This is a genomic window from Bradyrhizobium tropiciagri, from assembly GCF_018130505.1.
GTDB classification, from domain to species: domain Bacteria; phylum Pseudomonadota; class Alphaproteobacteria; order Rhizobiales; family Xanthobacteraceae; genus Bradyrhizobium; species Bradyrhizobium tropiciagri_B.
Window position 1 is genome coordinate 339758 of the sequence record NZ_JAFCKH010000005.1, and the last position, 113418, is coordinate 453175.

The following is a 113418-nucleotide window of genomic DNA, read 5'->3' on the forward strand; positions in this document are numbered from 1 at the left end:
TTGTTTCTATCCCCTGTTTCGCCCAGCTATTATCAGGTAGCAAGCACAGTCTGAGAGCGCCAACCGCGTAGGGATGAGGCATGCCGGCACAGCGAAGTATCGTGATCTGCGGGGGCGCATTTGCCGGGCTGGCGCTGGCGGTGGCGCTGCGCCAGGGGCTCGGGCCCGACATCGGCGTGATCGTGGCCGATCCGGCGCTGAGCCTGCGGCCGAGCCGCGACCCGCGCGCGACCGCGATCGTGGCGGCGTGCCGGCGGCTGTTCGAGACGCTCGGCGTCTGGGGCCAGGTCGCGCCGACCGCGCAGCCGATCACCGACATGGTGGTGACCGACTCCAAGCTGGAGGACGCGACGCGGCCGGTGTTCCTGACCTTCGCCGGCAATGTCGAGCCCGGCGAGCCGTTCGCTCATATGGTCGAGAACCGCTATCTGATCGATGCGCTGGCCGCGCGCGCCGAGGCTGAGGGCGTCGAGCTGCGTGCTCTGGCGGTGTCGACGTTCGAACAGCGCCCCGACGGCATCAACGTGACATTCGCCGACGGCAGCGTGATCGACGCGAGCCTTTTGGTTGCCGCCGACGGCGCCCGTTCGCGGCTGCGCGAGCGCGCCGGCATCGCCACCCATGGCTGGGACTACGATCAATCCGGCATCGTGGTCACCGTCGGCCACGAGCGCGAACATGGCGGCCGCGCCGAGGAGCATTTCCTGCCCGCCGGTCCGTTCGCGATCCTGCCGCTGACCGGCAACCGCTCGTCGCTGGTGTGGACCGAGACGCGCAAGGACGCCGCGCGCATCACCGCGTTGAGCGAAGAAGACTTCCACGCCGAGCTTGAGCAGCGCTTCGGCCTGCATCTCGGTGAGATCAAGGCGCTCGACAAGCCGCGCGCCTTCCCGCTCGGCTATTTCGTCGCGCGCTCCTTCATCGCCGAACGCATGGCGCTGATCGGCGACGCCGCGCATGTGATCCATCCGATCGCGGGGCAGGGGCTGAACATGGGCCTGAAGGATGTCGCGGCGCTGGCCGAAGTCGTGGTCGACGCCGCGCGGCTCGGCATGGATCTCGGTCAGGCCGACGTGCTGGAGCGCTACCAGCGCTGGCGCCGCTTCGACACGATGGCGATGGGCGTCGCCACCAACTCGCTGAACTTCCTGTTCTCCAACGAGTCGACGCTGCTGCGCACCGTGCGCGACATCGGCCTCGGTCTGGTCGATCGCACGCCGCCGCTGAAGGAGATGTTCATCCGCCAGGCGGCGGGATTGTCAGGCGAAGTGCCGCGGCTCTTGAAGGGCGAGGCGCTGTAGCTCCGTAGCCCGGATGCAGCCAACGGGTCGCGCGAACGCGCGCCCGATGACAGGCTCCGCGAAATCCGGGTAAGTCTCACCACGGATAGTCTGTCCCGGATTACGCTTCGCTCCATCCGGGCTACCGGTCTTCCCTAATCGATCTTGCGTGCCTCTTCCGGCAGCATGATCGGGATGCCGTCGCGGATCGGATAGGCCAGCTTGGCGGAGCGCGAGATCAATTCCTGCTTTGCAGCGTCGAGCTCCAGCGGGCCCTTGGTGATCGGGCACACCAGGATTTCCAGCAGCTTCGGGTCGGCGGTGCTTTCGAGATGGTCGGGCGTGGAATTCATTGCGGTCTCCTGCTCGTGACCTAGCACATTCAATCGGCCGATGTCATGACGGCGGACGCTTCGCCATTCGCAACAGCTCATCGAGTGCGGCCTCTTGGCGCGCTTTCGCCTGCGCCGGGTCCGAGAGCGCGAAGCCGATGAAGGCCCAGTAGAAGATTTGCGCGCGGCCGCGCACGACGTCGTCTGGGAATCCGGCCTGCCGGAGCAGGTTCTCGATATAGCCGATCCGGCGCTGGTCGACCGCGTGCACGGCGGCGCGCGCTTCCGGATCGACGGTGGCCCAGCTGCGCACCGCGCGCTCCAGCGCCAGCCGCGCCGAGAAAGCGCGGCGCAGCAGCAGCGCCAGAGCGTCCTCGCTGTTCGGCATCGTTTCGAGCTCGGCGATCACCTGCTCGGCCATCACCTCGCGCCAATGCGCGAGGATGGCGGCGCGGTAGGCGCCGATATCGGCGAAGTGCCAGTAGAAGCTGCCGCGCGAGACGCCCATAGCCTTCGCCAGCGGCTCGGCCTTGAGCGCCGTGAAACCGCTCTTCGCCAGCGTCTTCAGACCCTGATCGAGCCAATTCTTTGCCGAAAGCTGTTCCGTCATGGTTTCCGCGCCGCGTTCGCCGGACCATACACAACTGTATTGACAGGGGCCAGCAGCGGGTGCCATAAATGCCGACCATACAGTAGTGTATGGAGACTTCGCTATGCGTGACCTTATGCTGCAGGCTGCCGGGATAATCGCCATCGGCATCAGCCTGGCACATGGCGTTCTCGGCGAGACCAAGGTGTTCGCTCGCGCCACCGTCGAGCCGCCGCGGCTGCGCCTCTTGCTCCGCCTGGTCTGGCAGGCCGGCACGATCGCCTGGATCGCCGGCGGCGTGCTGCTGCTCGCAACGCCGGCGATGGCGTCGGATGCGGCGCGGCACTGGATCGTGGTGACGTCAGCCGTCGTGTTCGGCTGTGCCGCGGTCGCAAATGCGATCGCGACGCGCGGCCCTCATCTCGGCTGGATCGGGATGAGCGCGGTGGTGGCGCTCGCGGTGGCGGCCTACTAGCAAGCAAGGAGACGATCATGGACGATCGCATCCGTCTCAGCATCGCCGATGGCGTTGCCGACGTCAGGCTGAACCGCCCGGACAAACTGAACGCGCTCGATCCGGCGATGTTCGTGGCAATCGCTGAAGCCGGCGCGCGGCTCGCGGCCGACCGCAGCGTCCGCGCCGTAGTGCTGTCGGGCGAGGGCGAGGCGTTCTGCGCCGGCCTCGACATGGAGCGCCTGGTCGCGACGACTGAGGGCGAATCCATCCTGACGTTTGCCGACCTCACGCAGCGCACGCACGGCATCGCCAATTGGGCGCAGCATCTGGTGTGGCTGTGGCGGGAGCTGCCGGTGCCCGTGATCGCCGCAGTGCATGGGACGGCGCTCGGCGGCGGCTTCCAGCTCGCGCTCGGCGCCGACATCCGATATCTCGCGCCGGACACGCGGCTCGGTATCGTCGAGGCCAAATGGGGGCTGGTGCCCGACATGGCGGGCACGCAGCTGATGCGCCATCTCGCCCGCGAGGACGTGGTCCGCGAGCTCACTTACACCGCGCGCATCTTCGAAGCGGACGAAGCGCTCGCCTACGGCTTCGCCACCAGGCTCGTGGCGGACCCGCGCGAGGCGGCGCTTGCAACCGCGCGCGTCATCGCCGGCCGCAGCCCGGATGCGATCCGCGCTGCGAAACGCCTGCTCAACCTCGCCGCCGGCTGCGACGCCGCGACCGGGCTCGCGGCCGAGACCGCCGCGCAAGCGGAGCTGCTCGGTACGCCAAACCACGTCGAGGCCGTCAGGGCCAATCTCGAACGGCGGCCGCCGCGCTGGAGCGTCGCATGACTACTGGAGAAGGGTTCGATCTGCAGCGTCTCGTCGCGACCAACGCATCGGCCGCGTTCAATCGGCTGGCCGGCTTCGAGGTGGTTGCCGCAGGCGATGGCAAGGTAGAGCTGCGCATGGCGTGGAGCGACGACTTCACCCAATATGTCGGCCATTTGCATGCCGGCATGATCGCGGCCCTGCTCGACACCGCCTGCGGCTTTGCGGCGGCGACCGTGGTCGGCGGCGTCACGGCTTCGCATTTTTCGATGAATTGTCTGCGACCGGCCGTTGGCCGCAGCTTCGTTGCCAGGGGTGTCACGGTCCGTGCCGGCCGCCGGCAGGTCTTCGCCAGGGCGGAACTGTTCGCGGAGGACAAGCAGGGCGAGACCGCGCTGGTTGCGACCGGCGAAACCGTGCTGGTTCCGCTCGGGGCGTGAGGCGCGGGTTCGGCGGGGAACCCGGCCCCAATGCACTACAATTTATGGAGCCATAAATTTTTGCGTGGCACCGGCTTACGCCCGGATAACCATGCCACCGAAAGTTGCGGAATATTATCGAGAAGAAAATACAACCGGCCTAGGTTGTTGATACGACAATCAAAGGCCGACGCAATGTTCCGTGTATTTACGTGCATTTCCGGTGAGCATGACTGGCGGCTCGTTCTGCTCGCCGGGCTGGTCTGCTTTGCCGCCAGCGTCGTGGCCATCAACATCTTCCACCGCGCCATCGCATCGCAGGCGCGGTCGCGGCAGATCTGGATCGCGATCGCGGGCGCTGCGATCGGCTACGGCATCTGGGCAACGCATTTCATCGCCATGCTCGCTTATGAGCCGGGTGTACCGACCGGATACAGCATTGCGCTGACCGCGGTCTCGCTCGCCGTGGCGATGGTGCTGACCTCGTGCGGCCTCGGCTTCGCGGTCAGCGAGTCCGGCAGCCGCTGGCGCGCGCCGGTCGGCGGCGCGGTGATCGGAGCCGGCATCGCCAGCATGCACTATCTCGGCATGTGGGCGCTCGAAGTGCCGGGCCACGTGGTCTGGTCGATCGACCTCGTCGTCACCTCCATCGTGCTCGGCATGCTGTTCGGCTACGCCGCGCTGGCGATCGCCGTGCGCCACCAGGGCCGGCGGATGTCATTGGCCGCGGCGCTGCTGCTGACGCTCGCGATCGTCTCGCACCATTTCACCGCGATGGGTGCGGTCGAGATCGTGCCGGATCCGCTGCGGGCCACCGATGCGCTGCAGCTCTCGCCCGCCTTCCTCGCGGTCGCGATCGCCGGCGTGGCGCTGTCGGTGCTCGGCATGAGCCTGGTCGGTGTGATGGCGGATCGCCGCCTGGCGCTGCGCACCAGCCGCTTCGAGGAGATCATCAGCCAGCTCTCGCTGGCGCGCCAGCAGGTCGAGGCGTCGCAGCAGGAGCTCGAGCAGCAGCGGATGCGGCTCGATACCGCGATCAACCACATGGGCGAGGGGCTCTGCATGTTCGACGCGGACAAGCGCCTCGTCGTGTGCAACGAGCGCTACGCCCGCATCTACCGGCTGCCGCCCGAGCTGTTGCTGCCCGGCACGGCGCACCGCGAGATCATCCGGCACCGCATCGCCAACGGCATCCTCAAGGGCGACACCAGCGACACGACGACGACCCAGGTGCTCGCGACCTTGAACGCACTACCGGCGGACGCCAGCAGCAGCCGTATCAATGAGCTTGCCGACGGCCGGCTGATCTGCGTCACGCGCGAGCCGATGGCCGGCGGCGGCTGGGTGGCGACGCATCGCGACGTCACCGAACAGCTGCGCTCCGAGGCCAAGATCACCCACATGGCGCAGCACGATGCGCTGACCGATCTGCCCAACCGCGTGCTGCTGAAAGAGCGGATGGAGCACGCGCTGTCGGTCACCCGGCGCGATGGGGCGAACCTCGCGGTGCTGATGCTCGATCTCGACCGCTTCAAGGAGATCAACGACACGCTCGGCCATCCGGCCGGCGACACGCTGTTGCAGGCGGTGGCGACGCGGCTGCGCCGCTGCGTCAGCGAGACGACGTTGATCGCGCGGCTCGGCGGCGACGAGTTCGCGGTGATCGACTACGTCGCCGATCCGGTCGCCGATGCCGGCCAGCTTGCCGAGCGGATCAAGAAGGCGCTCAGCGACCCCGTCGATCTCGGTCATCACCGGGTGACCACCACGACCAGCATCGGCATCGCGATCGCGCCGCGCGACGGCGCCGATTCGGACGAGATCCTGCGAAGCGCGGATCTTGCGCTCTATTCGGCCAAGAGCTGCGGCCGCGGCACCTACCGCTTCTTCGAGCCCGAGCTCGATCGCCAGTTGCAGGCCCGCCGCAAGCTCGAGCGGGAGATGCGCAGCGCGCTCGCCAACGGCGAGTTCGAGCTGCACTATCAGCCCTTCATCAACGTCGAGAGCGGCGAGGCTTCCGGCTTCGAGGCGCTGCTGCGATGGCATCATCCGCAGCGCGGCATGGTCTCGCCGGCGCAGTTCATCCCGCTGGCGGAGGAGACCGGCCTGATCGTGCCGCTCGGCGAATGGGTGCTGCTGACCGCCTGTGCCGAGGCGGCGAAATGGCCCGACGACGTCAAGATCGCGGTCAACCTGTCGCCCGCGCAGTTCAGGAGTCCGGAGCTGGTCCCGGTGGTCGTGCGCGCGCTGGCGAGCGCGGGTATCGCGCCGCACCGGCTCGAGCTCGAAGTCACCGAGACGGCGATCATTCACGACAGCGAGGCGGTGTTCACGGCGCTGAACCAGCTGCATGATCTCGGCGTCCGGATCGCGCTCGACGATTTCGGCACCGGCTACTCGTCGCTGAGCTTCCTGCAGAAGTTTCCGTTCGACAAGGTCAAGATCGACCGCAGCTTCGTCTCCGAACTTTCCGGAGCGTCCGACGAGTCGCGCCGGATCGCGCGCGCGGTGGTTCGCTTCGCCGTCAGCCTCGGCAAGACCACGACGGCCGAAGGCGTCGAAACCAAGGAGCAGTTCGAGATTCTGCGCGCCGATGCCTGCGTCGAGGTGCAGGGCTTCCACTTCAGCCCGGCGGTGCAGAGCGAGAAGGTCGCGCAAATGATCGGCGGACGCACCCCGGCGCCGCGGCAACGTCCGCCTGTTCGTCACGCGCTGGCGGGTGCTGCGTCCTGACCGAATCCGACATGTGAGGCGTAAGGCCGCAGCGCACCGCTCGAAGCGAATTTCGCGCGGCCTGCAAAGCGTTTTTCGCAACCGTTAGAATCCCTCTAAAGCAAGCCCTTGCCGCCATCGCCTTGACTTGGCAACCACCTCCGCTTCCTTCACTCGTGTGCTTGCGCGATGGCTTTCGCGCATGATCGTCAACGGAGGGGAAAATGCGCGTGAAAGTCATTCGGAGTGTCGTGCTTGCAGTGTCGGTTGTTGGCTTGAGCGGATCGGCGGCGCTTGCCGACGGCTTCAAGAACTGCACCAAGCTCGACAAGGCCTCGTGGAAGCCGGCGAGCGACGCCGAAGCCAAGGCCAAGGCGGCCGGCTATGAGGTTCGCCGCTCGAAGATCGAGGGCTCCTGCTACGAGGTGTACGGCGTCAAGGAAGGCAAGCTCTACGAGCTGTTCTACAGCCCCGAGGATCTCAGCCTGAAGCATACGATCGCCAAGTGACCGATCACGTGATCGATCAAGTGATTCACCAAGCGACTGGTCGTCAGTGAATTGAGTCCGATGGACCAGGCAGTGCCAGGAACACGCGCTGCGGCCGGACGCGAGTCCGCGCAGCGCGCCGCGCCGCTGACGGTGCAGGTCTGGGACCTGCCGCTGCGGCTCTGGCACTGGCTGCTCGCCATCCTCGTGCTGGTGGCGTGGTTCACGCCCAGCACCTACGACCGGACCCACAGGATCGCCGGCTACGCGGTGATCGCCCTGCTGATGTTTCGGCTGGCGTGGGGCTTTGGCGGCACGCGCTATTCGCAGTTCAGGATGGTCGGCGTCAGGCTGCGCGCCGCGCCGCGCTACGTCTGGAATCTGCGCCGCGGCATCACCGGGCGCTATATCGGGCTCAATCCTGCCGGCACCGCGATGCTGGTGGCACTGCTGCTCTCGCTGGCCGTCTCGGTGACCACGGGTGCGATGTCGGTGACGACGACCTTCTTCGGCGTCTGGTGGGTCGAAGACACCCACGCCTATTCATCTGACGCCGTGATGATCCTCGTCGTGCTGCACGTGCTTGGCGTCGTCGCGATGGGGCTGCTGCAGCGGCAGAATCTGGTGCGCTCGATGCTGACCGGGCGCAAGCAGATTCGCAGCGGCCACTGAAGGCCGGGTTTACTGCACCGGCGGATCGCCGCTGGTGCGCTTCTTGGCGAGATCCATCTCGGTGATCGCGATCAGGATTTCCGCCCGGGTCTTGAGGTCGGGCGCTTCGAGCATCGCCTGCTTTTCCGCCGCGCCATAGGGCGACATCATCGCGAGCGCATTGACCAGCGCCTCGTTGGGCGCGGCCTCGATGCCCTCCCAGTCGACCTTCAGATTGTTCACCTTGAGGAAATCGGCGAGCACCTCGAGCAGCGACTTGCGGTCGACCGCGTCCTCGCCCTTGCGCGCGGTGAAATCGCCGCTGAAGGAGAAGAAGTCGACCCTGCACTGGCGATACGGCGTCGAGACCGTGAGCTCCTCGACCACCTTGAAGCGCGAGACGCCGGTGAGTTCGAGGATGTAGCGGCCGTCGCCGGACTCGGCGAGCTGGGTGATGCGGCCGACGCAGCCGATGCGGAACAGCACCGGCGCCGCCGATTTCGGCGAATGCGCCACGTCGGGCTGGATCATCCCGATCAGACGGTGGCCGTCGCGCAGCGCATCGTCGACCATCGCCAGATAGCGCGGCTCGAAGATGTTGAGCGGCATCTGGCCGCGCGGCAGCAGCAGTGCGCCGGGCAGCGGAAACACCGGGATCACTTCCGGAAGCTCGGCAGGCCCGCGGTATTCGGCATTGATCGGCATTTGCAGTCCCGCTGCTGTTACCGGCGCATCCCGGGCATGATCCGGAAAAGCAGGATCATGCCTGGACAATATCGCAAAGCGCGGCGTTGTCGCGCTTCAGGAGAACAGGATCGTCGACAGCCGCTTGCGCCCGTCGACGGTCGCCTCGTCGGTGCCGCCCCACGCTTCGAAGAACTGCACCAGCTGCCTGCGCGCGCCGTCGTCGTTCCACTTGCGATCGCGCTTGACGATGGCGAGCAGCTGCTCGGTCGCTTCAGTGCGGTTGCCCATCGCATTCAGCGCCGTGGCGAGATCGAACCGCGCCTGATGATCGAGCGGGTTTGCGGCGACTTTCTGTTCGAGCTCGGCAACCGGGCCGACCGACTGCGCCTGCTCGGCGAGATCGATCATGGCCTGCGCGGCCTTGACCGCGGCGTCGTTGCGCTTGGATTCGGGCACCATCGCCAGCGTCTGCTTGGCCTGCTCGACCGCGCCGGTCGTGACGTAGCACTTGGCGAGACCGGCGAGCGCGGCGATGTTGGTGGCGTCGTGCGCCAGCACCTCGGCATAGATCTGCGCAGCCGCGCCGGCGTCGCCTTCGGCGAGCACGGCCTCGGCCTCCTTGAGGATCTCCGTGAGGTCGGGCTCGCCGGCGGCGGGCACGCCCTTGGTGATCTTCTCGATGAAGGCGTTGACCTGGCTCTCCGGCACCGCGCCCATGAAGCCGTCGGCCGGCTGGCCGTTGACGAAGGCGATCACGGCCGGAATCGACTGGATACCCATCTGGCCTGGGATCTGCGGATGCTCGTCGATGTTCATCTTGACCAGCTTGACCCGACCCTTGGCGTTGCGGACCGCCTTTTCCAGGATCGGCGTCAGCTGACGGCACGGCCCGCACCAGGGCGCCCAGAAATCGATCATGACCGGTTGGCGGCGCGATTCCTCGATGACGTCCTTGACGAAGGTCTGGGTCGTCGTCTCCTTGATCAGATCGGGCGCTGCCTGAGGCGTGGGGCCGCCTTGCTCCATTATCGTCACGTTGTCCTCGCCTGGTCTTGACGCATGAGGTCGGAAGGAAATCTGGGGCGCGTTCTAGCACGCTCCGCCCGGCCGGTTCAGCCGTTCTGTCAGGCTAAATGGCGGTCAGCCAGCAAAATTCAATCGTTTCGATCCATCCCCGTTCCATCGGAGATCGGGTGGATCGCCCCGCCGCGCCGCCGCGCGCCGATGGCCAAGGCCTATTGCAGCACGCCCCCCCTGCCGCGGCGAACTGACCCGGACGCTGACCGGCTGGTTCGAGACCTGTCTCGAATCGCCCGGGATGCGATGGCCGTCTGAGGCCGGTTCCAGCGTTCCAGGCGAAGAAATTTTCAAATCGCCTTGTTTGGGACCGATTCGAGCATAATTTTTAAGCGATTCAGGCTATTTCGTCGGGTCCGGACCGTGCTCTTGTGTTGCATTCACGGTCCGCATTTGGCATAGGACTGCCGTTGCCGGCGAGCGATCGCCGCCATCTCGGATGCGGGTGTAGCTCAGTGGTAGAGCACGACCTTGCCAAGGTCGGGGTCGAGGGTTCGAGCCCCTTCGCCCGCTCCAGATTTCTCGCTGACCGAGCTGACAGCCTGATGAAGCCCGCTCCCCGGACGCGGGCTTTTTATTTGCCGGCCCCTCGACGCAAGCAAGCCCGCGACGCGTCGGCGCGGCCTTCGAACCGACCCTCTTCCGTCACGAGCAACCTCCGCGAGTTGAAATGCCGCACGGCACGTTCGTTAACCGTCAGGCCAGCCGTTCGTAAAACTGATAGAAAACTATGTTGCTGTCAGCGTTGAACGCAGGCACGAAGCGGCCGCCTTTGCCGTGGCGATACGGCAAGCAGTACGAGCATGTCAGTCAGTTGGACGCCAGACCCCGGTTTGTATCGACGCCTGGCGCGCTGGGGCATCGTCGTGTCGGCCGTGCTCGCGGCCGGCTGGTCGATTACTCCGGCCGCCGCGCAGCTGATGTCGGGCGACTCGGCCTACGCGTCGGCTCCGACCGCGAACTTCTTCGCCATGCCGAGCTTCGAGCCCGCGGAGCAACAGCAACCGCGCACCCGGGTCTACATCACGACGCGGTCGCATCCGGGAGGCGGGCGTCACTTCTGCGTCCGCACCTGCGACGGTCGTTACTTCCCGCTGCCGCAGGCCGATGAGACGGCGAGCAAGACCTGCGAGGCCGTCTGCCCGGGCGCCGAGACCAGGCTGTACTCGGGCTCCGATATCGAGAGCGCGCGAAGCGAGCAGGGCGAGACCTACAAGACGCTGGCGAACGCATTCCGTTTCCAGCGTGAGATCGTGCCGCAATGCTCATGCCGCTCCGACGCGGCGGCCGGCCTTGCCGCGATCTCGATCGAGGACGACATGACGCTGCGCACCGGCGACATCGTCGCCGCCAATGACGGCTTCAAGATCGTCGCGGTGTCCGAGCGGCAGTCCGGCGCCCGGCGCAGCATCCTGTTCAGGCCGCTGTCCAGCGCCAAGGTGCAGGCGCTCGGCCTCTCGCGCATCTCATCCCGCTAGACCTTGCAGCACCGAGCGTTCGCTTCGCGCGAATATTGCGCTGCAGCGCGCGCGACGACAATGTTCTGAAACGGACTTGCCACGAAGCGTGCATTCAACTTGTCTTGACCGCAACGCAGCACAACTGCCCTGCACTTCTCAGCCTCGTCGAATGTGCTACCATTTTGCCGTCTGACTACCTCACAGACCGCCACCATCATCTCTCAGGGCGTTCAAAATCAATAACAGCGCAGGCTGCAACGGCTTGCATAGGGGAGTGACGCGATGAAATCGGCTTTCAATCGATCATTAATTGCGCTTGCGGCGATCGCGCTTTTAGCGGGGACTGGCATTGCCAGTGCGCAGCAACAGGGAGACAAGGGCCGGGCGCTGAAGAAATACGAATCCGGCACCAAGGAATTCTGGACCCATCCGCCGGATGACTGGTTCCTGGGCGACGAGACCGAGGCGCAGAAGGGTCTTGCGCCGCCGTCCGGCCCGCCGACCGGCGCCTCCGACGCCGAGCTCGCGGCGATGATGAAGAAGATCAAGCTGCCGCCGGGCTTCAAGATCGAGGTCTATGCCTCGAACGTCCTCGCCGCGCGGCAGATGGCCTGGGGCGACAAGGGCACGCTGTTCGTCGGCTCGTTCGGCCTCGGCAACGTCTATGCGATCAAGGACAATGGCGGCAAGAAGGAGGTCAAGACCATCCTCAAGGGCCTCAACATGCCGACCGGGCTCGCCTTCAAGGACGGCGCGCTCTATGTCATCGCGGTCGACAAGCTGATCCGCTACGACAATGCCGAAGCCAATCTCGACAATCTCGGCAGCGGCAAGGTGGTATATGACGACATGCCGTCCTACGCGGCGCATGGCTGGAAATACATCGCCGTCGACAAGGAAGGCTGGTTCTTCATCCCGTTCGGCCCGCCCTTCAACATCGGCGTTCCGCCGACCTCGGTGTCGCAGATCCGCCGCGTCGATCCGAAGACCGGCAATGCGGAGATCTGGGCGCTCGGCGTGCGCAACTCGGTCGGCGGCGACGTCGATCCGCGCACCGGCAAGTATTGGTTCACCGAGAACGCGCGCGACTGGATCAGCGACGATCTGCCGAGTGACAAGCTCAACATGATCTCGAAGATCGGCGAGCATTTCGGCTATCCCTACTGCCACCAGGGCAACCTGCCGGACGACAAGTTCGCGATGGGTCACAAGTGCTCGGAGTTCACCCCGCCGGTGTTCAATCTCGGCGCCCACGTGGCCCCGCTCGGCATGAAGTTCTATACCGGCAACCAATTCCCGGCCGAGTACAAGAACAGCATCCTGATCGCCGAGCACGGCTCCTGGAACCGGCACAAGTACCAGGGCGGCCGCATCGTCCGCATCACCGCGAGCCCCGAGGGCAAGAACGCCAAGCAGGAGATCTTCGCCTCCGGCTGGATCGAGGGTGACCAGGGCTATCTCGGCCGTCCCGCCGACATCGTGCTCGACAAGGACGGCTCGATCCTCGTCGCCGACGACTGGGCCGGTGCGATCTATCGCATCAGCTACAGCAAGAAGTAACGGTTGAACTGCTGCGGGGCTGCGGTGGCCGATCTGGCAATCGCAGCCCCGTTCACGTGGTTATGTCCGCAATCGGAACAGATTCGTCATGCCCGGACTTGATCCGGGCATCCATCCAAACAAGAACATGATCAAGCGCGATGGATTGCCGGGTCGAGCCCGGCAATGACAGCCGGAGAAACTGACTATGCGTGTTTTGTCCCTCGGAATTCTGGTTGCATCGACGATTGCGATGACACCCTTTGCCCATGCGGCAGACATCGCCGCCGGCAAGGAGAAGGCCGAGATGTGCATCGGCTGCCATGGCGAGAACGGCATCTCGCAGATGGAGAACATCCCCTCGCTCGCCGGCCAGCTCGATCAGTTCGTGCAGTGGCAGCTGGTGTTCTTCCGCGCCGGTGCGCGCAAGAACGAGCAGATGCAGCCGATCGTGGAGCAGCTCAGCAATGAGGACATCCGCAATCTCGGGGCCTATTTCGCATCGCTGCCGCCGTTCAAGGGCGCCAAGGACGACAATCCGGAGCTGTCCGAAAAGGGCAAGCAGGCCGCCGCGGGGCGGCGCTGCGCCTCATGTCACACCGATACCTATGTCGGCACCAAGGCGGTCGCCCGCATCGCCGGCCAGCGCGAGGAATATCTCGTCAAGGCGCTGCACGATTACAAGTCAGGCGCCCGCTCCGGCGGCGCCCAGGCCGCGATGGCCGACGTGGCCTATCCCTTGAGCGACGAGGAGATCACCGCCCTCGCGCATTATTTGTCGCATCTGTGAGAGATCCGTAGCCCGGATGAAGCGCAGCGCAATCCGGGGCCGCTGCATCGTCGGCACGACCGTCCCCGGATTTCGCTTCGCTGCATCCGGGCTACGAAGTTGGTGAGTCCATCACCACAGCCTTCAATTGCCTTGACGAGACAGCAACCCCATCTGCCTCAAACCGAGAGGCAGCGGCGTATGGGTCCCTGCTTTTGCAGGGACGACACCGGTGGTGCGTCAAGCGCCTCGCTGCTTCTCATACGCCTTGAGATGCGTATACGCGGTGCGCAGTTTCGGCACCGGAATCTTCGCCGCATCCGCGCGCACGATCAAATCGCCGATCACGTGATCGGCCTCGACCGGCAGCCCCGCCTTGATGTCGCGGAACATCGATGCCGTCATCGGCGAGCCCTCGGCGGTGAGCATTCCACGGGTGCGCTGGAAGAACGGACCTGCAGGCGCGTGGCCGGCATCGGCGGCGATCGCGCTGCATTCGTCGAGGATGCCGAGCAGGAAGTCGCTGCCGCCGGGCGCCGCAAGGATGTTGCCGACCGAGGTCCGCATCAGGCTGGTGGACGCCGCGAGCGAAGCCAGGAACACCCACTTCTCCCACATGTCCTGCATGATGTGCTCGCTGGCGCCCGCGCCATTGACCACGGAGAACGTCTCCGCGATCGCGCGCACCCGGTCCGACAGGCCGCCGGCGCGCTCGCCGAACGTCAGCGACTGCATCGGCTGCAGCTGCACCACCTCGCGCGCCTCGTTGAGCGTCGCCGCGATCGCGCAGAGCCCGCCGAGCACGCGCGGGGCGCCGAACTTCTTCTCCAGCGTATCGAGATGCAGCATGCCGTTGAGCAGCGGGATGATCGCGGTTTTGTCGCCGACCGCCGGTGCAAACGACTTGATCGCGTCCTCGAGATCGAACGCCTTGCAGCTCAGCAGCACGACGTCGAATTTCTGTGCGAGCTGATCGGCCTGCACCGTCGGCGGGTTCTTCAGCGTCACGTCGCCGTTCGGGCTCTTGATCACGAGCCCGGCCGACGCCAGCTCGGAGGCGCGGCGCGGCCGCACCAGGAACGTGACGTCGCGTCCGGCCTGCAGCATCCGGCCGCCGAAATAACCGCCGATCGCGCCGGCACCGACCACGAGAACGCGCATGGGAATTTTTCCTTCTTGGTTGTCTTGAAGAGCGAGTGAAATGCTGCGGACAGATATAGATGCTGGCTCGCGATTGACTAATCACTATTCGGCATCTCTCTGGCGTCATTCCGGGATGGTCCGAAGGACCAGACCCGGAATCTCGAGATTCCGGATTCGATGCTGCGCATCGCTCCGGAATGACTACGTCACTTTCCCGACACCATCTCCTCGACTTCGCGCAGTTGCTCCTTGCCGAAGAAGATCTCGTTGCCGACGAAGAAGGTCGGCGAGCCGAAGGCGCCGCGTTCGACCGCCGCCTGGGTGTATGCGATCAGCTTGCCCTTCACATCCGCCTCCTGCGCCCGCGCGAACAGCTTTGCGGCGTCGAGGCCGGAGGAGGCGATGGCTTTGCCTGCCACTTCAGGATCGTCCATCTTTTTCGGCTCGACCCACATGTGATGGAACGCCGCCTCGATATACGGCTCGAACACGCCCTCCATCTGCGCCGCGACCGCCGCGCGCATCAGGTTCAGCGTGTTGACCGGGAAGAACGGGTTCCAGACATAGGGCTTGACGCCGAAGCGCTTGAGGAAGCGTTCGGTCTCGATCTGCTGGAACTCGGGCTTGTTCTTGACGCCGGCCAGCGTCTCGGCCGGCGACTTGTTGTTGGTGGCCTTGAAGATGCCGCCGAGCAGGATCGGCACATACTCGAACTTCACGCCGGTGCGCTGCTCGATCGCCGGGATCGCGCGATGGCTGAGGAAGGCGTTGGGACTGCCGAAATCGAACAGGAATTGCGGATTCTGGCTCACGGCAGTCTCTCCCTCGGCTTCGCTTGGCACAGGCCTGCTGTCAGAGGCCCCGCCGGTAGAATATGATAATCATCATGTGAGCCGTGCGACGCGATGTCAAACGCTCGATCGGCCGCGCATACGCGCCATTCCATCACCGTGCAATGCGTAGGGTGGGCAAAGCGAAGGGCGCCCACCGTCAAGGGCAGGGCAAGAGTGGTGGGCACGTCGCTGGCGCTCCTTTGCCCACCCTACGAAGCCTTGCCGTCAATCCGCCTGATCGCTGTAGGCGAGCGCGATCGCGTGATCGCGGATGTCGGCGGGCCAGTCCGCGATCAGGGTCGAGAAGCGCCGCCGGTCGTGCGCGAACAGCGCGCGGATCGCGTCCTCGTAATGCGGGCGGTTGCCGGCCATCGTCGTCATGAAGCGATACGCGGCGTCCTGCGCGAGCCGCGTGCGATCCTTGTCGCCGCCGGCGCGCCGCGCCTCGTCGATCAATTTGCGGATCGCGACCGAGGCGCCGCCCTTCTGCTGCGCCAGCCAGTCCCAGTGCCGCGGCAGCAGCGTGATCTCGCGCGCGACGACGCCGAGCCGCGGGCGGCCGGGCCCGCGCGGCGCGGCCGGCTCGACCTGCTCCGGCTCCTCCGCCGCGGGCGGCTTGGGCTTCGGCAGGCGCTTGAGCACGTCGTCGACCGAGCCGCGATAGTCGACGTCGACGAGCGCCGAGGTGCGGCCGTCGAACACCAGGATCGCGGCGTCCTTGCGCCGTTCAAGCAACTGCTTGGCAGCGCGCACGACCTCGCCGAGATCGCCGGCGGCGATGCGCCGCTCGCTTTCGAAGGCGACAAAGGCGGGATTCATGGCAAACTTCTCCGATTGCGCGACATATTGTCCGGGTAATTTTGGGCGCCCGCAATGCGCCCGTCTCGACTTTCTTGCGGCCGGCTGGCACCAAACGCCGCTCGACCGCGCCGACACTTCAGGGGACGACAATGCTGACGGTTCATCATCTCAACAATTCCCGCTCGCAGCGCGTGCTGTGGCTGCTCGAGGAATTGGGCGTGCCCTACGAGATCGTGCGCTATCAGCGGCAGCCCGACATGCGCGCGCCGAAGGAGCTGCGCGCGATCCATCCGCTCGGCAAGTCGCCGGTCATCACCGATAACGGCAACACGGTCGCGGAGTCCGGCGCGATCCTGGAATATGTCATCGCCACCTATGGCAACGGCCGCCTGATCCCGCAGGCCGACACGCCGGAGCGGCTGCGATTCACCTATTGGCTGCACTATGCCGAGGGCTCGGCGATGACGCCGCTGCTGCTCAAGCTGCTGTTCAATCTGATGCCGAAGCGCGCGCCGGCGCTGCTGCGGCCGTTGGTGCGCAAGGTGTCGAACACGGCGCTGACCACGCTGGTCAACCCGCAGATCAAGCAGCACATGGCCTATTGGGAGAGCGAGCTCGGCAAGAGTGAGTGGTTCGCCGGCAGCGAGTTTTCCGGCGCCGACATCCAGATGAGCTTTCCGCTCGAAGCCGCCGCGGCGCGCGGCGGACTCGAGGACGGCCATCCCCGATGCATCGCGTTCCTCGAGCGCATTCACGCCCGCCCGGCCTATGCGCGGGCGCTTGAAAAGGGCGGGCCCTACCAGGTCGGGCGCTAATATCATCGCGGCAACTCGACCAGCGGCAGCAGCCGCGAATCCGAGAGCGCCGCGGTGCGATGTCCGATGCCGGCGAGGTAGGCCTCCGCGACCGCGAAGGCGAGGAACGCGCCGCGGCTCTTCTGCCGGATCAGCATCGCCCGGTCCCAGCGCTCGCCTTCGGGCCCGATCAGGAACGGGCCGCCTTCACCCATGAACAAGAGATCGCCGCCGCTCCTGCGCAGCAGCGGCAGCGTGTGCGCGACGTAGCGGTCATAGGCTTCCGCGCCGGTGATCGGCCGCGGTGGCGCCAGCTCCGGGCTGGCCGAATAGTCGGCGGTGGGGCGGAAGCGCAGCAGATTGAGCATCACCATTTCACCGGCGAATTCGCGCTGCGCAAAGGCGCGTCCGGCATCCCAGGTCGGCTCCAGATGGCAGGTCGCGTCCATGTCCGTCGTTCCAATCAGCGATTAATCGCAAGTTTTTACCCGGGTCTAATTGCTCTGTCAATAATACCCGGATATAAATGGCGCCGTGAAAGGAGCTGCCATGAACACCGAGAGCCGAAAACTTGCCATTGCCGACTACAAGAAGCGCCCGAGCATCGCCGGCGTGTTCGCGATCCGCTGCCGCGCGAGCGGCGAGGTCTGGGTCGGGCAGGCGCTCGACCTCGACAAGATCCAGAACCGCATCTGGTTCACGCTGCGCATGGGCGACCATCGCACCGCCGGGCTGCAGCGTGCGTGGTCGGCGCATGGCGAGGCGAGCTTCACGCTGGAAATGCTGGAGCGCATTGAGGACGAGGAACTCGCCTACATCCGCGACACGCTGCTCAAGGAGCGCGTGCAGCACTGGCGCGCGGAGTTGCAGGCGGCGGCGGTGTAGCTGCACTCATCACGCCGCATGCGCGCCAGGGACGCACACCGTCCGGCCCCCTCTCCCCTTGTGGGAGAGGGTTGGGGGTGAGGGGTATCTCTCCACACGGTACGTCGTATGGAGCGATACCCCTCACCCGGATCGCATTCCGCTTCGCTGCATGCGCTCCGGCCTCTCCCACAAGGGGAGAGGCGAAGCGGAGTGCGCTGTAGGTTCGGAGCTATTTCCTACCCATCCGCATGCAGCACCCGCCCGCGTGTCTCCGGCAGCGCATAGGCGGCGAGGAAGAATACCCCATAGGCCGCCACCGCGAAGATCGCGATGGCATTCGCCAGCCCCGTTTTGTCTGACAGCGCGCCGACCAGGAACGGGAACAGCGCGCCGATGCCGCGGCCGAAATTGTAGCAAAAGCCCTGGCCGGAGCCGCGCAGCCGCGTCGGATAGAGTTCGGTCAGGAACGCGCCCATGCCGGAGAAGTAGCCCGAGGCGAAGAAGCCGAGCGGGAAGCCCAGCACCCACAACACCTCGTTGGAGATCGGCAGCTGGGTGTAGAGCAGCACCACGGCGATGGCGCCGAGCGAGAAGGTCAGGAACAGATTGCGCCGGCCGATGCGGTCAGCGAGCCAGGCGCCGACCAGATAGCCGATGAACGAGCCGATGATCAGCGTCGCGAGATAGCCGGTCGAGCCGACCACCGAGAGCTTGCGCTCGGTGGTGAGGAAGCGCGGCACCCAGAAGGTGATGGCGTAATAGCCGCCCTGCATGCCGGTGCCGACCAGCGAGGCCAGCAGCGTGGTCTTCAGGATCGGCCCGTGGAAGATCTCCCACAGCGCAGCCGGGCCGGCGCCCGAGCTCTGCTGCTGCGCCATGGTCGCGGCGGAGATTTCCGGCTCGGTGACGAAGCGGCGGAGATAGAACACCAGCAGCGCCGGCAGCGCGCCGATCACGAACATCCAGCGCCACGCGCTTTCCGCCGGCAGGATCGAGAACAGGACGGCTTGCGAGAGCACCGCAAGGCCCCAGCCGACCGCCCAGCCGGACTGCACCGAGCCGACCGCGCGTCCGCGATATTGCGGCCGGATCGCTTCGCCGATCAGCACCGCGCCGGCCGCCCATTCGCCGCCGAAGCCGAGCCCGAGCAGCGCGCGGGCGATCAAGAGCTGGTCGAAATTCTGCACCACGGCGCAGACCAGCGAGAAGAACGAGAACCAGATGATGGTGAGCTGCAGCGTCTTGACCCGCCCGATGCGGTCGGAGAGATAGCCGCCGAGCCAGCCGCCGACGGCGGACGCCAGCAGCGTCACGGTGCCGGCAAGGCCCGCGGTGCCGGGGTCGACCTTCCACAGCGTGATGATGGTGCCGATCACTAGCGGGTAGATCATGAAATCCATGCCGTCGAGCGTCCAGCCCGAGGCGCAGGCCCAGAAGGTGTGCCGCTCCTTGTTGTTCATGTCGCGATAGAAGGCGAGGAGGCTGGTGTCCTCGATCTCGGCGACTTCGATCGGTCTGGATTCGGATGTGCTCATGCGCGTTTCCCGGTGATTTCGTCACCAGCTCTTGAAGCACGCGGCCGGCTTTGCGCGGAGGCCGGCAACATAGCGCGATGCGTAGGGTGGGCAAAGGCGCGTTTGCGCCGTGCCTACCATCGGTGGCGCGCTCGTGATGGTGGGCACGCTTCCGCCTTCGCTCGTTGAGCTACGGCGCGACGGGGTCGCTTTGCCCACCCTACGATTTACTGCCCCGCGGCTTCCGACCCGCGGGTGCGCGGGTCGGGCGCGCCGATAAGGCCGTTCGGCGTGACCAGGATCGAGTTGGCGGAGGAGTAGCCGAGCGGCTCGACCAGTTTGTGACCCTTGGCCTTCAGCCCGTCGAGCACATCGTCGGGAAAGCCGCGCTCGATCCGGACCTCGTCGGGCAGCCATTGGTGATGCACCCGCGGTGCGGCGACCGCGGCCGCGATGTCCATCTTGTAGTCGATCACGTCGACGACGATCTGCGTCACCGCCGAGATGATACGGCTGCCGCCGGGCGAGCCCGTCACCAGCACCACCTTGCCGTCCTTCAGCACGATGGTCGGCGACATCGACGACAATGGGCGCTTGCCGGGGCCCGGCAGATTGGCCTCGAAGCCGACCAGGCCGAAGGCGTTGGACGCGCCGGGCGCCGCGGTGAAGTCGTCGAGCTCGTTGTTGAGCAGCACGCCGGTGCCCTCGGCCACGAGGCCGACGCCGTAGGGGAAGTTCAGCGTGTAGGTGTTGCTGACGGCATTACCGCTCGAATCGACCACGGAGTAGTGCGTGGTGTTGTCGCCCTCGCGCGGCTGCTTGGCATTCTGCACGTCGGTCCAGGGCGTGGCGCGGGCCAGGTCGATGGTGGCGCGCTGCTTGGCGGCGTAGTCCTTGGCGGTCAAGAGCTGCGTCGGCGCGTCGACGAAGGCGGGATCGCCGAGATAGCGCGCGCGGTCGGCATAGGCGCGCTTCATCGCCTCTAGCATCACATGCAGCGAATCCGCCGAGCCCTGCTTGAAGTCGGACATCGGAAGGCCTTCGAGGATGTTGAGGATCTCCAGCAGCACGACGCCGCCGGACGACGGCTGCGGCATCGAGACGATGTCATAGCCGCGATAGCTGCCGCGGATCGGCGTGCGGATCACCGGCTGGTAGGATTTCAGGTCGTCTGACGCGATGATGCCGCCGGCATTGCCGATGCCCTTGACGAGCTTCTCGGCGACCGCGCCTTCGTAGAAGCCGCGCGGGCCCTGCTCGGCGATCGCCGTCAGCACCGCGGCGAGATCGCCCTGGATCAGCCGGTCGCCCTCGCGCAGCGGCGTGCCGTCGGCATGGGAAAAGGTTTTGGCGGAATTCGGCCAGCGCGACATGCGGCGATACATGTCGCCCATCGTGTCCGAGATATCGTCGGTGACGATGAAGCCATCGCGCGCCAGCTCGATCGCGGGCTTGAGGATCTCCGCCAGCGTGAAATGCCCGGAGCCGTATTTCTGCAGCGCCAGCGCGAGGCCCGCGACCGTGCCGGGCACGCCGATCGCGAGCGCGGAGTTGCGCGACTTGTCGGGATCGGGCTTGCCGTCGGCGCCCAGGAACATGTCGCGCGTCGCGGCCTGCGGCGCGGTCTCGCGATAGTCGATCGCGATATCTTCCTTCGTATGCGCAAGATGGATCACCATGAATCCGCCGCCGCCGATATTGCCGGCGCGCGGATAGGTCACCGCCATCGCAAAGCCGGTGGCGACCGCCGCGTCGACCGCGTTGCCGCCCTGCCTCAGGATGTCGGCGCCGACCTGTGCGGCGAGCCGCTCCTGCGCCACCACCATGCCGTTTTCGGCGAAGACGCTGCGCAGCGCATCGGTGGCGGGCGGCGCGTAGAAGCGGCGCTGTTCCTGGCTGAACGCCGGCGCGGAGAGACCAGTCAGAAGCAGCACGGCAAACAGCCGCCGCGATATCATTGCCGTCAGCGCCATGGAGAATCCGCCCTGTTCAAGAGTCCTGCCCTGGTCGTCGCCGGTGTGACATTCGCAAAACCGGCTCATGCTATATGGGAACCAGTTGGGCAGGCAAAACGCCTGTTTGTGAGGCGGCTTCGGGAATTTCCTTGGCAATGACAGCGATAACGCAAGCGGATACCAGCGACACGAAGACCTATCCGGGCCGTGCCGCCGTCATCAGCTGGATCTTCTTCGACTGGGCCGCGCAGCCATACTTCACGCTGATCACGACCTTCGTCTTCGCGCCCTATTTCGCGGCTTACGTCGCGCCCGATCCGGCGAGCGGGCAGGCGTTGTGGGGCTTTGCCACCGCCGCCGCGGGGCTCGCGATCGCGCTGCTCTCGCCGGTGCTCGGCGCGATTGCCGATGCCAGCGGCCGGCGCAAGCCATGGATCGCGGGCTTCGGTGCGCTGCTGGTGATCGGCGCCGGCGCAATGTGGATCGGCAAGCCCGGCAATCCCGATGTCATCCCGATGCTGCTGCTGGCCTATGCGATCGCCAGCGTCGGCGTCGAGTTCGCCACCGTGTTCAACAATGCGATGATGCCGACGCTGGTGCCGCCGGACAAGATCGGGCGGCTAAGCGGCACCGGTTGGGCCACCGGCTATGTCGGCGGCATTTTGAGCCTGGTGCTGGTGCTCGGCTTCCTCGCCGCCAATGCCGAGACCGGCCGCACGTTGTTCGGCCTGACGCCGTTGTTCGGGCTCGATCCGGTCACGCATGAAGGCGACCGCATCACCGGGCCACTGACCGGGCTGTGGTTCGTTATCTTCGTCACGCCGATGTTCCTGTTCACGCCGGATTATCCCGCCAAGCGGCCGATCCGCGAGGCGCTCGGCGAGGGCTTGCGCGAATTGCGAGAGTCGCTCGCGAGCCTGCCGAAGCGGAAATCGATGGCGCGGTTTCTGCTGGCCAACATGATCTACACCGACGGGCTGATCTCGCTGTTCGCGTTCGGCGGCATCTATGCCGCCGGCACCTTCGGCTGGGACACCATTCGCATCGGCACCTTCGGCATCATCCTGGCGATCGCCGGGACGTTCGGCGCATGGCTCGGCGGCAAGCTCGACGATGCGCTCGGGCCGAAGCGCGTGATCACGGGAAGCCTGCTGATCCTGTTGTTTGCGATCGTCGTGATCCTGACGGTGAACAAGGATTCCATCCTGTTCATTCCAGTTGCGCCGCCGGTGCCGGGCGGTCCGCTGTTCGCCGGCGCCGCCGAGCGCGCCTACATCGTGCTGGGTTGTCTGATCGGCGCCGCCGGCGGGCCGATGCAAGCCGCCTCGCGCACGCTCCTGATCCGCCTCGCGCCGAAGGATCGCATCGGGCAGTATTTCGGCCTTTTCGCGCTGACCGGCAAGGTGACGTCGTTCATCGGACCGCTGCTGATCGGCGTCATCACAGCCGCCACCGCGAGCCAGAAGGCCGGCATGGCCGTGCTGGTGGTGTTCTTCGTGTTGGGGCTAACGCTGCTGGCGAGGGTACGCACCGACCCGTAGCCCGGATGAAGCGAAGCGCAATCCGGGGTCTTTGCATCCGCGGAAAGACCGTCCCGGATTTCGCTGCGCTCCATCCGGGCTACGGGTTGCGATCAATGCCGGAAATGCCGTGTGCCCGTGAACACCATCGCGATGCCGTGCTCGTCGGCGGCCTTGATCACCTCGTCGTCGCGCATCGAGCCGCCGGGCTGGATCACCGCGGTGGCGCCGGCCTCGATGCAGGCCAGCATGCCGTCGGCGAACGGGAAGAACGCGTCGGAGGCGACCACCGAACCCTTGGTCAGCGGCTCGGCGAGCTTCAGCTCGGCCGCCGCATCCAGCGCCTTGCGCGCGGCGATGCGCGCGGAATCGACCCGGCTCATCTGGCCGGCGCCGATGCCGACGGTGGCGAGATCCTTGGCATAGATGATGGTGTTGGACTTGACGTGCTTGGCGACGCGGAAGGCGAATTTCAGATCGCGCAGCTCGGCATCGGTCGGCGCGCGCTTGGTCGCAACCTTGATATCCATGTCCTCGACGACGGCATTGTCGCGGCTCTGCACCAAGAGGCCGCCGGCGACGGTCTTGGCGGTGAGGCCGACCGCGCGCGGGTTCGGCAGGCCGCCGGCGAGCAGCAGGCGCAGGTTGCGTCGGCCGGCGATGATCGCGATCGCTTCCTCGGTGGCGTCGGGCGCGATGATCACCTCGGTGAAGATGCCGATGATCGCGCGCGCGGCGTCCGCATCGAGCGTGCGGTTGACGGCGATGATGCCGCCATAGGCCGAGGTGGAATCGCAGGCGAGCGCGCTGCGATAGGCGGTGGCGAGATCCGGGCCTTCGGCGACGCCGCAGGGATTGGCGTGCTTGACGATGACGCAGGCCGCGGTGCGCCGCGGATCGAACTCGCCGACGCATTCATAGGCCGCGTCGGTGTCGTTGATGTTGTTGTAGGACAGCTCCTTGCCCTGCAGCTGGCGCGCGGTCGCGACACCCGGGCGCTTCTCCGGCGTGGCGTAGAACGCCGCGGTCTGGTGCGGGTTCTCGCCATAGCGCAGCGACTGGATCAGCCTGCCGCCGAAGGCGCGGAAGTCCGGCGCCTTGGTGTCGAGCTGCACGGCAAACCAGTTCGAGATCGCGGCGTCATAGGCCGCGGTTCGCGCATAGGCTTTGGCGGCAAGCCGCCGGCGCAGCCCGAGCGAGGTCGCGCCCTTGTGCGCGGCGAGCTCCTCCAGCACGGCAGAATAGTCGTTCGCCTCGACCACGACGGCGACGTCGTCATGGTTCTTGGCCGCGGCGCGGATCATCGCGGGGCCGCCGATGTCGATGTTCTCGATGCAGTCCTCGTAGCCGGCGCCTTTGTCGACGGTGGCCTCGAACGGATAGAGATTGACGACGAGCAGATCGATCGGCGCGATGCCGTGCGCGGCCATCGCCGACGCGTGCTCCTTGTTGTCGCGGATCGCCAGCAGGCCGCCGTGCACTTTGGGATGCAGCGTCTTGACCCGGCCGTCCATCATCTCGGGGAAACCGGTGAGCTCGGAAACGTCCTTCACCTTCAGCCCCGCCGCCGCAATCGCCTTGGCGGTGCCGCCGGTCGAGACCAGCTCGACGCCGTGGTCGGACAGTGCCTTGGCGAAATCGATCAGTCCGGTCTTGTCGGAAACGGACAACAGAGCGCGGGTGACGCGGCGAAGCTGTTCAGTCATCTGAGGAAATCCCTGGCTGTTAAGGCAGCCGGGTAGCACGGTTTGGCGGGGACCGAAACCGGTCCGTGCCGGCGATTCCCCGGAAATTGCCGGTGATTCACCCATCTCCGTCATCCTGAGGAGCCGCGTAGCGGCGTCTCGAAGGATGAATCGGCCCGGCTGGTGGCCGTCGACCCTTCGAGACGCGCTGCGCGCTCCTCAGGGTGACGGGACTGAGATGGGTGCACCGGCCAACGTCGGCCGATCGGGCATTCTCTCAAGCCGGCCGCCCGCCGGCTACTTTGCATGGGGTTGTTTTCGCCATTACGGCAGGCGCGCACCTACAGCGGCAGTTCCGGCTCGCGGCGGGCGTTGCGCCTGGCGTTGGTGGCGGCGGCGGAGGTCGAGGAGCGGACGAAGCTCCAGCGTACGGTGGAGGCCTGCCGGGCGTCCTGCCGGATCACGATCTGGGAGGTGCGGCGCGGGCCGTCATTGCCGGCGAGGAACACGCTGTCCTCGAGCTCGACCTTGTCGTCCATCGCCTCGAAGGTCCAGACGTCGCGGTTCGGCAGCACCAGCATCACGCCGCGCGCGTCCGACAGCCGGCTCGCTTTCACCGATGGATGCAGATGGAAGCGCAAGGCGAAATCGGCGTCGCCGCCCTTGATCCGGCCGTTCGCCCCCGGCGTCAGCGTGTCCTCGCCCTCGAGATGCATGCCGTCGCGCGACAGCACCAGCGCGCGCCGATGGATCACGCCGAAGCGGGAGAGATAGCCGTCATGCGAGGCCGTCAGCATGTCGCCGTCGCTGACCGCCTCGCGATAGTTCTCGACCTTGCTTGGCCCGCTGGTGATCGGCGCGCCGCGCAGCAGACGCTTCATCGCCGACAGCTCGACGAACTGGCACGACGAGGCGTCGTGATAGGTCAGCGTCGAATGTGCCGCGGTCGAGCGCGCGAACGGCCGCCAATTGTCGCGGCCCGTCGACGGCATGCCGCAATTGACGACGATGCGGCTGGTGCCCGAGGAGAACTCGAACGACAGGCAGCCGGCATGCGCGTCCTGGCTGACGCTCGGCGGCGGCGGCGGACCGGTGTCGACGATCAATGCGCTCACGCCGGCGTCGAGCCGCTGGAAGCCGGTATGTGGCATCCCCGCCATCGGCACGCCGCGGGTGTCGTCATAGGCGAGCAGCGTCGCGACGAGGTCGGACGGCGCCGTGCTCATGCCGTTGAACAGCGCGAAGCTGCCGTCGCCGTGCCGGAAGAAGCGCAGCATCGGCATCATGCGGTCGATCGCATTGAGCAGCGCCGGCGGCGGCGCGATGTTGCGCGCGGCGAAGGTCTGCCGCAGCGGCAGGAGGTCGCTGAGCAGCTCGACCAGCGCGCCGGGATTGCGCGAGATATGGCCGCCATCGGGCAGGATCTGGCGCTGCAACTCGTCGGACAGGCGGCGCGTGGTGGTCTTGATGTTGCGCGCCTGATTGGCGAGGCAGAGCGAGGCGTAGCACAGCGCGATCAAGACCTGCAGGCGCGGCACGCCGTCATTGTCGAGCGTCGAGTAGCGCAGATATTTGATCTCGCGCGCCAGCCCGCGCAGGTATTTGCGGTAGAACTTTCCGTCGGTGTCGCCGAGCACCAAGGGCGCCTGCGACAGCAGCGAGATCACGCGGCGCGCGCGGACGTCGGCGCGGCGCTCCAGCGGCCGGCGGCGGGCTTGGTTCGAGATCCAGTCGTCGACCAGCGAGCGGGCGTTGGCGCGGGTCAGCGCGGTGTCGGCGGCGCGCAGATGGCGCAGCCAGCCGAAGCCGAGCAGGGCGGCTTCCCAATCCTCCGACGGCGGCTCGAGGTCGAAGATCGAGCGGCCGTGGCAGGTGACGATCTTGCCGGCGAAGACGAATCGCCCGGCATAGATCTCGGCGGCGCGGGTGGCGTCGGCGGTCCTAAGGTCATGCGGGGCGATGATCAGGCGGTCGGTGCGGCCCGGCCACAGCCGCGACAGCGCCATCGTGCTGCCGCTGGCGCGCGCGATCATGCTGCGCGCGAAGCGGCCAGCAATCAGCGTCGAGATGCGTCTGCTCTGAGCGACCGACACGCCTAACCTTGCGGGGAGAAGATTTGCAACGAATCCTTATTTAATCCGGAAACGCGTCCAAGACACCCTCTTGAAAGCAAGACAGGCCTCTTGAAACGGCGCGAATCACTGTGAGCGTACAAGACGCAAGTTTAAAATCAGGATTTAACCAGTCTCGCGGCGTAAAATCCATCCAGCCCGCCCAGTCGCGGGTCGGCGTTGGGCAAATGGCTCGGCAGGGTGCGCAGATCACCGTCGGCGGTGATGATCTCCTCGAGACCGGCGACTTCGCCTTTCTCGACCGGCGCACGGCGCAGGCCCGATTCGGTGGCCAGCAAGGCCGCGATCGCCTGCTCGCCTTCCTCCGGCTCCAGCGAGCAGGTGCAGTAGACCAGCGTGCCGCCGGGCTTCAGCAGTTCGGTAGCCTTTTGCAGGAGCCGCTTCTGCAGCGCCGACAGCGCCGCGATGTCGGCCTCCTGGCGCAGCCAGGCGACATCGGGGTGGCGGCGGATGGTGCCGGTCGAGGTGCAGGGCGCGTCGACCAGGATACCGTCGAAGCCATCGGACGGCGCGGGCCATTCGGCTGCGTCGGCCACCACGGTTTCGGCCTGCAGCGACAGCCGGGTAAGATTGTCGCGCAGCCGCGCCATCCGCGCCGGCGAGCGATCGATGGCGGTGACGCGGGCGCCGGCGAGCGCAAGCTGCGCGGTCTTGCCGCCGGGCGCGGCGCAGAGGTCGGCGACCGCCTTGTCCTTGATGTCGCCGAGCAGCCGCGCCGGCAGCGCCGCGGCGGCGTCCTGCACCCACCATTGTCCTTCGGCGAAGCCGGGCAGCATGGTCACGGAACCCTGCAGCAGCGTGCGCACGGTTCCGGTCGGCAGCGTCTCGCCGTGCAGGCGGCTCGCCCATTGCGGCGCATCGGTCTTCACCGTGAGATCGAGCGAAGGCTCGTGGCCGAGCGCGAGCGCCATGTCGCGCGCGGTCGTCTCGCCGTAATGCGCGCTCCAGCGCGCCAGCATCCATTGCGGCAGGTCGAGCGTCTGCATCCTGATCTCGTCGATCAGTCCCTGGCCCTCGCGCGCGCAGCGGCGCAGCACCGCGTTGACCAGCCCGGCATACTTCGCCGCGCGCCGGTCCGACTGCACGAGCCGCACCGAGAGGTCGACCGCGGCATGGTCAGGCACGTCCATCCAGAGAATCTGCGCCGCGCCAATCAACAGCGCACTTTGCGCGCGCGGCGCATCGGTCGGGATGCCGCGATCGAGCAGCCGCGACAGCAGATGGCCGAGCGTGCCGAGCCGGCGCAGGATGGTCGACACCAGTCGACGCATCAGCGCGCGGTCGCGGTCGGGGAGCGATTTCAATCCGGGATGCGCACCGGCGCCGTCGAGCTGATCGTCGAGCGTGCGATGCTTGTGCAGCACGCCGTCGAGGATGTCAGCCGCAATGCGTCGTGCCGCGAGCCCGGGCACTTCTGAGGGAACTGCAAATCTTGAAGGAGGCATGAAGCGGAGATATCTCGAAAGGTGCTGAGTTACATTCGGCTCATGCCCGTAACAGGAAAACACCTCTGGCACGCGAATATGCCAAATGTAAGAATCGCTCTGTGATATCGTGTGATTGTGATGCCGCCAGTTGCGCGCCCACATCGAGATACGCAGAGCGCAGCCGGAAAGTTTTGCCATGAGTGACAGACCCTCATCACCGCCTGACCCCGCTCCGCGCAAGCCGCTGACGCCCGCCGCGCAGCGCGCGCTCGCGGAGGCCGAAGCTCGGCGCAAGGCCGCCGCGGAGGCGACCGCGCAGAACGCCGCCGCGCGGCCGAAGGAATACCAGGGGCCGAAGGGTCCGGAACCGACGCGCTATGGCGATTGGGAGACCAAGGGGATCGCATCGGACTTCTGACGCCTTGTTTCCCAAGCCCTATTTCAGGAGTGTTGCCTGACGGCGCGACTCAGGGCCCTATTTGGGGAATATGTCCCCATACGAGAGAACAAATCCCTATCGGCCACCGCGACGTCCGCCATTCGGTGGGCCGTTTCCGCGCAGGTCGATCTGGGGGCGGCGGTTCACCTCGGCGCTGCCATGGGTGTTCGTGCTCGGGATCGCGGCCGGCAGCATGCTGCCCTTTCGGCAGTGGGTACATTTGCCGTCGCATTGGCCCCTTGGCCGGTCTCAAGAAACCGATGTGATCTGGCAGCGCGCGGGCACGTCCGACGCCCGGTTGTCCATCGACGTGATCAGGACGATCGACGGCGACACGTTCGAGGCGCGCGTGCATCTGTCGTCCGGCCCCGATGTGACGGCACGCGTCCGGTTGCGTGGCATCGACGCGCCGGAGTTGAAGGCATCCTGCGCGCGCGAATTGCGGATGGCCGAGGCGGCGACGTCGGCGCTGCGCGATCTGCTCAGCCAAGGCAACGTCGCGATCTACAATATCGGTCCCGACAAATACGGCCGTGTCCTCGCCGATGTGGCGACGAAGCGGACCGACAGCGTATCGGCCGCGATGCTCGCCGCAGGTCACGCGCGCGCCTACAACGGCGGTCACCGCTTCGGCTGGTGCGGGAACGCTGCGCGATAGGTGGCTGACAAAACAAAGCCGCGCACAGGCGCGGCTTTTTCATCGAGCGACGTGCTGGCGCGCGATCAGCGAGTCACGACGACGGTCGTGCCGACCGACACGCGCTGGTAGAGATCGGTGATGTCGGCGTTCAGCATGCGGATGCAGCCGTAGGAGACGAAGCCGCCGACCGAGCCCGGCACGTTGGTGCCGTGAATCGCGTATTCGCCGCCGGCGAGCGTCATCGCGGCGACGCCCATCGGGTTGCGCGGTGAACCGCCGGGGATCACGTCCGGCATGCTCGGCTTGTCGCGCTTGACTTCGGCGGGCGGCGACCAGGCCGGGTTGACGTACTTGCCGTCGATCTTGGTGGTACCGGCCCACTGCTTGCCGGCCTTGCCGACGCCGACCGGGTAACGCATCGCATGACCGGAATCGAGAATGAGATAGAGCCGCCGTTCGGTGGTCCTCACCACGATGGTGCCGGGCGTATACGCCTCGCCGTGCAGTCCCACCATTTCCGGCCGTGCTTCAGCCGCCGACGACATCAAAATGCCCGCCCCGATGGTGGCAGCCAATGCCACCGCAGTCTTCACCGACATCAACCTACTCCACTGCCCAACAACTCCTCGAGGGAGCCAAAAACGAAGCTGCAGAGCCCTGAACAACCGGGCTCGCCGGTCTCGCGTACGCAATATTAACCGCATGGCTTAACGGGATGGTTGCCACGTGGCCCGCGAGACACGTTGTGATGCCGGGAAGAAAGGAAATGCTCGGATTAAAGTAAATGACTTCAAAACAACACTCGGGCCACAAACGCGCCGCAGCCGCGCCGTGGCTCTGACAATCCCGTGAAAAGCATCAGGGCCGCGGCGGTTGTCGCGGCCCTGCCTCCATCACGGATACTTCTACCGGCCTTGCCTACGCCGGCGCACCCTTCTTGTTCTGCCGGTTGTGCACGAGGTCGTCGACCACGGCCGGATCGGCGAGCGTCGAGGTGTCGCCGAGGCTGGACGGATCGTCCTCGGCGATCTTGCGCAGGATGCGGCGCATGATCTTGCCCGAGCGGGTCTTGGGCAGGCCGGGCGCGAACTGGATCAGGTCCGGCGAGGCGATCGGGCCGATGTCCTTGCGGACCCAGGCGACCAGTTCCTTGCGCAGCGCCTCGGTCGGCTCGGTGCCCTTCATCAGCGTCACGTAGGCGTAGATGCCCTGGCCCTTGATGTCGTGCGGATAGCCGACGACGGCGGCTTCCGACACCGCCTCATGCGCCACCAGCGAGCTCTCGACCTCGGCGGTGCCCATGCGATGGCCGGAGACGTTGATGACGTCGTCGACGCGGCCGGTGATCCAGTAATAGCCGTCGGCGTCGCGCCGGCAGCCGTCGCCGGTGAAGTACTTGTTCTTGTAGGTCGAGAAGTAGGTCTGCTCGAAGCGGGCGTGATCGCCATAGACCGTGCGCATCTGGCCGGGCCATGAGCGCGTCAGGCAGAGATTGCCCGATGTCTCGCCGTCCAGCGTCTTTCCGTCGGCGTCGACGATCTCCGGCACCACGCCGAAGAACGGCCGCGTCGCCGATCCCGGCTTGAGCTTGGTCGCGCCGGGCAGCGGCGTGATCAGGATGCCGCCGGTCTCGGTCTGCCACCAGGTGTCGACGATCGGGCAGCGGTCGTCGCCGACCACGCGGTGGTACCACTCCCAGGCTTCCGGATTGATCGGCTCGCCGACCGAGCCGAGCAGGCGCAGCGAAGCGCGCGAGGTCTTCTTCACCGGTTCGTCGCCCGACTGCATCAGCGCGCGGATCGCGGTCGGCGCGGTGTAGAAGATGTTGACCTTGTGCTTGTCGATGACCTGCCAGAACCGGGAGTTGTCCGGGTAGTTCGGCACGCCCTCGAACATCAGCGTGGTCGCGCCGTTGGCGAGCGGCCCGTAGAGGATGTAGCTGTGGCCGGTGACCCAGCCGACGTCGGCGGTGCACCAGTAGATGTCGCCGTCGTGATAGTCGAAGACGTATTGATGCGTCATCGATGCGAACACGAGATAGCCGCCCGAGGTGTGCAGCACGCCCTTCGGCGTTCCGGTCGAGCCCGAGGTGTAGAGGATGAACAGCGGATCCTCCGCGTTGACAGGCTCGCACGGGCATTCCGTGGTCACCATCTCGGCGGCGTCGTGATACCAGAGGTCGCGCGTCGGGTTCATCTCGACCTTGCCGCCGGTGCGCTTCACCACCACGACCCAGTCGACGCCGCCGGTCTTGGCGATGGCCGCATCGACATTGGCCTTCAGCGGCACTTTCTTGCCGCCGCGCAGGCCCTCGTCGGCGGTGATCACCACCTTCGAATCGCAGTCCTTGATGCGCTGGGCGAGGCTGTCGGGCGAGAAGCCGCCGAACACCACCGAGTGGATCGCGCCGATCCGCGCGCAGGCCAGCATCGCGTAGGCGGCTTCCGGGATCATCGGCAAATAGATCGTGACGCGGTCGCCCTTCCCGACGTTCCGCGTGCGCAGGATGTTGGCCATCTTGCAGACTTCGTCGTGCAGCTGGCGGTAGGTGATGTGCCTGGACTCGGAGGGATCGTCACCCTCCCAGATGATCGCGGTCTGGTCGCCGCGCTTGTCGAGGTGGCGGTCGATGCAGTTCCAGGCGACGTTCAGCTCGCCGTCCTCGAACCATTTGATCGAGATGTTGCCGGGTGCGTAGGAGACGTTCTCGACCTTGGTGAAGGGCTTGCTCCAGTCGATCCGCTTGGCCTGCTCGCCCCAGAAGCCGTTGGGGTCCGATACCGAGCGCGCGTACAGTTCGCGATATTTGGCGTCATCGATATAGGCGCGCTTGGCCCAGTCGCCCGGCACGTCATAGATCTTCTCGGACATCATTTCCTCCACTCATTGCCGATCGCAAACGACGCGGCGGCAAGCTCTCTTGATCATTGGCGAATTATGCGTTGCCGCGTTCCGGCCCGGCAAGGGAAAAGGATTGTCACTTTGGTCACGTAGACTTGGCCGGATCGCCGCACCGGGTCTTGCATGTGATAAGACGGCTTGCTGCAACGCATCGACGAGAGGAATCTATGCGCCATCGCCTGCTCCGGGTCACTGGTCTCTTGGTCGTATTGATGTCGCTGTCGGCGCCGCTCGCCCGCGCCCAGACTGCAGCACCGGCGCCGGCGCCCGAGGCATTGGCGGTGGCGCGGGAATTGGTCACCACCATGCACCTCGTCGACCAGTTCAAGGCGCTGATGCCGGCGATCATGAAGAGCTTCAAGCCGGCGATCGTCCAGGGCCGCAACGATGTCGAGCACGACTACGATGCCCTGACGCCGGTGCTGCTCGATAGCTTCCAGGCGCGGTTCAGCGAATTGTCGGAGGCCATCGCCATCGTCTACGCCAACAACTTCTCGCCGGACGATTTGCGCGGCCTGATCACCTTCTACAAGAGCCCGGTCGGCCAGAAGCTGCTCGAGAAGACGCCCGCGGTGACGCAGCAATCGCTGCTGGCCGGCCAGAAATTCGGCCAGTCGGTGGCGGTGGAGTTGCGGCAGCGGATCATCGAGGAACTGCGCAAGAAGGGTCACAATATCTGACCGCATGCCTGGCCCTCCGCGGCCGGCTCCCGGCCTGAAATCGCCCCGGGAACCGCTATCAGCGGCATTCGAGACGGCACCGGCCGTCAATTTCCCGTGTCGAGGGAGCCCTACATCAAGGTTAGCGGGCGAATGGCACCCATGATAGGTAATTAGGGACCGTTAATGACTGATTCGCGACTCGCAATATCGGCCAAGACCCCCTAAATCGCCTCCCCGAGGGCGATCGCCCGGCCGGAACGAAGCCCGACGTAGAGGCATTACCCGGAGAAACAGGAACAAGGCGTCTTGCGGATATGATGGATCAGCAGAACATCGCGGCTGTGCGGCCCGTGTCCGCCGATCCTGCTGTCGCCTTGGCCAAGGCGCTCGGCCAATGGCCGCCGAAGCGGCCGGCCGCGAAGCTGCGTTCCCCGGCAGCGCTCAAGCTCGACGCTCCCGCCGCGATCAAGACCTCCGTCGAAGACCTCGCGCGCGACCTTGGCCTGCGGCTCGGCGACCAGAACGAGCTGACGATCCGCCGCATCAAGCGTGGCAAGTCGTATTCATTCGTTCGCGCCAACGGCTCGCGTATCCGCGACGCGCGCACCATCCGCCGTCTGCATGCGATGGCGATGCCGCCGGCCTATCGCCGGGTGCGCTACTCCACCGATCCGAACACGCATCTGCAGGCGGTCGGCCTCGATGCTGCCGGCCGGCTGCAATATCGCTATCACGCCGATTGGGAGAAGGTCCGCGAGCAGCGCAAGGCGCACCGCCTCGCCAAGCTGGTGGCGGCGCTGCCGAAGATCCGGCGCAAGGTCTCGGCGTTCCTGTCGGGCGACGAGCCGACCCGCGAATTCGCGCTGTCGGCGGTGATCGAATTGATCGCGCGCACCGCGATCCGCCCCGGCAACGAATCCTATGCCCGCCTCAACGGCACCCGCGGCGCCACCACGCTGCTCAAATCCAACGTCACGCTGGAAGACGACAGTCTGGTGCTGACCTTCAAGGCCAAGGGCGGCAAGGCCGTGCGCAAGGAATGCGATGCGGCCAAGCTGGTGCGCGCCATCGGCGTGCTGCGCGACGTCCCCGGCAAGCGCATGTTCCAGTATTACGACCGCTCCGGCGTCGTGCGCGCCGCCTCGACCACGGCGGTGAACGCGTTCCTGCGCGAGATCGCCGGCATCAAGATCTCGCTGAAGGATTTCCGTACCCTGATGGCCTCGGCCGTCGTGGTGGAATCGCTGTCGCGGATCACGCCGGCCACCAGCCAGCGCGGCCGCAAGCGTCAGGTGCTGGACGCGATCCGCGCCGCCGCCGACCAGCTCTCCAACACGCCGGCGATCTGCCGCAAGAGCTACGTCCACGACACCATCGTCACCGCCTTCGAGGACGGCATCCTCGAACGCTTCGCCGCGACGATGGGCGGCTACCGCACGCAGAGCAAGCGCGAGCAGCTGCTGGCGCAGGTGGTGATGGCGGCGGGGGCGTAAGCCGCCCCATTCTCCACACCGTCGTCCCGGCGAAGGCCGGGACCCATAACCACAAATCTCGATTGCTGATACGCGCTGCGGCCACAGCCTGCCGTAACAATGCGCGCCTGTGGTAATGGGTCCCGGCCTTCGCCGGGACGACATCATAATCCGCCCATCTTGCAGACCATCTTCCACTCATCGGCCGTGACCGGCTGCACCGACAGCCGCGAATATTTCACCAGCGCCATCTCGGCGAGCTTCTTGTCGGCCTTGATCGCCGCCATCGTCACCGGGGTCTTCAGCGGCTTGTCGGCCTTGATGTCGACGCAGACGAACTTGCCGGTCTTGTCGGTCGGGTCTGGATAGGCTTCCTTGATGATCTCGGCGATGCCGACGATCTCCTTGCCCTCGTTGGAATGATAGAAGAACGCCTTGTCGCCCTTCTTCATGTTGACGAGGTTCTGCCGCGCGGTGAAGTTGCGCACGCCGGTCCAGGCTTCGCCCTTCGCGCCCTTGGCGACCTGCTGGTCCCACGACCAGACCGAAGGTTCGGATTTCACCAGCCAGTACGCCATCGTCATTCCTCCGCCTTGAACGGCCGCGTCAGCAGGCCCTCGATCGCGGCATCGATCGTCAGCCTGCCCGCCAGAATCGCCGCGACGGCGTTTGATACCGGCATATCGACATTCTGCGAAGCGGCGAGCTCGCACAGTACCGGCGCGGTAAAGGCACCCTCGGCGAGCTTGCCGACCGGCGCCGGCTCGCCGCGGCCGAGTGCGAGGCCGAGCGCGAAATTGCGCGACTGCGCGGTCGAGCAGCTCAAGAGGAGATCGCCGAGGCCGGACAGGCCGGCGAGCGTCTCGGCGCGGGCGCCGCAGGCGCGGCCGAGCCGGGCGAGCTCGCTGAAGCCGCGTGTGGTCAGCGCGGCCAGCGCGGAGGCGCCGAGCTCGCGACCGACCACGATGCCGGCGGCGATCGCCAGCACGTTCTTCGCGGCGCCGCCGATCTCGACGCCGCGCACGTCGGTCGAGTGATAGGGGCGGAAGGTCGCCGAGCCCAGCGCCTGCACGAGGCTGCTGGCCAGCGCCTCGTCTCTCGTGGCCAGGGTCACAGCGGTCGGCAGGCCGCGCGCGACGTCATCGGCAAAGCTCGGCCCCGACAGGATCGCGGGCATGGCGCGCGGCGCCGCTTCCGCGATCACCTCGGTCATGAATTTATGCGTGCCGTGTTCGATGCCCTTGGCGCAGGCGATCACAGGCGTTTCCGGCTTGAGATGCGGCGCAAGGTGACCGACCGCGGCGCGCAGATGCTGCGCGGGAGTGACGGCGAGAACGATGTCCGCATGCGCGGCGGCTGCGATATCCGCTGTCACCGTGATCGCTGCATCGAGCCGGACGCCGGCGAGCTTCGGATTGATCCGCGTCGCCTGGACCTGCGCCGCGTGCTCGGCATTGCGTGCGTACAGCGTCACCTTGCGCCCGGCGCGCGCGGCGACATCGGCCAGCGCCGTTCCCCAGGCCCCGGCGCCGATCACGCTGACTGATGTGTACGCCGGCATTGCACGCCTCAGTTCAATGTCCCGCGCGGCTGTTGGCGTGGCCGGCAGGCGCCTTCGCGTTGGCGTCGAGCAGCCAGCGCGCGCGCGGCGGGGCTTCCATCGTGTCGGTGAGGCCGAGCGCCATCCGTTCGGCGCCGGCCCAGGCGATCATCGCGCCATTGTCGGTGCAGAGCGCCGGCGGCGGGATGATCAGCGTGGTCTGCGCCTTCGCCGCGACATCCTGCAGCGCGCTGCGGATGGCGTGATTGGCGGCGACGCCGCCGGCCGCGACCAGCGCGCGCGGCGTGCCGAATTGTTCCTGGAACAGTTTGAGCCCGACGCTCAGCCGATCGGCGGTCGAGTCCAGCACCGCAGCCTGGAAGCTGGCGCAGAGATCGCTGATGTCCTGCGGCTCCAGCGGCGTCAGCCGGCTGGCCTCGTTGCGCACCGCCGTCTTCAATCCCGACAGTGAGAAGTTCGCGTCCGGGCGGCCGAGCATCGGGCGCGGGAAGGTAAAGCGCTTGGCGTCGCCGCCTTCCGCCGCGCGCTCGACCTGCGGGCCGCCGGGATAGGGCAGCGACAGCATCTTCGCCACCTTGTCGAACGCCTCGCCCATCGCATCGTCGACGGTGGTGCCGAGCCGCACATATTGTCCGACGCCGACCACGGCGACGATCTGGGTGTGGCCGCCCGAGGCCAGGAACAGGCAATAGGGAAACGCCAGCGCGCAGGTGAGGCGTGGCGTCAGCGCATGCGCCTCGAGATGGTTCACCGCGATCAGCGGCGTGTCGTGCACCATCGCGATCGCCTTCGCGGTGGTGAGGCCGACGATGACGCCGCCGATCAGCCCGGGCCCGGCCGCGGCGGCGACCGCCGAGAGCTGCGCGTAGCCGACGCCAGCCTCCTTCATCGCGCTGTCGACGATGCCGTCGAGCAGGTCGACATGGGCGCGCGCCGCGATCTCCGGCACCACGCCGCCGAAGCGGGCGTGCTCGGCGATCTGCGAGCGGACGACGTTGGAGAGGATCTTGCCCGAGCCATCGCTCTGGCGCTCGACCACCGCGGCTGCGGTTTCATCGCAGGTGGTCTCGATCCCCAATACCAGCATCGATGGTTCGTTACCCAATGTCGGCCCTTGTGCTACCAGCATGACCCCGGACGGTGAGAACCGATTTCCGACATGATCATGCTCAATGACAGAGATAGTGTCCCTTCCGGGGTAGCATTGCGAGGTCTCAAAGTGCAATCGGTAGCGAATCTTCCTTTCTCGCGGCTGGAGCCCTGACCGTTGCCCGTCCTCGTCACGCGCCCGCATCCCGACAATGAAGCGACGCTCAAAGCCCTGCGCGCGCGGGGCATCGAGGCGCTGTCGGCGCCGGTGCTGCGGTTCGAGCCGCTGCCGTTCCACGACGATGCCGACACCGATTATGACGCCGTCATCCTGACCAGCGCCAATGCGCTGCGCGCGGGCGATCTCGCCGGCAGCCGCCTGCTGAAGCTGCCGCTGTTCGCGGTGGGAAGCCACACCGCCGATGCTGCGCGCGCCGCCGGGTTCGGCGAGGTGATCGTGGGCAAGGGCGATGCCGTCGCGCTGCGCAACCTCGTGCTTGCCCGCGTCAAGGCCGGGAAATTGAACAAGGACGCCACGCTGCTTTACCTCGCCGGCGCCGATCTCTCGCGCGATCTCGCCGGCGAGCTCGGCGCCAAGGGATTGACCGTGGTCACCCACACAACCTACCGGATGGCCCCCATCGGCGGCCTGCCAAGCGAGATCAGCGACGCCTTCATGGCGAACCGGATCACGGCGGTGCTGCATTATTCCCGCCGCAGCGCGCGGGCGTTCCTGGACGCGGTGCGGACCGGCGGGCTGGAGATTTCGGCGCTGGCGCTGCCGCAATGCTGCATCTCGGCCTCCGTTGCGGAAGTGCTGCACGACGCCGGCGCCAGGAAGGTGGTGGTGGCGGCGCAGCCGGACGAAACCGCCCTATTGGATGCGCTGGACCGCGCCCTGCGCCCGCCGTCGGCATGATTCTTTCGTCTGAACATGATGTTAGCCAATGCCCAGTTTTTCGGAACGTGCTCTAAGAAGCCGGGACGATTCTGCTAGAATGGGCGTGCCAATGGTTTTGAGGACTTCCCGCGATGGCTGAAGAGAGGCCCGAGGACAAAGGATTGTCGCCGGATTCCCGGCCCAAGCGCGCGCCGCCGACCATCGATCTCGAGGCGACCGACGTCTCCACCGGGCCGGCGAAGGCCGAGGAGCCCCTGGAAGGGGCGGAGCCGTCTGCCGAGACGGCGGCAGCAGACGCGCCTGAAGGTGCTCCCCCGCCCGAGAGCGAGCCCCAACCGGAGCCGCAGCCCGAGACCGTTTCCGCCGCGCCGGAACCCGAGCCGTCGCGACCGGTGTCGCCCTGGGTGATCGCGCCGGTATCCGGTGCGGTGGCGGCGGCGCTGGTGATCGGGGTCGGCTGGCTGCTCGGCTGGCCGGCGGTGCAGCCCGTCACCGCGCCGCAGAGCAATGCCGCGGCAATCGACGAACTCACCGGCCGCATCGCCGGTCTCGAAACCAGGCTCAACAAGCCGGCGAGCGATCCCGCGGCTGCCGCGCGGCTGGAGGCGCTGGACAAGTCGATCGCCGCGCTGCGCAGCGAACTTGCATCGACGCGCGCGCAATCCGACAAGCTCGCGGCCGCGGCCAATGCGCCGCGCGCCGGCGCGCCGGCGCCCGATCTCTCCGGCATCACCGCGCGCATCGACAGGATCGAAGCCGCGGTGAAGGCGCAAGGCGCGGAGATCGCCAAGCAGAACGGCACGATCGCCGACGCCAAAGCCGAGGCGAAGGCGGCCGATGATGCGCCGCTGCGCCGCGTGGTCGCGGCATCGCTGCTCGACGTCGCGGTCCGCCACGGCGATCCCTTCGTTTCCACGCTTGCGGCCGCGAAGGCGGTTGCCGACAATCCCGACGCGCTGAAGCCGCTCGATGCCTTCGCCGCCTCAGGCGTGCCGAGCGCGAACGTGCTGTGCCGCGAGCTGCTCGAGATCGTCCCGAAACTGATGCCGCCGGCGCAGGATGCGGTGACATCAGGCACGGGACTGGTCGATCGGTTGCAGGCCGGCGCGTCAAAGCTGATCCGGATCGAGCGCACCGACGCCGCCGGCACCGATCGCAGCAGTGTCGTCGCGCGCGTGACATCGGCGGCCGTGCATAATGATCTGGCGTTGACCGAGCGCGAATTGAAGTCGCTGCCGCCGGCCGATCGCGCGGCGGCGCAAGCCTGGATCGACAAGGTGGATGCACGCCGCGCCGCGCTCGGCGCCTCCAGGACATTCGCCGACAACGCGATGGCGGCGCTCGCCGCGGTCAACCAGTAGTGTCTCGCAGTAGGTTCTCGCAGTAAGGTCGTCGATGATCCGGATCGTTCTGTTTCTGCTGTTGATCGCGCTCGTTGGCGGAGGTGCGGCCTGGCTGGCCGATCAACCCGGCGATCTCGTGCTGGCATGGGGCGGCCTGCGCCTGACCTCCAAGCAGCCGCTGTTCCTGCTCGCCCTCGTCCTGCTGGCGGCGATCCTCGCCGGGGCGATCCTGCACGCGCTGTGGAAGGTGCCGGGCTATGTCCGCCGTAACAGGCGCGAACGGCTGCACGCCCGCGGCCGCCGCGCCATCACGCAAGGCCTGCTCGCGATCGGCCATGGTGATTCCACCTCTGCCCGCGCGCATGCCGAAACGGCGCGGCGCCACGCCGGCAACGATCCGCTGACGCTGCTGCTGCACGCGCAGTCCGCCCAGCTCGACGGTGACCGCGAGGCGGCGCAGCGCGCCTTCCGCGCCATGGCCGAGCGCGAGGACACGCGGCTGCTCGGCCTGCGCGGCCTGTTCATCGAGGCGCAGCGCGCCGACGATCCGGTCACCGCCGTGATGGTCGCCGAGGAGGCGCTGCGACTGTCGCCGTCCTCGACCTGGGCCTCGCATGCCGTGCTCGGCTTCTGCTGCGCCAAGGGCGACTGGGCCGGCGCGCTGTCGATCATCGACAACAACCATTCGTCGGGACTGATCGACAAGGCGGCCTACCGGCGGCAGCGCGGCGTGCTGCTGGCGGCGCGCGCGCTGGAGCTCGAGACCGTCGACCGCGACCTGTCGCGCGAGAGCGCGATGGAGGCGGTCAAGCTGGCGCCGACGCTGATTCCGGCCGCGGTGCTCGCGGCGAAGTTCGAGAGCGAGGCGCATCAGGTGCGCCGCGCGATGCGCATCGTCGAGACCGCATGGCTGGCGCAGCCGCATCCCGATCTCGCCGATGCCTACGCCCATGTGCGGCTGGGTGATGCCGCGCGCCAGCGCCTGGTGCGGGTCGAGACGCTGGCGGCCAAGACGCCCGGTCATATCGAGGGCGCGCTGGCGATCGCGCGTGCCGCGATCGACGCATCGGAATTCGCCAAGGCGCGCGCCGCGCTGGAGCCGTTCATCGCCGCGCCGACCCAGCGCGTCGCGCTCTTGATGGCCGAGATCGAGCGCACCGAACATGGCGACAGCGGCCGCGCCCGGGCCTGGACCCAGCGCGCGGTGCGCGCGCTGCACGATCCGGCCTGGACCGCCGACGGCTACGTCTCGGACCGCTGGCGTCCGGTCTCGCCGGTCTCCGGCCGGCTCGACGCCTTCCAGTGGCAGACCCCGGTCGCAGCCTTGCCGTCCGACAAGGGCAGCGCGATCGAGCCGTCCCCCTTCGAGGAGGCGATGCTGGCCCCGCGCGCAGTCGAGCCGCCCAAGGAAGCCGCCAGCGAGCCGCCGGCATCCGAGCCAAAGCCGATTGAGCCGATCGAGGCGAAGCCGGCCGAGCCTGCCGCGGCGACCGTCCAGGACAACGCCCCGGTGCCCGCCGCCTTCGACGCCGAACCGATCCCGGCCGAACCGGCAGCCCCACCCGAGCCTGCCCCAAAGCCCGAATCGGCACCCCCGGCACCGGCCCCCTTGTTCCGATCCCGCACCGACCTGCCCAAGGCCGCCCCGGCGCCGATCCCACCCGTGATCCCGATCGTCCGCGCCCCCGACGACCCCGGAGTCGACGAGGACGGCCCGCCGGACGAATTCGCGGAACAAATCGGCCCGCCGAAGGCCCAGGCGGGCGGTTGGCGCGGATTTCTGTCACGTTTGAGCAGCTAATCTGCGGTTAAATAACCGCGATCTTGCCAATCGGGCCCATGCCCGATATCAGGTGGCACGCGTTGACAACCAGTTGTCGAACGGTTCGCCGCAATAGCTCAGTTGGTAGAGCACGTCATTCGTAATGACGGGGTCGGGGGTTCGAGTCCCTCTTGCGGCACCAGTCTTTCCAGGGGCTTACGACGTAGACACCCCTAAGACCATTCAAGGCTAGGTACGCCAAAGGTACTTTGTGACGACTCTTCGGGACCCTGCACCTGACCCCTCGCTAGTAAGCCGCACGGTGATTCGATAGGACAAATTCCTTCCGATTTAGATAGTCTGTGAGAATTGTCAGTACGTAAACCGCCTGCGCGAATAAGGCGATGACCGTGAGACCTGGCGCTTCAAGCCTGCTTCGACAATCCTCCTTCTTGGATCAATATTGATGTTCCCGCTCTTGTGGGTGATCGACGCGACCGGAATGTCAAATTTCTGGTCTGCTCGCGTTAGGGATGAGTAGCTTCGAGACGACCGCGCTGATCTGCTCTGCGAGCTCTAAACTTCTCTCGTAGTGTCTAGGGCAGCGTTAGCTGTTCCAAATTGCTGCCTTAAGACTCCCCTCACTCGGCTCTCACCCTATCGAGAGCATCGGCCAACGCAAGTGCGTGCCTCGTATCATCAAGGTAGCCGTGGCAGTCGTTGCAATCGCAGGGACCATCGTACTTGGTCCACCAACGATCAGCATCAACCCAAAGCCATTTGATGCACCCCTCTCGTGCGCGAGTGCACATAAACTCATAGCCGGGTCTCTGCGCTTTCTTTGCCTTCTTTGCTTTCTTTGCCATCGGATATCCTCCACAGATCAATTTCTCAGCGCGGACCTGACTGACTCACCGACCGCGCGGCCGATCGCACCCGCTAGGGCCACATCGGCCGCTGCAATGCTTGGCCTAGGCTTTGACTTTGATTTTCCCTTCCCGCCTTGATCGGTCGGCCCAAGCGTAATTTGCAAGTCATGTGATCGATTGCGGCTGGTTGAGAAGAATACGCCGCTGTCGTTGACATTGACGAGGCTTAGCTTGAATGCCGGAGTGAGATTGCCCGTCGTTTCGACGTTGAACTTAACTTCGTGAAAGAGAACGTCCGGCGGAAGGCCAGATCTATTGAAATCGGCTTGCCGGGTATACTGAACGGCGGCGGCATCAAACAGCCAATCCGTCAGCTTTAGGTCGCGCTCCATCAACATGAAGCCGCCATCGCGACTGGTACCGCACGGGTTCATCGCCAGGATTTCCTTGACAGTGTAGAACGAATGCAATTTGTCCGTTCTAAGTGCTTCGGATGATGCCGATAGCCCACCGGCGAGAGTAAACAATACCGCTGGACTTGGCGGCGGTGCCCAGATGGCCGAAGGCGACGCACCGGACTTTTCGGTAATCGTTAAGTCCAATAAAATCTGCACGCCCCAATCATCCATGAATGTGGGCTCGTAGTTGTGTCTGCCATAGTATGCGTGAATGGCGTCACGAACTTCGCAAGTAACGTTGCGAACAATCGATTGAACCATACCGACTTGGTCTTCTTTGGTCCCAATATCCTGAATCTCTGGCACGTAAGTACCGCAACTACTGAGTACAGTCGCGAGGCAAACGAACATTGCCCATCTTATTCTGATTGTACGCACGTCCGCCCCCTAACGAGGTTTGTCGGCGCTAATAGGGAGAAGAGTAGCCCTTGAATTTTCTAGGTTGCAATTGAAATTTTATGCACGTGAATTGTCGCTCTCTGATTGCGGCTTCTTTGCAACACTGAGAACGTACTATTTTTCCAATCGAACCCGAGCGCATTTTTGGCACGTACGCCGCGCTGCCACGACATGCGCACCGGAGGTGCCGCTCAGAGGGGAGCACTAAGTCGTCGAATTTCGGAAGTTTTGCACGTCCTGGCAGAGGCTCCTATGCTCAAGTCGCGCGAGCGAATTTTGGGCCTACCCCACCTCAGAGCCTGATGGTCCCGAAGCCCATTAGTCTGACAGCGGGATGCACTAGATGGCCACGCATGGCGGCTCCATATGCTCGGTCACGCCTTCGCCTGAACGAAAGTTTAGACTTTACCAGTCTCGTTTAGGTTGCTTCGTCAACATGTTACACCGTGTGCAAGTCTTGCACGAACGTGGAGCGCCGCGATGACGGTCTACAGGTACGCAAGGGTGAGTACCGAAGGGCACGCTTCCATCCGCTGCTGCATCACTGGATTTATTGGTAACGCCGAAAGGGACCGCACTCCCTCTCCCGCTTGCGGGCCGGGCACTCGCGCAGGGCTACGGCCACATCCACGGCACAGCGACGTGAAATCGGAAAAGCTCCCAAACGCCATATGCGATAGCCCGGGAGTTACACATAATTCGGAAAAATGGAATATACTGTTGATTTGTCCGACGTGTCAAGTTGTCTTGTCGAACGCCTGCAGCCGCCGGCTACTTTGCATGGGGTTGTTTTCCGTGTTTTGGCGGGTCCCCACCCGCATCGCATTCTTGATGCGATGCGGCCTCTCCTGTGAGCAAGCGCAAGAGGTGCAGAGCGCCGCCGATAGAACGGGGTAAATTTGACTTCTAAGTTTTAAAAAGTGAATGGCCGGGACGAGCCCGGCCATTGCGATACTTTCAACGTTGCAACTGCAGCCTCGTAGCGAACCGCCTAATCCGCCACCGTCTGGATCACACTCCCCACCGGCCGCGCCGCTGCCGTCGGCACCTTCTCGGTCTTCACCATCATCGCGTCGTATTCGGGCAGGGTCTCGAGCTGTTGCTTGGCCTTCATCCAGACGACCTTGTAGCCGCCGGCCTTGAGCTTGCGCAGCAGGGTCGGCAGGGCTTGCGCGGTGTGCTTCTGCAGATCGTGCATCAGGATGATGCCCTTGTGCTCCTTGTCGAGCTTGGTCATCACGTTGTTGATCACCTCGTCGGCGTTCTTCGACTTGAAGTCGTTGGAGTCGACGTCGACCGAGAACATCGCGATGTTGCGGCTGCCGAGATAGGCCGTCGTCGCCGGCGTATGCGCGAGCGCCGGGAAGCGGAAGAACGGCGCGGGGTTGGCGCCGAGCGCGAGCTTCACGGCGCTAAAGCCCTTCTCGATCTCGTCCTTGGCCTGCTGCTCGGTGATCTTCTTGCCGGCGAGGTGGGCGTGCGACCAGGTGTGGGCGCCGATGGTGTGGCCGGCGGCCGCCACCTGGCGGAGGATGTCCGGGTGATAGGTGGTGTGCAGGCCGATCGGGAAGAACACCGCCTTGGTGCATTCGTCGGCGAGCGCCTTCAGCACGGCGGGCGTGGTCGGCCACGGACCGTCGTCGAAGGTCAGCACGATCTCCTTGTCGGTCAGGAAGTCATACTGCTTGTACTGCAGGAAGCCGAAGCCGGGGCCGCCATTGGTGTCGACCACGACGGTGCGGCTGACGCCGAGGGCGTCGGGATTGGTGCAGGTCGATTTCGGCGCGGCTGCGACCGGGGCGGGCGCCGGGGCCGGAACTGCCGCGGGGGCCGGGGCTGCTGCCGCAGTGTTCTCGGCGCGCTTCGACGACAGCGCGGCCGTGGTTTCGACATCGGCGGGCCTCGCCGCCGCGGCGGGAAGCGGATCGACCGCGCGGGCGGCCGTGGTCTGGGGAGGCGCCGCGTCGGCGCGCGGGGACGAGCTCCAGTACCACACTCCGGCGATCATGACCGCCGCAACAACACTGGCCAGCATCAGGCCCAACGCATTACGCATCGCTACACACTCTCTCCGGAACCCTAAGGGATACGCCACAGCCGTAACGACTGATTAGTGCCAACAAGGTCTTAACGCGGTCCCAACAAGTCGCCGGAAGCGCCAAGAAAAGCGTGGCTTGGGCTCGCGTGATAACCGTGAAAGGCAGGCCGCCGGGCCGTTGCCGCGTGATTTGCGGCGCAACATCGGGATCTGTCTGCGACGACGAGACGCAGCGGTCTCCCGGCCCGTAGATCCGGGCCGGAACCTTACCGACGCTCCGCTGTTTCAACGCTTCTTCAATGCGCTGAAACACTATAGAACCGGCGGCGCATTCATTTAGAGGCTTTGCGATGACCCGATTCCTGCTCGCCGTCGTTTCCCTGGTCCTGGTGGCCTCCGCCGCTTCGGCACAGCAGCAGCAGGGCCGCGATACCTGCACGCGCGATGCCTCGCGGTTCTGCCGCCCGGTCCTCAATGACGGAGATCAGGCCGTGCTGGCCTGCCTGAAAGAGCATCGCGGCCGCCTCAGCAAGCCGTGCCAGAAGACGCTGGCCGACAACGGGCAGTAAGCTTCCCGCGCCGCGATACTCTAGTGCGACGCCCCGGAATGTCCGGCGGCGGTCGCGACCACCGGGATCACCTCGCTGGCGGCGCGGTCCGGGGTCTCGTCCTTCCAGCGCACCGATCCGAACGGCCGCTCCAGCATGCGGCGCACCCGCACCGGCTCGGCGCCGATGTGAAAGTCCACCGCCTTCTGATGCAACTCGCGTTCGATCTGGGTCGCGCGGTTGCGCTGGCGCAGGAAGTCGAGCCAGGTCGGGCAGTGATAGCGCTCGGTCCATAGTTCAGGGTCAGCGATGTCGCGCGCGATCGACCAGCCGTAGGCGCCGTTGCGCTGCCGGCTGAGCTGCACGTCCTGCATCACATTGTGGAAGGCGCGGGCATTGTCCTGCGCCACGCGGTATTCGATCTCCACCACCAGCGGTCCGCTGCGGGCGGTAAGCTGCAGCTGCACCTCGGGATCGGCCAGCGCTTCGGTCGCATCCTCGTTGCGCGCGCCGATCCGCGGCATGCGCAGCCAGACGCCAAGCAGCGGCGACAGCAGCATCAGGCTCGCGGAGATCAGCAGCGCGACCTCGACGCCGGCGGCGTCGGTGATGCGGCCCCAGCCCCAACTGCCGATCGCGATGCCGCCGGCGATCGAGGCCTGGAACGCGGCGAGCGAGCGGCCTGCCACCCAGCGCGGCGCCGAGAGCTGCACGCCGATATTGAACAGCGCGATCGCCAGCATCCAGGCCGCGCCCGCGACCACCAGCGCCGCAGCCGTGATGACCGGCTCCTTGCTGATCGCAACGGCGGCGATGGCCGCGCCCATCGCCAGCGCGCAGGTGCGCACCGCGGCCTCGCCGCTGAGCCGGCTGCGGATCTCGCTGATATTGAGCGCGCCGATCACCGCGCCCATGCCGAAGGCGCCGAGCATGATGCCGTAGGTCTGCGCGCCGCCATGCAGCAGGTCGCGCGCCACCAGCGGCATCAGCGCCGAGACCGAGCCGCCGATGATGCCGGTGACCATGGTGCGGGTCAGCACGATCTTGATAGACGGCGAATTGGTGATGTAGCGCACGCCGGAGACGATGGCGCGGTTCAGCCGCTCGCGCGGCAGCCGCGACGGCTCGGTGATCCGGTTCCACAGGAACAGCACGACCAGCAGCGGCAGATACAGCACCGCATTGGCGGCGAATGCCGCCACCGCACCGGCGGACGCGACGACGATGCCGCCGATCGCCGGGCCGAAGCTGCGCGCGATGTTGTAGCTGATGCCGTTGAGCGCGACCGCGGCCGGCAGTGTCTCGGCCGGCACCTGCTCGCTGACCGAGGATTGCCAGGCCGGGCCGAACAGCGCCATGCCGCTGCCGACGACGAAGCATAGCGCGAGCAGAATGTTCGGCGTCACCAGATTGAGCCACGCCAGCACCGTCAGCACGGTGGCGCCGGTCAGGGCGATCACCAGCGACACCATCGAGACGACGCGGCGATCGTGCATGTCGGCGATCGCGCCGGCCGGCATCGAGATCAGCATCACTGGCAGCATCAGGGCGGTCTGCACCAGCGCGACCTTGTCGGCCTCCGACGTCATCTGCGTCATCGCCCAGGCAGCGCCGACACCCTGGATCAGGATGCCGAGGTTGGAGAGCAGGCTCGCCAGCCAGATCCGCCTGAAGATTGAGTGCCGCAACGGTGCAGTGATACTGTCGGGGCGTTTCCGCGGTTCGGTCATATCCGGTTCCGTTTGGCCTGCTATGGCTTGGGTGATGCTTCCGGCTGAATCAACTGATGCCCGCGAAACGCGTGCCCTGTCCAGCAATTACGGTATTGTTTGCTGCGGTAGGACACAGCTAAAGCACTGAAAGGCTTGGGGAAGGGGACCGATGGGGCTGACGCGTCGGAGAATCTTGCAGGGCGTGGGAGCGCTGTCCTTGCTCGCAGGGCGTTTTGCTGCTCCGGCAGCCGCGCAGTCCGCGACTGCCGCGCCCGTTGGCGAGGTTCCGCCGATCCTGTTCGTGCACGGCAATGGCGACCATGCGGCGCTCTGGATCACGACGGTCTGGCGGATGGAATCCAGCGGCGTGCCGCGCGAGCGCATGTTCGCGATCAACTTCACCGATCCGATGGCGCGGACCGATGACAAGGTCGCGCAGGCGGGTCGCTCCTCGACCGAGGATGCGCGCCGCGAGCTCACTGATGCGATCAAGGAATTGAAACAGAGGACCGGTGCGGCGCGCGTCGCGCTGGTCGGCAATTCGCGCGGCGGCAACGCGATCCGCAATGTCATCAGGAGCGGCAGCGGCGGCGACGTCAGCCATGCCGTGCTGTGCGGCACGCTGAACCACGGCGTCTACGCTTGGGACGAGGGGCTCGGCAACGAGTTCAACGGCCGTGGCCCGTTCCTGCTCGGCCTCAACGAGGGCGAGACCGAAGTGACCGCGGGCACGGCGTTCCTGACGCTGCGCAGCGACGGGCTCGACAAGTTCGCGCAGGGCGATGGTCGTTTCGTCGGCAAGCCCGGCGTCGCCACCAACATCACCTCGGAAGGTCCGGCGCTGAAGGGCGCCACCAACCTGGTGCTCGGCGCGGTCGACCACCGCGAGACCGCGTTTCATCCGCGCGCCTTCCGCGAGATCTACAAGTTCATCGCCGGCCGCGAGCCGCCGCGGATCGAAATCGTGTCGGAGCCTGTGGTAAGGCTGAGCGGCCTCGTCACTGGCCTGCCCGAGGGCGTGCCGACCAACCGTCCGGTGTCCGGTGCCACGGTCGACATCTACCACGTGTCCGCCGAGACCGGCGAACGCGTCGGCGGGCCGCTGCACTCGTCGCAGACCGGCGCCGACGGCCGCTGGGGGCCGGCGCAGGTCGATCCGTCCTGGCCGCTCGAATTCGTGCTCACCTCGCCCGGCGCGGTGACGACGCATATCTATCGCTCGCCGTTCCCGCGCTCGTCCGACATTGTGCACCTGCGTCCGGCGCGGCCGCTTGGGGCGGCCGACGCCGCCGCCGGCGCTGTGGTGCTGATGTCGCGGCCACGCGGTTATTTCGGCCTGCCGCGCGATATCGTGCTGTTCGACGGCAAGGAGCCTTCCGACGTGAAATCCGGTGTGCCGACGGATTCGGTGACGACGCTGCGGCTCGCCGATGCCGGCCGTCCGGTGGCGGCGATCTTCAACCAGGAACGCATCGTGATCCGGGCCTGGCCGGCCGCGGAAAACCGGATTGCGGTCGCGGAGCTGACCTACTAGCTGTTGTAAGGGTCCGCGCGCCTTCTTGGCGCCGGGATCGCGTGGCCGGATCGGCCGTCGCGTGAGCTGGAAGCGAGGACCATGAGCATAGCCGAAGTCTACGACATCACGGTCACGCGGCGGCCCCTGGTGCCGCCGACGCCGCCGCGCGCGCCCGACGACATGACCGCGTTCGGCCGGATGCGCGCGATGCGCAACTCGCCGATCGAGACCTGGGGGACGCGCGCCTACCAGGAGGACATCATCCAGGGCCGCTTCATCGGCCGCTCGAGCTTCATCCTCAACACGCCTGACGCCATCAAGCATGTGCTGGTCGACAATTACGAGAACTACACCCGCACGCCGGCCGGTCTCCGCGTGCTGCGCCCGATGCTGGGCCAGGGGCTGCTGATCGCCGAGGGCCGCGCCTGGAAGCATCAGCGCCGCACGCTGGCGCCGGCCTTCACTCCGCGCGCGGTGACGACGCTCGAGCCCTACATGACCGCAGCGGTCGACGAGACGATTGCGAAACTGAAGGCGGTGGGCGGCGGCGCGGTCGACCTGCGCGAGGTGATGCAACGCATGACGCTGGAGATCGCCGGCCGCACCATGTTCTCGTTCGGCATGGACCGCCACGGCGCCGCGCTGCGCGACTTCGTGATGGAGTATGGCGAGACGCTGGCGCGGCCGCATATGCTCGACCTGCTGCTGCCGCCGAACTGGCCGACCCCGCAGGATCTCAGGCGCGCCCGCTTTCGCAAGCGCTGGACCGCGTTCGTCGGCCAACTGATGGCCGAGCGCCGCGCCGCCGGCAAGGACGACAACGCGCCGGCCCGCGACCTGTTCGATCTGATGGGAGCGGCGCGCGACCCTGAAACCGGCCACGCGTTCACCGATGCCCAGCTTGGCGACGAGGTCGCGACGATGATCCTCGCCGGCCACGAGACGACGGCGACCGCGCTGTTCTGGGCGCTCTATCTGCTGGCGCTGGATCCCGCGACGCAGGAGCAATTGGCGGCGGAAGTCAGGGGTGTGCCAGCTTCCGGCGCGCTCGATATCGAGCGGCTGAAATTCACCCGCGCCGTGATCGACGAGACCATGCGGCTGTATCCGCCGGCCTTCCTGATCGCGCGCGCCGCTGCCGGTCCCGACACCGTCGCAGGCCGCCCGGTCAACAAGCGCGACGTCATCCTGATCGCACCGTGGCTGCTGCACCGGCACGAAAAACTGTGGCGCGAGCCGAATGCCTTCGTGCCGGCTCGCTTCATGACCGGAACGCCGCCGGATCGTTTCGCCTATCTGCCGTTCGGCGTTGGCCCGCGCATCTGCATCGGCGCGCATTTCGCGCTGGTTGAGGCGACGCTCGCGCTGGCGAAGATTATCGGAGCGTTCCGCGTCGCGCTGGCGGACAAGGACCCGGTGATCCCGATCGGCGTTGTCACGACGCAGCCGAACCGTTCGCCGGTGTTCACGATCAAGCCGAGGTAAGCGAGACTTGCTTACCGAGACGACTTTCTTTCTCCGGGATTTGCGTAACAGGATCCGGCCTCCCACCGTAGGTGCTTCATGAGCGACATTCAGGCCCAGTTTTCGGTGTTGCGGCAGACCGCGGATCCCGCGGTCGCCGACGCCATCGCGCATCTGATCGAGAAGGGCGAGGACCACGAGCTCAACCGGGTCAACGTGCTCGATTTCGCCAAGGACAGGGGGTTCGACGAGGAGCGGGTGATCTCCGGATTCCTGCACGCCTCGCGGCTCGGTCTGTTCGACCTGACCTGGAATGTGCTGTGCCCGGGCTGCGGCGGCGTGCTCGATGCGCATGCGACGCTGAAATCGCTGCGCAATGACGACTATCAGTGCGGTCTCTGCGCCTGCGGCTACGAGGCCTCGGTCGACGAGCAGGTCGAGGTCGCCTTCACGGTGAGCCCGCGGGTCCGCCGCATCGCGGCGCATGATCCGCACACGCTGCCGATCTGGGACTATTACAAGCAGATCTTCTGGAGCTCCGGCATCGACTTCAACAAGGAGTCGTTCGACGAGCTGTCGCAGGAGGTGGTGCTCGACGCGCTCGAGCTGCCGCCCGGCGAGAAGGCGGTGCTGTCGCTGAACCTGCCGAAGCAATTCATCATCGTGTTCGAGCCGGTGACACATTCAGCGCAGTTCATCGACGTGCAGGGCGAGCCGACCAAGGAGCGCCAGCATCTGTCGCTGATGTACAACAAGGTCCACGCACCGGTCGGCAACATGACGATGCGCCCGGGACCGCTGAGGCTGTCGCTCGACAACCAGGCCGGCGTTCGCGCGCTGCCTTCGGTGTTCATCGCCGCCGACGCGCTGCATCATCTGATCGGCAAGCGGAAGCCGTTCCTCACCGCCAAGCGCATCCTGAGCAACCAGACGTTCCGCGATGTCTACAAGGCCGACAATCTCAATCTCGACCAGCGGCTGAAGATCACCTCGCTGACCTTCCTGTTCACCGATCTCAAGGGCTCGACCGCGCTCTATGAGCGGGTCGGCGATCTCGCCGCCTTCGATCTGGTGCGCGCGCATTTCCATGCGCTGCTCGACATCATCGCTTCCGAGCGCGGCGCCGTGGTGAAGACGATCGGCGACGCTGTGATGGCGACCTTCGTCCGTCCTGAACACGCGCTGACCGCAGGTCTGCGGATGCGCGCGGCGATGAAGGATCTCAACGACGAGCGCGGCAAGCAGGACCTGGTCGTCAAGATCGGCATTCACGAAGGCCCGTGCCTCGCGGTGATGCTGAACGAGAGGCAGGACTATTTCGGCCAGACCGTGAATATCGCCGCGAGGGTGCAGAGCCTGTCGACCTCGCAGGAGATCCACCTCACCCAGCCCGTGATTGCCTCGCCCGAAGTCACCGGCATTCTGGAGCGGGCCGCGATCAAGCCGATCCAGAAGGAAGCGGCGCTTCGCGGCATCGCCGACAAGATGGTGGTGTACGAGATACCGTAGTTCAACACTCCGTCATTCCGGAATGGTCCGCTAGGACCAGACCCGGAATGACATAAAGCAGATTGCCGACGCGTAATGCTTGCCGAAACGTAATGCAGCTGCGGCAACTGGCGCCGATTGCGCTGGTTCTGCTTCCGCGCCATATACCTTGTCATCAGGCCCCATTGCACAGAGACAGCGATGCTCGACGGACTCCGCCAATTCATTGCCGATATCGTCTCCCCCGATCCGCAAGCCGACCGGGCCTTCGACGACAACGACTACCGCCTGGCAGCGACTGCGCTGCTGGTCCATGTCGTGTCGCTGGACGGCGAGCCGACGCCCGCCGAGAAGCTCAAGCTGCACAGCCTGATCGAAAGCCGTTTCCAGCTCGATCGCGGCACCGCCGACAAATTGATCGCATCGGCGATGCGGGTCGAGGGCGAGGCGGTCGATCTCTATCACTTTACCAGCGTGATCATGCGCTCGGTCGATGATGAGGGGCGGCTGCGCATCGTCGAGATGATGTGGGAATTGGTGTTCGCCGACGGCCAGGTCAGCGAGTTCGAGGACAACGTGGTCTGGCGTGCCGCGGATCTGCTCGGCGTCTCCTCGCGCGACCGCATCGATCTCAAGCATCGCGTCGCGGAGAAGCAGGCGGCGCTGCCGAAAGGCCCCTGGGGCACCGCCGACGCGGCAATCTGACACCCCGGATCGTGCACGCGCGCCACGGTCGCGCCACCATCCGATATGAAGAAACTTTAATATCGGGCACCATCTGCCGCGATTGTGGGCGATGCGGCTGAAATTCCGGCGTTTCGCCTCGAAATCTGCATGGCGGTGGCTGTCGACAAGCTTACGGACGGCTTGCGTCCCACCGCATGCCTATGCTCTCGTCGCGGCCGTTGGGGACCTCTCCTGAATTTGAACAAGAGTTTGGACGTGACCGAGCGTGTGACGCTGATAACCGGGGCATCGGCGGGCATAGGCACCGAATTGGCGCGCGTATTCGCGTTGAACGGTCACCGTGTGGCGCTGGTGGCGCGGCGCGCCGATCGCCTGCAGGCGCTCGCCGACGAGCTGAGCGGCAAGGGCAGCGCGGCGCCGATCGTGATCCCCTGCGACCTCCAGGAGCCGGACGCCGGCGAGCGGATCGCGCAAGCCCTGATCGAGGCCGGGGTCGAGGTCGAGTACCTCGTCAACAATGCCGGCTTCGGCCTGTTCGGGCTCGCCGTCACGCGCGACCGCGCCGAGCAGCTCAACATCATCACGGTCAACATCCGCGCGCTGACCGACCTGACGCTGCGCTTCGCCGACCAGCTGATTCGCAATCGCGGTGGCATCCTCAATCTCGGCTCGATCGCCGGCTTCCTGCCCGGGCCCGGCATGGCGGTCTATTACGCCAGCAAGGCCTATGTGCTGTCGTTCTCGGAGGCGATGCGCTGCGAGCTGGCGCCGCAGGGCGTGCGCGTCACCGTTGTGTGTCCCGGTCCGGTGCCGTCCGAGTTCCAGGATCGCGCCGGCTTTGCGCCGGGGTTCGATTCCGCGATCCTGAACGTCAATCCCGACGAGATCGCCCGTCAGGCCTATCGCGGTTTGATGGCCAACAAGCGCGCCGTGTTGCCCGGGCCCTTCATCAAGCTCGTGCCGTTCCTGCTCCGCCTGTTCCCGCGCTCTTTCATCCTGACGGCGGTCGGCGGCTTCCAGCTCCGCAAGCGCTGATCCCTCACTGCCAACGCAGTTTCTGGCCCGCGATTTGCTTCGTGGCCTGTGTGCGCAAACTCACACGATGTTAACGACCACTTAGCTATGATCATCCCTTACGTGCCGAATCCTTAAGCAGAGACAATGTCGTTCCGGTCGGACCAAGCCCGTGTCGTGGTGCCCTTCGCAAGCCGAAGGCCGACCGCGGTCACGCCAGCAGGTCAGGCTCCGCTACGGCCGGTGCTGGTCGTGCTGCACCAGGAGACCTCGACCCCGGGACGGATCGGCAATGCGCTGCGGGCGCTGGGCTACTTCCTCGACATCCGCCGGCCGCGCTTCGGCGATCCGCTGCCGGAAAGGCTCGATGGGCACGCCGGCGCCGTGATGTTCGGCGGCCCGATGAGCGCCAACGATCCCGATGATTACGTGCGGCGCGAGATCGACTGGATCGCGGTTCCGCTGCGCGAGCAGCGGCCGTTCCTCGGCATCTGCCTCGGCGCCCAGATGCTGGCGCGCCAGCTCGGTGCAGCCGTGGCGCCGCATGCGCAAGGCCGCGTCGAGGTCGGCTATTATCCGATCAGGCCGACGGCTGCGGGCCGCGCGCTCTGCCCGGACTGGCCGGCCCGCGTCTATCACTGGCACGGCGAAGGGTTTGAATTGCCCGATGGCGCCGAGCTGCTCGCGGCGGGCGATGATTTTCCGGTGCAGGCGTTCCAGTTCGGCAACGCCTTCGGCCTGCAATTCCATCCCGACGTGACCTACGCGATGATGCATCGTTGGACCACGCGCGGTTGCGTGCGGATGGATCAGCCGGGCGCACAGCCGCGCCATCTGCACTTCGCCGAACGTGCCGTTCACGACGCCGCTGAGCGCGCGTGGCTGACGCATTTCATCGCCGACTGGATCGCGCGCACGCCGCGCGCCATGCTGCAGGCGGCGGAATAGCCGCCGCGCGGAATTTTCCCGCGCCTTTTCAAATTTGCGAATGTGCTAGTGTCGGCCTGCCGCGCGCGGCCGCATCGCCGTGCGTATCAAGAACAACAAGGCAAGGGAGATCGCCGTGAGCTACGAGCACATCCTCTATGAGGTCAGCGACCGGATCGCGACCATCACGCTCAACCGTCCCGACCGCATGAATGCGTGGACCGCGATCATGGAGCGCGATGTGCGCCGAGCGATGGAGGCGGCCGCCGGTGACGACGACGTCCGTGTCATCGTGCTGACCGGCGCGGGCCGCGGCTTCTGCGCCGGCGCCGACATGGAGGCCTTGAAGGGCATCGATCCCAACGAGGTCAGGCGCGGCGACAACATTCCGTTCGACATGAACCGGCGCGCCGACTGGCAGACGCGCTATGCCTATTATCCCGCGATCAAGAAGCCCGTCATCGCGATGCTCAACGGCGCCACTGCCGGCATCGGCCTCGTCCACGCGCTGTATTGCGATTTGCGCTTTGCCGCCGACACCGCGGTGTTCACCACCGCGTTCGCGCGGCGTGGCCTGATCGCCGAGCATGGCATCAGCTGGATGCTGCCGCGCATCGTCGGCCACGCCAACGCGCTCGATCTTCTGATGTCGGCGCGGCGCGTGTCGGCGGCGGAGGCGCTGCGCATCGGCCTCGTCAACCGGCTGTCCACGCCGGAGACGCTGCGCGAGGAAACCTACGCCTACGCCCGCGACCTCGCCGATTTCGTCTCGCCGAGCGCGATCGCCGTGATCAAGCGGCAGGTCTACGACGTGCCGTTCCAGACGCTGGCCGAGGCCACCATCGACGCCAACCGCGAGATGCAGGTCGCGCTGAAGGGCAATGATTTCAGGGAGGGCGTGGCGAGCTTCGTGGAGAAGCGGCCGCCGCGGTTTACGGGGACGTGAGGGGGGCTAGAGGCGCTTTTTGGCGAAGGCGCGTCCGGACGCCGACTTCAGGTACCTTTCAAAGGCGACGGCTTGCTTCTCGTCGCTGAAGGCGACGTAGGTCTTGAGCCGCCAAGGCGCATATTTCGATGTATGAGGCACCTCGCCGGCATTATGCTTGGCAAGTCGGGCGCGTAGGTCGTCAGTGATGCCGACGTAAAAATGCAGGCCATCCAGGCTTTCGAGAATGTAGACGTATTTCATCTGCCTACCCCGCATTGAGTGCGGGCAGCACGATAGCGTGTCTGGGGAGTGTCGCGAGCCCGGCTTCGCCCTTTGGGCTACGCCGCGGCAGCCTTCGCGCGCTTCGCTACGAGGGACTTCCCGGGCTTGCCGAGCCGAAGCTCGCGAAGCGAGCGAAGGCTGGTGGAGCCAGGCGGGATCGAACCGCCGACCTCGTCATTGCGAACGACGCGCTCTCCCAGCTGAGCTATGGCCCCGTCACGGCCGGGTAGTGCTGAGTGTCCCGGCCGGCAGCAGGGCGCCATTTACAGTGCCGCCCAAGGCCAAGTCAAGAACGCTGAGACTGCGGTTTTCGGCCCGAAGGGGCGGGAAGTTCCCTTGTTTGGCGGGGGGTGAACCGATATCTACCAGTCGTCCCACCCCGTGAGCCCCCTTCACATGCGCGCCGTCCTCGACATCGTCATCATCGTCCTCGACCTCTATGTCTGGCTGCTGATCGCCTCCGCCATCCTGTCCTGGCTGATCGCCTTCAATGTCGTGAATACGCGCAACCAGTTCGTCGCCGCGGTCGCCGAGTTCCTGTACAGGATCACCGAGCCGGTGCTGCGGCCGATCCGCAACGTGATGCCGAACCTCGGCGGGCTCGACATCTCGCCGATCATCGTAATCCTGATCATCATGTTCATCCAGCGCGTGATCGCCTATTACATCTATCCCAACGTGATCTGACCGGGCCTTGATGGATTCTTGATGGATCCTTGGCGCTACTCCACCGGGGGCATCAGCATCGCCTTGCGCGTGACGCCGCGCGGCGGCCGCGACGACATCGACGGGATCGAGACGCTGGCCAACGGTCGCGCGGTGGTGAAGGTCCGGGTGCGCGCCATTGCCGAGGGCGGCGAGGCCAACCGCGCCGTCACCGAGCTGCTGGCCAAGGCGCTCGGCGTGCCGAAGGCGCGGGTGAAGCTGTTGTCCGGCGCCACCTCGCGGCTCAAGCAGGTGGCGGTGGACGGGGATCCGAAGGGGCTCGGCGAGACGTTGCGAAAGCTGACCAGCAAGTCCGGCCAGGAAACAGAGGACTGACATGACCGCCCGCATCATCGACGGAAAAGCCATCGCCGCCGAGCTCCGCGCCCGCGTCGCCGCCGAGGTTTTCAGGGTGAAGCGCGACCACGGCCTGACGCCTGGGCTCGCCGTGGTGCTGGTCGGCAACGATCCGGCCAGCGAGGTCTATGTCCGCAGCAAGCACACCCAGACCCAGGCCGCCGGCATGGCCTCGTTCGAGCACAAGCTGCCCGCCGATGTATCACAGGCCGATCTGCTGGCGCTGATCGCGCGGTTAAACCGCGATCCGCTGGTGCATGGCATCCTCGTGCAATTGCCGCTGCCGAAGGCGCTGCACACCGAGACGATCATCAATGCGATCGATCCCGCCAAGGATGTCGACGGCCTGCATCCGAACAATGCCGGCCGGCTCGCCGGCGGCCTTGCCGCGCTGTCGCCCTGCACGCCGCTCGGCTGCATCATCCTGACCAAGAGCGTGCATCCCTCGCTCGAGGGCATGAACGCGATCGTGATCGGCCGCTCCAATCTGGTCGGCCGCCCGCTGGTGCAGCTGCTGCTGAACGAGAATGCGACGGTGACGATCGCGCATTCGCGCTCGCGCGACCTGCCGAAACTCTGCGCGCAGGCCGATCTGGTCTATGCCGCGGTCGGCAAGCCCGAGATGGTGCGCGGCGACTGGCTGAAGCCGGGCGCGACCGTGATCGATGTCGGCATCAACCGTATTCCGGTGGAGGGCGGCAAGCCGAAGCTGGTCGGCGACGTCGCGTTCCAGGAAGCGCTCGGCGTCGCCGGCGCGATCACCCCGGTGCCGGGCGGCGTCGGGCAGATGACGGTGGCGTGCCTGCTGGTGAACACGCTGCGCGCCGCCTGCGCCATCCAGGGCATAGCGGCGCCGGCGGTTTAGCTAGGCACCGTCATTCCGGGACGATGCGACAGCATCGAACCCGGAATCTCGAGATTCCGGGTTCGCGTCTGCGACGCGCCCCGGAATGACGACTACGTCGTCACTTCTTCTTGTCTCGCTCGATCCCTTCCAGGATCAGCTTGCACGCCTCCTCGGCGTCGCCCCAGCGCAGCACCTTGACCCATTTGCCCTTCTCAAGATCCTTGTAGTGCTCGAAGAAGTGCTGGATCTGGTCCAGCGTGATCTGCGGAAGATCGGTGTAATTCTTCACCTTGTCGTAGCGCTGGGTCAGCTTCGAGGAGGGCACCGCGATGATCTTCTCGTCGCCGCCGGCCTCGTCTTCCATCAAGAGCACGCCGACGGGGCGAACGCTCATGACGGCGCCGGGGATGATCGCGCGGGTGTTGATGATCAGGACGTCGCAGGGATCGCCGTCGCCGGACAGGGTGTGCGGGATGAAGCCGTAATTGCCGGGATAGCGCATCGGCGTGTAGAGGAAGCGGTCAACGACCAGCGTGCCGGCCTCCTTGTCCATCTCGTATTTGATCGGCTCGCCGCCCACGGGCACCTCGATGATGACGTTGACGTCGTGGGGCGGGTTCTTTCCGGTCGATATGGCGTCGATACGCATGGATTGCTCCGCGTGGCCTCTGGAAGTTGAACAGGGTGTGATTTTCTTGTGTGGCGCCGCCAAGGCGGCGCGGCCGGATCGAGCCCAGACTTTTCGCCGGGCAGGCCGCCGCGTGACGCGCGCAGGCTGGTCTAGCCTTGCTGCAGCCGCGAGAGAAGCAGGATTTTCAGTTCGCCCAGGCGAAAGCGACCTTGTCGAGCGACTTCGGCCCGAACCGCTCCGACGAGCGCGCCACCATGCGGCCGCCCAACGCGCGGTAGAACTCGGTCGCGCCCTCGTTATCGGAAAGCGCCCAGATCACCATGCTCTTCAGGCCGCTCTGCACGAGGTCGCGGCGCGCCGCGTTGAACAGCCGGCGGCCGAAGCCGAGGCCCTGGAATTCCGGCCGCAGATAGAGCTCGTAGATCTCGCCTTCGAAGTGCAGGCTGCGGGCGCGGTTGCGGCCGTAATTGGCGTAGCCGGCAACCTTGTCGCCGAACATCAGCACGCTGACGCGGCTGCCCTTGCGGATCGCGCTGTCCCACCATTGCGGGCCACGGCGGTTGATCAGCTTTTCGAGTTCGGCGCCGGGGATGATTCCCTGATACGCCGAGCGCCAGGCTTCGTCATGGGTAGACGCCACCGCGGCTGCGTCAGCAGCTTTGGCCGGCCGGACCTCGATCAGCGTTGTGCTCATGGGCATCATCAAAGCAAGTCAGGGGGCGGCCTTCAAGGTCCATCGTTAATAAACGGTTAACCTGTGGATTTTCGGCATCAGTGCAGTGAAAACTTGTATCGAAAAAGGACAGATGGGCAACACAAGCGGGCGTTACCCGCTTCCGTCGGTAGCCAAAGTGCGCGGTGCGCTTTGTGACGATGCTCACGCCCGGACCATTCCCGATCGCGACGCATCTGCATCTGATTCGTAAACGGTATTCTGTTGGCGTCCGACCGCGGCGGCCAGGCGCGCGGCGCCGGAGTGGATTTTCGCATCCGTCCGGCCTATGGAGCGAGGCTGCCGGCGATTGCAGTCGGATGCATCCGCCGATGGCGCCACATGCGAGCGGAAGGCGATGACGCTCTATTTCCTGGTCAAATATCTCCATGTGCTCGGCGCCATCGTGATCCTCGGCACCGGGACCGGCATCGCCTTCTTTATGCTGATGGCGCATCGGAGCGGCGACGTAGCGTTCATCGCACGCACCGCGGCAACCGTGGTGGTCGCGGACATGATCTTCACCCTGACGGCGGTGCTGCTGCAGCCGGTGAGCGGCGGATTGCTGATGCTGCTGTCGGCGACGAGCCTCGCCGAACGCTGGCTGCTGGCCTCGCTTGCGCTCTACGCGCTCGCCGGCGCGTTCTGGGTGCCCGTCGTCTTCATGCAGATCGAGATGCGCGATCTCGCCCGGGCGGCGGCCGCGAAAGGTCATGCATTGCCGCCACGCTATTTTGTGCTCTTCCGTCGCTGGTTCGTGTTCGGTATTCCCGGCTTCGGCGCGGTGATGATCATCCTGTGGCTGATGATCGCAAAGCCGTTCTAGGAAATCCATGAGCGACGACGCATCACGCAACATCCTCGTGCTCGGCGCGTCCGGTCTAATCGGCCGCTACCTGACCGACGACCTGAGGGCGCGCGGCTTTGGTGTGGTCGGTGTTGCGCGGCATTTCATGCCAGCGCAGCAGGTGAGCGCGCGCGATCTCGAACTGCCGGTGATGGCGATGGATGAAGCGGCGCTGGCGCAGCTTTTCCGCACCCACGATGTCGATGTCGTCGTGAACTGTCTCGGCGTCTTGCAGGACGGCCCGGGCAGCGACACGCGCGTGGTGCACCGCGATTTCGTCGCCCGCCTGCTGGCGGCGATCCGCGACAGCGGGCGTGCCATCCGTCTCGTTCACATCTCGATCCCCGGCAGCGCGGAGGAGGATCGCACCGCCTTCAGCACGACCAAGCGCGAGGCCGAGCGACTGATCGCGGCGTCCGGCATCGCCCATGCGATCCTGCGCCCGGGCTTTGTCATCGCGCCGGCGGCCTATGGCGGCAGCGCGATGCTGCGCGCCTTGGCGGCGCTGCCGTTCGATCTGCCGGCCGGCGAGGCGGCGACGCCGTTCCAGCCGGTGGCGGTGGACGACCTTGCCGCGACCATCGCATGGCTGGCCGCGCGCGACGTCGCCGATGAGCCCGTGCGCGCCGTGACCTGGGACCTGATGCAGCCGCAACCAGTCTCGCTTGGCGGCGTCATCGCCCAGTTCGGGCGGTCGTTCGGCACCGCCAAGAATGTCCGCATCCCGTCGCCGTCCTTCCTGGTCGATCTCGGCGCGCGCCTCGGCGATCTCGCAAGCCGTCTCGGCTGGATGCCGCCGCTGCGCTCCACCGCGATCGCCGAGCTGCGCCGCGGCGTGACCGGCGATCCCGCCGCGTGGATGGAAGCGACAGGCATCGTGCCGAAGACCATCGCACAGGCTGTCGGCGAGCGTCCCGCGACCGTCCAGGACAAGTGGTTCGCGCGGCTGTTCCTGATCAAGGCGCTGATCTTCGCGAGCCTCGTGTTGTTCTGGGTCGCCTCCGGTTTCATCGCGCTGGTGATCTCCTATGACGCCGCGGCGGGCATCCTGCGCGCGCACAATTTCCCGCCGGCGCTGGTCGGGCCGGTCACGGTGCTGACCAGCCTGATGGACATGAGCATCGGTATCCTGATCGCGTTCCGCCGCACCGCCGTGTTCGGCCTGGTCGCGGGCATCGTGGCTTCGCTGGGCTACATGACGGGATCGGCGATCCTGACGCCGGACCTCTGGATCGAGCCGCTGGGAGCGCTGGTCAAAACCGGTCCGGCCATCGTGCTAATGCTGGTCGCGCTGCTTATATTGGACAACAGGTAGTGCTTTGAACGCGCTGATTACCGGTTCGCGCGAGAGGCGTGTCGAGGGAGCGAGATGACGAACTGGCCCGACAATGACGTGATCCTCTACGACGGCGTCTGCATCTTCTGCTCGCGCTGGGTCCGCTTCGTGATGGCCCGCGACACCGCCCGCCGTTTCCGCTTCACGCCGATCCAGTCGGACTACGGCACGCGGCTGGCAAAGGCCTTCGGCATCGACCCCGACGATCCCCACACCAACGCCGTGATCCATGACGGCGTCGCCCATCTGAAATCGGACGCCGCGCTGACGGTGCTGAGCCTGCTGCCCGGCTGGCGCTGGACCCGCTCGCTATTTGTTGTGCCGAAGCCGCTACGCGACGCTGTCTACAGCCTCATCGCGCGCAACCGGTACAAGATCTTCGGCAAGTACGAGACGTGCTTCATCCCGGACGCCGATATGCGGGCGCGGGTGGTGGAGTAAGTCCGAGCCGTCATTGCGAGGAGCGGAGCGACGAAGCAATCCAGTGCTCCGCATATGCGGGCCGATGGATTGCTTCGCTGCGCTCGCAATGACGAGGCTAAGCGCGCCGCTTCGCAGCCAAGACTTCCCTCGCCGCCCTTTCGCCGCTGTCCCGCGCGCCATGCGCGGTAGAGAAGAAGTTCGGCGAGGTCGCCTCACCCGCGAAGAAGAGCCGGCCGTCGACCGGCGCGGCGAGTACCTCGCGCTTGTCGGCGTGGCCGGGGAGGGCGTGGGAATAGGAGCCGCGGGCGAACTTGTCGTGCGACCAGCGTGACTCGCTGAGCGGCTTCAGCCTGCGGCGGAAATCGTTACCGAGGAAGGAGACGATCTCGTCGATGCTGTGCGCGGCGATCGCGCCGTCGCCGGCGTCCTCCAGCGCTTGCGCGAAGCGGCCGCCGAAGAAGCCCTCGATGCAGGGCTGGCCGAACGGGCGGATGTGATAGGTGCCCATCTCGGTGCGCATGGTAGCGCCGCGCAGATTGCCTTCCTTCGGCATCGTCGCCGGATCGGCGAGCGCCAGCGTCACCTTGTCGGCGAGGCCGAGCGGCAGGCCGCGCGCGGCGTCGAGCTTGTCGGGAAGTGCGGGCGAGAAGCGGATCGCTTCATCGGCGATCAGGTTGGTCGGCACGGTGACGATCACCTTGTCGGCTTCCAGCGTGCCGCGCGAGGTCTCGATGCGCACGCGCTTGCCGGCGTGATCGATCAGCTTGACCTCACAGTTCAGCGCGACTGGTACCTGCGCGCCATAGGCTGCGATCAGCGCGCCGTAGCCGCGCCGCACCCGCCAGTTGATGTTGGTGTCCTCGTAGGCGTCGATGTCGAGGATCGAGGCCTGGTCGAGCTCGCAGCCGTTCACATAGGTCGAGATCGCATCGATCATCGGATTCCAGCGATTGCCGGGCTCGAGATAGAGATTGGCGGAGCTGTCCTTGCCCGACTGCGCAGCCGCTTCGATGCGGTCGTAGAACTGGTCCAGCGCGGTGACGAACTCGTCGCGATCGGCCTGCGGGAATGCCTTGCCATAGGCGCGCTCGCGCCACGGCGGCAGGTCCTTGTTGATCTCGAAGTCGAGCCCTTTGGCGATGGCGACGAAACTGTTCTTGTCGGCCGAATGCAGCCAGCCGCAGCCGACATCGAACACGACGTCAGGCGCGGCCTGGATCGTATGCGCGCGGCCGCCGAGCCGGTCGCGAGCCTCCAGCACGATGGTGGAGAGGCCGGAGTCCTTCAGCGCATTGGCCGCACCGAGGCCTGCGGCGCCGGCGCCGATGATGGCAACGTCGACTGTGGAGGGAAGGGAACTCATGCCCCGGCTGTAGCACGTTCGCTGCCGGGCCTGAAGCCGCCGCGCGCATGACTGTCATCGCCCGCGAAAGCGAAGGCGGGTGATCCGGTATTCCAGAGACAGTGGTGCTTGAGCCGATGGGCCGCGGTGTACTGGGTCCCCCGGTCGAGCCGGGGGACGACAGAGTAAACTAGGCGACCGCTTCCTTGGCCTTTTCCGCGCGCTTGCGGTCGTTCGGGTCGAGGTGCTTCTTGCGCAAGCGGATCGACTTCGGCGTCACCTCGACGAGCTCGTCGTCCTCGATATAGGCGAGCGCCTTTTCCAGCGTCATACGGATCGGCGGGGTCAGGCGCACCGCCTCGTCCTTCGAGGTGGTGCGGATGTTGGTGAGCTGCTTGCCCTTGAGCACGTTGATCTCGAGGTCGTTGTCACGGGTGTGCTCGCCGACGATCATGCCCTTGTAGACCTTCCAGCCCGGCTCGATCATCATCGGGCCGCGGTCTTCCAGCTTGAACATCGCGTAAGCCACCGCCTCGCCCTGGTCGTTCGAGATCAGCACGCCGTTGCGGCGGCCCTGGATCTCGCCCTTGTAGGCGGCGTAGCCGTGGAAGATGCGGTTCATGATCGCGGTGCCGCGGGTGTCGGTGAGCAGTTCGCCCTGATAGCCGATCAGGCCGCGGGTCGGCGCGTAGAACACCAGCCGCAGGCGGTTGCCGCCGGACGGGCGCATCTCGATCATCTCGGCCTTGCGCTCGCTCATCTTCTGCACGACGACGCCGGAATGCTCCTCGTCGACGTCGATCACGACCTCTTCGATCGGTTCCTGCCAGCCGCCGGTCGCCTCGTCCTTCTGCAGCACGACGCGCGGGCGCGACACCGAGAGCTCGAAGCCTTCGCGGCGCATGGTCTCGATCAGGATCGCGAGCTGCAATTCGCCGCGGCCGGAGACTTCCATGGAGTCCTTGTCGGACGCCTCGACCACGCGCAGCGCGACATTGCCTTCGGCCTCGCGCAGCAGGCGGTCGCGGATCATGCGGCTCGTCACCTTGTCGCCTTCGGTGCCGGCGAGCGGCGAGTTGTTGACGATGAACGACATCGAGACCGTCGGCGGATCGATCGGCTGCGCCGGCAGCGGCGTCTCGACGCTGGGGTCGCAGAACGTGTCGGCGACGGTGCCCTTGGTGAGGCCCGCGATCGCGACGATGTCGCCGGCCTCGGCCTCATCGAGCGGAGTGCGCTCGAGGCCACGGAAGGCGAGAATCTTGGTCAGGCGGCCGCTCTCGATCAGCTTGCCGTCGGCGCCCAGCACCTTGACCTGCTGGTTCGGCTTGATCATGCCGGACGAGATGCGCCCGGTGATGATGCGGCCGAGATAGGGGTTGGCTTCGAGGATGGTGCCGATCATGCGGAACGGACCTTCCTCGACCTTCGGCGGCTCGACATGGCGCACGATCAGGTCGAACAGCGGCTGCATGCCGAGGTCCTTCGGACCCTCGAAGCTGTCGGCCATCCAGCCCTGCTTGGCCGACCCGTAGAGGATCGGGAAGTCGAGCTGCTCCTCGCTGGCGTCGAGCGCCGCGAACAGGTCGAACACCTCGTTGATGACCTCGGTCGGGCGCGCGTCGGGGCGGTCGACCTTGTTGATGACGACGATCGGCTTCAGGCCGATCTTGAGCGCCTTCGATACCACGAACTTGGTCTGCGGCAGCGGGCCTTCCGCGGCGTCGACCAACACCAGTGCGCCATCCACCATGTTGAGGATGCGCTCGACCTCGCCGCCGAAATCGGCATGGCCGGGGGTATCGACGATGTTGATGCGGATGTCCTTCCACTGCACCGAGGCCGCCTTGGCCAGGATGGTGATGCCGCGCTCGCGCTCCAGGTCGTTGGAGTCCATGGCGCGCTCGGTCACCTTCTGGTTTTCGCGGAAGGTGCCGGATTGCTGCAGCAGGCGGTCGACGAGGGTGGTCTTGCCGTGGTCGACGTGGGCGATGATGGCGACGTTACGAAGGTTCATGGCTCTTCTTCTGGTCGTGCAAAGGGTTTGAGCGCGATCTCGCCGGATCATCCGGCCGGTCGCTCGCTCTCGCGGCCCGCAAGGGCCCGGATCACGCTCTCTTACCCAAGAAATTTGACGGGGACGCATCGCCCCAAAAAGGAAGCCCGGTCGTCAGGACCGGGCACCTCTATGCGTTGCGGCGCAATATAGTCAGAAATCGCCAAAAAACAATGGTTTATTGGCCGTCCACGCGGCTGATTTTCGCCCGGAACGGCCGGTCTGGGCGGTTCCCCAGGAGGGGTCAATTCCGGGTCACCGTCCACACAATCACCGCAAGCCCGCCAAAACCCATGAGAATCACGAGCATGGTGAGGGGATTGGCGGAGCCGCCGATCATGGCGCTGACGATGACGCAGAGCACGCCCGGGATCAGCAGGATGATCCCCACGGTCAGCATGAACGCCGTCACGCAGCCGCTGCGCGGCTGCGGCGGCGGGTACGGCGGGGTCGGGTCGGAGATGTTCATCGATTCCAGCGGCTAGCGCCCCTTGATCGCGGCATAGATCAGCCATGCGCCGGCAAAGCCGGCCATGAGACCGAGCAGGACCAGGAAGATGATCGTCGGATCGGGGCGCTGGTCGGCAAGAATTGCGCCCCCGAACAGGATGGCACAGAGGCCGGGAAGCAGCAGGGCCACCCCGAACAGCGCCATGAACGCCGTCGCGCAGCCGCTCCGCTGTGGCAGCGGTGCGGGCGCAGGCGGCGGCGAGGGCGGGACGGGCGGCGGATTGGTCTCGCTCATGGCTGGTCCCCGGTTCAGCGCTTTTGGCTGGTGATGGCGGTGTAGATCAGCAGCACGCCGATCGCGCCGAGCAACAGACCGAACACGATCGGCCCGCCCAGCATCCGGTCGATGCCTCCAGTCTTCGACGCGCCGATCATGAACAGGATCGCGCAGAGCCCCGGCAGCAGCAGGATCGCGCCCAGCACCGCCATCAATGCGGTGCCGCAGCCGCCGAGCTGCGACGGCGGCGGAGGCCGCGCAGGCGGGAGGGGCGGGGGACCCGTTTCACTCATCGCGGTGCGACTTCATCCTGCCGGGCCTCGCGGTAGGTCTGGCCGGCCAGCGCGGCGCGGATGCCGTCGATCTTTCCGTCGCGGTAGAACAGATTGTAGGTGTCGAACGGGATGATCGCGCCGCTCTCGGTGACGAAGTGGATGCAGCTGCGCTTGACGTTGCCGACGCAGAAATTGAAGCGATCGAGGAATTGCACGATGGTAACGCGGAACACGTTCTCGTAAGTCAGCCCCTGCGGCACCTCGAAGCTCGGCAGGCAGCACAGCAATTCGCAGACGCGCTCCGAGGTGTTGAGCGGCCCCGACGACAGCGAGAACAGGTCGACGAATTTTTCCCGCAGCACCGGATATTTCTCCGGGCTGATCGTGTTCGGCATCACCGCGATCAACTGCTCCTGCGGGATCAGCGAGGTCAGCGGCAGCACCTTGTCGCCGTTGCGCAGCCCGTAGCCGATCGAGATGCTCTCAGGATTGCAGGGCAGCGGGATCATGTCCTTGTCGCCGAACACGCCGGTTTCGATCACGCGCTGGCGAATCTCCGACAGCATGATCCGGTCGGTGTTCTTGTCGAAATTCTCGTTGCGGCCGGCATCCTGCACCGGCTGCAGCGTGACGCCGCGGACGCACTTCCAGGTCAGCGCGTGGCGGACGATGTCGCCGATCTCGGCGTCGTTGACGCCGCGCTTGATGGTGGCGACCAGCGTGGTCGAGACGCCGTAGCGCTCGAGATTCTCCAATGCCTGCTGGCGAATCTTGCGCAGGTCGGCGCCGCGCAGATTGACCAGCGCATCGCGCTCGAGCGAATCGAACTGCAGATAGACTTCCAGCCCGCGCTTGTTCTCGGCGAGCTTGGCCACGAACTCCGGCTCGCGCGCGATGCGCAGGCCATTGGTGTTGATCATGACATGGCGGATCGGCCGCGCCCGCACCGCGTCGAGGATAGCGAAGAAATCCGGATGCAGCGTCGGCTCGCCGCCGGAGATCTGCACGAGGTCCGGCTCGCCCTCGCTCGCGACCAGCGCGTCCAGCATGGTCTCGATCCTGGCCAGCGGCGTGAATTTGGTTCGCGCCGGCGAGGAATCGGCAAAGCACACCGGGCAGGTCAGGTTGCAGTGCTCGGTGATCTCGATCAGCGCGAGGCAAGAGTGCTGCTCGTGGTCCGGGCACAGCCCGCAATCATAGGGGCAGCCGAATTCGGTGTGGCGCTGGAAGGCGAGCGGGCGGTCGCCGGGCTTGATGAAATCCTTGCACAGCCGCCAATAGGCCGAATCGGTCGAGACCAGCGTCGACTGCACGCCGTGCTGCTTGCAGCGCTTCTCGTACCAGACCTCGTTGCCGAGAATCTGGATCTTGGTCGGCACCAAGGTCAGGCAGGTTTCGCAGAGCGATTGGGTCTGGCCCCAGAAGATGTAGGGACGGGCCTTACGCAGCGGCGCGTTCATGCTTCACACTCACATTTGGCGCCGTCGCCAGCATGACGGCGGCGTAGACCATGACAAACAGCGACAGCAGGTGGAACAGCGAGAACGGGCCGATCAGCGCGCCATAAGGCTTGATGAATTCCCAGATGAAGCGCTGCAGTCCGTAGTAGAACAGGACGAGGTAGAATCCATTGGTGATGATTGCGGCGTTGCGGTTCAACACCGCCCATACGTAGAAGACGGCGAACGCCGCCATCGCCAGGCTCTCATAGAGCTGCACCGGATGACGCAGGATGCCGTCGCCGAAATCGTGGCCCCAGGGCAGCGTGGTCGGCGTGCCGTAGGTGAAGTCGTCGAGTCCCGCGAAATAGCAGCCGAGCCGGCCGACCGCGACGCCGATGGCGAGCGGCAGCGCGAACCGCGCGCCGGTGCGCAGCGAAATACCGTGCCGCCATTTGTAGAGTTCGATCGCGATGATGCCGCCGGCCAGCGCGCCCTCCACCGAGCGGGCGATGCCCGGCATGCCCGACAGCCACAGGTTCAGCGTGCCGAAGATGTAGGCCCCGATCCCGGCACCGAACACCAGCGCGGCGATGTAGGACAGTTCGAACGATTGTTTTGGAAATTGCAGCCCGCGCACCCGCGACAGCCACCACATGGAAGCTCCCGCGGCGCACCATGCAGCGACGTCGAAGACGGCGTGAAGTTCAGCCCCGCTCATCAGGCGAGTGTAGCGTGGATTTCGCGGCGCGCGATATCTCTGTCGACTCCCTCTCCCCGTTCTTGCAGGGAGAGGGTTGGGGTGAGGGGCTGTCTCCGCACAGGCACCAATAATTGGACTCGCGGAGGCTCCCCTCACCCGGATTGCATCTGGCGATGCAATCCGACCTCTCCCCGCAGACGGGGGAGAGGTGAAATTGGCGGCCTATCTGCGTCGGCTATTCTGCGGCGGTGCGGATATCGATCTTTTCGGCACGGACGGCGCAGAACTTGAATTCCGGAATCTTGCCGAATGGATCGAGCGCCGGGTTGGTCAGCAAATTGGCCGCCGCCTCCGCGTAGCAGAACGGCATGAAGACCATGTTCTCCGGCACGTCGCGGTCAGCGCGCACCTTGACCTCGACCGCGCCGCGGCGCGTCTCGAGGCGGATGAAGTCGCCGGGGGCGAGCCCCTTCTTGCGCATGTCCTTCGGGGTCATGAACGCGACCGCCTCGGGTTCGATCTGGTCGAGCACCTGGGCGCGGCGCGTCATCGAGCCGGTGTGCCAGTGCTCGAGCACGCGTCCGGTCGACAGCACCATCGGATACTCGTCGTCAGGCAGCTCGTCCGGCGGGATCACCTTGGCCGGCACGATCTTGCCGCGGCCGCTCTCGGTCGGGAAACCGGTGGTGAAGATGATCTCGTTGCCCGGCTTGTCCGGATCGTCGACCGGATAGGTTACCGCACCCTCGCGGACCAGGCGGTCCCAGGTGATGTTCTTCAGCGACGGCATCAGCTCGGCCATCTCGGTGAAGACCTCGCCCGGTCCCGCATAATTCCAGGGCAGCCCCATCCGCTTACCGATCTCCTGGATGATCCAGAGATCCTGCCGTGCATCGCCCGGCGGCTTGATCACCTCGCGCGCCAGCTGCACGCGGCGGTCGGTGTTGGTGAAGGAGCCGGACTTTTCGGCGAACGCCGAGGCCGGCAGGATGACGTCGGCGTGGAACGCCGTCTCGGTGACGAACAGGTCCTGCACGACGAGATGATCCAGCATGGCCAGCGCTTCGCGCGCGTGCTGCAGGTCCGGGTCGGACATCGCGGGATTCTCGCCCTCGACATACATGCCGTGGATCTCGCCGGCATGGATCGCGTTCATGATCTCGACGACGGTCAGCCCGCGCACCGGATCGAGTTCCTGACCCCACAGCTTCTCGAAGGCGCCGCGCATGTCGTCGCGGCCGACCGGCTGATAGTCGGGCAGGAACATCGGGATCAGGCCGGCGTCGGAGGCGCCCTGCACGTTGTTCTGGCCGCGCAGCGGATGCAGTCCGGTGCCGGGGCGGCCGACCTGGCCGGTGATCAGCGCGAGCGCGATCAGGCAGCGCGCATTGTCGGTGCCGTGGACATGCTGGCTGATGCCCATGCCCCAGAAGATGATCGACGACTTGGCGCGCGCGTAGGTGCGTGCCACCTCGCGCAGGGTCTCCGCCGGGATGCCGCAGATCGCCTCCATCTTCTCCGGCGGAAATTCCTTGATCTTCTCCTTGAGGTCTTCAAACCCCTCGGTGTAGCCGGCGATGTACTGCTCGTCGGTCAGGCCTTCGGCGATGATGGTGTGGATCATCGCGTTCAGCATCGCGACGTCGCTGCCCGGCTTGAACTGCAGATGTTCGGTCGCATGGCGCGACAGCGTCTGCCGGCGCGGATCCATCACGAACAGCTTGGCGCCGCGCTTGGCGGCGTTCTTGATGAAGGTCGCGGCGACCGGATGGTTCACGGTCGGATTGGCGCCGATCACCCAGATCACCTCCGCGTCGGCTGCCGCCGAGAACGGCGCTGACACCGCGCCGGAGCTGAGGCCTTCGAACAGCGCCGCCACCGATGAGGCGTGGCAGAGCCGCGTACAGTGGTCGACATTGTTGGAGCCGAAGCCGGTGCGCACCAGCTTCTGGAATAGATAGGCTTCCTCGTTGGAGCCCTTGGCCGAACCGAAGCCGGCGAGCGCCTTGGGGCCCTTCTCGTCGCGGATCTTCTTCAGGCCGTTGGCCGCGATATCCAGCGCCTCTTCCCACGTCGCCTCGCGGAAATGGGTGTAGGGATTGGCTGGATCGACCTGGTCGTTGGCATCCTTCTTGACGCCCGGCAGCCGCACCAGCGGCTTGGTCAGGCGGTTGGGGTGATGGATGTAGTCGAAGCCGAAACGGCCCTTGACGCAGAGCCGGTTGTGGTTGGCGGGGCCGTCGCGGCCTTCCGCGTAGATCACCTTCTCGTCCTTGACCTCGTAGGTGACCTGGCAGCCGACGCCGCAATACGGGCACAGCGAATCCACCTTGCGGTCGGGATAGGTGACGCGAGTCTGCTGGTCGTCGAGCATCACCGCCGGCATCAGCGCGCCGGTCGGGCAGGCCTGCACGCATTCGCCGCAGGCGACGCAGGTGGACTCGCCCATCGGGTCGTCGAAGTCGAACACGATCTTCGAGCCGTGACTCCGATAAGCCATGCCGATGACGTCGTTGACCTGCACCTCGCGGCAGGCGCGCACGCACAGTCCGCACTGGATGCAGGCGTCGAGATTGACGCGCATCGCGGGATGGCTGGCGTCGGCCTCCCAGCGCTCGGCCGCGGGGAAGCGGCTTTCGGTGACGCCGGTCTTCTCGGCCCAGTGCCAGAACTTCGAATCCGGATCGTGCGAGGTCTCGCGCGCCGGCTGATCCGCCACCAGAAGCTCCATGACCATCTTCTGCGCTGCCACCGCGCGCTGGCTGGCCGACTTCACCTTCATGCCGACCGTCGGCGTTCGCTTGCAGGACGCCGCCAGCACGCGCTCGCCTTCGATCTCGACCATGCAGGCGCGGCAGTTGCCGTCCGGCCTGTAGTCCGGCTCAGGCGAGTAGCAGAGATGCGGGATCTCGGTGCCCTGGCGCTTCGCGACCTGCCAGATGGTTTCGCCGGCGCGCGCTGCGACCTGCTGGCCGTCGAGCTCGAACTGGATCATCGCCGGTCCGCCGCCGGTGCCGCCGACCTTGCCGATCGGCTCGCTGTGCGTGACGGTCACGCGGCCGTCGGGGACGTTCTTTCCTCCGGCCGCGCCCTTGGCGTCGTGGCCGTAGCCCTGCGGCGGAGAGTTCTTGTCGTTGCTCATACCGATCCTCGTCGAAGTTCGCCCTGCCCGATCCGCCTATTCGGCGGCTTGCTGCGGACGAAACCCGTCCGGAAAATATTTGATCACTGACGTCAGCGGATTGGAGGCCGCCTGACCGAGGCCGCAGATCGACGCATCGCGCATCGCCTGGCTCAATTGGTCGAGCAATTCCTTGTTCCAAACCGGTTGCTGCATCAGCAGCGCCGCTTTCTCGGTGCCCGCGCGGCACGGCGTGCATTGCCCGCAGCTCTCATCCTCGAAGAACTTCATCAGGTTCAGCGCGGCGTCCCTGACGTCATCGGCCTGAGAGAGGATGACGACGGCGGCGGAACCGATGAAGCAGCCGTATTTCTCCAGGGTGCCGAAATCGAGCGGGATGTCGTCCATCGACGCCGGCAGGATGCCGCCGGATGCGCCGCCCGGCAGATAGGCCTGCAGCGTATGGCCGTCGGCCATCCCGCCGCAGAACTCATCGATCAGCTCGCGCACGGTGATGCCGGCCGGGGCGAGCTTGACGCCGGGATCCTTGACGCGGCCCGACACCGAAAAACTGCGCAGGCCCTGGCGCTCGTTGCGGCCGTGGCTCTTCCACCAGTCGGCGCCCTTCTCGACGATGTCGCGAACCCACCACAGCGTTTCGATGTTGTTGATCAGCGTCGGCAGGCCGAACAGACCGACCTGGAACGGATAGGGCGGCTTGTGCCGCGGCAGGCCGCGCTTGCCTTCGATCGATTCGAGCAGCGAAGACTCTTCGCCGCAGATATAGGCGCCGGCGCCGCGTCGCAGATGCAGCTTCGGACCGCCGGGAGGAAGTCTTGCGATCTCGCGGTCGAGGATCTCGCGGCAGGCCGGATACTCGTCGCGGATGTAGATGTAGACTTCCGGCGCCTCCACCACGTGCGCGCCGATCAGCATTCCTTCGAGGAAGCGATGCGGATCAGTCTCGAGGTAGTAGCGATCCTTGAACGTGCCGGGCTCGCCTTCGTCGCCGTTGACCGCCATCAGCCGCGGACCGGGCTCGCCGAGCACGGCGCGCCACTTGCGGCCGGTCGGAAAACCGGCGCCGCCGAGGCCGCGAAGCGAGGCATCGTCGAGCGCCTTCAGCAGGCCCTCGCGCGGCAGATCGCCCGAGCGCAGGCGCGTCAGCAGCTTGTAGCCGCCGCCGGCCACATAGGCGTCGTAGTCGACATAAGTCGGAAGATGCACATGCGTGTCGCCGCTCTTCGCCGCGGCGAGCACGTTCGCGACAGTCGCATGATCGACGAAGTTGTGGCCGACCTCCGCGGCAGGCGCCGTGTCGCAGCGGCCGACGCACGGGGCGCGCACCACGCGGATGCCGGGACCGGCATGGTTCTGAAGATCCTTGAGCAGCTTCTCGCCGCCGAGCATCGCGCAGGTCAAGGAATCGCAGACGCGCACGGTCAGCGGCGCCACGTTCGGCTCGCCTTCCTTCACGATATCGAAATGCGCATAGAAGGTGGCGGTCTCGAAAACCTCTGCGAATGAGAGCTTCATCTCGTCGGCGAGCGCGGCAAGATGCGCGGCCGAGATCTGATGGTACTTGTCCTGGATCAAATGGAGATATTCGATCAGCAGGTCGCGCTGCCGCGGGCGGTCGCCCAGCAGCGTCTCGATTTCATGAGCTGCGGTCGGATCGACCTGACGTCCCTTGGGCGTGGCCTTTGCCCGTTTCCTGCCTTGTCCCGGATGCTCGAAGGCGCGGACTTTATGAACGTCTCCAACCATGAAACCCCGCTTTGCGCGAATTTGCGCTGTTCAGCGAACTCTAATCCTTGGCATGCCACAGGCAAGCATATTTAGAACGCTTCCAGGAGCGTCGGGTTGCCGCGCCGGTTCGTTGTTAATGTTTGTCTATCGGGCGATCTGAATCCTCTATCGTAACGACGATAGAATGGACCTGTTCTCTCGCTGCCTAAAACAGATCGGCGTAGCCGAGAAAGCCGACGGCATCGCCCGGCGCGACCTGCACGATGGTCTCGCCGAGTTCGACCAGTCCGTCGGTCTCGGTCAGCGACGACAGCAGGCCCGCGCCTTCGCGAGGAAATTTGGTCGCCTCCAGCGAACCGTCCGCCGCCCGCCGCAGCGAGACGCGGACGTATTCGCGCCGTCCGCTCTTCTTCTTGTAGCTGAACGCGGCCCGAACCGGCATCGGCAGCAAGGCAGATGGTGCCGCTCCCGAGAGCGCCAGCACCGTCGGCCGCACGACGTGGACGAAGGTGACGAAGCTCGCGACCGGATTGCCGGGCAGGCCGATCAGCGGCGTGCCGTCGATGATCCCCATCGCCACCGGACGGCCCGGCTTGATCGCCATCCGCCACAGCACCAGCGAGCCGGCCTGCTCGATGCCGGCCTTGACGTGGTCCTCTTCGCCGGTCGACACGCCGCCGGTGGTCAGGATCAGGTCGTAACGTCCTGCGGCTTGCTTGAGCGCCGCGGCGAGCCCGGCCTGTTCGTCGCGCAGGATGCCGAGATCGCCGATCTCGCAACCGAGCCTCCGCAACATCGCCATCAGCATGAATCGGTTGGAATCGAACAATTGAGCCTCGCTGCGCGCAGCGCCCGGCGCGGCCAGTTCGTCGCCGGTGGAGAACACGCCGACGCGAAGGCGCCGCACCACGTCGAGCGTCGTCAGCCCGAAGGCCGCGGCGACCGCGACGTCCTGCGGGCGCAGGCGCCTGCCCGATGCGAGCGCGACATGACCGCGCGCAATGTCCTCACCGGCGGGACGCACATTCGCGCCGGCCTTCAGGCCGGACGGCAGGACCACCCTTCCAGCATCGTCAATCCGCACGTCCTCCTGCATGAACACGGTGTCGGTGCCTGATGGCATCGGCGCGCCGGTGAAGATGCGGACGGCATGGCCGGGCCGGGCCGGCTGCGCGGATGCTCCGGCCTGTACGCGCCCGTCGACCGGAAATGCACGCTCGCCGCTCGCCGGCAGGTCCGCGCCCGAGACGGCGTAGCCGTCGACCGCCGAATTCATGAAAGGCGGCAGCGGCAGCGGTGCGGCGACGTCGCCGGCGAGGATGCGTCCGTCGGCATCGAGCAAGGCAACAGCTTCCGTCTCGCCGACAGGCTTGACGCGTGCGGCGATGATCGCAACGGCCTCGTCGACCGACATCATCGGTCCGCCGAACGCGAAGCAGTCGTCCGAAAGCTGCGCCATTGTGTTCCTCAGTCCTCGGTCATCGAGAACATGTGTTCGGCTCAATCGCGAGCCGTAGCGTTGTCCCAAAGGCCGGGCCACATGGATGCCAGTTCCCGCTGTGGCCAGTCGGTCTCCGATCGTGCTTATATCCTCAGCTCCGCTGAATTGTGAACCCATCCGGACGTCCGCCAGTGACCGAGAAAACAACCGCTCCCATCATTGTTCCGGATCCGAACGATCCGCGACTGACCGAGCGCGTCGTCGGCATCGATCAGACCGGGGCGCGGACCGAGATCAGGGTACCCGTCGAGCGGCCGTTGACGCTTTATCTGAACGCGCAGGAGATCGTCACGATGATGACGATCAACGACTATCCCGAATACCTCGCGCTCGGATACCTGCTGAACCAGAACATGCTGAAATACGACGACGTCGTGACCGAGGTCGAATATGACGACGATCTCGAGGTCGTCGTGGTGCGCACCGAGCATCACACGAACTTTGAGGCGAAGCTGAAGAAGCGCACGCAGACCTCGGGCTGCGCCCAAGGGACGGCGTTCGGCGACCTGCTGGAAGCCGTCGAGAAGGTCGCGCTGCCGAAAGCCGAGCTGCGCACCTCCTGGCTCTACCGGATGACGCACACCATCAACACGATGCCGTCGCTCTATCTGGAGGCGGGCGCGATCCACGGCTGCGTTCTGTGCAAGGAGAGTACGCCGGTCTGCTACACCGAGGACGTCGGCCGGCACAATGCGGTCGACAAGATCGCCGGCTGGATCTATCGCCACAACGTCGATCCGGCGGACAAGATCCTCTACACGACCGGACGGCTGACCTCGGAGATGGTGATCAAGACGGTGCGGATGGGCATTCCGATCCTGGTCTCTCGCTCCGGCTTCACGGCGTGGGGCGTCGAGCTGGCGCGGCAGGTAGGGTTGACGCTGGTGGGGCGCGCCCGCGGCAAGCGCTTCATCGCGCTGTCGGGCGAGGAGCGGATCGTTTACGACCAGAATCTCGACTACGTCGAAGAGGAATCCATGCGTCACAAGCGCAAGGGCGAGGGTGGCGATGACTGATATCCCGGGTGTGGTGCTTGCCGGCGGGCTTGCGCGGCGGATGGGCGGCGGCGACAAGCCGATGCGCCAGATCGCGGGCCGCACCATTCTGCAGCGCGTGATCGACCGGCTCGCGCCGCAATGCTCCGAACTGATCATCAACGCCAACGGCGACCCGGCGCGGTTCGCCGCGTTCGGCCTTCCGGTGATCGCCGACGATGTCGCCGACTTCCCCGGTCCGCTCGCCGGTATCCTGGCGGCACTGGACTGGGCTGCGGCAAACCGTCCCGATGCGAAATGGGTGCTGAGCGCGGCCGGCGACTGTCCGTTTCTGCCCCGCGACCTCGTCAAGCGCCTGGACGAAGCGCGTGTCGCGCAGCAGGCCGAACTCGCGGTCGCCGCCTCCGGCGATCAGACCCATCCGGTGATCGGCCTCTGGAGCGTGCGCCTGCGCGACGAATTGCGCCAGGCGCTGGTCGTGGAGGATGTGCGCAAGATCGACCGCTGGACGGCGCGCTATCCGCTCGCGACCGTCGCATGGCCGGCCGAACCGCTGGATCCGTTCTTCAACGCCAACACGGTCGACGACATCAAGGAAGCCGATCGTCTCGCCGCGCTTGACGGCGGGTGACCGCATCGCCCTTACGGATCGTGCGCTAGTTCGCCGGATTGTCCTCGGCCGGATAGACACCGCGCAGCACCTCCTCGAAGTGATCCTTGACCGCGTCGTTGCACAGGCAGGCGCGCGTCCGCAGGCCCTCCGGATTGCGGATCAGGATCGCGCCGCGGCGGGTGTCCAGCACGCCTTCGGCCTTGAAGTTCTGGATCACGCGGCTGGTGTAGCTGCGGCCGACGCCGAGCAGGGTGGAAAGCTGCTCATGGGTCAGCGGCACCACGCCGTTGCCGTTGGTGCGCTCCATCGCCGAGATGATCCATTTCGCGGCGCGCTGCTCGATCGAGTGGATCGCGTTGCAGGCGGTCGACTGGAAGATCTGCGCCAGCATGCAGTCGGCGTAGCGCGCGAAGATGTTGCGCACCGAGATCGAGTTCAACTTGGCGGCGTCGAGCTTGCTGATCGGCAGCCGCGCGAACGGCCCGCCGAACTTGACGGTGATGCGAGTATAGGCCGGCAGAAAACCCTGGCTGACGATGCCGCCGACGGCGCCCTCGCGGCCGACCAGGATGGTCTCGACATCGCGCCCGTCTTCATTGGGCACCATGTAGGAGACGAGGCTCGGCCCGCACGGAAAATGCACGGTCTGGACATCGTCGCCGGGGTTGTAGAGCAAGTCGTTGGCCGCGGCGTCCAGCAGCGTGAGATGCGGCGCAATCAGCTCATAGTCGATGACGTTGAGCCGGCGCAAAAGATTGTTGAATGGCCGGTCAGTCGCCCCGGCCAACTCTATATGTCGCGTGATCATTGGAAATTCCTGCCTACCCAACGCAGACAGTAAGCGAAAAGTTCCAGCTTTTATGTTCACTAGTGAACAGACGACGCGGCGCGTGATGTGCTGGTTTCATTCCGGGAACAACCGGCGTGCCGCAGGGCGCCGGTCGCGGGCCATCCGGCCGGACACTGATCCGGCCTTTCCTCCAGCCTTTGGAAACGGACTCTGGCGAACCATGGAATCCGCCTTCTGCAACGGCATGCCCGCCGATGTCCTGATCGTCGAGGACGATCCGATCATCGCGCTCGATTTCGAGGACACCATCCTGCGGTTCGGCGCGAAGACGGTCCGCGCCGCTCCCAGTGTGGCGCGCGCGCTCGAACTGATCGCCGCGCGGGCGCCGGATTTCGCGCTGCTCGACCTCGCTTTGGTCAGGGGCGAGACGCCGTTCGCGATCGCCGAACGGCTCGACGCGCTCAGGATCGCCTATGTGTTCGTGAGCGGCTACGGCTCCGAGGTCAGCCTGCCGTCATCGCTTGCCGGCAAGCCGCGGCTGACCAAGCCGTGCCCGGCCGATGCGCTGCAGGCTGCGCTGCGCCGATGGCGCAGCACGCCGGCAGTGTGCAAGTAGCCGGTTCGCGCCGGCTTAAACCTGCTTCGGATCGAGCGTGATCGCCCACAGCTCGACATCCTTGCGGTCGCGCAGGCTCACCGTCATCTGGCCGCTCTTGCCGTCGATCTTGACGTGGCCGAAGAACTGCATGTCGGCCGACGGCGGCAGGTTCTGGTTGGCTTCGCCCGGCGCCTTGACGAACTTCACCTCGGGACCGAACGTGTTGTCGAGTTCGTTCGGGCCGAACGTGCCGGCGTGCAGCGGGCCGGAGACGAACTCCCAGAACGGGTCGAAGTCCTGGAACTGGGCCTTGTTCGGGTTGTAGTAGTGCGCGGCGGCGTAGTGCACGTCGGCAGTCAGCCACACCGTGTTGACGACGCCCGACGTCTTGATGAAGCGCAGGATGTCGGCGATCTCGAGTTCACGGCCGCGCGCCGGGCCGTCGCCCTGGGCGAAGGCCTCCGAGCCCTTCTTGTTGGTGGCATCGTCATAGACGATCAGCGACAGCGGCATGTCGGAGGCGATCACCTTCCAGGTGGCGCGCGAGTTGAGCAGGCCGCGCTTCAGCCAGGCGAGCTGGTCGGGCCCGAGGAAATAGGCGCCGGGATCGTAGCTCTCCTGGAGGTTCGGACCGTTCGGGCCGCGATAGCTGCGCTCGTCGAGCATGAACACGTCGAGATGCGGACCGTAGCTCAGCGTGCGGTAGACCCGGCCCGGCTCGACGATGCTCTCGCGCATCGGATACATCTCGTGGAAGGCGCGGGCGGCGCGGGCGGCGAGCAGCGTGATGTCGCGCTCCTTGTAGGCGGCGGGCAGCTGCTTCGACAGCGACCAGTTGTTAGTCACCTCGTGATCGTCCCACTGCACGAAGATCGGCACCTCGGCGTTGAAGGCGCGCACGTTCGCATCGAGCATGTTGTACTTGTGCGCCGCGCGGTATTCGTCGAGCGTCTCGGCGACCTTGGCCTTCTCGGGAATGGTGAGGTTCTTCCAGACCTTGCCGTCGGGAAGCTTGACCTCGGCAGGGATCACGCCGTCGGCATAGATGGTGTCGCCGGAGTGCAGCAGGAAATCCGGATTGTGCTTCTTCATCGCGGCGAAGGTGATCATGCCGCCGTCGTCGGGATTGATGCCCCAGCCTTGGCCGGCGACGTCCCCGCCCCACACGAAGGAGACGTCGCGGCGGTCGCCCGGCGCAGTGCGGAAGCGGCCGAGCACCGGCTCGCCGACGATGTCGGTGTGCGAGAGGTCGCGGAAGCGGACGCGGTAGAAGATGTCCTGGCCCGCCGGCAGGTTCTCCAGCAGCATCTTGGCGGTGAAGTCGCTTTCCGGCAGCGCCGCGATCGGCGGCAGCGTGCGGGCGTCCTTGAACGATTCGGTAGTCGCGACCTCGACGATCATCTGTGACGGGCGGTCGGCCCGCGCCCACACCACGCCGCCGTCGACGCCGACATCGCCCGACTGCACCCCATGGGTGATCACCGGACGATCGGCGGCGCGCGACAGATACGGCATCGCGATCAGGCCGACGCCGGTCGCGGCCGTGGTGGACAGAAAGCGTCGGCGCGAAATATTGCGCGAAAGGCGGATCGTCATGGAAAGCTCCTCAGCGTCACGACGCGACAATGCGCCGCAGGCGAGGAAAGACCTAGAAAAATTCCATGACGGCCGGATTACAGGGGGGGCAGGCAGCGGGCTGTCGGGATAGTGCGTCGTGGCAGCCGCCGGCTACTTTGCATGGGGTTGTTTTCGCCATTTGGGTAGCTCGCCCAGCGGCGACGGGCTTTCGCGCATGGCTATCGCGTCGCGAAGACGGTCCCGACCCGCATGTGGGAGAGGCAGGCCTTTGCGAATAGATCCGATTCGTAAGGTGAGTTTGCTGTTAGGGCTCCCTCCCCCTTGCGGGGGAAGGTTGGGGAGAGGGGTGGCCCCGGGCTCCGGCCGAAGAGGGTGAAGGAGGCTCGCTCAATCGTGCGGCGCTGGTCGCGTGCTCAACTTGGCAGCGGAGCAAGCGGCACCCCTCTCCCGCAAGCGGAGAGGGAGCCCTGCCGTCGGTGGCTCCCTCACGGAAGTGAGGCGCGCTCAGTAGAACTTCACGCCGTTCCCGCTGCCCTGAACTGCGTAGCGGCGCGCTGCAAATTCTGGGGCATGCTCATCAGCAGCGCCTTGCGGTCGGCGACGGCGTTGTGGAACTGCTCGAGCGCGATGTTGAACGCGGTCAGCGTGCCCTCTTCGATGGCGCCGTGCTCGTAGCACAATAGCGTGTGGCGCAGGATGTCGTCGGCTTCGGCCTGCAGCTGGTCGAGCTCGTCGGTCGAATCGCTCTGCCGCGCGGTCTTCAGCATCTCCAGCAGGCGCTCGCGCTGCGAGGTGTTGGTGTTGCGCTCGTCCTGCTTGAGATAGCCGGCGAACCACGCGCCGGCCGAGCCCATCGCCGACAGCGCCATCAGGCCCCACCAGATGTAATCGCTGTAGCGGTCGAGGAAGGTCTTCTCCTCGCCGTCGACGAAGGCGGCGGCGCCCGGATGCGCCGGGATGGTGGCGTCCTTGTCGGTGTCGGGCGTCTCGATCTTGGCCGCGAGCGGGAAGTCGCTCTTGAGCTGTTGCCGCACCGCGAACAATTGCCGCGTGAACGCCGCCACCGTCGAGTCCGACAGGCCCCTTCGCGCGACGATGTGGTGGGCGAAGCTGATGGTCTTGACTTCGTCCTCGGGCCGGTTGGCGGAGCCGAGCGAACCGGCGGGAATCTCCGCGGCCTCATAGGCCGGATGGTTCTGCGCGATGGCTTCGGCGGCGTCGATCGCGAGGAAGGCCGGCTCGCCGCCGTCGCGGCTCGAGGCGGCGATGGCGTCGATCGTGATCTTGCTGTTGGCGGGACCGGCGGCGAGATAGGCGTCGGCCCTCTGGCTCCGGATTGCCTCGGCGGCCTCGTTGGCCGGGAACTGGATGATCTCGACCTTCAGCGGATCGACGCCGTATTGCTGCAGGATCGTCTTCAGCAGATTGACGTTGGCCTGGGTGCGGCCGACGACCCCGATCTTGCGGCCGGCGAGCTGCGTGATCTTGGTGATCTTGGCGCCCCTGCGCGCCTTGCCCTTTGTGGCCGGCGCCCACATCACCACGACATTCTTGCGCAGCGTTGCGACCGCCTGCGCGTTCTTCGGCACGTCGAGATCGCCGCGGATGATGGCGAGATCGGCCTTGCCGTCGGCCAGCGTCTGCGCGCTGGCGGTGGCGCCGTCGGTCTGCACCGGCCGGAGCTTGACCTGGCTGCGCGGCTGGTTGTTGAAGGCTTGCGCCAGCGCCTGCACGACCCTGAGATCGTCGCTGTTGGCCGGTCCCACCGCGATCCGCAGCGTCACCGGGCGCATGGCAAAGTAATATCCGGCGGCGAGCGCGCCGATGATGGCCAGCGCGCCTGCGATCAGAACGAAAATCAGCCGCCGCGTTGCCGAACGTAGCGGCTTGGGCGATAGGCTGGCGGGGCCGTCGGTCATCGATCTCGCTAACAAAATCCTTGGAAGTCAGGTCTTGGTCAGGTCTCGGGACGATCAACGCACACGCATCGCAGCATTGTAGCAAATTAATGATCCGCCTGAGGTTACATCTGCGTCATGGTTACCAGCGGCCATAGGACGCGATTTCGGCCTCAATTTCGGCGTGGATCCCATGCCGTGGGCCAGTTGTTAGGCTAAAGTCGGGGCCAAACGGGAGGTTGCCATGGTCGAACGGCTGTCAGCGGAGGCCCGCAAGGCCGCGCTTTGGGAATTGGCGGGCTGGTCGGAACTGGCCGGGCGCGAGGCGATCGCAAAAACCTTCGTGTTCAAGGATTTCAACGAGGCGTTCGGCTTCATGGCGCGCGCCGCGCTGGTCGCGGAGAAGAACGACCACCATCCGGAATGGAAGAACGTCTACAAGACGGTCGAGGTCGTGCTGGCGACCCATGAGGTCAGCGGGGTCACCAAGCGCGACATCGATCTCGCCAAGGCCATGAACGCGATCGCGCGGCAGCTCGGGGTCAATTGACCGGGCGGCTGCAATCTTGCGCTGATTGGCTGACATCCCCAGATTCGGCTCGAGCGGCTGCGGTATTACGCGGCGCCGGGGAACCTTAGTCATGGCATCGACTGAACACGACGTGGGATTTGGGCCTGCCGACCGGCTGGCGCAGGACCCCGAAAGCGTGCGCCGCCGCTTCTGGACCAAGTTCAAGAAGGTGGTGGTGAGCCTGCCGTTCGCCGAGGATCTGCTCGCCGCCTATTACTGCGCCTTCGACCGCCAGACGCCACGCCACGTTCAGGCATCGCTGCTCGGCGCCATCGCCTATTTCGTGCTGCCGTTCGATTTCGTGCCGGACATGCTGCCGGTCCTCGGCTTCACCGATGACGCCGCAGTGCTCGCGACCGCGATCCGCATGGTGGCCAGCCACATCACTCCCGAGCATCGCGAAGCCGCGCGCGCCGCGCTGAAGCGGGGCGTGGTCGAATCCGCGCCCGATCCGTCGTCCTGAGATCGTCCTGCGTAGCCCGGATGAAGCGAAGCGCAATCCGGGGCCGCTCTCGCCCGTTGAACGACCGCCCCGGATTTCGCTGCGCTCCATCCGGGCTACGGTCTCCCCTCAGCTTCCCGGATGCAGAATCACCTTGCCCATCGCCTTGCGGCCGGCCAGCACCTTGAGCGCTTCCGCGGTCTGCGACAGCGGGAAGGTGCGGTCGACATGCGAGGAGATCTTGCCCTCGGCGGTCCACTGCACCAGCTTCTCGAGGTTCTTGCGGTTCTTCTCCGGATTCTGCCGCGCCCACGCGCCCCAGAACACGCCGCGGATATCGCAGCCCTTCAACAGCGCGAGGTTGAGCGGGATCTTCGGAATCTCGCCGGCGGCAAAGCCGATCACCAGGAAGCGGCCTTCCCACGCTGTCGAGCGCAGCGCCGCTTCGGCATAGGCGCCGCCGACCGGATCGAACACGATGTCGGCACCCTTGCCGCCGGTCAGCTTGCGCAGGCCTTCCTTCAGGTCTTCCTTGGCGTAGTTCAGCGTCAACTCGGCGCCGTGCTGCTTGGCGAATTCGAGCTTCTCGTCCGATGAGGCGCAGGCGATCACCTTAAGGCCCATCAGCTTGCCGAGTTCGCACGCAGCCAATCCGGTGCCGCCGGCGGCGCCGAGCACCGCGAGCGTCTCGCCCGACTTCGGGCTGGCGCGATCTTCCAGCGCATGCAGTGCGGTGCCGTAGATGATGATGATCCCTGCGGCGCGGTCGTAGTCGAGGCTGTCGGGAATCTTCACGATCGAATTCGCCGGCAGCGCGATCTTGTCGCGCGCGCCGTTGTGGCCGCACGACGCGACGACACGGTCGCCGACCTTCAGATCGGTGACGCCGTCGCCGACGCTCTCGATCACGCCGGCAACTTCGGCGGCCGGCGAGAACGGGAACGGCGGTTTGATCTGGTACTTGCCCTGGATCATCAGGATGTCGAAGAAGTTCAGCGCCGCCGCCTTGATCGCGATCACGGCTTCGCCAGGTCCCGCCACCGGATCCGGCACGTCAGCCAGCACGAGATCGTCGGGTTGACAGTATTGCGAGCAGAGGATGGCTTTCATGGACACACCTGATGTTCGGACGCAAAAAGGCTGAAAGCTTCTTTGCCGGATTTGGCGCGGAGCGACAATACAAAGCGGAGGGATCAAACTATGTTTGAAAAAGGCCTGCTGGCGAACAAGCGCATCCTGATCACCGGCGGCGGCTCCGGCCTCGGCGCCGCGATGGGCCGCCGATTCGCCGAGCTCGGTGCCGAGCTGATCATCTGCGGACGCAGGCAAGAACTGCTGGAGGAGACCGCAGCCAAATTCCGTAGTGAATTCGGCGCCAAAGTCTCGACGGCGCGCTGCGATATCCGCGACGGCGCCGCGGTCGAGGCGCTGATGGACCAGGTCTGGCAGGACGCGCCGATCGACGTACTCGTCAACAATGCTGCCGCAACCTTCATCGCGCAGACCGAACACATGTCATTCCGTGCGGCGGACGCGATCCTCGCACCGACCCTGCACGGCACGCTGTACTGCACGCTCGCGGCCGGGCGCCGCTGGATCGAGGGCAAGCACAGGGGCGTGGTGCTCTCGATCCTCTCGACCTCGACCATCACCGGCCGCGCCTTCACCGTGCCGTCGTCGATGGCCAAGACCGCGGTGCTGGCGATGACGAAGAGTCTTGCGGTCGAATGGGGCCCGAAGGGCATCCGCACCGTGGCGATCGCGCCCGGCGCGTTCCCTACACCGGGCGCGACCGGCCAGTTGCGGCCCGAGGGGCGCGGCGAGAGCTGGGCGCAGCGTGTTCCGCTCGGCCGCGCCGGCGAGCACGCCGAGCTAGCCAACCTCGCGAGCTTTTTGATCTCGGACCAGGGCGGCTACATCAACGGCGAGATGGTGGTTGTCGATGGCGGCGCGCATCTGCGCAGTTCCGGTGCCGAGGACCTGCTGCAATGGACCGACGAACAGTGGGAGAAGCAGCGCGCGGCGCGCGCAAAGGGATGATCGAGGCATAACGCGCGGCGGACCCGCTACCCACACGAACGTCTCGAGGTAACTGCCTTCCCAAGCACGCGTTTCCCGGTTATCCATCCGCACCGGCGAGGGGGAATCGCCGGGCCATCTTCCAGTCACAATGATGGGGGAACCAGTTGGCCGTGCGGCAAATACTGACATCGCTGGTTGCCTGTAGCCTGGTGTGCGGGATCATCTCCGTCGCGCCGGTGCAGGCTGCGCCCAAGAAGGACGCGAAAGACGCGGCGAAGCCCGCGCCTTCGGCGGCAGCAGCGGCGGCCGGCGGCGCCGAGCCGACCCTGATCGGGCAATTCGGCACCTGGGGCGCCTACACCGCCGCGCCAAACGGCAAGAAGGTCTGTTTTGCGCTCGCCAAGCCATCGACGTCGAAGACCAACCCGCCGAACCGGCCACGCGATCCGGCCTATGCCTTCATCTCGACCCGTCCGTCAGAGAAGGTCGTCAACGAAGTCTCGATCATGATCGGCTACGCGGTGAAGCCGGGCTCCGAATCGACGCTGCAGGTCGGCGGCGGGACCTACGCGATGTACACCCAGGGCGACGGCCTCTGGATCAAGAACGCGGCCGAAGAGGAGCGGATGGTCGAATCCATGCGCAAATCGGCCGAGGTGACGGTCAAGGCCGTCTCCGCCAAGGGCACCGAGACCATCGACACGTTCTCCCTGAAGGGGCTGTCGCAGGCGCTCGACCGGCTGGGCCAGGACTGCCGGCGCTAGGGCGGCAGACCCGAATCGGCGTTGTTTATGGACCGCAGAAGGCCTATTTGAGGACCGCGGCGTAGGCTTGGGCAAAGGCGCAAAGCGTCGTGCCTGCCATTCGTCCATTGCTATTGAAGGTGGGCACGCTCCGGTTCGCCCAACCCTACGGCTACGCTTGAAAGCCCATCTGATGTCGATGACTGACGCTACGGCCAATACGCTGGTCGAAAAGGTTCCGCTTGAGACCTATGTGCCGCCGGCCAGGCCGTCGCTGATCGGGCTGTCGCGCGCCGAGATCGCCGATCGCCTCGGCGAGATCGGCGTTGCCGCCTCGCAGCGCAAGATGCGCACCCAGCAGCTCTGGCACTGGATGTATTTCCGCGGCGCCAAGAACTTTGCCGAGATGACCAACGTCTCGAAGGACATGCGCGCCGAATTGGAGAAGCATTTTACCGTCGACCGCCCCGAGGTGGTCGCCGAGCAGATCTCCAACGACGGCACCCGCAAATGGCTGCTGCGGCTGCCGAGCGGCAATGCGCTGGAGCGACCGCACGAGGTCGAGTGCGTCTACATTCCCGAGACCGACCGCGGCACGCTGTGCGTCTCCTCGCAGGTCGGCTGCACGCTGAACTGCGCGTTCTGCCACACCGGCACACAGCGGCTGGTGCGCAATCTCACCGCCGGCGAGATCGTCGGCCAGGTGATGGTCGCGCGGGATCGTTTGAATGATTGGGCCGATCGCGAGGACGGCACGCGCCGCGTCACCAACATCGTGATGATGGGGATGGGCGAGCCGCTCTACAATTTCGATGCCGTGCGCGATGCGCTCCTGATCGTCGCCGACAATGAAGGCATCGGCATCTCCCGCCGCCGCATTACCTTGTCGACCTCGGGCGTGGTGCCGAACATTGCGCGCACCGGCGAGGAGATCGGCGTGATGCTGGCGATCTCGCTGCATGCGGTGCGCGACGAGTTGCGCAACGAGCTGGTGCCGCTGAATCGCAAATATCCGATCAAGGAGCTGCTGCAGGCCTGCCGCGATTACCCCGGCGCCTCCAACGCGCGGCGCATCACTTTCGAATATGTGATGCTCAAGGGCGTCAACGATTCGCTCGATGATGCGAAGCTGCTCGTCAAGCTGCTCAAGGGCATTCCGGCGAAGATCAATCTGATCCCGTTCAATCCATGGCCGGGCACCGCCTATGAATGCTCGGACTGGGACCAGATCGAAAAATTCTCCGAATACATCTTCAACGCCGGCTACTCCTCGCCCGTGCGCACTCCGCGCGGCCGCGACATCCTCGCCGCCTGCGGCCAGCTCAAGTCGGAGACCGAAAAGCTGTCCGCGCGCGAGCGCCAGGCGCTGCGCGCGATGGCGATGACGGATTGAGCTTCGCTCGTCGCAATGACGGGAGGGTAGCATGGCTCTGATCGGCCGCCTGTTCGTCGTCGCGTTCGCGTTCCTGATGGCCTGCTTCGTCGCCGGTGCCATCGTGGTTTTCGCGGTGCTCTATCCCGAGATCAGCGATTTCGCCGGCGGCCAGATCGACCCGAGCGCGATCAATATCGTGCTCGGCTTCGGCTTCATCTTCATTTCCGGCTTCGCGCTGCTGCCCGCTTTGATCATCGTGCTGATCACCGAGGCCTTCACCATCCGAAGCGTGCTGGCCTACGCCGTCGGCGGCGCGCTGGTCGGCGCCGCCTGCTATCTCGGGCTGGTGCCGTTCGACCCTGATATGATGCAGTTCCACGGCATCGTGCGCCGGCACATGGAGATCATGACCGGCGCCGGCATCGTCGCCGGTCTGGTCTACTGGCTGATCGCCGGCCGCACCGCCGGCGCCTGGCGCGAACCGCGGCGTCCATTGACGCCACCGCCGCCGCTGCCGTCGCAATCGCGCCCGCAGCCGTGATGCTTCCCATGTTGCTTCCCTTGCCCCACCGCCTCGGCTAAACCGCGCGCCATGAACCGCACCGGACTTTTCATCGCGCTGGCGCTCGCGCTCATCATCGGCATCCTGTTCGGGATCTATCCCGAGCTCGACCTGAAGCTGGCGGCGGTGTTCTACGATGCCGCGCAGAAAACCTTTCCGCTGAAGCTCGATGCGGTTGCGTCGTTCGCGCGCGATGCGGCGATGTGGATCGCCTGGGCGCTGGTGCTGCCGGCGATCGTCGCCATCGTGGTGAAATTCATCCGGCCGGACCGGCCGATGCTGATGTCGGGTCGCGCCGCGGTGTTCCTGCTGACCACGATGCTGCTCTCCGCCGGCGTCCTCACCAACTTCACCTTCAAGAGCTATTGGGGACGGCCGCGGCCGGTGGTGGTGACGCAGTTCGGCGGCGATCTCAAATTCGTGCCGTGGTGGGATCCGCGCGGCGCCTGCCCGCGCAACTGCTCGTTCTTCTCCGGCGAGGGCGCCACCGCGTTCTGGACCTACGCCCCGGCCGCGCTGACACCGCCGCCCTGGCGGCCGCTGGCGTTTACCGCGGCGACCGTGTTCGGTGTCGTCACCAGCGGGCTGAGAATGGCCTTCGGCGGCCATTTCTTCACCGACGTTGCGATCGCCGGCCTGGTGTCCTTTTTCGTGGTCTGGCTGTTCTACGCCCTGATTTACCGCTGGGCGGCGACGCGCCTGACCGACGAGCAGGTCGATGCGGCGCTGACCCGCCTCGCCATGCCCGGCTACCGGCTGATGCAGCGCTGGCGCGGGCAAAGGCAGGCCGAATCCAGCCAGCCTCAGGGCTGATTAAAGGCGTGCCCCGCCTGCCGAAATTTGATATTCGCCACGCTCAAACATCCCTGTTTTCGACCGATTGGACCGCGCCATGAGTACGATTCTGAAAAGCCTGCCCACCGGCGAGAAAGTCGGCATCGCATTCTCGGGCGGGCTCGACACCTCGGCGGCGCTGCTCTGGATGAAGCTGAAGGGCGCCAAGGTGTTCGCCTACACCGCCAATCTCGGCCAGCCCGACGAGGCCGATTACGACGCGATCCCGCGCAAGGCGATGGATTTCGGCGCCGAGAAGGCTCGCCTGGTCGATTGCCGCACCCAACTCGTCCATGAGGGCATCGCCGCGATCCAGTCCGGCGCGTTCCACATCTCGACCGGCGGCATCACTTATTTCAACACCACGCCGCTCGGCCGCGCGGTGACCGGCACCATGCTGGTGGCGGCGATGCAGGAGGACGGCGTCAACATCTGGGGCGACGGCTCGACCTTCAAGGGTAACGACATCGAGCGCTTCTACCGCTACGGCCTGCTCACCAATCCGAGCTTGCGCATCTACAAGCCCTGGCTCGACCAGCAGTTCATCGACGAGCTCGGCGGCCGCGCCGAGATGTCGGCGTTCATGACCGCGCAGGGCTTTGCCTACAAGATGAGCGCGGAGAAGGCCTATTCGACCGACAGCAACCTGCTCGGTGCCACCCATGAGGCCAAGGACCTCGAGAGCCTTTCCAGCGGCATCACCATCGTCAACCCGATCATGGGCGTGCCGTTCTGGCGCGCCGATTGCGACGTCAAGGCCGAGAAGGTCGTGGTGCGCTTCGAGGAGGGTCAGCCGGTCGCGCTGAACGGCAAAACGTTTGCCGATCCGGTCGCGCTGTTCCTCGAGGCTAATGTGATCGGCGGCCGCCATGGCCTCGGCATGAGCGACCAGATCGAGAACCGCATCATCGAGGCCAAGAGCCGCGGCATCTATGAGGCGCCCGGCATGGCGCTGCTGCACATCGCCTATGAGCGGCTCGTCACCGGCATTCACAACGAGGATACGATCGAGCAGTACCGCATCAGCGGCATGCGGCTCGGCCGCCTGCTCTATCAGGGCCGCTGGTTCGATTCGCAGGCTTTGATGCTGCGCGAGACCGCGCAGCGCTGGGTGGCGCGCGCCGTCACCGGCGAGGTGACGCTCGAGCTACGCCGCGGCAACGACTACTCCATCCTCAACACCGAGAGCCCGAACCTGACCTACGCGCCGGAGCGGCTCAGCATGGAAAAGGTCGAGGACGCCGCCTTCACGCCGGCCGACCGCATCGGCCAGCTGACGATGCGCAACCTCGACATCGCCGACACGCGGGCCAAGCTCGGGCTGTACAACAAGACCGGCCTGATCTCGAGCGGCGAGGGGTCTGAGATATTCAAGCTCGAGAGCGACAAGGGCTGAGCGGCACGCCGCTGCCACACACTCGCCGTCGTCCCGGCGAAGGCCGGGACCCATAACCACAGGGTGGCGTTATGGAAGCGAGCTGTGGCTCCAGCGTTGCAAGATAACTGACGGTCGTGGTTAAGGGTCCCGGCTTTCGCCGGGACGACGCGCGTAGAGATTTGCGCCCTCACTTCGCCCGCAGTGCATCCAGCAGCGAACGGAACGCGCGCGCGTAATCCGTGCCCGCTTTGCCGACGTCCTGCTCAGCCGACACCGCCACCGCCGCTTCCGTCACCGCGCCGAGCAACAGCCGCGCCAGCGGCTCGATCGGTTGCCTCGCGATCACGCCGGCGTCCATCGCCGCCGTCAGGGCGTGCGGAAACTTGCCGCCGAAATGCTTTGCGTCGATCTCGCGCCAGCGCTCCCACCCGAGCACGGCCGGGCCGTCGCGCAGGATGATCTGGCCGGTCGGGCCCTTCGAGCACGCCGCGAAATAGCCCTGCGTGCCCGCCGCCATCGCCGCCAGCGGGTCGTTCTCGGCGCGCGAGATGCGGTCGAGGTCGGCGACGAGGTCGAGCGAGACCTGCTCGAACACTGCCTCGAACACCGCCTCCTTGGTCGCGAAGTGATGATAGACCGCGCCCTTTGCGACGCGCGCACCGGCCGCGATGTCGTCCATCGTCGCAGCGCCAAAGCCGCGCTCGCCGAAGATGCGCCGCGCCGCCTTGATGATGGAGGCGCGCGTCTTCTCGCGCCGCTCGGCCTGGGTTGCCATGGAAGCATATCTAGCCCAGTTCCCGCGTCGCGCCAATTGACTTACCGACTTCCAGTCGATAAATACCGACCAATGGTCGGTAACTGGAGAGATCGAGATGCCCTCGCTGAAAACCCTGCAGGCCTTCGCCGACACGGTCGAATCCAACGACCATGTCGGCGCCATCAAGAACTTCTACGCCGCTGACGCCCGCACCCAGGAGAATGACGGCGAATGGCGGGTCGGCCGCGAGGCGCTGGCGGCGCGCGAGGCCGCGGTGCTGGCGTCGGTCGCCGGGGTCAAGACCACGCGGCTGGGCCCGCTGCTGCTCGACGGCGATCATTCCGCGATCTGCTGGCGGTTCGAGTTCACCGGCAAGGACGGCAAGGTCCGCAGTATGGAGGAGGTTGCCTGGCAGACCTGGCGCGGCGAGGAGCTGATCGAGGAGCGCTTCTTCTACGATCCGCAGCAGATGAAGCGGTGATGTCCGCGGGCGTGCGGGCCTTGCGGCAATACGACCCGGCGCGGGCTTATTGCGGTGTCATCCGCAGCCGCTAGCCTGCGCCGGAGCGCGCGGCCCTGTGCGCCAAGGCGGAGCATCCATCATGATCAGGCGATTTGCCGGGGTGGCGGTGACGCTGCTGGTGTCTGCGGCGGCGGCACCGGCGCAGACCATTTATCCGATCGACCGCGCGGACATCCTCGCCGGGGCGAAATTCGACTTCAAGGTCGAGTTTCCCGACGCGGTCGATCCGGCGAAGCTGAAAGTGACGCTCAACGGCACCGACTACGCTACGGCGTTCGGCCAGACCGGCAGCTTCATCGCGCGCGAGGCCGGCAAGGACCAGTCGGCCCTGCTGCTGCGCGACGTCGCGCTCGGCAAGCCCGGCCCTGTCTCCGTCGAGGTCAGCGACGGCACGCGCAGCCGCACGCTGACGTGGGCGGTCTACGACACGCCCGCGCGTAAAGCGAAGAACGTGATCCTGTTCATCGGTGACGGCATGTCGCCGGCACATCGCGCCGCGGCGCGGATCCTCTCCAGGGGCATCGCCGAGGGCAAGAGTTTTGGCAAGCTCGCGATCGACGACATGCCGCAGATGGCGCTGGTAGCCACCGCCGGCTCGGATTCGATCATCACGGATTCGGCGAATTCCGCGAGTGCCTATGCCACCGGCCACAAGACCGCGGTCAATGCGATGGGTGTCTATGCCGACCGCACGCCCGATCCGCTCGACGATCCCAAAGTCGAGACCATCGTCAGCATCGCAAAGCGACGGCTCGGCCTCGCCATCGGCATCGTCACCAATACCGAGGTGGAGGACGCCACGCCCGCGGCCATGATCGCGCACACCCGCCGCCGCGCCGCCTATGACGCGATCGTCGCGCAATTTTTCGACGCCAGGCCCGATGTGCTGATGGGTGGCGGCAGCGCCAACTTCCTGCCGAAATCCGCGGCCGGGTCGAAGCGCGCGGACGACATCGATTACCTCGCCCGCTTCCGCGAGGCCGGCTATCCGCTCGCGACGACCGCCGGCGAGCTCAACGCACTCGCCGCCAAGCCGGAGACGAAGCAGTTGCTCGGCCTGTTCGCCGCCGGCAACATGGACGGCGTGCTGGACCGCAAATTCCTCAAGCGCGGCGGCGTGACGAAATTTCCCGAGCAGCCGGATCTGACCGAGCTGGTGCAGGCCGCGCTCACCATTCTTTCGAAGAACGATTCAGGCTTCTTCCTGATGGTGGAATCCGGCCTGATCGACAAATACGCCCATGTGCTCGACATGGAGCGTGCGGTCTACGACACCATCATGCTCGACAATGCGGTGCGGCTGGCCAAGGACTGGGCGAAGGCGCGTGGTGACGACACGCTGATCCTTGTCGCGGCGGACCACAACCATCCGAACAGCCTGGTCGGCACCATCAATGACGATATGAGTACCAAGCCCAACGTGTCGCTGCGCGAGCGCGTCGGCGTCTACGAGAAGGCCGGCTTCCCGAACTACCCGGCGCCCGATGCCGAAGGCTATCCGTCGCGCGTCGACGTCAGCCGTCGGCTCGCGATCTTCTCGGCCAGCCTGCCCGATCATTACGAGACGTTCCGCCCCAAGCTCGACGATCCGAACGAGCCGACCGTGAAGGGCGATGCGCCCGACACCTTCAAGGCCAACGACAAGTACAAGGATGTCCCCGGCGTCGTGCTGCGATTCGGCAATTTGCCGGCGATGATTGGCGCCAGCGTGCATTCCGGCGAGGATGTCATCCTCACCGCGACCGGCCCCGGCAGCGAGCGCGTCCACGGCTCGATGGACAACACCGAAGTGTTTCGCGTGATGGCCGAAGCGCTCGGGCTGGGCGCGGCGAAGTAGCGTCAGACCGGCTGCACGTCACGAAAGCGACGGCGCTGAAAACAGCAGCTTGATGCAGCTTCGATACAGCATGATCTGCCGTTCCAGCCGGCGCGGGTCGTTGAGGGTCTTCGACATGATGATCGCGCCGTCGACCACGCAGGACAGCATGTCCGCGACATCGTCCAGATCGACGGCCTCGCGCGGCGGGTGGATCGCCGCGATCCCGTCGAGGATGTCGCGGAAGCGCGCATTCCAGTCCCGGACCGATTGCGCCGTCAGCTCGCGGACCTCGCGATCGAACAGCCGTTCCTGATAGCAGATGCTTGCGATCAGGCACCCGGGATGGCCACTCGGCAGATCCGCCATCACTTCAGCCAGCAGCTTCAGGGAGATCAGGAAGGCCTGCAGCGGATCGTCGGACAGCTCGCGTCCGCGCGCGAATATGTCATCGAACAGGCGGTCGTTGGTCTCGACATAGCGGCGCAGCATCTCGCGCGCCAGCGCGTTCTTGTCCTTGAAGTGGTAGAAGAAGCCGCTCTTGGTCAGATGCGCCTCGGCGATCACCTCCTCGATCGAGGTGGCGCCGAATCCCTTGGCCAGCACGGCGGCTTCGGCAATCTCGAGGATGCGCTCGCGCGTGGCTTCGCCCTTGCCCATGGTGGCCTCCGGAAACTGCACCGTCAGTATGGTTTCGCCGGCGCGGCCGCGCGTCATGACGCGACGCGCCGGCTGCAAGCGCATGATCTTCAATCGATTTCCAGCGTCAAATGCGGCTGCACCACGAGCCGGCTAGGACGCCGCGACATTATGCGGCACCAAGCCGGTGAGCCGCGCACCGTCGCGGAAAGACCCAACAATGATTTCCAATCCGGGATATTGCCAGATGACCAAATATCGCTCCGGCCTGCCGCAACACCACGGCGGCATTTTCCTCACCGACGGCGGCCTCGAGACCACCCTGATCTTTCATCACGGGATCGAGCTGCCGCACTTCGCGGCATTCGTCCTGCTCGACAGTGCCGACGGCCGGCGGCAGTTGAAGCAGTATTACGAATCCTACCTTGCGGTCGCCCGCGACCACGGCACCGGCTTCGTGCTCGACAGCCCGACCTGGCGCGCCAGTGCGGACTGGGGTGCGAAGCTCGGCTACGACGCGGCCGCGCTCGCTTCGGTGAACCGTCGCTCGATCGAATTCCTGGGCGAGCTGCGGTCCGGCTGGGAGCGGCCGAACATGCCCTGCGTCATCAGCGGCGCGATCGGTCCGCGCGGCGACGGCTACAAGGCGGGCGATATGGATGCGGCGGAAGCCGAGGCCTATCACGCGGCGCAGATCGACAGCTTCGTCGAGGCCGGTGCCGACATGGTCGCGGCCTATACGTTGAACAGCATCGACGAGGCGATCGGTGTCGTCCGCGCCGCCGGGGCGCGCGCCATTCCAGTGGCGATTTCGTTCACGGTCGAAACTGACGGACGCTTGCCGAAGGGCGTGACCTTGCGCGAGGCGATCGAGGCGGTCGATCACGCAACGCAGGAAGCTGCCGAATACTTCATGATCAATTGCGCCCACCCGACGCATTTCGACAGCGCGCTGAAATCGGACGAAAAATGGATGCGGCGCATCCACGGCATCAGGGCCAATGCCTCGACCAGGAGCCACAAGGAGCTCGATGAGTCAGACACGCTCGACAGCGGCGATGCGATCGATCTCGGCCGCCGCTATGCGAGCCTCAGGCGCTCCTTCTCGGGCATCCGCATTCTCGGCGGCTGCTGCGGCACGGATCACAGCCATGTCGCGGCGATCTGCGAGGCTTGCATTACGCCGCGCGCATTGACCGCCTGAAAACAAAATGGCCGGGATTGCTCCCGGCCATTTCGCGTCTTGATGTCTTGACAGCTCAGCGCGGCGGCGGCGCGGCGGAGGCGGTGCCGCCGTTGAGCAGCGGGGTGATGCGGCGGACGGTGACGCGCCGGTTGATGCGGCTCGGCCCGTCGGTCTGCTCCTTGAGATACTGCTCGCCGTAGCCCTGCGACGTCAGGTTCTCGGCCGGCACGTTGAACTGCTGGGTCAGCAATTCGGCCGCCGACTGCGCCCGGCGGTCCGACAGCGACAGATTGTCGACGTCGTTGCCGACCGCGTCGGTGTGGCCCTCGATCAGGAACACCTCGGCCGGGTTGCGCTGGATCGCACGGTTGATGCCGTCGGCGATGGTCTGCAGCTTCGCGGCCTGGTCCGGCGGAATGGTCCACGATCCGGTGTCGAACGTGATGGTGTCGATATCGACGCTCGGCATCCGCATGCGGACGTTGGGGCTGTAGCGGATCTCCTCCAGCGAGTAGCGGCGGTCGATCCGCTCCACCGGCGGCGCCTCCATGGTCTGGTAGATCACATCGGGCGGGGCATCCTCTGCGCTCACGATGTAGCGGTCGTAGGGGATGTTGACCACCGGCGGCGGCACGTCGACATAGAAGCCGCCGACCGCGCGCGGATCGCGATAGCTGTTGTCGATGATGACGAGCTCGCGTCCGCCGCGATCCCTGCGGATTCGCCGCAGCATCTGACCGTCGCGGCCGACCACCGTGATGATCTCGCTGCCGTCCGGCCGCACCACGACGGTGCGGGTTTCGCCGCCGACCGTCTCGGTGCGGATGTCGCGCGCGCCGTAGCGGAAGCGATAGACGTCGTCGCCGCGGACATAGGCCTGTCCGCTCGGGTCGCGCACGATGATGCGGTCGGGCTCGGTGTAGATGGTGCGGCCGTCCTCGACCACCTCGCGCCGTTCCTTGTGCAGGTCGGCGATGGTGCCGCCGATGATGGCACCCGCCACCACGCCGGCGCCGACCGCGGCACCGATCGCGAGCGGCTTGATGTTGTCATGACGGGGTGGCGGCGGCAGCGGCGCCGTCACCTGCGGCGCGCGCTGGAAGGCCGGTGCGACGGTCGGCGCGGCGTTTTGCGCGCGGCCGGGCGGCGGCGTTGCGGCCGCCGAGCCGGGCACCACGGTCGGAGCGGTAGCTCCGTCACGGCGCACCAGCGGCGCACCGGGCTGCGCAGCCTGCGGGGCTCCCGCAGCCGGCGGCGTTGCAGCGGCAGGGCCCTGTCCCGGAACACCCGGCCGCACTGGCGCCTGCGCGCCGCCAGGTGCAGGCGGCGTCGCCGCGGGCGCGGGCTGACCCGGAGCCGGCGTGGCAGCGCCGGGCGGTGTTCCCGGAGCCGGCCTTGCGCCGGGCGGTGTCGTGCCTGGTTGCGGGCGGCCACCCGGCCCGGGGGCCGGTGCAGCAGCGGGCGGCGGAGTAGCGCCGGGCTGTGGGCGTGCACCCGGTGCCGGGCTCGGTGTAGCGGCGGGCGGGGTTGCTGGAGCCGCGCCGGGCTGCGGACGCGCGCCCGGTGTGGGACTCGGCGCGGCAGCAGGCGGAGTGGCGCCCGGCGCGGGCGGGGTTCCGGGGCGTGCCGCGGGTCCGGCTCCGGGCGGCGGCGTGGCCGGACGCTCCGGCGTCGCTGCGGCCGGAGGGGGGGTCGGCGAAGGACGCGCAGGCGCGGGTGCCGCGGCGGGCGGCGGCGTCGGAGACGGCCGGGCGGGTGCGGCCGCCGGCGGTGGGGGCGGCGTGGGACGTGCAGGAGCGGCCGCCGGTGGCGGTGTCGGAGCCGGTCTCGCAGGTGCAGCCGCGGGCGGAGTAGGTGGCGTCGGATGGGTCGGGGCGGCCGCGGGCGGCGGCGTCGGGGCCGGGCGTGCGGGTGCAGCGGCCGGCGGAGGCGGTGGCGTCGGCCGCGCGGGAGCTGCGGCGGGCGGCGGGGCCGGTGGCGTCGGACGTGCCGGAGCCGCGGCTGGCGGCGGGGCGGGATGCGGCGCGGCGGCCGGAGGCTGCGCCGGGCGTGCGGGCGCGCCAGCCGGCGGCGTCGGGTGGGCCGGACCGCCCGGTGCCGGCCGGGCCGGTCCCTTCGGCTTGCCGTCGGGGCCGGTTTCCTCCTTCGGCTGCGCCTGCGCGACCACCAGCGGCGAGGTTTGCGCGTGTGATGCTGAAGCGGCGAACTGCATCACTGTCAGCGCTGTCGTGGCAAGCAGCACGAGACGAAGCTTTGTCATGTCTTGGAATCCCCGGCGGAAGGTCTGGGCAGGAAGAGAAACGTAGAAACCGAACCAATTCGGCAGGACGATGAACTGCCAGCCGTTGGGCCGCAATGTGGCGACTCACCAGCCGTAGCCGCACTTTATTTCGACATCATAACGAGTTGCAGCTGCATTTGTTCACGGCGCATTCAGACGCAACGCTCAGACACAGAACCATCCGCGGCGGAAGTGAGGCGGGCGCTCATCGTGTGCGCGAATGGTCCGTCGCCGGCGGCGGACCGACCGGGCCGGGCGGCCCGCGCTGCGGCAGTTCTTCCGGCGTGTTGCCGGGCAATTCGTCCGGCCTCGGCGCTTCGCCCGGTTCACGCACCGGCGGCGGCACTTCGGGACGCGGATTGCCCGGAGGGATTCCGGGCGGCGGCTCCCGCGGCGTGCCCGGCGTCGCCGGTGGAATCTCCGGCGGCTCGGTCGGCATCGAGGCCGCGATCACGGACGTCGAAAGTCTGGCCGTCTCGCCCATGCCGTCGCGCACAGCGGTCATCGTTCGCTCCATCGGACATTGCAGCGACAACGGATGGCGCGCGGCGACGTTCCTGCACCGCGCTCATTCCGGCGCGTGGCAGACCGCCTCGATATTGTGGCCGTCGGGATCGCGCACGAACGCGCCGTAGTAATTGGCGTGATAATGCGGGCGAATGCCGGGCGCACCGTTGTCGGCACCGCCGGCGGCCATCGCGGCCTTGTAGAAGGCGTCGACCGTGGCGCGGTCCTTCGCCGTGATCGCGACGTGCACCGGCTTGTTCATCGCGCCTTCGCCGCCGATCCAGAAATCCGGCTTGCCGTTGGCGCCGAAGCCGGCCGCGGGCTCATGTCCGGTCACCTCTGCCGGCACTTCCATGATCAGGCTGTAGCCGAGCGGCGCCAGCGCCTTTTCGTAGAACGCCTTTGCGCGCGCATAGTCGGAGACGGAAAAGCCGATATGGTCGATCATCGCGTGCCTCCCATTTTCTTGCGGATCTGCGTCCGCGATCTCACTTCACCTGGCGATGCGGCTACACCTCAGCCCCGCACCAGCAGCGTGTTGCTGCGCGTGCGGCCCTGCTCGACGTAACCACGCGCGCGCATGTCCGCGATGCAGTCGTCGGTCCATTCATCCTTCGACAGATGCTCGATCACGACCGCGCCCGGCCACAGCGCTTCGGGCGCATCGCGGAAGAAGCCGGTCAGCACGCGGTCCTCGAAGCCCTCGACGTCGATCTTCAGCGCGTCGACCTTGCTTGCCCCGGCTTCCTCGAGGATTCGTTGCAGCCGCAGCGACTGCACCCTGAACGCGTTGCCCGAGGGCGTGCCGGTGACGATGTGGCTGGCGCCGAGATTGTCGCCGTCGGTCTCGATCATCAGCTCGCCGTCGATCGGACCCGCGGCTGCCGCGACCAGCCGCACCTGCGGATAGCCCGAGGCCTTGGCGTTGAAGGCGAGCCGCGCATGCGTCAGCGGATGAGGCTCGATCGCGATCACCTTGCCCGCCGGCCCGACATCGCGCGCCAGCGCCAGCGCATAGGTGCCGACATTGGCGCCGAGATCGACGAAGGTGCCGCCCGCGCCGACATGACGGCGCAGGAATTCGAGCTCGACCAGATTGTAGTCGGGATTGAACAGCGCGCCGCGCTCGGTCGCGCTGGCCTGGTGATAAAAGCGGAACGAGCCGCCCTGATACGTCACGTCGAGCGGCCCTGAGCCGAACAGATTGACCAGCCGCGACAGCCACGGCCGGAACGCGCCGCGCTTCAGCCCGGTCGCATGCGCCAGGCGGATGATGGCGGCCTGCGCCGCATTCGGCGCAAACGTGCCGAACGGCGCCGGCGGTGTATCGTTGTTGGGGATCAAGCTGCAGCCTCGTCGAAAGCGGCGCATCCATAACCGGTTTTGGCGGGAGCGCCAACGGCCCTCACGCCGGATCTCAAGCCGCTTTGGCTGATGTGCGCCGTTGCCGCAGGAAGCGCCCGAGCAGCCGGCGCTTGCCCTTGCGCGGGATCAGGTCGATGTCGCTCACGAGCTTGGCGCCGCCCTTGCGCCGCTCCAGCACGATCTTGCGGCTGTGAAACGCTTCCAGCTCGGCGCGATGGCCGACGCTGACGATGGTCGCCCGCGGCAATTCCTTCGTCACCGTCTGCATCATGCGGTCCTGGCTCTTCTCGTCGAGCGCGGAGGTCGCCTCGTCGAGCACGACGATGTCGGGGTTGTGCAGCAGCAGGCGGGCGAAGGCCAGCCGCTGCTTCTCGCCGCCGGACAGGGTCTGGTCCCACGGCGCCTCCTCCTCGATCTTCTCCTTGAGATGCTCGAGGCCGACCTTCTGCAGGGCTTCGCCGATTTCCTCGACGCTCCAGTCGTCCGCCGCGCCCGGATAGGCCACCGCTCGGCGCAGCGTGCCCGACGGCACGTAGGGCTTTTGCGGCAGCATGAACAGTCGGCGGTCGGCGTGCAGGCTGACGCTGCCGCCGCCCCACGGCCACAGCCCCGCGATCGCCCGCACCAGCGTGCTCTTGCCGGTCCCGGATTCGCCGGCGACCAGCAGCCGCTCTCCGGGCGCGATGGCGACTTCGGTCTCGCCGACCACCGCCGTGCCGTCGTCGAGCGTGACGGAGAGGTCGTTCAGGCTCAGCATGGCTTCGCCCTCGGTCTCGCCGCGTTTGATGCGGCCGAAGCCGTCGCCGTCCTCGGCGCGCTCCAGGCCGTCGAGCGACATCATCAGGGAGGCGATGCGGCGCGCGCAGGCGTTCCAGTCGGCCAGCCGCGGATAATTGTCGACCAGCCAGCCGAAAGCGTTCTGCACGATGGTGAAGGCGGAGGCGGCCTGCATCACCTGGCCCAGCGACATGCTGCCGTCGAGGAATTTCGGCGCGCAGAGCAGCAGTGGGACGACGGGGGCGATCAGGTTCGAGCCCTGCGACACCAGCGTCGTGCGCATGTGCTGCCCGGCGAGCCGCGCCCATTGCCGCAGCACGTTCGAGAACGTCCGGTCGATGCCCTCGCGCTCTTCGGCCTCGCCGCCGAGCAGTGCGATGCTCTCGCCGTTCTCGCGCACGCGGGTCAGGGTGTAGCGCAGCTCGGCCTCGGCCTGGTTCTTGTCTTCCGAGATCTGCACGAAGCTGCGGCCGATCGCCATGATCGAGCCGGATGCGATCGCGGCATAGATGACGGCGGCGATGACGAGGAAGCCGGGGATGGTCACCGATGAGCCGCCGAGCGTCACCGTCAGCGCGCCGCCGATGGTCCACAGCACGATGATGAAGGTGATCGCAGACAGCAGCGCGGAGGTCACGCCGGCGACGAAATCGACCGGCGAGTCGGTCGCGATCCGCAGATCCTCGGCGATGCGATACTCCGGATTCTTGTGATCGCCGTCGACGAGGTTGAGCTGGTAGTAGCGCCCGTTGGTCAGCCAGCGCGACACTACGGCATTGGTCAGCCAGGCGCGCCAGCGGCGCTGGATGCCCATGCGGGCGAACACTTGCGCGACGCCCAGCAGCACGCTGCCGATCGCGAGCGGAAAGAAGATCGCGGTCAGGTGATAGACGACCGCCGAATCGCGCTTCTCGATCGCATCGAAGATCGCGCGATTCCAGACATTGATGCCGTACTGCACGGCGACATTGCCGACGATCAGCAACAGCAGGCCGACCGTGAACAGCCACGCCAGCCGGTCGCCGCTCTTGCCCCAATAGCCGCGCGCGCTGATCCAGAACCGCGTCAGCAGATACTCTTTGCGCGCCTGCTCGGCCTCCTCGGGCGACAGTTCGGGATCGGGTTCGAGGATTTCCGGCGGAGGCGGTTCGACATGATCGCCGTTCTCGGCGGTGACGTCGACGAGCTCGGATTTGTCGTCCGTTGCCTCGACCGCCGGATCCTTGGCGTCCGAAGCGGTCGGCTTGGCCTCGGCGTCCTCGGCAGACGACGATTTCTTCCTGGAACTCTTCTTGGCCGACGACCTCTTGCCCGCCGATCTGGATTTGGTCGCGACCTTGCCCATGGGTTTGCAACGCGAGGGAAATCAAACGGTTCCTGGATGCCTGATGGCAAACCGCCAGCACCGCATCCGGTTCACCGGATCTCCATTCGAGACGCGCCGGCTCTCCTTTCGTCATAGGGATTGCGGCGTGAATCGGAGGAGATGCGCACAGGTGCTACGTCGGTCAAGTCCGACGTCGGAGCATCGCAGGCGGGAAACGTATTCCTCAGCCATGTAAGCGCACGTGCCATCGATGCTGTATGCCGTCTGATGGCGGATTCCCTTGATCTCGGAACACTCATCGTCGTTATCCCATGATGCCGCTTGTTCGGCATGCACGACCGTTTCCTTCGCTGTATCGGCGCGAACGAGTGAAGCGGCCTGGCTTTTCTGAAAAGAAAACTGCGGGATGCGAAATTCGCTTCGCGATCCGGTACTGACACGACAACTATTGGCTCGCGGCTTTGGTTCCAGCGATCTGCTTGCGGTATTGGCACGCTGTACCCCACCCGCAACCGTCATCGCCCGGCTTGACCGGGCGATCCAGTACGCCGAGGCCTCTCGGCTCAATCACGACTGCCTCTGGAATACTGGATCGCCCGGTCAAGCCGGGCGATGACACCGCGCTGTTTGGTGGACGACAGCGAGCACGCCGCGACGCCCCTTACGACGCTTGCGCCTGATCGCGCCGCAGCCGGCGCGCGCGGACGGCCTTGTGCAGGACGCGGGCGAGCTGTTCGGCCGAGTAGGGCTTTTGCAGCAGCTCGAAGCCGTGGCTGCCTTGCTGCGACAGCACCTGGCTGTAGCCGGAGGCGAGCACGATCGGCAGGTCGAGCCCGCCCTTCCGGATCTCCTGCGCGAGCTCGATGCCGCTCATGCCGGGCATCACGACGTCGGTGAACACGAGGTCGAAGCGGTTGGCGTCGACCGCGAGCTCCTCCAGCGCGTGGGTGCCGTTGTCGACCAGAACGCAGGTGCAGCCCAACTGGGTCAGCGTGTCGGCTGCGAACTGGCCGACCTCGACATTGTCCTCGACGATCAGCACCGTGGCGCCGCCGTGATCAGCCGAAGGCGAGTCGTCGGCGAGCAACGATTGCGGGCGCGCGGAGGTCACCCGCGGCAGATAGAGCGTGAAGGTCGCGCCCTTGCCGACCTCGCTTGCGACGTTGACCTCGCCGCCCGACTGCCGGGCGAAGCCGAACACCTGTGACAGGCCGAGGCCAGTGCCCTGTCCGACCTCCTTGGTGGTGAAGAACGGCTCGAAGATGCGCCCGAGCATGTCAGGCGGAATTCCGATTCCGGTGTCGGTCACGGACACCGCGACATGACCGAGCGGGCTTGCCGCATCAGGCGTCGCGGGCGCGAGGCCGCTCGCGGAGGGCAGGCCGTTGGTACGGCGCACCGTGATCGTCAGCTTGCCGACGCCGTCCATGGCGTCGCGCGCGTTCACCGCCATGTTGATGACGGCGGTCTCGAACTGGCCGGCGTCGGCGTTGACGAGGCACGCCTCGTCCGGCACCTGCGCCGTGATCTCGATGCGCGAGCCGATCAGGGTGGTGAGCATCTCGCTCAGGGTCCGGACGTTCTGGCAGACGTCGAACACTTCGGGCTTGAGCGATTGCCGGCGTGCGAAGGCGAGCAGCTGGCCGGTCAGCTTGGCGGCGCGGCCGACGGTGTCGGAGATCGCTTCGATGTAGCGCAGCCGCCGCGCCTCCGGCAGGTCCTGCCGCCGCAGCATGTCCACCGAGGCACGGATCACGGTGAGGAGGTTGTTGAAGTCGTGCGCGACGCCGCCAGTGAGCTGCCCGAGCGCCTCCAGCCGCTGGCCGTGGCGCAGCGCCTCCTCGGCCTCCTCGCGCCGCCTGGCCTCCTCATGCAGGCGCTGGGTCCGCCGGAAGGCGAACGCGAGCAGGCCGAACAGCAGCGCGGTGGCCGGGATGCCGAAGATCAGGTGCTGGGCCATGGTCGTGATCCAGCGCGAGCGGATCGCCGAGGTTTCGAGGCCGGCGCTGACATAGACCGGGTATTCGGCGAGCCGCTGGTAGCGCATGCGCCGCTCGACGCCGTCGGCCGGGGACTTGATCGTCATGGTGCCGGACAGCGGGTTGGCGACCAGATGCTGCCCGAGCGGCCCGCTCGGCTCGAAGCGGACGTCGTGATCGACCGGCGGGAAGTGGGCCAGCACGGAACCATCGGTCCGGATCAGCGCCAGGAAACTGCCGGGCTCGCGGCCGACCCGGGCATAGAAGTTCTCGAAATATTCCGGGAGCACGGAGGCCTGGATCACGCCGGCAAAGCTGCCGTCCGCGTTGTTGCGGCGCCGGCCGACGCCGAAGAAGCGCGCCCCCTGATAGGGCGGGCGCGGCGTCAGCACCTCGCCGATGAAGGTACCGATGTCGCGATCGACGTGCATCCGGAAATAATCCCGGTCGGAGAAATCGATCGTGGGCGCCGGGGCCACCAGGCTGTTGACCACCGCATGGCCCTTGGCGTCGAAGATCCAGACCGATTTCACCTGGGGGAGGGTGCTGGCGAGCTGCTTCAGCCGCTGGTGCAGGTTCTGCTCGCGCGCGGCGATCTTGGCGTCCGGCATGTCGCGGACGATCTCGGCGATTTCGGACAGGCTGCGGTCGATGGTCTCGAACACCTTGAGCGCGTGCTCATGGGCGACGTCGAGCGTCCGTTCGATATCCCGGTCGGCCGCCTCGTCGATCGAAACCCAGGACATCCCGGCGGCAAACACGAACAGCGCCAAGGGGAGGGCCAGCGACGCGGCCATCATCCATTGCAGCAGTCTCAGCGAATTGCGTTGTGCGGGTTGCACGGGCGCTCCGGCTCCACCTCGACCTTAACGCAAACCATCACGCTAGAGGAAGAAAAACCCCGCTTGCGGTTGCGCGCGCGGCCCGGTCCGTCGCCGGGAGGCCGCGCGTGGATAGCAAGGGGCGACCGTGATCGATAAATTGCGAGCCAATCCGGTCCCGCCGCGCCTCGCCGGCGATGCGTCGGACGGTCACGGCGGCACGAAGCCGCGGTACGCCGGGCACGGAGGCTTCGCGGACACCGCGTCGCAACTTCACGACCTCGTTAGCTGCCGTCGCCGGTCAAGCGAAAAATCGGCCGGGAGGTGGCCGGGAAACGCTGTTTTTAGCGGTTCTAAAACCTCGCAGGGGCAAATGCTTGACCCTGTGACTACCTGCTGAAAGACAAGCCACATGACAAGCGATCCAAAAGATTCAGAGGACATCCGGCTCGGGCATGCGGATCGCGGTTTTGTCGGCAAAATCATCAGGCTCGATGCGCTCGTGACGGGCTCATCGCTCTCGCCGCAGGAGCTGGAGCAGCGGCTGGTCGAGATGGGATTCGTCGAGGGCGCGCGCGTGGAAATCCTGCATGAGGGTACGATCCGGCGGGACCCGATCGCGGTGCGCGTCGACAACATCACGATCGCTCTGCGCCGGAGCGAAGCCATGGCTGTGATCGTCGAATGACAACTGCGTCCCTGCGCCTTGCGCTGGTCGGTGCGCCGAACACCGGCAAGACCTCGCTGTTCAACCGGCTGACCGGCAGCACCCAGAAGGTCGCCAACTATCCCGGCGTCACCGTCGAACGCAAATCCGGCAGCTTCGTCACGCCTGAGGGCCGCAGCGTGACCGTGCTCGATCTGCCCGGCACCTATTCGCTGCGCGGCCGCAGTCCGGACGAGGAGATCACCCGCGACATCGTGCTCGGGCGCTTCAAGGGCGAGGCGGTGCCCGATCTCGTGCTGTGCGTCGCCGACGCCACCAACCTGCGGCTGACGCTGCGCCTCGTGCTGGAGCTGAAGCGGATCGGCCGGCCGATGCTGCTGGTGCTCAACATGATCGATATCGCGAGGCGCCGCGGCGTGACGATCGACCTCGAGCGGCTGTCGCAGGAGCTCGGCCTGCCGGTCACGACGGCGGTCGCGGTGCGCAAGGGCGGCGTCGACGACCTGCTGAAGCGGACCGACGAGATGATGGCCCGCGCCCTGGAGGGGCAGGCCGAAAGTCAGTGGACGGCGCCGTCGATCTCCGATCTCAAGGCGGCGCAGCGCGAGGCGGACCGTATCATCGCCGCCTGCGTGACGCTGCCGGCCAAGCCGGACACGCTGACCACCCGGATCGATGCCGTCGTGCTGCATCCGGTCTGGGGGCTTGCGATCCTGGCGCTGATCCTGTTCGTGATGTTCCAGGCGGTGTTCAGCTGGGCCCAGCCGGCGATGGAGCTGCTGTCGGACAGCTTCTCCGCGCTCGGGCAGCTGGTACATGACGTGATGCCGGAAAGCTGGAGCCTGCTGCAGAGCTTCCTGCAGAACGGCGTGATCTCCGGCGTCGGCAGCGTCATCGTGTTCCTGCCGCAGATCATCATCATCTTCCTGTTCATCCTGCTGCTGGAAGATTTCGGCTACATGGCGCGCGCCGCGTTCCTGATGGACCGCATCATGGGCGGCGCCGGGCTGCACGGCCGCGCCTTCATTCCGCTGCTGTCGAGTTTTGCCTGCGCGATCCCCGGCATCATGTCGACGCGGGTGATCGACAATCCGCGCGACCGCCTGACCACGATCCTGATCGCGCCGCTGATGACCTGCTCGGCGCGGATTCCGGTCTACACGCTGATCATTTCGGCCTTCGTGCCGGCGACCAGGCTGGGGGGCTGGGTCAATCTGCAGGGCCTCGTGATGTTCGGGCTTTACGCCGCCGGGATCACCAGCGCGCTGACGGTTTCGGCGATCGCAAAGTTCTTCCTGTGGCGCGACCATGCGCCGGCGCCGTTCATGCTGGAGCTGCCCGACTACAAGGTGCCGCGGCTGCGCAGCATCGCGATCGGCGTGTTCACCCGCGCCAAGGCGTTCCTGTACCGCGCCGGCACGACCATCCTGTCGATGATGGTGCTGATCTGGTTCCTGGCCTCGTTCCCGACCGCGCCCGCCGGCGCCGAGGGTCCGGCGATCAACTACAGCTTCGCGGCGATGATCGGCCACGCGCTCGAGCCGCTGCTGCGGCCGATCGGCTTCAACTGGCAGATCGCGGTGGCGCTGATCCCGGGCATGGCGGCGCGCGAGGTCGCGGTGGCGGCGCTCGGCACGGTCTATTCGATCGAGGGCGGCAAGGAGGCGGCCGAGCAGATCGGCCAGGTGCTGGCGCAGAAATGGACGCTGGCGACCGCGCTGTCGCTTTTGGTCTGGTACATCTTCGCCCCGCAATGCGCCTCGACGCTGGCGGTGATCCGCCGCGAGACCGGCAGCGCGAAGTGGATGGTGGTGACGTTCATGTACATGCTCGCGCTGGCCTATGCCGCGAGCTTCCTGACCTTCAACCTGGCGCGGGCACTGGGCATCAACTAGGGCGTCCATTTATAAGCGGAGTGTCTGCTGTTGGAGGCCGACCCTCGGAGGAGTACGCCCCGCTAGCTGGGCTGCGGCGTTCCGGTCCGAAGCCTCGGGGTGCAACCAGCCCGGTGAACAGGTAGAGTTCGAGCGCGCGCGTGACGCGCGCCGGCGTCTCCGCTGGTTCCCTGCGAGACCATGCAATGTCCACGTTTCGCCTCGAACGGGTATTTTCGCCGCGGAGCGTCGCTGTCGTGGGCGGCAGTTCACGCCCGTCCTCGCTGGGCGCGGCGGTGCTGCGGAACATCAAGGCGAGCGGCTTCACCGGCCGCATCGCGGTCGTCAATCAGCACTATCCCGAGGTCGATGGCGAGCCGGCCGTTCCGGATCTGAAGTCGCTGTCGTTCGTTCCGGATCTGATCGTCATCAGCGCCCCGGCGGTTGCGGTCCCGGAGATCGTCGCGGAGGCTGCTTCGGCCGGCGTTGGCGGCGCCGTGATCCTGGCGGCCGGGCTCGGTCACGGTGCGGATTCGCTCGCCGATGCCGCCGGGCAAGCAGCGCGCCGGCATGGCATGCGCCTGGTCGGGCCCAACAGCATCGGTCTGATGATGCCGCATGCGAAGCTCAACGCGAGTTTTGCGGCGCATCACCCGGCCGACGGACACGTCGGCTTGATCTCGCAGTCCGGCGCCATCGCGGCCGCCATGATCGAGTGGGCCGCCGAGCGACGGCTCGGCTTCTCCGGCATCGTGTCGATCGGCGACCAGCTCGACGTCGATGTCGCCGACCTGCTCGATTATTTCGCGCTGGATGAGCACACCAGCGCGATCCTGATCTACCTCGAAGCGATTAAGGATGCGCGCAAGTTCATGTCGGCGGCACGCGCCGCAGCGCGGCTGAAGCCGGTGATCGTCGTCAAGTCCGGGCGGATGGCGCAGGGCGCAAAGGCGGCCACGACCCACACCGGCGCGCTGGCGGGCTCCGATGCCGTCTATGACGCCGCCTTCCGCCGGGCCGGCATGCTGCGTGTGTATGACCTGCGTCAGCTGTTCGATTGCGCCGAGCTGCTCGGCCGTGGCTTCGTCCCGCGCGGCAACCGGCTGGCGATTCTGACCAATGGCGGCGGGCTCGGCATTCTCGCAACCGATCGGCTGGCTGAGCTTGGCGGTGTACCGGCGACGTTGACCGCGGAGACGATCGCCGGGCTCGACAAGGTGCTGCCGCAGAACTGGTCGCGGGCCAATCCGGTCGACATCTCGGGCGACGCCGATGCCGCCCGATATGTGTCCGCGCTCAATGCCTTGCTCAAGGATGCGAACAGCGACGCGGTCCTGGTCATGAACGTGCAGACGGCGATGGCGCCGGCAGAGGGGATTGCAGAGGCGGTCGCGCAGTGTGTTATCGACCGCAGGTCGAAGCGCAGTGCCATCGCAGCGCTGGTGCTTGCGGCGTGGGCGGGCGCCGACGAGCGCACCGGACGAACCTTCGAATCGGCCCGCATCCCGCATTTTCCGACCGAGGACGATGCGGTCCGCGCCTTCATGTATCTGGTGCGGTACCGCGAAGCCTCGACGGCGCTTGCCGCAACCCCGCCAGGCATTGCGTCGGTATTCACGCCGGAGACGGCCGCGGCCCGGCACGTGGTCGTGAGCGCATTGTTGGAGGGACGGGCGTGGCTCGACCCTTCCGAGATCGTCGCCCTGTTCGACGCCTACCGCATCCCGATTGTGCCGACCGTTGCCGCTGACGATGCGGAGGACGCCGCAGTGAAGGCGGCGCCGTTCCTCGCAGAGGGTCATGCCGTCGCGGTGAAGGTGTTCTCGCGCGACATCAGGCACGCGGCCGATGTCGGCGGCGTGATCCTCGATCTGCACACCAAAGACAGCGTCGTCGACGCGGTCAGGACCGTCCTCGATCGGGCACGGCACGCGCGGCCGGATGCCGGTCTGCAGGGCGTGACGATCCAGCCGATGATCGTGCGGCGCGCGGCGCGCGAACTGATTCTCGGCATCGCCGACGATCCGACCTTCGGTCCGGTGATCGTGTTCGGCCGCGGTGGCTCCGCGGTCGAGGTGATCAACGACCGGGCGCTGGCGCTGCCGCCGCTCGACATGAACCTCGCCCGCGATCTGGTCGGGCGCACCCGGGTCTCGCGGCTGCTCGGCGGCTATCGCGATGTGCCCGCGGTCCCGGTCGACCTCGTGCCGCTCACGCTCGTCAAATTGGCACAGATGGCGGCCGACATTCCCGAGGTCGCCGAGCTCGATATCAATCCGATGCTCGCGGACGACACCGGCGTGCTCGTGCTCGACGCCCGGGTGGCGATCCGCAAGCCTGTGCGGCTGTTCGCCGGTCAGACACGGCTCGCCGTCCGGCCGTATCCGTCACAATGGGAGGGCGAACTTTCGTTGCGCGACGGATCGCGCGTCGTGGTACGGCCGATGCGCCCCGAGGACGAACCGATGGTCGATGGCTTCTTCCGGCGCGTCACCGCCGAAGACCTCCGCCTGCGATTCTTCCATGCGATGAAGGAATTCTCGCATTCGTTCATCGCCCGCCTGACCCAGCTCGACTATGCGCGCGCGATGGCCTTCGTGGCGCTGGATCCGAACTCCGGCGAGATGAGAGGCGCGGTCCGATTGCATTCGGACTCGCTGTACGAGAACGCCGAATACGCGATCCTGCTGCAGTCCGATCTCAAGGGCAAAGGACTCGGATGGGCGCTGATGCAGCTTCTGATCCATTACGCGCGGTCGGAAGGCTTGAAGCGCCTGTCCGGCCAGGTGCTGTCCGAGAACACCACGATGCTCGGAATGTGCCGCGATCTCGGATTCACCGTCGCGATGGATCCGGACGATCACAGCATTGTCGACGTGGTGCTTGACCTCGATCGAACCGCCGTCGATGCTATCGGGTCGGATATCCTGATCCGACCCATTGCGGCCGGCCGCTGATAGCCAGCGCTGGCTTGGCTGCGCCGGTTCAGATCTGCCGTTCGACCATCTTGAGCTTGAGCTCGGCGATCGCTTCCGACGGGTTGAGGCCCTTCGGGCACGCCTTGGCGCAGTTCATGATGGTGTGGCAGCGGTAGAGGCGGAACGGGTCCTCGAGATTGTCGAGCCGCTCGCCGGTCGCTTCGTCGCGGCTGTCGGTGACCCAGCGGGTCGCCTGCAGCAGCGCGGCGGGGCCGAGGAAGCGTTCACTGTTCCACCAGTAGCTCGGGCACGAGGTAGAGCAGCAGGCGCACAGGATGCACTCGTAGAGACCATCGAGCTTCTCGCGGTCCTCGTGGCTCTGCCGCCATTCCTTCTGCGGGGTCGGCGTCGTGGTCTTCAGCCACGGCTCGATCGAGGCGTACTGGGCGTAGAAATTGGTCAGGTCGGGGACGAGGTCCTTCACGACAGGCTGATGCGGCAGCGGATTGACCTTCACCGCGCCGCCATGGGCGACGTCGTGCATCGACTTGGTGCAGGCCAGCGTGTTCTGGCCGTCGATGTTCATCGCGCAGGAGCCGCAGACGCCTTCGCGGCAGGAGCGGCGGAAGGTCAGCGTCGGGTCGATGTGGTTCTTGATCCAGATCAGGCCGTCGAGCACCATCGGGCCGCAGTCGTGGACGTCGACATGATAGGTGTCGACGCTCGGATTCTTGCCGTCATCCGGGTTCCAGCGATACACCCGGAATTCGCGCGTCTCGGTGGCGCCGGCCGGCTTCGGCCAGGTCTTGCCGCCGCTGATCCTCGAATTCTTCGGAAGTGCGAATTCAACCATCTCTCTAACCTTTCGTCATTCCGGGGCGATGCGTCAGCATCGAACCCGGAATCTCGAGATTCCGGGTCTGGTCCTGCGGACCATCCCGGAATGACGGGCTGCAGTCCTCGCTCAGTAGACCCGCGCCTTCGGCGGGATGTACTGCACGTCGTTGGTCATCGTGTAGCTGTGCACCGGGCGGTAATCGATCGCGGTCTTGCCGGCCGGATCGATCCACGTCAGCGTGTGCTTCATCCAGTTCTTGTCGTCGCGGTCCGGGAAATCCTCGCGCGCATGTGCGCCGCGGCTTTCGGTGCGGTTGGCGGCCGAGTCCATCGTCACCACCGCCTGCACGATCAGATTGTCGAATTCCAGCGTCTCGATCAGATCGGAATTCCACACCAGCGAGCGGTCCGACACCGAGATGTCGCCGACGCCGCCATGGACCTTGTGGATCAGGTTCTGGCCTTCGTTCAACACCTCGCCGGTGCGGAACACCGCGCAATTGTTCTGCATCACATGCTGCATGCTGTCGCGCAGCTTGGCGGTCGGGGTGCCTCCGGAGGCATGGCGGAAGTGATCGAGCCGGCCGAGCGCGAGGTCGGAGGAATCCTTCGGCAGCTCCGGCTGCTTGGCATTGGCGGTGAGCTTCTCGGCGAGCCGCAGCGCGGCGGCGCGGCCGAACACGACGAGATCGATCAGCGAGTTGGAGCCGAGGCGGTTGGCGCCGTGCACCGAGACGCAGGCCGCCTCGCCGATCGCCATCAGCCCCGGCACCACCGAATTGTCGTCGCCGTTGCGCTTGGTCAGCACCTCGGCGTGATAGTTCGTGGCGATGCCGCCCATGTTGTAGTGAACGGTCGGCACGATCGGGATCGGCTCGCGGGTAACGTCGACATTGGCGAAGATCTTGGCCGATTCGGAGATGCCCGGCAGCCGCTCGTGCAGCACCTTCGGATCGAGGTGGTCGAGGTGCAGGAAGATGTGATCCTTCTTCTTGCCGACGCCGCGGCCTTCGCGGATCTCGATCGTCATCGCGCGCGAGACGACGTCGCGCGAGGCGAGATCCTTGGCGGACGGTGCGTAGCGCTCCATGAAGCGCTCGCCTTCGGAGTTGACGAGATAGCCGCCTTCACCGCGGGCGCCCTCGGTGACGAGGCAGCCCGAGCCGTAGATGCCGGTCGGATGGAACTGGACGAACTCCATGTCCTGCAGCGGCAGGCCGGCGCGCAGCACCATGCCGCCGCCGTCGCCGGTGCAGGTGTGCGCCGAGGTGCAGGAGGCGTAGGCGCGGCCGTAGCCGCCGGTCGCCAGGATCGTGGTCTGGGCGCGGAAGCGGTGCAGCGTGCCGTCATCGAGCTTGAGCGCGATCACGCCGCGGCAGACGCCCTGGTCGTCCATGATCAGGTCGATGGCGAAGAATTCGATGAAGAACTCGGCCGAGTGGCGCAGCGACTGGCCGTACATCGTGTGCAGCATGGCATGGCCGGTGCGGTCGGCGGCGGCGCAGGTGCGCTGCGCCTGGCTCTTGCCGAAGTCGATGGTCATGCCGCCGAACGGGCGCTGGTAGATCTTGCCGTCCTCGGTGCGTGAGAACGGAACGCCCCAATGCTCGAGCTCGTAGACCGCGTCAGGCGCGTTGCGCACCATGTATTCGATCGCGTCCTGGTCGCCGAGCCAGTCCGACCCCTTGACGGTGTCGTACATGTGCCAGCGCCAGTCGTCCTGATGCATGTTGCCGAGCGAGGCTGAGATGCCGCCCTGCGCCGCCACGGTGTGCGAGCGGGTCGGGAACACCTTGGTGATGCAGGCGGTGCGCAGGCCGGCTTCCGAGCAGCCGACCACGGCGCGCAGGCCGGCGCCGCCGGCGCCGACCACGACGACGTCGTAGGTGTGGTCGGTGATCGGGTATGCCTTGCCATTCGTGGCCGGGCCACTGCCGTTGGTGGCCTTGCCGTTACCTTCAGCGGCCATGGGTTAAACTCCCGACGACAATTTGAGGATTGCATAGATCGAGGCCAGCGCGACCGCGATGCAGAAGAAGTTGTTGGCCATGACGCTGGCGAGCTTCAGCTTCTCGTTGTGGATGTAGTCCTCGATCACGACCTGCATGCCGATCTTCATGTGCCAGGTGCTGGCGACGATGAAGAGCAGCAGGATGATGGCGATCGGGATCGAGCCGAGGATCTGCGCCGCGCCGGCGTGATTGCGGCCGAGCAGCATGATCACCACGACGATCACGGGCACGATCAGCAGCACCATCGCGACCGCGGTGAGGCGCTGCCGCCAGAAATCCTTGGTGCCGGAATGCGAGGAACCGAGATTGCGGACGCGCGCCAGCGGCGTGCGCATCGAGGACGGGCCGCTCATCGTCCACCTCCAACGGCGTAGGCAATAATCCAGACCAGCACCGTGGCCGAGATGCCGGCGATCAGCGCGCCCCAGGTCAGGGCCTCGCGCTCATTGGCCTTGAAGCCGTAGCCGAGATCCCAGATCAGATGGCGGATGCCGCTGAACAGATGATGCATCAGCGACCACGTGTAGCCGAAGACGATCAGCTTGCCGATCAGGCTGCCGGTGAACGCCTGCACGTTGGCGTAGGCGGTGGGGCCGGAGGCGGCGGCGATCAGCCACCAGGCGAGCAGCAACGTGCCGAAATACAGCGCGATGCCGGTGGCGCGGTGGACGATGGACAGCGCCATCGTCAGCGTCCACCGATAGGTCTGCAAATGGGGCGAAAGGGGTCGTTCGATCCTGGCGGTCATCGGCGGGCTTTATGTTGTGTGGGACCGCGGCCGGCCCATCGGGGAACGCGGTAGACGAATTCTATTTACGGAGTCGGACCCCGCCGCGCAACGGCCAATTAGCCTTCGTTCGAACCGAAGTTCATTGTTAGCGCAGCCGAATTCTGGTTGATCCGCAGTCTGGTATACCGGATGCCATGCTCGGTGAACTATGAACTGAACTAAAAATCATTAGTTGGAGGAGACGCTTTCCCGACCTGTCGGCGACCCGCGGAACGTGTCGATCCGGCGCCAGCGTTCCACCAGATAATCGGCGAATGCCCTGATCTTAGGCGATGCCAGGCGCGACGGCTGGAAGGTCAGATGCAGCGGTGTCGGTGCCGGTTCGTGGCCGATCAAGAGGCGCCGCAGCCGGCCCGCGGCGAGGTCCGCCTCGACCTGCCAGGACGGCGCACGGACGATGCCGACGCTGTCCCTTGCCGCGGCGACCAACGCGTCGAGGCTATTCATCCAGAGCCGACCGGATATGCGGAATTTGCGGCCCGTCTCGCTGCCGTCGGCAAAGCGCCACTCGGCGCTGCCGGGTGCATCCGAGAACACCAGGCAGTCGTGCGCCGATAGATCATGTGGCGTTTGCGGTTCGCCGCGTCGCGCCAGATAGTCCGGTGAAGCACATGTGATCATGCGGATGTCGGCAAGGCGTCGCGCGATGAGCTGCGAATCGCGCAGGCGGCCGATCCGGATCGCGAGATGGATGTCCTCCTCGTCCATGTCGACGGCGCGATCGACCAGCAGAAGATCGACGGAAAGCGCCGGATAGCTATGCAGGAAGTCGGCCAGCTGAGGGGCGATCACTAGCCGCCCGATCAGGCTCGGCGAGCTCACGCGGATCCGTCCCGACGGTTGCCGCGGATCGCGTGCCAGTGCGGCTTCGATCTCCTTCACCTCGCCGATGATCGATTTCGCGCGCTCGTAGAGCAGGCGGCCGTCGTCGGTCAGCGCGAGCTGACGGGTCGTCCGCAGCAGCAGCGGCGTGCCGAAATGCTGCTCCAGTGCCGAAATCTGCCGGCTGACCGAGGTCAGCGAACCCTGCATCGACCGCGCGGCCGCCGACAGGCTGCCGGCCTCGACCACCCGCACGAAGGTCGACATGGCGGCGAGTTGATCCATGGGACCATCCTTCCGCTTACCGCAAGAGACTCTATCGAGCGGGAGTAATACTCCCGCATTCCAGAAGGGTCTAGTTTGCTGGTCCAAAGACCTGAGGAGCCCCGGCATGGCCTCGATGTCCAGTCACCCCAACTGCGTCAAGCGCTGCCGCACCAACGCCGACGAGCAGGCAAACCTGCTTGTGTTTTGTTGCCTCGGGTTGCTAATCGACGTCGTGGCGCTGCTGACGCAGCGCTCGGCGCTCGTGGCTTTCCTCAGCTTTGCGTTGATCGCGGCCGCCGCTCCCGTGGCGGCGATGGTCGCGGTGTGGCTGGCCGATCACGCCGATGCAGACAGGGGCGGGAATGAATGATGGCTGGACTTGATGTCGCCGAGCTCGTCGAACTCGCATTGCTGCTGATCGCGGTCGGGGCGCTGTCGGGATTTCTCGCCGGCCTGTTCGGGATCGGCGGCGGCGCGATCTTGGTGCCGGTGTTCTATGAATGCTTCCGTCTCGCCGGCGTGCCGATCGAGGTGCGGATGCCGCTGTGCATAGGCACATCGCTCGCGATCATCATCCCGACCTCGCTCAGCTCGTTCCGCGCCCATTACCGGCGCGGCGCGGTCGACATGACCATCCTGAAGCGCTGGTGGCTGCCGATCCTGATCGGCGTCACCGCCGGCAGCATCACCGCGCGGTTCGCGCCGGAACGGCTGTTCAAGATCGTGTTCGTGATGGTGGCATGGTCGGCGGCGGCGCGATTGCTCTTGGCGCGCGACGGCTGGAAGCTCGGTGACGAGCTGCCGAAGGGATTTCTGATGCGCGTCTACGGTTTCTTCGTCGGCCTGCTGTCAACGCTGATGGGGATCGGCGGCGGCCTGTTCGCCAATCTCCTGATGACCTTCTACGGCCGGCCGATCCATCAGGCGGTCGCGACCTCATCGGCGCTCGCCGTGCTGATCTCGATCCCCGGCGCGCTCGGCTATGTCTATGCCGGCTGGCCCGCGGCAGCGCGCTTTCCGGATATCGCCGCGCT

104 protein-coding genes and 3 tRNA genes (1 of these 107 running past the window's edge) are annotated in these 113418 nt (G+C 66.1%); 55 read left to right on the forward strand and 52 right to left on the reverse strand.

Translation table 11 applies throughout. The annotated features are described in order from the left end of the window. Positions 1–80: 80 nt before the first annotated feature. Positions 81–1301, forward strand: a complete 1221-nt coding sequence (locus JQ633_RS15240; RefSeq protein ID WP_211985852.1) for a ubiquinone biosynthesis hydroxylase — start codon at positions 81–83, stop codon at positions 1299–1301. A gap of 134 nt (positions 1302–1435) precedes the next feature. Here JQ633_RS15240 and JQ633_RS15245 read toward each other — a convergent pair whose 3' ends face one another. Both JQ633_RS15245 and JQ633_RS15250 read right to left on the reverse strand, forming a co-directional pair. Further along, positions 1436–1633, reverse strand: a complete 198-nt coding sequence (locus JQ633_RS15245; protein ID WP_066515007.1) for a Trm112 family protein — start codon at positions 1631–1633, stop codon at positions 1436–1438. A gap of 43 nt (positions 1634–1676) precedes the next feature. Further along, positions 1677–2222, reverse strand: a complete 546-nt coding sequence (locus JQ633_RS15250; protein ID WP_211985853.1) for a TetR/AcrR family transcriptional regulator — start codon at positions 2220–2222, stop codon at positions 1677–1679. Between the two features lie 103 nt (positions 2223–2325). Between JQ633_RS15250 and JQ633_RS15255 the strand changes: the two genes are divergently transcribed. From JQ633_RS15255 to JQ633_RS15280, 6 genes are all read left to right on the forward strand, one after another. Further along, the gene (locus JQ633_RS15255; protein WP_211985854.1) at positions 2326–2676 is read left to right on the forward strand and encodes a hypothetical protein; all 351 of its coding nucleotides are present in this window, start codon (positions 2326–2328) and stop codon (positions 2674–2676) included. A gap of 17 nt (positions 2677–2693) precedes the next feature. Next, positions 2694–3497 (forward strand): crotonase/enoyl-CoA hydratase family protein, encoded by an 804-nt coding sequence (locus JQ633_RS15260; protein ID WP_211985855.1) that lies wholly within the window; start codon positions 2694–2696, stop codon positions 3495–3497. Next, positions 3494–3916, forward strand: coding sequence for a PaaI family thioesterase (locus JQ633_RS15265; protein ID WP_211985856.1), 423 nt, complete (start codon positions 3494–3496; stop codon positions 3914–3916). Before JQ633_RS15260 ends, JQ633_RS15265 begins: the two co-directional genes overlap by 4 nt. Positions 3917–4090: 174 nt before the next feature. Beyond that, positions 4091–6628 carry a bifunctional diguanylate cyclase/phosphodiesterase gene (locus tag JQ633_RS15270; protein ID WP_211985857.1) on the forward strand — a complete coding sequence of 846 codons (2538 nt, stop codon included), beginning with the start codon at positions 4091–4093 and terminating at the stop codon, positions 6626–6628. A gap of 209 nt (positions 6629–6837) precedes the next feature. Next, a complete protein-coding gene (locus JQ633_RS15275; RefSeq protein ID WP_211985858.1) occupies positions 6838–7116 on the forward strand; it encodes a PepSY domain-containing protein in 279 nt (92 codons plus the stop codon). A 60-nt stretch (positions 7117–7176) separates the two neighbouring features. Beyond that, positions 7177–7767 (forward strand): cytochrome b/b6 domain-containing protein, encoded by a 591-nt coding sequence (locus tag JQ633_RS15280; RefSeq protein ID WP_211985859.1) that lies wholly within the window; start codon positions 7177–7179, stop codon positions 7765–7767. A gap of 9 nt (positions 7768–7776) precedes the next feature. On the opposite strand, the gene JQ633_RS15285 is transcribed toward JQ633_RS15280, so the two are convergent. Beyond that, positions 7777–8451, reverse strand: coding sequence for an LON peptidase substrate-binding domain-containing protein (locus tag JQ633_RS15285; protein ID WP_211985860.1), 675 nt, complete (start codon positions 8449–8451; stop codon positions 7777–7779). Positions 8452–8547: 96 nt separating this feature from the next. Then, positions 8548–9468 (reverse strand): thioredoxin, encoded by a 921-nt coding sequence (gene trxA / locus JQ633_RS15290; RefSeq protein WP_211985861.1) that lies wholly within the window; start codon positions 9466–9468, stop codon positions 8548–8550. Between the two features lie 483 nt (positions 9469–9951). On the opposite strand from trxA, the gene JQ633_RS15295 reads away from it, so the two are divergent. The 4 genes from JQ633_RS15295 to JQ633_RS15310 all read left to right on the forward strand — a co-directional run bounded on the left by JQ633_RS15295 (position 9952) and on the right by JQ633_RS15310 (position 13299). Further along, positions 9952–10026: transfer RNA gene (locus JQ633_RS15295), tRNA-Gly, on the forward strand. Positions 10027–10313: 287 nt separating this feature from the next. Continuing rightward, complete coding sequence (locus JQ633_RS15300) at positions 10314–10988, forward strand: DUF2865 domain-containing protein (protein ID WP_211985862.1); 675 nt, start codon at positions 10314–10316, stop codon at positions 10986–10988. 264 nt (positions 10989–11252) lie between these two features. Continuing rightward, positions 11253–12530 (forward strand): PQQ-dependent sugar dehydrogenase, encoded by a 1278-nt coding sequence (locus tag JQ633_RS15305; RefSeq protein WP_211985863.1) that lies wholly within the window; start codon positions 11253–11255, stop codon positions 12528–12530. 187 nt (positions 12531–12717) lie between these two features. Further along, the gene (locus JQ633_RS15310) at positions 12718–13299 is read left to right on the forward strand and encodes a c-type cytochrome (RefSeq protein WP_211985864.1); all 582 of its coding nucleotides are present in this window, start codon (positions 12718–12720) and stop codon (positions 13297–13299) included. Between the two features lie 219 nt (positions 13300–13518). On the opposite strand, the gene panE is transcribed toward JQ633_RS15310, so the two are convergent. The 3 genes from panE to JQ633_RS15325 all read right to left on the reverse strand — a co-directional run bounded on the left by panE (position 13519) and on the right by JQ633_RS15325 (position 16073). Continuing rightward, positions 13519–14439 carry a 2-dehydropantoate 2-reductase gene (panE, locus tag JQ633_RS15315; RefSeq protein ID WP_211985865.1) on the reverse strand — a complete coding sequence of 307 codons (921 nt, stop codon included), beginning with the start codon at positions 14437–14439 and terminating at the stop codon, positions 13519–13521. 188 nt (positions 14440–14627) lie between these two features. Beyond that, on the reverse strand, positions 14628–15233 hold the full coding sequence (locus JQ633_RS15320) for a 2-hydroxychromene-2-carboxylate isomerase (RefSeq protein WP_211985866.1): 606 nt from the start codon (positions 15231–15233) through the stop codon (positions 14628–14630). A gap of 246 nt (positions 15234–15479) precedes the next feature. After that, on the reverse strand, positions 15480–16073 hold the full coding sequence (locus JQ633_RS15325) for a DUF2239 family protein (protein WP_211985867.1): 594 nt from the start codon (positions 16071–16073) through the stop codon (positions 15480–15482). Between the two features lie 131 nt (positions 16074–16204). Between JQ633_RS15325 and JQ633_RS15330 the strand changes: the two genes are divergently transcribed. After that, positions 16205–16870, forward strand: a complete 666-nt coding sequence (locus JQ633_RS15330) for a glutathione S-transferase family protein (protein ID WP_211985868.1) — start codon at positions 16205–16207, stop codon at positions 16868–16870. A gap of 2 nt (positions 16871–16872) precedes the next feature. Here the strand turns inward: JQ633_RS15330 and JQ633_RS15335 are convergent, their stop codons facing one another. Continuing rightward, the gene (locus JQ633_RS15335) at positions 16873–17298 is read right to left on the reverse strand and encodes a DUF1330 domain-containing protein (RefSeq protein ID WP_211985869.1); all 426 of its coding nucleotides are present in this window, start codon (positions 17296–17298) and stop codon (positions 16873–16875) included. Positions 17299–17398: 100 nt separating this feature from the next. Here JQ633_RS15335 and JQ633_RS15340 point away from each other — a divergent pair, with 100 nt between their 5' ends. Continuing rightward, on the forward strand, positions 17399–17734 hold the full coding sequence (locus JQ633_RS15340) for a GIY-YIG nuclease family protein (protein ID WP_211985870.1): 336 nt from the start codon (positions 17399–17401) through the stop codon (positions 17732–17734). Between the two features lie 218 nt (positions 17735–17952). On the opposite strand, the gene JQ633_RS15345 is transcribed toward JQ633_RS15340, so the two are convergent. Together JQ633_RS15345 and ggt are read right to left on the reverse strand one after the other, a co-directional pair. After that, complete coding sequence (locus JQ633_RS15345) at positions 17953–19251, reverse strand: MFS transporter (protein ID WP_211985871.1); 1299 nt, start codon at positions 19249–19251, stop codon at positions 17953–17955. A gap of 206 nt (positions 19252–19457) precedes the next feature. After that, positions 19458–21203: a gamma-glutamyltransferase gene (gene ggt / locus JQ633_RS15350; protein WP_211985872.1), complete on the reverse strand. Its 1746-nt coding sequence runs from the start codon at positions 21201–21203 to the stop codon at positions 19458–19460. Between the two features lie 137 nt (positions 21204–21340). Between ggt and JQ633_RS15355 the strand changes: the two genes are divergently transcribed. After that, positions 21341–22726, forward strand: a complete 1386-nt coding sequence (locus JQ633_RS15355; RefSeq protein WP_211985873.1) for an MFS transporter — start codon at positions 21341–21343, stop codon at positions 22724–22726. Positions 22727–22818: 92 nt separating this feature from the next. Here JQ633_RS15355 and purH read toward each other — a convergent pair whose 3' ends face one another. The 3 genes from purH to JQ633_RS15370 all read right to left on the reverse strand — a co-directional run bounded on the left by purH (position 22819) and on the right by JQ633_RS15370 (position 27967). Then, positions 22819–24411, reverse strand: coding sequence for a bifunctional phosphoribosylaminoimidazolecarboxamide formyltransferase/IMP cyclohydrolase (gene purH, locus JQ633_RS15360; RefSeq protein ID WP_211985874.1), 1593 nt, complete (start codon positions 24409–24411; stop codon positions 22819–22821). A gap of 320 nt (positions 24412–24731) precedes the next feature. Continuing rightward, positions 24732–26423 carry a heparinase II/III family protein gene (locus tag JQ633_RS15365; protein ID WP_211986070.1) on the reverse strand — a complete coding sequence of 564 codons (1692 nt, stop codon included), beginning with the start codon at positions 26421–26423 and terminating at the stop codon, positions 24732–24734. Positions 26424–26620: 197 nt separating this feature from the next. After that, on the reverse strand, positions 26621–27967 hold the full coding sequence (locus tag JQ633_RS15370; RefSeq protein WP_211985875.1) for an RsmB/NOP family class I SAM-dependent RNA methyltransferase: 1347 nt from the start codon (positions 27965–27967) through the stop codon (positions 26621–26623). A 178-nt stretch (positions 27968–28145) separates the two neighbouring features. Between JQ633_RS15370 and JQ633_RS15375 the strand changes: the two genes are divergently transcribed. Further along, positions 28146–28367 carry a DUF1674 domain-containing protein gene (locus JQ633_RS15375; protein ID WP_211985876.1) on the forward strand — a complete coding sequence of 74 codons (222 nt, stop codon included), beginning with the start codon at positions 28146–28148 and terminating at the stop codon, positions 28365–28367. Positions 28368–28437: 70 nt separating this feature from the next. Next, complete coding sequence (locus tag JQ633_RS15380) at positions 28438–29046, forward strand: thermonuclease family protein (RefSeq protein WP_211985877.1); 609 nt, start codon at positions 28438–28440, stop codon at positions 29044–29046. A gap of 65 nt (positions 29047–29111) precedes the next feature. Here JQ633_RS15380 and JQ633_RS15385 read toward each other — a convergent pair whose 3' ends face one another. Next, positions 29112–29627 carry a L,D-transpeptidase gene (locus JQ633_RS15385; protein WP_211985878.1) on the reverse strand — a complete coding sequence of 172 codons (516 nt, stop codon included), beginning with the start codon at positions 29625–29627 and terminating at the stop codon, positions 29112–29114. Positions 29628–29946: 319 nt separating this feature from the next. Next, complete coding sequence (gene acs, locus JQ633_RS15390; protein ID WP_211986071.1) at positions 29947–31899, reverse strand: acetate--CoA ligase; 1953 nt, start codon at positions 31897–31899, stop codon at positions 29947–29949. A 197-nt stretch (positions 31900–32096) separates the two neighbouring features. Here acs and JQ633_RS15395 point away from each other — a divergent pair, with 197 nt between their 5' ends. After that, positions 32097–32609, forward strand: a complete 513-nt coding sequence (locus tag JQ633_RS15395) for a DUF2059 domain-containing protein (RefSeq protein WP_211985879.1) — start codon at positions 32097–32099, stop codon at positions 32607–32609. 296 nt (positions 32610–32905) lie between these two features. After that, on the forward strand, positions 32906–34084 hold the full coding sequence (locus tag JQ633_RS15400) for a DNA topoisomerase IB (protein WP_211985880.1): 1179 nt from the start codon (positions 32906–32908) through the stop codon (positions 34082–34084). Between the two features lie 143 nt (positions 34085–34227). Here JQ633_RS15400 and JQ633_RS15405 read toward each other — a convergent pair whose 3' ends face one another. The 3 genes from JQ633_RS15405 to tsaD are packed head-to-tail and all read right to left on the reverse strand — an operon-like array spanning position 34228 to position 36711. Continuing rightward, the gene (locus tag JQ633_RS15405) at positions 34228–34641 is read right to left on the reverse strand and encodes an EVE domain-containing protein (protein WP_211985881.1); all 414 of its coding nucleotides are present in this window, start codon (positions 34639–34641) and stop codon (positions 34228–34230) included. A 2-nt stretch (positions 34642–34643) separates the two neighbouring features. Next, positions 34644–35624, reverse strand: a complete 981-nt coding sequence (locus JQ633_RS15410; RefSeq protein ID WP_211985882.1) for an NAD(P)H-dependent glycerol-3-phosphate dehydrogenase — start codon at positions 35622–35624, stop codon at positions 34644–34646. Positions 35625–35637: 13 nt separating this feature from the next. Continuing rightward, on the reverse strand, positions 35638–36711 hold the full coding sequence (tsaD, locus tag JQ633_RS15415; protein ID WP_211985883.1) for a tRNA (adenosine(37)-N6)-threonylcarbamoyltransferase complex transferase subunit TsaD: 1074 nt from the start codon (positions 36709–36711) through the stop codon (positions 35638–35640). Positions 36712–36891: 180 nt separating this feature from the next. Here tsaD and JQ633_RS15420 point away from each other — a divergent pair, with 180 nt between their 5' ends. From JQ633_RS15420 to JQ633_RS15435, 4 genes are all read left to right on the forward strand, one after another. Next, positions 36892–37632, forward strand: a complete 741-nt coding sequence (locus JQ633_RS15420; protein ID WP_211985884.1) for a uroporphyrinogen-III synthase — start codon at positions 36892–36894, stop codon at positions 37630–37632. 113 nt (positions 37633–37745) lie between these two features. Beyond that, entirely contained in the window at positions 37746–38975 is a 1230-nt protein-coding gene (locus tag JQ633_RS15425) for a COG4223 family protein (RefSeq protein ID WP_211985885.1), read from the forward strand. Positions 38976–39009: 34 nt separating this feature from the next. Continuing rightward, complete coding sequence (locus JQ633_RS15430; RefSeq protein ID WP_211985886.1) at positions 39010–40758, forward strand: heme biosynthesis protein HemY; 1749 nt, start codon at positions 39010–39012, stop codon at positions 40756–40758. An 87-nt stretch (positions 40759–40845) separates the two neighbouring features. Then, a tRNA-Thr gene (locus JQ633_RS15435) sits at positions 40846–40921 on the forward strand. Positions 40922–41602: 681 nt separating this feature from the next. On the opposite strand, the gene JQ633_RS15440 is transcribed toward JQ633_RS15435, so the two are convergent. Further along, a complete protein-coding gene (locus JQ633_RS15440) occupies positions 41603–42352 on the reverse strand; it encodes a hypothetical protein (protein ID WP_211985887.1) in 750 nt (249 codons plus the stop codon). Positions 42353–43436: 1084 nt separating this feature from the next. Beyond that, the gene (locus JQ633_RS15445) at positions 43437–44501 is read right to left on the reverse strand and encodes a polysaccharide deacetylase family protein (protein WP_211985888.1); all 1065 of its coding nucleotides are present in this window, start codon (positions 44499–44501) and stop codon (positions 43437–43439) included. Positions 44502–44833: 332 nt separating this feature from the next. On the opposite strand from JQ633_RS15445, the gene JQ633_RS15450 reads away from it, so the two are divergent. Next, positions 44834–45052 carry a hypothetical protein gene (locus JQ633_RS15450; RefSeq protein WP_211985889.1) on the forward strand — a complete coding sequence of 73 codons (219 nt, stop codon included), beginning with the start codon at positions 44834–44836 and terminating at the stop codon, positions 45050–45052. A 20-nt stretch (positions 45053–45072) separates the two neighbouring features. Here JQ633_RS15450 and JQ633_RS15455 read toward each other — a convergent pair whose 3' ends face one another. Continuing rightward, positions 45073–46761: an MFS transporter gene (locus JQ633_RS15455; RefSeq protein WP_211985890.1), complete on the reverse strand. Its 1689-nt coding sequence runs from the start codon at positions 46759–46761 to the stop codon at positions 45073–45075. Between the two features lie 151 nt (positions 46762–46912). Between JQ633_RS15455 and JQ633_RS15460 the strand changes: the two genes are divergently transcribed. From JQ633_RS15460 to JQ633_RS15490, 7 genes are all read left to right on the forward strand, one after another. Next, a complete protein-coding gene (locus JQ633_RS15460; RefSeq protein ID WP_211985891.1) occupies positions 46913–48277 on the forward strand; it encodes a hydrolase in 1365 nt (454 codons plus the stop codon). 81 nt (positions 48278–48358) lie between these two features. After that, positions 48359–49744, forward strand: a complete 1386-nt coding sequence (locus JQ633_RS15465; protein WP_211985892.1) for a cytochrome P450 — start codon at positions 48359–48361, stop codon at positions 49742–49744. A 78-nt stretch (positions 49745–49822) separates the two neighbouring features. After that, positions 49823–51232 (forward strand): adenylate/guanylate cyclase domain-containing protein, encoded by a 1410-nt coding sequence (locus tag JQ633_RS15470; protein ID WP_211985893.1) that lies wholly within the window; start codon positions 49823–49825, stop codon positions 51230–51232. 180 nt (positions 51233–51412) lie between these two features. Further along, positions 51413–51916: a TerB family tellurite resistance protein gene (locus JQ633_RS15475; RefSeq protein ID WP_211985894.1), complete on the forward strand. Its 504-nt coding sequence runs from the start codon at positions 51413–51415 to the stop codon at positions 51914–51916. A gap of 237 nt (positions 51917–52153) precedes the next feature. Further along, positions 52154–52933: an SDR family NAD(P)-dependent oxidoreductase gene (locus JQ633_RS15480; protein WP_211985895.1), complete on the forward strand. Its 780-nt coding sequence runs from the start codon at positions 52154–52156 to the stop codon at positions 52931–52933. A gap of 126 nt (positions 52934–53059) precedes the next feature. Next, positions 53060–53860: a glutamine amidotransferase gene (locus JQ633_RS15485; protein WP_211985896.1), complete on the forward strand. Its 801-nt coding sequence runs from the start codon at positions 53060–53062 to the stop codon at positions 53858–53860. Between the two features lie 115 nt (positions 53861–53975). Beyond that, a complete protein-coding gene (locus JQ633_RS15490) occupies positions 53976–54785 on the forward strand; it encodes an enoyl-CoA hydratase (RefSeq protein ID WP_211985897.1) in 810 nt (269 codons plus the stop codon). Between the two features lie 6 nt (positions 54786–54791). On the opposite strand, the gene JQ633_RS15495 is transcribed toward JQ633_RS15490, so the two are convergent. Next, a complete protein-coding gene (locus JQ633_RS15495) occupies positions 54792–55028 on the reverse strand; it encodes a GIY-YIG nuclease family protein (RefSeq protein WP_211985898.1) in 237 nt (78 codons plus the stop codon). 160 nt (positions 55029–55188) lie between these two features. Continuing rightward, positions 55189–55264: transfer RNA gene (locus JQ633_RS15500), tRNA-Ala, on the reverse strand. 181 nt (positions 55265–55445) lie between these two features. Here JQ633_RS15500 and JQ633_RS15505 point away from each other — a divergent pair. Genes JQ633_RS15505 through JQ633_RS15515 form a run of 3 tightly spaced genes read left to right on the forward strand, consistent with a single transcriptional unit; the run spans position 55446 to position 56976 of the window. Continuing rightward, a complete protein-coding gene (locus tag JQ633_RS15505) occupies positions 55446–55736 on the forward strand; it encodes a YggT family protein (RefSeq protein ID WP_211985899.1) in 291 nt (96 codons plus the stop codon). 21 nt (positions 55737–55757) lie between these two features. Further along, the gene (locus JQ633_RS15510; RefSeq protein WP_211985900.1) at positions 55758–56090 is read left to right on the forward strand and encodes a DUF167 domain-containing protein; all 333 of its coding nucleotides are present in this window, start codon (positions 55758–55760) and stop codon (positions 56088–56090) included. Position 56091: 1 nt separating this feature from the next. Beyond that, a complete protein-coding gene (locus tag JQ633_RS15515; RefSeq protein WP_211985901.1) occupies positions 56092–56976 on the forward strand; it encodes a bifunctional methylenetetrahydrofolate dehydrogenase/methenyltetrahydrofolate cyclohydrolase in 885 nt (294 codons plus the stop codon). Positions 56977–57076: 100 nt separating this feature from the next. On the opposite strand, the gene ppa is transcribed toward JQ633_RS15515, so the two are convergent. Both ppa and JQ633_RS15525 read right to left on the reverse strand, forming a co-directional pair. Next, the gene (ppa, locus tag JQ633_RS15520; RefSeq protein ID WP_211985902.1) at positions 57077–57607 is read right to left on the reverse strand and encodes an inorganic diphosphatase; all 531 of its coding nucleotides are present in this window, start codon (positions 57605–57607) and stop codon (positions 57077–57079) included. Between the two features lie 166 nt (positions 57608–57773). Continuing rightward, positions 57774–58283 carry a GNAT family N-acetyltransferase gene (locus tag JQ633_RS15525; protein WP_211985903.1) on the reverse strand — a complete coding sequence of 170 codons (510 nt, stop codon included), beginning with the start codon at positions 58281–58283 and terminating at the stop codon, positions 57774–57776. Positions 58284–58659: 376 nt separating this feature from the next. Between JQ633_RS15525 and JQ633_RS15530 the strand changes: the two genes are divergently transcribed. Genes JQ633_RS15530 through JQ633_RS15540 form a run of 3 tightly spaced genes read left to right on the forward strand, consistent with a single transcriptional unit; the run spans position 58660 to position 60925 of the window. Next, a complete protein-coding gene (locus tag JQ633_RS15530; RefSeq protein WP_211985904.1) occupies positions 58660–59127 on the forward strand; it encodes a DUF2269 family protein in 468 nt (155 codons plus the stop codon). 7 nt (positions 59128–59134) lie between these two features. Continuing rightward, on the forward strand, positions 59135–60463 hold the full coding sequence (locus JQ633_RS15535) for an SDR family oxidoreductase (protein WP_211985905.1): 1329 nt from the start codon (positions 59135–59137) through the stop codon (positions 60461–60463). A gap of 54 nt (positions 60464–60517) precedes the next feature. Further along, positions 60518–60925 carry a thiol-disulfide oxidoreductase DCC family protein gene (locus JQ633_RS15540; protein WP_211985906.1) on the forward strand — a complete coding sequence of 136 codons (408 nt, stop codon included), beginning with the start codon at positions 60518–60520 and terminating at the stop codon, positions 60923–60925. A 97-nt stretch (positions 60926–61022) separates the two neighbouring features. Here the strand turns inward: JQ633_RS15540 and JQ633_RS15545 are convergent, their stop codons facing one another. The 10 genes from JQ633_RS15545 to JQ633_RS15590 all read right to left on the reverse strand — a co-directional run bounded on the left by JQ633_RS15545 (position 61023) and on the right by JQ633_RS15590 (position 73778). Next, entirely contained in the window at positions 61023–62270 is a 1248-nt protein-coding gene (locus JQ633_RS15545; RefSeq protein WP_211985907.1) for a flavin monoamine oxidase family protein, read from the reverse strand. 169 nt (positions 62271–62439) lie between these two features. Further along, complete coding sequence (gene typA, locus JQ633_RS15550) at positions 62440–64266, reverse strand: translational GTPase TypA (protein WP_211985908.1); 1827 nt, start codon at positions 64264–64266, stop codon at positions 62440–62442. 283 nt (positions 64267–64549) lie between these two features. Then, entirely contained in the window at positions 64550–64774 is a 225-nt protein-coding gene (locus JQ633_RS15555) for a hypothetical protein (RefSeq protein ID WP_211985909.1), read from the reverse strand. Between the two features lie 12 nt (positions 64775–64786). After that, positions 64787–65050: a hypothetical protein gene (locus JQ633_RS15560; RefSeq protein ID WP_211985910.1), complete on the reverse strand. Its 264-nt coding sequence runs from the start codon at positions 65048–65050 to the stop codon at positions 64787–64789. 14 nt (positions 65051–65064) lie between these two features. After that, positions 65065–65244 carry a hypothetical protein gene (locus JQ633_RS15565; RefSeq protein ID WP_249159333.1) on the reverse strand — a complete coding sequence of 60 codons (180 nt, stop codon included), beginning with the start codon at positions 65242–65244 and terminating at the stop codon, positions 65065–65067. Between the two features lie 77 nt (positions 65245–65321). Then, positions 65322–66767 (reverse strand): radical SAM protein, encoded by a 1446-nt coding sequence (locus tag JQ633_RS15570; RefSeq protein ID WP_211985912.1) that lies wholly within the window; start codon positions 66765–66767, stop codon positions 65322–65324. Continuing rightward, positions 66748–67467, reverse strand: a complete 720-nt coding sequence (locus JQ633_RS15575; RefSeq protein WP_211985913.1) for a prolipoprotein diacylglyceryl transferase — start codon at positions 67465–67467, stop codon at positions 66748–66750. Before JQ633_RS15575 ends, JQ633_RS15570 begins: the two co-directional genes overlap by 20 nt. A 217-nt stretch (positions 67468–67684) precedes the next feature. Beyond that, positions 67685–70444, reverse strand: a complete 2760-nt coding sequence (gene fdhF, locus JQ633_RS15580) for a formate dehydrogenase subunit alpha (protein ID WP_211986072.1) — start codon at positions 70442–70444, stop codon at positions 67685–67687. Between the two features lie 183 nt (positions 70445–70627). Next, the gene (locus JQ633_RS15585) at positions 70628–72337 is read right to left on the reverse strand and encodes an NAD(P)H-dependent oxidoreductase subunit E (protein ID WP_211985914.1); all 1710 of its coding nucleotides are present in this window, start codon (positions 72335–72337) and stop codon (positions 70628–70630) included. A gap of 187 nt (positions 72338–72524) precedes the next feature. Then, positions 72525–73778, reverse strand: coding sequence for a molybdopterin molybdotransferase MoeA (locus JQ633_RS15590; protein ID WP_211985915.1), 1254 nt, complete (start codon positions 73776–73778; stop codon positions 72525–72527). Between the two features lie 173 nt (positions 73779–73951). Between JQ633_RS15590 and JQ633_RS15595 the strand changes: the two genes are divergently transcribed. Together JQ633_RS15595 and mobA are read left to right on the forward strand one after the other, a co-directional pair. After that, positions 73952–74836, forward strand: coding sequence for a formate dehydrogenase accessory sulfurtransferase FdhD (locus JQ633_RS15595; RefSeq protein WP_211985916.1), 885 nt, complete (start codon positions 73952–73954; stop codon positions 74834–74836). Further along, on the forward strand, positions 74829–75446 hold the full coding sequence (gene mobA / locus JQ633_RS15600) for a molybdenum cofactor guanylyltransferase MobA (protein WP_211985917.1): 618 nt from the start codon (positions 74829–74831) through the stop codon (positions 75444–75446). Before JQ633_RS15595 ends, mobA begins: the two co-directional genes overlap by 8 nt. A gap of 25 nt (positions 75447–75471) precedes the next feature. Here the strand turns inward: mobA and JQ633_RS15605 are convergent, their stop codons facing one another. Beyond that, positions 75472–76236: a Crp/Fnr family transcriptional regulator gene (locus JQ633_RS15605; RefSeq protein ID WP_211985918.1), complete on the reverse strand. Its 765-nt coding sequence runs from the start codon at positions 76234–76236 to the stop codon at positions 75472–75474. Positions 76237–76438: 202 nt separating this feature from the next. Between JQ633_RS15605 and JQ633_RS15610 the strand changes: the two genes are divergently transcribed. Next, the gene (locus tag JQ633_RS15610; protein WP_211985919.1) at positions 76439–76834 is read left to right on the forward strand and encodes a response regulator; all 396 of its coding nucleotides are present in this window, start codon (positions 76439–76441) and stop codon (positions 76832–76834) included. 15 nt (positions 76835–76849) lie between these two features. Here JQ633_RS15610 and JQ633_RS15615 read toward each other — a convergent pair whose 3' ends face one another. Then, a complete protein-coding gene (locus JQ633_RS15615; RefSeq protein WP_211985920.1) occupies positions 76850–78412 on the reverse strand; it encodes an alkaline phosphatase D family protein in 1563 nt (520 codons plus the stop codon). Positions 78413–78909: 497 nt separating this feature from the next. Beyond that, entirely contained in the window at positions 78910–80313 is a 1404-nt protein-coding gene (locus JQ633_RS15620) for a TAXI family TRAP transporter solute-binding subunit (protein ID WP_211985921.1), read from the reverse strand. 223 nt (positions 80314–80536) lie between these two features. Between JQ633_RS15620 and JQ633_RS15625 the strand changes: the two genes are divergently transcribed. After that, entirely contained in the window at positions 80537–80842 is a 306-nt protein-coding gene (locus tag JQ633_RS15625) for a 4a-hydroxytetrahydrobiopterin dehydratase (protein ID WP_211985922.1), read from the forward strand. 91 nt (positions 80843–80933) lie between these two features. Next, positions 80934–81326 (forward strand): YkvA family protein, encoded by a 393-nt coding sequence (locus JQ633_RS15630; protein WP_211985923.1) that lies wholly within the window; start codon positions 80934–80936, stop codon positions 81324–81326. A 108-nt stretch (positions 81327–81434) separates the two neighbouring features. On the opposite strand, the gene JQ633_RS15635 is transcribed toward JQ633_RS15630, so the two are convergent. Next, positions 81435–82415: an NADPH:quinone oxidoreductase family protein gene (locus JQ633_RS15635; RefSeq protein WP_211985924.1), complete on the reverse strand. Its 981-nt coding sequence runs from the start codon at positions 82413–82415 to the stop codon at positions 81435–81437. Positions 82416–82505: 90 nt separating this feature from the next. Here JQ633_RS15635 and JQ633_RS15640 point away from each other — a divergent pair, with 90 nt between their 5' ends. The 6 genes from JQ633_RS15640 to argG all read left to right on the forward strand — a co-directional run bounded on the left by JQ633_RS15640 (position 82506) and on the right by argG (position 88237). Beyond that, on the forward strand, positions 82506–83345 hold the full coding sequence (locus tag JQ633_RS15640; protein ID WP_211985925.1) for an SDR family oxidoreductase: 840 nt from the start codon (positions 82506–82508) through the stop codon (positions 83343–83345). A gap of 146 nt (positions 83346–83491) precedes the next feature. Then, a complete protein-coding gene (locus tag JQ633_RS15645; protein ID WP_211985926.1) occupies positions 83492–84091 on the forward strand; it encodes an invasion associated locus B family protein in 600 nt (199 codons plus the stop codon). A gap of 178 nt (positions 84092–84269) precedes the next feature. Beyond that, the gene (gene rlmN / locus JQ633_RS15650) at positions 84270–85463 is read left to right on the forward strand and encodes a 23S rRNA (adenine(2503)-C(2))-methyltransferase RlmN (protein ID WP_211985927.1); all 1194 of its coding nucleotides are present in this window, start codon (positions 84270–84272) and stop codon (positions 85461–85463) included. Positions 85464–85494: 31 nt separating this feature from the next. Continuing rightward, the gene (locus JQ633_RS15655; RefSeq protein ID WP_211985928.1) at positions 85495–85986 is read left to right on the forward strand and encodes a hypothetical protein; all 492 of its coding nucleotides are present in this window, start codon (positions 85495–85497) and stop codon (positions 85984–85986) included. A 51-nt stretch (positions 85987–86037) separates the two neighbouring features. Next, positions 86038–86820 (forward strand): phosphatase PAP2 family protein, encoded by a 783-nt coding sequence (locus tag JQ633_RS15660; RefSeq protein ID WP_211985929.1) that lies wholly within the window; start codon positions 86038–86040, stop codon positions 86818–86820. A gap of 79 nt (positions 86821–86899) precedes the next feature. Next, positions 86900–88237, forward strand: a complete 1338-nt coding sequence (gene argG, locus JQ633_RS15665; RefSeq protein ID WP_211985930.1) for an argininosuccinate synthase — start codon at positions 86900–86902, stop codon at positions 88235–88237. 169 nt (positions 88238–88406) lie between these two features. On the opposite strand, the gene JQ633_RS15670 is transcribed toward argG, so the two are convergent. Next, positions 88407–88994: a TetR/AcrR family transcriptional regulator gene (locus JQ633_RS15670; RefSeq protein WP_211985931.1), complete on the reverse strand. Its 588-nt coding sequence runs from the start codon at positions 88992–88994 to the stop codon at positions 88407–88409. Between the two features lie 97 nt (positions 88995–89091). Between JQ633_RS15670 and JQ633_RS15675 the strand changes: the two genes are divergently transcribed. Both JQ633_RS15675 and JQ633_RS15680 read left to right on the forward strand, forming a co-directional pair. Then, positions 89092–89457, forward strand: coding sequence for a nuclear transport factor 2 family protein (locus JQ633_RS15675; RefSeq protein WP_211985932.1), 366 nt, complete (start codon positions 89092–89094; stop codon positions 89455–89457). Between the two features lie 121 nt (positions 89458–89578). Next, positions 89579–91336: an alkaline phosphatase gene (locus JQ633_RS15680; protein ID WP_211985933.1), complete on the forward strand. Its 1758-nt coding sequence runs from the start codon at positions 89579–89581 to the stop codon at positions 91334–91336. 18 nt (positions 91337–91354) lie between these two features. Here JQ633_RS15680 and JQ633_RS15685 read toward each other — a convergent pair whose 3' ends face one another. Continuing rightward, the gene (locus JQ633_RS15685; RefSeq protein WP_211986073.1) at positions 91355–91975 is read right to left on the reverse strand and encodes a TetR/AcrR family transcriptional regulator; all 621 of its coding nucleotides are present in this window, start codon (positions 91973–91975) and stop codon (positions 91355–91357) included. A 226-nt stretch (positions 91976–92201) separates the two neighbouring features. Here JQ633_RS15685 and JQ633_RS15690 point away from each other — a divergent pair, with 226 nt between their 5' ends. Beyond that, a complete protein-coding gene (locus tag JQ633_RS15690; protein WP_211985934.1) occupies positions 92202–93158 on the forward strand; it encodes a homocysteine S-methyltransferase family protein in 957 nt (318 codons plus the stop codon). Positions 93159–93213: 55 nt separating this feature from the next. On the opposite strand, the gene JQ633_RS15695 is transcribed toward JQ633_RS15690, so the two are convergent. The 6 genes from JQ633_RS15695 to JQ633_RS15720 all read right to left on the reverse strand — a co-directional run bounded on the left by JQ633_RS15695 (position 93214) and on the right by JQ633_RS15720 (position 102218). Continuing rightward, the gene (locus JQ633_RS15695) at positions 93214–95400 is read right to left on the reverse strand and encodes an OmpA family protein (RefSeq protein ID WP_211985935.1); all 2187 of its coding nucleotides are present in this window, start codon (positions 95398–95400) and stop codon (positions 93214–93216) included. 226 nt (positions 95401–95626) lie between these two features. Then, positions 95627–95860 (reverse strand): hypothetical protein, encoded by a 234-nt coding sequence (locus tag JQ633_RS15700; protein WP_211986074.1) that lies wholly within the window; start codon positions 95858–95860, stop codon positions 95627–95629. A 129-nt stretch (positions 95861–95989) separates the two neighbouring features. Then, positions 95990–96376, reverse strand: a complete 387-nt coding sequence (locus JQ633_RS15705) for a VOC family protein (protein WP_211985936.1) — start codon at positions 96374–96376, stop codon at positions 95990–95992. A 68-nt stretch (positions 96377–96444) separates the two neighbouring features. After that, the gene (locus tag JQ633_RS15710; RefSeq protein WP_211985937.1) at positions 96445–97272 is read right to left on the reverse strand and encodes an FkbM family methyltransferase; all 828 of its coding nucleotides are present in this window, start codon (positions 97270–97272) and stop codon (positions 96445–96447) included. Positions 97273–97345: 73 nt separating this feature from the next. After that, positions 97346–99415: an ABC transporter ATP-binding protein/permease gene (locus JQ633_RS15715; protein ID WP_211985938.1), complete on the reverse strand. Its 2070-nt coding sequence runs from the start codon at positions 99413–99415 to the stop codon at positions 97346–97348. A gap of 643 nt (positions 99416–100058) precedes the next feature. Next, complete coding sequence (locus JQ633_RS15720) at positions 100059–102218, reverse strand: hybrid sensor histidine kinase/response regulator (RefSeq protein WP_211985939.1); 2160 nt, start codon at positions 102216–102218, stop codon at positions 100059–100061. Between the two features lie 391 nt (positions 102219–102609). Here JQ633_RS15720 and JQ633_RS15725 point away from each other — a divergent pair, with 391 nt between their 5' ends. The 3 genes from JQ633_RS15725 (at position 102610) to JQ633_RS15735 (ending at position 107695) form a co-directional block, all read left to right on the forward strand. After that, entirely contained in the window at positions 102610–102885 is a 276-nt protein-coding gene (locus tag JQ633_RS15725; RefSeq protein WP_211985940.1) for a FeoA family protein, read from the forward strand. Beyond that, positions 102882–104759 (forward strand): ferrous iron transporter B, encoded by a 1878-nt coding sequence (gene feoB, locus JQ633_RS15730; RefSeq protein WP_211985941.1) that lies wholly within the window; start codon positions 102882–102884, stop codon positions 104757–104759. The genes JQ633_RS15725 and feoB overlap by 4 nt, the downstream gene beginning before the upstream one ends. A 185-nt stretch (positions 104760–104944) precedes the next feature. Beyond that, complete coding sequence (locus JQ633_RS15735; protein WP_211985942.1) at positions 104945–107695, forward strand: bifunctional acetate--CoA ligase family protein/GNAT family N-acetyltransferase; 2751 nt, start codon at positions 104945–104947, stop codon at positions 107693–107695. 28 nt (positions 107696–107723) lie between these two features. Here JQ633_RS15735 and JQ633_RS15740 read toward each other — a convergent pair whose 3' ends face one another. The 5 genes from JQ633_RS15740 to JQ633_RS15760 form a co-directional block, all read right to left on the reverse strand. Beyond that, positions 107724–108509 carry a succinate dehydrogenase iron-sulfur subunit gene (locus JQ633_RS15740; RefSeq protein ID WP_211985943.1) on the reverse strand — a complete coding sequence of 262 codons (786 nt, stop codon included), beginning with the start codon at positions 108507–108509 and terminating at the stop codon, positions 107724–107726. A 111-nt stretch (positions 108510–108620) separates the two neighbouring features. After that, positions 108621–110462: a succinate dehydrogenase flavoprotein subunit gene (sdhA, locus tag JQ633_RS15745; RefSeq protein ID WP_211985944.1), complete on the reverse strand. Its 1842-nt coding sequence runs from the start codon at positions 110460–110462 to the stop codon at positions 108621–108623. Positions 110463–110465: 3 nt separating this feature from the next. After that, a complete protein-coding gene (gene sdhD / locus JQ633_RS15750; RefSeq protein ID WP_211986075.1) occupies positions 110466–110840 on the reverse strand; it encodes a succinate dehydrogenase, hydrophobic membrane anchor protein in 375 nt (124 codons plus the stop codon). 14 nt (positions 110841–110854) lie between these two features. Beyond that, positions 110855–111253 (reverse strand): succinate dehydrogenase, cytochrome b556 subunit, encoded by a 399-nt coding sequence (gene sdhC, locus JQ633_RS15755; protein ID WP_211985945.1) that lies wholly within the window; start codon positions 111251–111253, stop codon positions 110855–110857. A gap of 210 nt (positions 111254–111463) precedes the next feature. Continuing rightward, the gene (locus JQ633_RS15760) at positions 111464–112510 is read right to left on the reverse strand and encodes a LysR family transcriptional regulator (protein WP_249159336.1); all 1047 of its coding nucleotides are present in this window, start codon (positions 112508–112510) and stop codon (positions 111464–111466) included. Here JQ633_RS15760 and JQ633_RS15765 point away from each other — a divergent pair. Then, positions 112509–112754 (forward strand): hypothetical protein, encoded by a 246-nt coding sequence (locus tag JQ633_RS15765; protein WP_211985946.1) that lies wholly within the window; start codon positions 112509–112511, stop codon positions 112752–112754. The genes JQ633_RS15760 and JQ633_RS15765 overlap by 2 nt on opposite strands. Further along, positions 112751–113418, forward strand: the 5' portion of a protein-coding gene (locus JQ633_RS15770) for a sulfite exporter TauE/SafE family protein (RefSeq protein WP_211985947.1). Its footprint extends 193 nt past the window's final position; the window shows 668 of its 861 coding nt (coding positions 1–668); the start codon lies at positions 112751–112753; its stop codon lies off the right edge, out of view. Before JQ633_RS15765 ends, JQ633_RS15770 begins: the two co-directional genes overlap by 4 nt.

Coding starts and splice junctions, on each gene's coding strand:
- sdhA (WP_211985944.1), bottom strand. CDS start 110,462: ATGGCCGCTGAAGGTAACGGCAAGGCCACCAACGGCAGTGGCCCGGCC.
- JQ633_RS15615 (WP_211985920.1), bottom strand. CDS start 78,412: ATGACGATCCGCCTTTCGCGCAATATTTCGCGCCGACGCTTTCTGTCC.
- JQ633_RS15305 (WP_211985863.1), top strand. CDS start 11,253: ATGAAATCGGCTTTCAATCGATCATTAATTGCGCTTGCGGCGATCGCG.
- JQ633_RS15640 (WP_211985925.1), top strand. CDS start 82,506: ATGTTTGAAAAAGGCCTGCTGGCGAACAAGCGCATCCTGATCACCGGC.
- sdhD (WP_211986075.1), bottom strand. CDS start 110,840: ATGCGCACGCCGCTGGCGCGCGTCCGCAATCTCGGTTCCTCGCATTCC.
- mobA (WP_211985917.1), top strand. CDS start 74,829: ATGACTGATATCCCGGGTGTGGTGCTTGCCGGCGGGCTTGCGCGGCGG.
- JQ633_RS15405 (WP_211985881.1), bottom strand. CDS start 34,641: ATGGCGTACTGGCTGGTGAAATCCGAACCTTCGGTCTGGTCGTGGGAC.
- feoB (WP_211985941.1), top strand. CDS start 102,882: ATGACAACTGCGTCCCTGCGCCTTGCGCTGGTCGGTGCGCCGAACACC.
- JQ633_RS15590 (WP_211985915.1), bottom strand. CDS start 73,778: ATGGCGCAGCTTTCGGACGACTGCTTCGCGTTCGGCGGACCGATGATG.
- JQ633_RS15355 (WP_211985873.1), top strand. CDS start 21,341: ATGACAGCGATAACGCAAGCGGATACCAGCGACACGAAGACCTATCCG.
- JQ633_RS15455 (WP_211985890.1), bottom strand. CDS start 46,761: ATGACCGAACCGCGGAAACGCCCCGACAGTATCACTGCACCGTTGCGG.
- JQ633_RS15545 (WP_211985907.1), bottom strand. CDS start 62,270: ATGAGTTCCCTTCCCTCCACAGTCGACGTTGCCATCATCGGCGCCGGC.
- JQ633_RS15345 (WP_211985871.1), bottom strand. CDS start 19,251: ATGAGCACATCCGAATCCAGACCGATCGAAGTCGCCGAGATCGAGGAC.
- JQ633_RS15245 (WP_066515007.1), bottom strand. CDS start 1,633: ATGAATTCCACGCCCGACCATCTCGAAAGCACCGCCGACCCGAAGCTG.
- JQ633_RS15340 (WP_211985870.1), top strand. CDS start 17,399: ATGAACACCGAGAGCCGAAAACTTGCCATTGCCGACTACAAGAAGCGC.
- JQ633_RS15310 (WP_211985864.1), top strand. CDS start 12,718: ATGCGTGTTTTGTCCCTCGGAATTCTGGTTGCATCGACGATTGCGATG.
- JQ633_RS15625 (WP_211985922.1), top strand. CDS start 80,537: ATGGTCGAACGGCTGTCAGCGGAGGCCCGCAAGGCCGCGCTTTGGGAA.
- rlmN (WP_211985927.1), top strand. CDS start 84,270: ATGACTGACGCTACGGCCAATACGCTGGTCGAAAAGGTTCCGCTTGAG.
- JQ633_RS15270 (WP_211985857.1), top strand. CDS start 4,091: ATGTTCCGTGTATTTACGTGCATTTCCGGTGAGCATGACTGGCGGCTC.
- JQ633_RS15575 (WP_211985913.1), bottom strand. CDS start 67,467: ATGAGCGGGGCTGAACTTCACGCCGTCTTCGACGTCGCTGCATGGTGC.
- JQ633_RS15470 (WP_211985893.1), top strand. CDS start 49,823: ATGAGCGACATTCAGGCCCAGTTTTCGGTGTTGCGGCAGACCGCGGAT.
- JQ633_RS15465 (WP_211985892.1), top strand. CDS start 48,359: ATGAGCATAGCCGAAGTCTACGACATCACGGTCACGCGGCGGCCCCTG.
- JQ633_RS15570 (WP_211985912.1), bottom strand. CDS start 66,767: ATGAACGCGCCGCTGCGTAAGGCCCGTCCCTACATCTTCTGGGGCCAG.
- JQ633_RS15330 (WP_211985868.1), top strand. CDS start 16,205: ATGCTGACGGTTCATCATCTCAACAATTCCCGCTCGCAGCGCGTGCTG.
- JQ633_RS15735 (WP_211985942.1), top strand. CDS start 104,945: ATGTCCACGTTTCGCCTCGAACGGGTATTTTCGCCGCGGAGCGTCGCT.
- ppa (WP_211985902.1), bottom strand. CDS start 57,607: ATGCGTATCGACGCCATATCGACCGGAAAGAACCCGCCCCACGACGTC.
- JQ633_RS15660 (WP_211985929.1), top strand. CDS start 86,038: ATGAACCGCACCGGACTTTTCATCGCGCTGGCGCTCGCGCTCATCATC.
- JQ633_RS15540 (WP_211985906.1), top strand. CDS start 60,518: ATGACGAACTGGCCCGACAATGACGTGATCCTCTACGACGGCGTCTGC.
- JQ633_RS15280 (WP_211985859.1), top strand. CDS start 7,177: ATGGACCAGGCAGTGCCAGGAACACGCGCTGCGGCCGGACGCGAGTCC.
- fdhF (WP_211986072.1), bottom strand. CDS start 70,444: ATGATCCAGTTCGAGCTCGACGGCCAGCAGGTCGCAGCGCGCGCCGGC.
- JQ633_RS15430 (WP_211985886.1), top strand. CDS start 39,010: ATGATCCGGATCGTTCTGTTTCTGCTGTTGATCGCGCTCGTTGGCGGA.
- acs (WP_211986071.1), bottom strand. CDS start 31,899: ATGTCCGAGAAGATCTATGACGTGCCGGGCGACTGGGCCAAGCGCGCC.
- JQ633_RS15725 (WP_211985940.1), top strand. CDS start 102,610: ATGACAAGCGATCCAAAAGATTCAGAGGACATCCGGCTCGGGCATGCG.
- JQ633_RS15495 (WP_211985898.1), bottom strand. CDS start 55,028: ATGAAATACGTCTACATTCTCGAAAGCCTGGATGGCCTGCATTTTTAC.
- panE (WP_211985865.1), bottom strand. CDS start 14,439: ATGCGCGTTCTCGTGGTCGGTGCCGGCGCGATCGGCGGTTATTTCGGC.
- JQ633_RS15400 (WP_211985880.1), top strand. CDS start 32,906: ATGATGGATCAGCAGAACATCGCGGCTGTGCGGCCCGTGTCCGCCGAT.
- JQ633_RS15740 (WP_211985943.1), bottom strand. CDS start 108,509: ATGGTTGAATTCGCACTTCCGAAGAATTCGAGGATCAGCGGCGGCAAG.
- JQ633_RS15240 (WP_211985852.1), top strand. CDS start 81: ATGCCGGCACAGCGAAGTATCGTGATCTGCGGGGGCGCATTTGCCGGG.
- JQ633_RS15555 (WP_211985909.1), bottom strand. CDS start 64,774: ATGAACATCTCCGACCCGACCCCGCCGTACCCGCCGCCGCAGCCGCGC.
- JQ633_RS15705 (WP_211985936.1), bottom strand. CDS start 96,376: ATGATCGACCATATCGGCTTTTCCGTCTCCGACTATGCGCGCGCAAAG.
- JQ633_RS15700 (WP_211986074.1), bottom strand. CDS start 95,860: ATGCCGACCGAGCCGCCGGAGATTCCACCGGCGACGCCGGGCACGCCG.
- JQ633_RS15450 (WP_211985889.1), top strand. CDS start 44,834: ATGACCCGATTCCTGCTCGCCGTCGTTTCCCTGGTCCTGGTGGCCTCC.
- JQ633_RS15375 (WP_211985876.1), top strand. CDS start 28,146: ATGAGTGACAGACCCTCATCACCGCCTGACCCCGCTCCGCGCAAGCCG.
- JQ633_RS15250 (WP_211985853.1), bottom strand. CDS start 2,222: ATGACGGAACAGCTTTCGGCAAAGAATTGGCTCGATCAGGGTCTGAAG.
- JQ633_RS15365 (WP_211986070.1), bottom strand. CDS start 26,423: ATGATCGCGCGCGCCAGCGGCAGCACGATGGCGCTGTCGCGGCTGTGG.
- JQ633_RS15255 (WP_211985854.1), top strand. CDS start 2,326: ATGCGTGACCTTATGCTGCAGGCTGCCGGGATAATCGCCATCGGCATC.
- JQ633_RS15765 (WP_211985946.1), top strand. CDS start 112,509: ATGGCCTCGATGTCCAGTCACCCCAACTGCGTCAAGCGCTGCCGCACC.
- JQ633_RS15485 (WP_211985896.1), top strand. CDS start 53,060: ATGTCGTTCCGGTCGGACCAAGCCCGTGTCGTGGTGCCCTTCGCAAGC.
- JQ633_RS15325 (WP_211985867.1), bottom strand. CDS start 16,073: ATGAATCCCGCCTTTGTCGCCTTCGAAAGCGAGCGGCGCATCGCCGCC.
- JQ633_RS15630 (WP_211985923.1), top strand. CDS start 80,934: ATGGCATCGACTGAACACGACGTGGGATTTGGGCCTGCCGACCGGCTG.
- JQ633_RS15585 (WP_211985914.1), bottom strand. CDS start 72,337: ATGGTTGGAGACGTTCATAAAGTCCGCGCCTTCGAGCATCCGGGACAA.
- JQ633_RS15565 (WP_249159333.1), bottom strand. CDS start 65,244: ATGGCGGTGCTGGGCGCGATCCTGCTGCTGCCGGGGCTCTGCGCGATC.
- JQ633_RS15760 (WP_249159336.1), bottom strand. CDS start 112,510: ATGCCGGGGCTCCTCAGGTCTTTGGACCAGCAAACTAGACCCTTCTGG.
- JQ633_RS15285 (WP_211985860.1), bottom strand. CDS start 8,451: ATGCCGATCAATGCCGAATACCGCGGGCCTGCCGAGCTTCCGGAAGTG.
- JQ633_RS15655 (WP_211985928.1), top strand. CDS start 85,495: ATGGCTCTGATCGGCCGCCTGTTCGTCGTCGCGTTCGCGTTCCTGATG.
- JQ633_RS15675 (WP_211985932.1), top strand. CDS start 89,092: ATGCCCTCGCTGAAAACCCTGCAGGCCTTCGCCGACACGGTCGAATCC.
- JQ633_RS15515 (WP_211985901.1), top strand. CDS start 56,092: ATGACCGCCCGCATCATCGACGGAAAAGCCATCGCCGCCGAGCTCCGC.
- JQ633_RS15395 (WP_211985879.1), top strand. CDS start 32,097: ATGCGCCATCGCCTGCTCCGGGTCACTGGTCTCTTGGTCGTATTGATG.
- JQ633_RS15690 (WP_211985934.1), top strand. CDS start 92,202: ATGACCAAATATCGCTCCGGCCTGCCGCAACACCACGGCGGCATTTTC.
- JQ633_RS15560 (WP_211985910.1), bottom strand. CDS start 65,050: ATGAGCGAGACCAATCCGCCGCCCGTCCCGCCCTCGCCGCCGCCTGCG.
- JQ633_RS15695 (WP_211985935.1), bottom strand. CDS start 95,400: ATGACAAAGCTTCGTCTCGTGCTGCTTGCCACGACAGCGCTGACAGTG.
- JQ633_RS15370 (WP_211985875.1), bottom strand. CDS start 27,967: ATGCCTCCTTCAAGATTTGCAGTTCCCTCAGAAGTGCCCGGGCTCGCG.
- JQ633_RS15635 (WP_211985924.1), bottom strand. CDS start 82,415: ATGAAAGCCATCCTCTGCTCGCAATACTGTCAACCCGACGATCTCGTG.
- JQ633_RS15335 (WP_211985869.1), bottom strand. CDS start 17,298: ATGGACGCGACCTGCCATCTGGAGCCGACCTGGGATGCCGGACGCGCC.
- JQ633_RS15610 (WP_211985919.1), top strand. CDS start 76,439: ATGGAATCCGCCTTCTGCAACGGCATGCCCGCCGATGTCCTGATCGTC.
- JQ633_RS15265 (WP_211985856.1), top strand. CDS start 3,494: ATGACTACTGGAGAAGGGTTCGATCTGCAGCGTCTCGTCGCGACCAAC.
- typA (WP_211985908.1), bottom strand. CDS start 64,266: ATGAACCTTCGTAACGTCGCCATCATCGCCCACGTCGACCACGGCAAG.
- JQ633_RS15300 (WP_211985862.1), top strand. CDS start 10,314: ATGTCAGTCAGTTGGACGCCAGACCCCGGTTTGTATCGACGCCTGGCG.
- JQ633_RS15505 (WP_211985899.1), top strand. CDS start 55,446: ATGCGCGCCGTCCTCGACATCGTCATCATCGTCCTCGACCTCTATGTC.
- JQ633_RS15445 (WP_211985888.1), bottom strand. CDS start 44,501: ATGCGTAATGCGTTGGGCCTGATGCTGGCCAGTGTTGTTGCGGCGGTC.
- JQ633_RS15530 (WP_211985904.1), top strand. CDS start 58,660: ATGACGCTCTATTTCCTGGTCAAATATCTCCATGTGCTCGGCGCCATC.
- argG (WP_211985930.1), top strand. CDS start 86,900: ATGAGTACGATTCTGAAAAGCCTGCCCACCGGCGAGAAAGTCGGCATC.
- tsaD (WP_211985883.1), bottom strand. CDS start 36,711: ATGCTGGTATTGGGGATCGAGACCACCTGCGATGAAACCGCAGCCGCG.
- JQ633_RS15410 (WP_211985882.1), bottom strand. CDS start 35,624: ATGCCGGCGTACACATCAGTCAGCGTGATCGGCGCCGGGGCCTGGGGA.
- JQ633_RS15510 (WP_211985900.1), top strand. CDS start 55,758: ATGGATCCTTGGCGCTACTCCACCGGGGGCATCAGCATCGCCTTGCGC.
- JQ633_RS15680 (WP_211985933.1), top strand. CDS start 89,579: ATGATCAGGCGATTTGCCGGGGTGGCGGTGACGCTGCTGGTGTCTGCG.
- JQ633_RS15605 (WP_211985918.1), bottom strand. CDS start 76,236: ATGATCACGCGACATATAGAGTTGGCCGGGGCGACTGACCGGCCATTC.
- purH (WP_211985874.1), bottom strand. CDS start 24,411: ATGACTGAACAGCTTCGCCGCGTCACCCGCGCTCTGTTGTCCGTTTCC.
- JQ633_RS15535 (WP_211985905.1), top strand. CDS start 59,135: ATGAGCGACGACGCATCACGCAACATCCTCGTGCTCGGCGCGTCCGGT.
- JQ633_RS15460 (WP_211985891.1), top strand. CDS start 46,913: ATGGGGCTGACGCGTCGGAGAATCTTGCAGGGCGTGGGAGCGCTGTCC.
- JQ633_RS15475 (WP_211985894.1), top strand. CDS start 51,413: ATGCTCGACGGACTCCGCCAATTCATTGCCGATATCGTCTCCCCCGAT.
- sdhC (WP_211985945.1), bottom strand. CDS start 111,253: ATGACCGCCAGGATCGAACGACCCCTTTCGCCCCATTTGCAGACCTAT.
- JQ633_RS15620 (WP_211985921.1), bottom strand. CDS start 80,313: ATGACCGACGGCCCCGCCAGCCTATCGCCCAAGCCGCTACGTTCGGCA.
- JQ633_RS15525 (WP_211985903.1), bottom strand. CDS start 58,283: ATGAGCACAACGCTGATCGAGGTCCGGCCGGCCAAAGCTGCTGACGCA.
- JQ633_RS15385 (WP_211985878.1), bottom strand. CDS start 29,627: ATGTCGGTGAAGACTGCGGTGGCATTGGCTGCCACCATCGGGGCGGGC.
- JQ633_RS15380 (WP_211985877.1), top strand. CDS start 28,438: ATGTCCCCATACGAGAGAACAAATCCCTATCGGCCACCGCGACGTCCG.
- JQ633_RS15425 (WP_211985885.1), top strand. CDS start 37,746: ATGGCTGAAGAGAGGCCCGAGGACAAAGGATTGTCGCCGGATTCCCGG.
- JQ633_RS15260 (WP_211985855.1), top strand. CDS start 2,694: ATGGACGATCGCATCCGTCTCAGCATCGCCGATGGCGTTGCCGACGTC.
- JQ633_RS15670 (WP_211985931.1), bottom strand. CDS start 88,994: ATGGCAACCCAGGCCGAGCGGCGCGAGAAGACGCGCGCCTCCATCATC.
- JQ633_RS15685 (WP_211986073.1), bottom strand. CDS start 91,975: ATGGGCAAGGGCGAAGCCACGCGCGAGCGCATCCTCGAGATTGCCGAA.
- JQ633_RS15715 (WP_211985938.1), bottom strand. CDS start 99,415: ATGGGCAAGGTCGCGACCAAATCCAGATCGGCGGGCAAGAGGTCGTCG.
- ggt (WP_211985872.1), bottom strand. CDS start 21,203: ATGGCGCTGACGGCAATGATATCGCGGCGGCTGTTTGCCGTGCTGCTT.